The sequence below is a fragment of the Pseudomonas mandelii genome, assembly GCF_002251635.1.
GTDB classification, from domain to species: Bacteria; Pseudomonadota; Gammaproteobacteria; order Pseudomonadales; family Pseudomonadaceae; genus Aquipseudomonas; species Aquipseudomonas mandelii_B.
The window spans coordinates 1-83,033 of record NZ_NMOJ01000126.1; the positions used below are offsets into that span (position 1 = coordinate 1).

The window sequence follows — 83,033 nt, forward strand, 5'->3', positions numbered from 1 at the left end:
CGTGTTTTCTTCGCTCATGCCTTCACTCCCGATGGTCGTGGGTCTGGGTGATACGGCCCTGTTCCACGTGGAACAAAGCGACTGGCGTTTCCGTCTGCCAGCCTTCCCTCAATAATTCGTGGTCTACACAGGTAATAAACACCTGGCAGCGTAAGTCTTCCAACAAGCGGCATAACGCGCGGCGGTGTTGTTCGTCTAGTTCAGACGGCAAATCATCCACCAGATAAATACACTGGCCGCGCCGGGCTTGGCTAACCAAATGCCCTTGGGCAATCCGCAGCGCACACACCACCAACTTCTGCTGACCACGGGACAAGATGTCCGCGGCGTTATGTGCGCCCAATCTAAGTCGCAAATCAGCACGTTGTGGTCCGGCTTGGGTATGACCCATTTGCTGATCCCGCTGAAGGGACCCGGCGAGCACTGCACTTAACTCCCGGTCCTTGTCCCAACCGCGGTAATAGCTGAGCGTCAAACCCTCGAGCTCAACCAGTTCGCTCAAGGTCTGTTCAAAGACTGGTTTCAAGGCTTTGATATAGGCGCGGCGGTATTCATCTATTTCGTCGCTGGCCAGGCACAGTTCCCGGTCCCAGGCCGCTTGCGAAGCGGCGTCAAGTGTACCATGCCGCAGCCATGAGTTCCGCTGGCGCAGGGCCTTCTGCAAGCGCTGCCAGGTGGACATGAATCGCGGTTCCACGTGGAACACGCCCCAGTCTAGAAACTGCCGACGAATCTTCGGCGCGCCTTCCAGCAGGCGGAAGCTGTCCGGGTTAATCAACTGAAGCGGCAGGATCTCTGCCAGTTGCGCCGCACTGCGGGCATTCTGGCCGTCTATACGAATCTGGAACTCCCCCTGCCGGTCGCGAGATATCCCCAAGGCGCTGTGTCCGCCCTCGGCCAACTCAACCTGCCCAAACACCGTGCACGCCANTTGCTCGTACTGAATGACGGGCAACAATCGGGTGCTACGAAACGAACGGGCAAGCCCCAGCAGGTGAATGGCTTCCAGAACACTGGTTTTGCCGCTGCCGTTGGCGCCGTAAAGAATATTGATTCGGGGNGANGGGGAGAAGGTCACCGGGTGCAGATTGCGCACCGCGGTGACCGAGACGCGACTAAAAGACATCTAGCTTCTGCTGAGCATGATTACAGACGCATCGGCATAACAACGTAAGCCGAGTCGTCGTTGTCGGATTCCTGCACCAGCGCACTGCTGTTCGAGTCGGACAGGATCAGGCGAACCTGCTCGGTCGTCATCACGCCCAGCACGTCGAGCAGATAGCTCACGTTGAAACCGATTTCCAGATTGCCGCCGTTGTACTCAACGCCCACTTCTTCTTCAGCCTCTTCCTGCTCCGGGTTATTGGCCTGAATTTTCAGCTGACCGTTGGCCAGTTGCAGGCGAATACCACGGTACTTTTCGTTCGACAGAATTGCAGTACGGCTGAACGCTTCACGCAGGGCTTGGCGATCACCGAGTACCAGCTTGTCGCCGCCTTTTGGCAGAACGCGCTCGTAGTCAGGGAATTTGCCGTCGACCAGTTTCGATGTGAAGGTGAACTCGCCAGTGGTCGCGCGGATGTGGTGTTGACCCAGCACGATGCTGACGATGCCGTCCGGCTCGGTGAGCAAACGCGCGAGCTCAAGAATACCTTTACGCGGCACGATCACCTGGTGACGGTCCGGCTGACCGATATCGGCCTTCATCGAGCACATGGCCAGACGGTGACCGTCGGTGGCAACGGCGCGGATAATGCCTTCCGATACTTCCAGCAACATACCGTTGAGGTAGTAACGCACGTCCTGTTGGGCCATGGCGAAGCTGGTGCGCTCGATCAAACGGCGCAGCTTGCTTTGCTCCAGGCTGCAGGTCAGCGAGCCNGGGCCTTCTTCGACCGTAGGGAAATCGTTGGCCGGCAGGGTCGACAGGGTGAAGCGGCTACGGCCGGCCTTCACAACGAGCTTCTGCTCATCAACCTTGATGTCGATCAGCGCGTCGTTGGGCAGGCTCTTGCAGATGTCCATCAGCTTGCGCGCCGGCACAGTGATTTCGCCCGGTTCAGCAGGCTCTTCCAATTGAACACGGCCAACCAGTTCGACTTCCAGGTCGGTACCGGTCAAGGACAATTGCTGGCCTTCGACCACCAGCAATACGTTGGAGAGCACCGGCAAGGTCTGTCGGCGCTCGACGACGCCTGCGACCAGTTGCAGGGGTTTCAACAGGGCTTCGCGTTGAATGGTGAAATGCATGGTCTAGTCCCTTGCCTTAATAAGCTGCGCTGGTGTCATCAAGTAGTCAGTGTACGCAGCAGGTTCTTGTAGTCCTCGCGAATATCCGCGTCGGATTCCTTAAGTTCGTTGATCTTGCGGCACGCGTGCAAGACCGTGGTGTGGTCGCGACCGCCAAACACATCACCGATTTCCGGCAGGCTGTGGTTAGTCAGCTCTTTAGAGAGCGCCATGGCCACCTGACGAGGACGTGCCACCGAGCGCGAGCGGCGCTTGGAGAGCAGGTCGGAAATCTTGATCTTGTAGTACTCAGCCACGGTGCGCTGGATGTTATCCACACTCACCAGCTTGTCTTGCAGTGCCAGCAGGTCTTTCAGGGATTCACGAATCAACTCGATGGTGATGTCGCGACCCATGAAGTGCGAGTGGGCGATCACGCGTTTAAGCGCGCCTTCCAGCTCACGGACGTTGGAGCGGATACGCTGGGCAATAAAGAACGCCGCATCGTGTGGCAGATCGACTTTCGCCTGGTCGGCCTTTTTCATCAGGATCGCGACACGGGTTTCCAGCTCCGGCGGCTCTACCGCAACGGTCAGGCCCCAGCCAAAGCGCGACTTCAAACGCTCTTCCAGGCCTTCGATTTCCTTCGGATAACGGTCACTGGTCAAGATGACCTGTTGGCCACCTTCGAGCAAAGCGTTAAAAGTGTGGAAAAACTCTTCCTGGGACCGTTCCTTACGCGCGAAGAATTGAATGTCATCGATCAGCAAGGCATCAACCGAGCGATAGAAACGCTTGAACTCGTTGATTGCATTGAGCTGCAAAGCCTTGACCATGTCAGCCACGAAGCGCTCCGAGTGCAGGTACACGACCTTGGCATTCGGGTTCTTCTTTAATAGGTGGTTACCCACAGCATGCATCAAGTGCGTCTTACCCAAGCCAACGCCACCATAAAGGAAGAGCGGGTTGTAACCATGCTTGGGGTTATCGGCCACCTGCCAGGCTGCCGCCCGGGCCAACTGGTTGGATTTACCTTCGACGAAGTTTTCGAAGGTGAAAGTACGGTTCAAGTAACTGGTGTGCTTGAGCGCNCCTTCTACTTGCACCGTGCGCTGCTCGGAGCGAATAGGAGCCTGTTGCGAGCTGGCACCAGCCATCGGGTCGAAGCTGTCGCGAGACGGCTCTTCACTGACCTCGGCCACTTTTTGTGTCGCACGCTTGGTCGGTGCGGCGGTCTGGGTTGGCGCTGGAGCGCTGACAGGCGCTTGAGCGGCCTGAGCGTGGGAAGCCGCGGCGGCCAACGGTGCATTCGGTGCCGCACGCGGTGCAGAGCTACGTTTGCTGCCTATTAATAAGGAAAGCACAGGCGCGCGGCCATTACCGTGCTCATCGAGCAATTCGAGAACGCGGCTCAGGTACTTCTCGTTGACCCAGTCGAGAACAAAACGATTCGGCGCGTAGACACGCAACTCGTCGCCTTCGGCTTCGACCTGTAGCGGACGGATCCAGGTGTTGAATTGCTGGGCAGGCAGCTCTTCGCGCAAAAGCTCCACGCACTGCTGCCAAAGTTCCACTGACACGGATATCCCCTAAGTTGAAAGCCGGTGAGGCAAAAACAGCCGCCATTGTAGCGGCCAGTCGCCTACTTATCCACACGCAGGTTGCGCACAGGCCATGAATTATCAACGCGTTAACCGCCAAAAAGGCGACCAATGGTATGTGCATAAGCTCTGTGGATAACCGCCCATGAGGGCACTGGACAAGTGGAGGTGAAACTCGGTGGATAACCTGCCTGTGGATAACCAGCCATTCCACACACAGCTTATCCGACAGTGCAGCACAGGCTGCCCCCTGTTTTCCACCGTAGTTGTCATTCTCTGTACAGCACGGAATAGAAGGGCTTAAGGCAGTTATCCACAGAAGATCGCTCCCCTAGCTTTTATAAGCTTTACAGAAAAGCTTTAAATAACTTCCTTCTTTATTTCTATATCTAGCGAAGACCTGCGGACGAGAAAACGCCTGGAGATCTATTTATAAGGAAACGCTGGTTGGAAATTGACCTAGAGGCTTGCTTTCTCTAGAATCGCCGGTCTCTTAAAACGGGGGCCATTCCGGCCCGTTGTGGACGAACCAGGTAACACGNCAATGAAACGTACTTTCCAACCAAGCACCATCAAACGCGCCCGTACTCACGGCTTCCGTGCTCGCATGGCTACCAAGAACGGCCGTGCTGTCCTGTCGCGTCGCCGCGCCAAAGGTCGTGCGCGTCTGGCAGTTTGATAATCCGGTACTGGTGGTGAGTCAGGACTTCAGTCGGGAAAAGCGTCTGCTTACACCCCGGCACTTCAAGGCAGTCTTTGACTCCCCCACCGGCAAGGTTCCGGGGAAAAATCTCCTGCTCCTTGCGCGTAACAACGATCTGGATCACCCCCGTCTCGGGTTGGTGATTGGCAAGAAGAGCGTAAAGCTCTCCGTTGAGCGCAATCGCCTCAAGCGTCTGATGCGCGAATCGTTTCGCCTCCACCAGGACACTCTGGTTGGTTGGGATATTGTTATCGTCGCGCGCAAAGGCTTGGGGGATGTAGAAAACCCCGAATTGATTCAGCATTTCGGCAAGCTCTGGAAACGTTTGGCGCGTACCAAGCCAGCACCAGCAGTCAGCACCGAAACTGTAGGGGTAGACAGCACCAATGCGTAAACTGGCCCTCGTTCCGATCCAGTTTTACCGTTATGCCATTAGTCCTCTGATGGCCGACCACTGTCGTTTCTACCCCAGTTGTTCCTGCTACGCGTTAGAGGCCATAGAAAATCATGGTCTTCTGCGCGGTGGCTGGCTGGCCTTTCGTCGTTTAGGCCGCTGTCATCCGTGGAATCCCGGTGGTTTCGACCCGGTTCCACCTATCCCTACCTCCCGTTCTTCTTCGATGGCCGAGTAATCATGGATATTAAACGCACGATCCTGATCGTCGCCCTGGCAATCGTGTCCTACGTCATGGTTCTTAAATGGAACCAGGACTATGGCCAGGCTGCCCTGCCGACTCAGAATGTTGCTTCCAGTACTACCGCACCGGGCCTACCGGACACGGCGACTGGCAATAATGCTTCTGTCAGTGACGACATTCCACGCGCCGCAAGTGATACCAGTGCAACTGCACCTACTGAAACTCCAGTAGCTGTAAGCAAAGACCTCATCCAGATCAAAACGGATGTGCTCAACCTGGCTATCGATCCACAAGGTGGTGATGTTGCGCAACTGACGTTGCCGCTGTATCCACGTCGCCAGGACCATCCGGAAATTCCATTCCAGTTGTTCGATAACGGCAACGAGCGGACTTATCTGGCCCAGAGCGGTCTGATCGGCACCGACGGTCCGGACGCAAGTCCAGCCGGTCGCCCGGTTTACTCCTCGGAGAAGAAGATTTACCAGTTGGCTGACGGTCAGGACCAATTGGTCGTGGACCTCAAGTTCAGCAAGGACGGCGTCAACTACATCAAGCGTTTCACCGTGAAACGTGGCCTGTATGACGTAACCGTTTCCTACCTGATCGACAACGAAAGCGCCAAACCCTGGTCGGGTGCGATGTTCGCCCAGCTGAAGCGTGACAACAGTGCCGATCCTTCTTCCAGCACCGCCACCGGCACCGCGACTTACCTGGGCGCCGCCCTGTGGACAAGTAACGAGCCGTACAAGAAAGTGTCGATGAAGGACATGGACAAGGCTCAGCTGAAAGAAACCGTTAACGGCGGTTGGGTTGCCTGGTTGCAACACTACTTCGTGACCGCGTGGATTCCGGCGAAGGGCGAAAACAACCTCGTCCAGACCCGTAAAGACAGCAAAGGCAACTACATCATCGGCTACACCGCTCCGGCAGTGACCGTTGCGCCAGGTGCAAAAGCTGAANCCAGCGCCACTCTGTATGCCGGCCCGAAAAGTCAGGCCGTGCTGAAAGAGTTGTCCCCAGGTCTGGAATTGACTGTGGACTACGGCATTCTGTGGTTCATTGCCCAGCCAATCTTCTGGTTGCTGCAACATATCCACAGCATCGTCGGTAACTGGGGCTTCTCGATCATCTTGCTGACCATGCTGATCAAAGGGATCTTCTTCCCTCTGTCTGCAGCCAGCTACAAGTCGATGGCGCGTATGCGTGCCGTGGCTCCGAAACTGGCCGCTCTGAAAGAGCAACATGGCGATGATCGGCAGAAAATGTCGCAGGCCATGATGGAGCTGTACAAGAAAGAGAAGATCAACCCGCTGGGTGGATGCTTGCCGATTCTGGTGCAGATGCCGGTGTTCCTGTCGCTGTACTGGGTACTCCTGGAAAGCGTGGAAATGCGCCAGGCTCCGTTCATGCTGTGGATAACTGACCTGTCGATCAAAGACCCGTTCTTTATCCTGCCGATCATCATGGGCGCAACCATGTTTATCCAGCAGCGCTTGAACCCGACTCCGCCGGACCCGATGCAAGCCAAGGTAATGAAAATGATGCCAATCATCTTCACCTTCTTCTTCCTGTGGTTCCCAGCAGGTCTGGTGCTGTACTGGGTGGTCAACAACTGCCTGTCCATCGCCCAACAGTGGTACATCACTCGTAAAGTCGAAGCGGCTACCAAAGCAGCTGCCTGATTTACACTGTGGATAACCACTCAAAACGCCCCCTAGTGGGGCGTTTTGCTATCTGTCACTTTTGTCTGGGTACCGGTTTATGAGCGTTCCTCGGGAAACCATCGCAGCTGTCGCCACCGCCCAAGGTCGCGGCGGTGTAGGCATCGTCCGTATTTCCGGGCCGTTGGCGAGCCTTGCCGCCAAGGCGATCAGCGGTCGGGAATTGAAACCTCGATTTGCCCACTACGGCCCGTTTCTCAATGAAAACCAAGAGGTGCTGGACGAAGGCATCGCGCTGTATTTCCCGGGACCGAACTCCTTCACCGGCGAAGACGTGCTTGAACTGCAGGGGCACGGCGGGCCGATCGTTCTCGATATGCTGCTCAAACGTTGCCTGGAACTGGGCTGTCGTCTGGCTCGGCCAGGAGAATTCAGTGAGCGCGCCTTCCTCAACGACAAGCTCGACCTGGCCCAGGCGGAAGCCATCGCCGACTTGATCGAGGCCAGTTCTGCACAGGCTGCACGAAATGCCCTGCGCTCCTTGCAGGGCGCATTCTCCGAGCGTGTGCATAACCTCACCGAGCAATTGATTGGCCTGCGCATCTANGTCGAAGCAGCCATNGATTTCCCGGAGGAAGAAATCGACTTCCTGGCCGACGGCCACGTACTGGCCATGCTCGACAAAGTGCGCGATGAATTATCCACAGTGCTTCGTGAAGCCGGGCAAGGTGCCTTGTTGCGCGACGGGATGACCGTGGTCATTGCCGGTCGTCCGAATGCGGGCAAGTCCAGCCTGCTGAATGCCCTGGCAGGTCGTGAAGCCGCCATCGTTACCGAAATCGCCGGCACCACCCGGGATATATTGCGTGAACATATCCACATCGATGGCATGCCGCTGCACGTGGTTGATACCGCCGGCTTACGCGATACCGATGACCAGGTGGAAAAGATCGGCGTCGAGCGGGCGTTGAAAGCCATCGGCGAGGCAGATCGGGTGTTGCTGGTGGTCGATGCGACCGCTCCTGAGGCACTTGATCCATTCGCGTTATGGCCGGAGTTCCTCGAAACCCGCCCGGATCCAGCCAAAGTTACGCTGATTCGCAACAAGGCTGACCTGACAGGTGAAGCCATTGCGCTGGAGGTCAGTGAGGATGGCCACGTCACCATCAGCCTGAGTGCCAAGTCGGCCGGCGACGGCCTGGAGTTGTTGCGCGATCATCTCAAGGCCTGCATGGGCTATGAGCAGACCTCGGAAAGCAGCTTCAGTGCTCGCAGGCGTCACCTTGATGCATTGCGACACGCCAGCGCATCCCTTGAGCACGGCCGAGCACAGCTGACACTGGCGGGCGCCGGTGAACTGCTGGCCGAAGATTTGCGCCAGGCTCAGCACTCTTTGGGTGAAATCACCGGCGCTTTCAGCTCCGATGACCTGTTGGGACGCATTTTTTCCAGCTTCTGCATCGGTAAATAGTCCTTCCGATATTCACAGACAGGCCGTTCGCGCCTGTCTGTTCATTCCCTTGTCTTAAATTTCCTCCAGTGCCGAGCGGATTCTTTCTGCTTGAGCGGATTTTCCGTGCCCGGGATTTGCTCGATCAGCACTTTTCTGTGGATTAAGCCCTGTGAGTAACTGCCACTAAGGGCAGTTGATAACAGGGCCTGAAAACTGAAGATAACCGCCCCTGTGGATAACCACCTCTTTCATCCACAGGCTTAAACCGGTTATCCAAGGGCCTCCTTGGCACATGACCACAGGGTTTTGAATCTCTGTACATATTGAATATAAAGGCCTTTAGAGATCTATCCACAGAAAGTAGGCTCAGTAGAAATAAACATAAAAACAAAGATCTTATAAGATTCTCTCTTTTTAATTTCTATTGCCNNGANTTCTCCACAGCTGGTTAAATTTTGTGCAAAGGGTTCTTTAGGAAGGGCTAAGTCCCTATACTTGCCGACNAGGTCCAAAAACCTTTNCACAANCAATTCCTGATTACCTACATAAGCAGGCACGAGGTGCGTGGTGGATTTCCCTTCCCGTTTTGAAGTGATCGTCATCGGCGGCGGTCATGCCGGTACCGAGGCAGCACTGGCCTCAGCACGCATGGGCGTCAAAACCCTGTTGCTGACGCACAACGTGGAAACCCTCGGAGCCATGAGTTGCAACCCCGCCATTGGTGGGATCGGCAAAAGTCATCTGGTCAAAGAAATCGACGCCCTTGGCGGTGTCATGGCCATGGCTACCGACAAAGGTGGTATTCAATTTCGCGTGCTCAACAGCCGCAAAGGCCCGGCCGTACGGGCTACTCGGGCACAGGCAGACCGCATCCTGTACAAGGCCGCGGTACGTGAAACCCTGGAAAACCAGCCGAACCTGTGGATATTTCAGCAAGCAGCGGATGACCTGATCGTCGAACAGGAACAAGTGCGCGGTGTTGTCACCCAGATGGGTCTGCGTTTCTTCGCCGATTCCGTGGTGTTGACCACTGGCACGTTCCTCGGTGGACTTATCCACATCGGCTTGCAGAATTATTCGGGTGGCCGTGCCGGCGATCCGCCGTCAATTGCCCTGGCTCATCGTCTGCGCGAATTGCCACTGCGGGTCGGTCGCCTGAAAACCGGTACGCCACCGCGTATCGACGGTCGTTCTGTGGATTTCTCGGTGATGACCGAGCAGGCAGGCGATACACCGATCCCGGTGATGTCTTTCATGGGTTCCAAAGAACAGCACCCGAAACAGGTCAGCTGCTGGATTACCCACACCAACGCCCGGACCCACGAAATCATTGCCGCGAACCTTGATCGTTCGCCGATGTATTCCGGGGTGATTGAAGGTATTGGCCCGCGTTATTGCCCATCGATCGAAGACAAGATCCACCGCTTTGCCGACAAGGAAAGCCACCAGGTCTTCATCGAACCCGAAGGCTTGACCACCCACGAGCTTTATCCGAACGGGATTTCCACNTCCTTGCCGTTCGACGTGCAAATCCAGATCGTGCAGTCGATTCGTGGCATGGAAAACGCGCACATCGTGCGCCCGGGCTACGCCATCGAGTACGACTACTTCGACCCGCGTGACCTGAAGTACAGCCTCGAAACCAAAGTCATCGGCGGCTTGTTCTTCGCCGGGCAAATCAATGGCACCACCGGTTACGAAGAAGCCGGCGCCCAAGGTTTGCTGGCCGGGACCAACGCAGCGCTGCGTGCGCAGGGCAAAGACAGCTGGTGCCCGCGTCGCGATGAGGCGTACATCGGCGTATTGGTCGACGACCTGATTACCCTGGGTACCCAGGAACCGTACCGGATGTTTACGTCCCGGGCGGAATACCGCCTGATCCTGCGTGAAGACAACGCTGACCTGCGCTTGACCGAAAAAGGTCGCGAGCTGGGTTTGGTCGATGACGCACGCTGGGCCGCTTTCTGCAAAAAACGCGAAAGCATCACGCTGGAAGAGCAGCGCCTGAAAAGTACCTGGGTTCGCCCGGGCACCGAGCAGGGCGACGCGATTGCCGAAAAATTCGGCACGCCGCTGACCCACGAATACAACTTGCTGAACCTGCTGTCCCGTCCGGAAATCGACTACGCTGGTCTGGTCGAAGTGACAGGCCACGGTGCCGAAGACCCACAAGTCGCCGAGCAAGTTGAAATCAAGACCAAGTACGCCGGGTACATCGACCGCCAGCAGGATGAGATCGCTCGACTGCGCGCCAGTGAGGACACCAAACTGCCTGTGGATATCGATTACACGAACATTTCCGGTCTCTCCAAAGAGATCCAGAGCAAGCTCGGCGCGACCCGTCCAGAGACCTTGGGCCAGGCGTCACGTATCCCGGGCGTTACGCCGGCAGCGATTTCGTTGTTGATGATTCATTTGAAAAAACGCGGCGCGGGCCGTCAGTTGGAGCAAAGCGCTTGAGTTCGTTGGTCACCTCGCAACACGCCGAAGAGTTATCCACAGGTGCACGCCAGTTGGGTGTTGACCTGACTGCAGCCCAGCACGAGTTGCTGCTGGGCTATCTGGCCCTGTTGATCAAATGGAACAAGGCTTACAACCTGACTGCGGTACGCAATCCTGACGAAATGGTCTCCCGTCATCTGCTCGATAGTTTGAGCGTGATGTCGTTTGTCGAGAATGGTCGCTGGCTGGACGTTGGCAGCGGCGGCGGCATGCCGGGTATTCCGTTGGCCATCCTGTTTCCAGAGTCGCAAGTGACCTGCCTGGACAGCAACGGCAAGAAAACCCGCTTCCTGACCCAGGTCAAGCTCGAGCTCAAGTTGGATAACCTGCAAGTTATCCACAGCCGGGTCGAAGAATTCACGCCTGAATTGCCTTTCAATGGAATTGTTTCCCGGGCGTTCAGCAGCATGGAGAACTTCAGTAACTGGACGCGCCATTTGGGCGACCGCGACACCCGCTGGCTGGCAATGAAGGGCGTTCATCCAAGCGACGAGCTGCTAGCATTGCCGGCAGACTTCCACCTCGATAGCGAACACGCCTTGGCCGTACCCGGTTGCCAAGGCCAACGCCATCTGCTGATACTGCGCCGCACGGCATGATTGGGAACACAAGCAAGAATGGCTAAGGTATTCGCGATAGCGAACCAGAAAGGTGGCGTGGGCAAAACCACCACCTGCATCAACCTCGCAGCATCCCTGGTTGCTACCAAGCGCCGGGTGTTGTTGATCGATCTCGATCCACAGGGCAACGCCACCATGGGTAGCGGTGTGGATAAACACGGCCTGGAAAACTCGGTCTACGACTTGCTGATCGGCGAGTGCGACCTGGCCCAGGCCATGCACTACTCCGAACACGGCGGTTATCAACTGCTGCCGGCCAACCGTGATTTGACGGCGGCGGAAGTGGTGCTGCTGGAAATGCAGATGAAAGAAAGCCGTCTGCGCAGCGCCTTGGCGCCGATCCGCGAGAACTACGATTACATTTTGATCGACTGCCCACCGTCGCTGTCGATGCTGACGTTGAACGCATTGGTTGCAGCCGACGGGGTGATTATCCCCATGCAGTGCGAGTACTTCGCGCTCGAAGGGTTGAGTGACCTTGTGGATAACATCAAGCGTATCGCTGAACTGCTCAACCCGAACCTGCAAATCGAAGGCCTGCTGCGCACGATGTATGACCCGCGTCTGAGCCTGATGAACGATGTGTCGGCGCAGCTCAAGGAACACTTTGGCGATCAGCTTTACGACACCGTCATCCCGCGCAACATCCGTCTGGCCGAAGCACCCAGCTATGGCATGCCGGCGCTGGCCTACGACAAAGCATCGCGTGGCGCTATCGCCTACCTGGCGTTGGCCGGCGAGCTTGTTCGTCGTCAACGCCGCAACTCACGCACCGCTGCTGCCCAGCCAACTTAAGGAATCCCCATGGCCGTCAAGAAACGAGGTCTCGGACGTGGACTGGATGCACTGCTGAGTGGTCCGACTGTCACTTCGCTTGAAGAACAAGCGGTGCAGGCCGAAGAGCGCGAGCTGCAACACCTGCCGCTGGACCTGATCCAGCGCGGTAAATACCAGCCACGCCGGGATATGGACCCCCAGGCGCTGGAAGAACTGGCCAATTCGATCAAGGCCCAGGGCGTGATGCAGCCGATCGTGGTACGCCCGATCGGTGGTGGCCGCTTCGAAATCATTGCCGGTGAACGCCGCTGGCGTGCCAGCCAGCAGGCCGGTAAGGAAACCATCCCGGCGATGGTGCGCGATGTGCCGGATGAAACCGCGATCGCCATGGCGCTGATCGAGAACATCCAGCGCGAAGACCTCAATCCCATCGAAGAAGCCGTGGCCTTGCAGCGTTTGCAGCAGGAATTCCAGCTGACTCAGCAACAAGTGGCCGAAGCCGTGGGCAAATCCCGCGTGACCGTGTCCAACTTGTTGCGTTTGATCGCACTGCCGGAAGTTATCAAGACCATGTTGTCCCACGGCGACCTGGAAATGGGTCATGCCCGTGCTTTGCTCGGTTTACCGGAGAATCAACAGGTTGAAGGGGCGCGACACGTTGTCGCACGGGGGCTGACTGTGCGCCAAACCGAGGCACTGGTTCGCCAGTGGTTGAGTGGCAAACAGGAGCCTGCTGAACCGGTTAAACAGGACCCTGATATCGCCCGACTCGAGCAGCGCCTGGCCGAGCGCCTAGGCTCTGCGGTGCAAATTCGTCATGGCAAGAAGGGAAAAGGGCAGTTGGTTATTGGTTACAACTCCCTCGATGAGCTTCAAGGTGTGCTCGCGCACATTCGTTGAAACATTTCCTCATGTAGCGTGCAGTCGGAAATCACTACCTGACAGTTGAATAGGGGCAGAACCGCCCCTATACTCTGCGCGCATTTTGTCGGCACAAATTATGCCAAGTTATTGATTTCCGGCAGCCGACCATTGAGGAGCAAGAGTGATGGAAACCCGCACGCCAAACACGTTGCCGTTCCATCGCCTGGCAGTTTTTCCGGTTTTATTGGCTCAATTTGTCGTTTTGCTGATCGCCGCATTGGCGCTTTGGTATTGGCATGGAGTCGTAGCCGGGTATTCAGGACTCTGCGGAGGCCTGATAGCCTTGCTGCCCAATATGTATTTTGCTCACAGGGCCTTTCGGTTTTCCGGCGCCCGAGCAGCCCAGTCCATCGTCCGGTCTTTTTATGCTGGCGAGGCAGGGAAATTGATTTTGACGGCAGTGCTGTTTGCACTGACCTTTGCAGGTGTGAAGCCATTGGCGCCGCTGGCTGTATTCGGCGTCTTCGTGTTGACCCAACTGGTCAGCTGGTTCGCTCCCCTGCTAATGAAAACAAGACTTTCGAAACCTTAGGGCGTTTGAGGCAACCATGGCAGAAACAACCGCTTCGGGCTATATCCAGCACCACTTGCAGAACCTGACCTTCGGTCAGCTTCCCAACGGCGGCTGGGGCTTCGCCCACACCGCAGCAGAAGCCAAAGAAATGGGCTTCTGGGCATTCCACCTGGATACTCTGGGTTGGTCTGTCGCATTGGGTCTGATCTTCGTCCTGATTTTCCGCATGGCGGCAAAGAAGGCGACTTCCGGTCAGCCAGGTGCTTTACAGAACTTCGTTGAAGTATTGGTCGAATTCGTCGATGGCAGCGTGAAAGACAGCTTCCATGGCCGTAGCCCGGTGATTGCACCGCTGGCACTGACCATCTTCGTCTGGGTGTTCCTGATGAACGCCGTCGACCTGATTCCGGTCGACTGGATTCCTCAGCTGGCCATCCTGATCACCGGCGATCACCACATTCCATTCCGTGCGGTTTCCACCACGGACCCTAACGCCACCCTGGGCATGGCCCTGTCGGTGTTTGCGTTGATCATTTTCTACAGCATCAAGGTCAAGGGCATCGGCGGCTTCATCGGCGAACTGACCCTGCACCCGTTCGGCAGCAAGAACATCTTCGTTCAAGCCCTGCTGATCCCGGTGAACTTCCTGCTGGAGTTCGTGACCCTGGTCGCCAAGCCGATTTCCCTGGCCCTGCGACTGTTCGGCAACATGTACGCCGGCGAGCTGGTATTCATTCTGATCGCTGTGATGTTCGGCAGTGGTCTGCTCTGGCTTAGCGGCCTGGGCATCGTTCTGCAGTGGGCGTGGGCTGTGTTCCACATCCTGATCATCACCCTGCAGGCCTTCATCTTCATGATGCTGACCATCGTCTACCTGTCGATGGCGCACGAAGAGAACCATTAAGACCAGTCTCGACTAGTCTGATGTCCTTCCCGGTAACACGGGAAGGTGGCCCACCAGGGCTATGAAACGATTTGTTTTACCGCTTTAAAATCTAAAAAACCTAAACCATACGACGTAAAAGTCGGGAGGAAAGATGGAAACTGTAGTTGGTCTAACCGCTATCGCTGTTGCACTGTTGATCGGCCTGGGCGCCCTGGGTACTGCCATTGGTTTCGGCCTGCTGGGCGGCAAATTCCTGGAAGGCGCAGCGCGTCAGCCAGAAATGGTCCCAATGCTGCAAGTTAAAATGTTCATCGTCGCCGGCCTGCTCGACGCCGTGACCATGATCGGTGTTGGTATCGCTCTGTTCTTCACCTTCGCGAACCCTTTCGTTGGTCAACTCGCTGGCTAATCACTCGAATTTTTCGAGTTGATTGGGGTGATGGACAACGAATGAGCGAGGTGTTGGCGTGAACATTAATGCAACCCTGATTGGCCAATCCGTTGCGTTCTTCATTTTTGTAGTGTTTTGCATGAAGTTCGTGTGGCCTCCGGTCATCGCGGCTTTGCACGAACGTCAGAAGAAGATCGCGGATGGTTTGGACGCTGCCACCCGTGCAGCTCGCGACCTGGAGTTGGCCCAAGAGAAAGCGGGTCATCAACTGCGCGAAGCTAAAGCACAGGCAGCTGAAATCATTGAGCAAGCCAAGAAACGCGGTAACCAGATCGTCGAAGAGGCTGTTGATAAAGCCCGCGTCGAAGCTGACCGTGTGAAGGCTTCGGCTCATGCCGAGATCGAACAGGAACTGAACGGCGTCAAAGACGCGCTGCGTGCCCAACTGGGTGCTCTGGCGGTCGGNGGTGCTGAGAAGATCCTCGGTGCCACAATCGATCAAAACGCGCACGCGGAGCTGGTTAACAAACTGGCTGCTGAAATTTAAGCGAGGGCGATCATGGCAGAACTGACCACGTTGGCCCGACCTTATGCTAAGGCAGCCTTCGAGCACGCCCAGGCCCACCAGCAGCTGGCCTCTTGGTCAGCCATGCTCGGCCTGGCTGCAGCAGTGTCGCAAGACGACACCATGCAGCGCGTGCTCAAGGCCCCGCGCCTGACGAGCGCAGACAAGGCCGCCACTTTTATTGAAGTGTGCGGCGACAAGTTTGATGTGAAAGTGCAGAACTTCATCCACGTCGTTGCCGAAAACGACCGTCTCCCGCTTTTGCCGGAGATTGCCGCTCTGTTCGACCTGTACAAGGCCGAAGAAGAGAAATCGGTAGACGTTGAAGTGACCAGTGCTTTCGCATTGAACCAAGAACAGCAAGACAAACTCGCCAAGGTTCTCAGTGCACGACTCAATCGGGAAGTGCGCCTGCAAGCTACGGAGGACGCATCCCTGATTGGTGGTGTCGTTATCCGCGCCGGCGACCTGGTTATCGATGGCTCGATTCGCGGCAAAATCGCGAAACTTGCCGAAGCATTGAAATCTTGAGTTTGAAGGGGCAGCAGAGCAATGCAGCAACTCAATCCTTCCGAAATAAGTGAAATTATCAAGGGCCGCATCGACAAGCTCGATGTGACCTCCCAAGCCCGTAACGAAGGCACTGTCGTCAGCGTATCTGACGGCATCGTGCGGATTCACGGTCTGGCCGACGTAATGTACGGCGAGATGATCGAGTTTCCGGGCGGCGTCTACGGTATGGCCCTCAACCTGGAGCAAGACTCCGTAGGTGCCGTTGTATTGGGCGCGTACACCAGTCTGGCTGAAGGCATGAGCGCCAAGTGCACCGGCCGCATCCTGGAGGTTCCGGTTGGTAAGGAACTGCTGGGTCGCGTAGTCGACGCACTGGGTAACCCTGTTGACGGTAAAGGTCCACTGGGCAACACCGAGACCGATGCGGTCGAGAAAGTTGCTCCAGGCGTGATCTGGCGTAAGTCGGTAGACCAGCCTGTACAGACTGGCTACAAGGCTGTCGATGCCATGATCCCAGTCGGCCGTGGCCAGCGTGAGCTGATCATCGGTGACCGTCAGATCGGTAAAACCGCTCTGGCGATCGACGCGATCATCAACCAGAAGAACAGCGGCATTTTCTGCGTCTACGTAGCTATTGGTCAGAAGCAATCGACCATCGCCAACGTGGTTCGCAAGCTGGAAGAAAACGGCGCCCTGGCCAACACGATCATCGTGGCTGCCAGTGCTTCGGAATCTCCTGCGCTGCAATTCCTGGCACCGTACTCCGGTTGCACCATGGGTGAATTCTTCCGCGACCGCGGTGAAGACGCGCTGATCGTTTATGACGATCTGTCCAAGCAAGCAGTGGCTTACCGCCAGATTTCCCTGCTGCTGCGCCGTCCACCAGGCCGTGAAGCTTACCCAGGCGACGTGTTCTATCTCCACTCCCGTCTGCTGGAGCGTGCATCCCGCGTTTCGGAAGAATACGTAGAGAAGTTCACCAACGGCGCAGTGACCGGCAAAACCGGTTCCCTGACCGCACTGCCGATCATCGAAACCCAGGCTGGCGACGTTTCCGCGTTCGTTCCGACCAACGTGATTTCCATCACCGACGGTCAGATCTTCCTGGAATCGGCCATGTTCAACTCCGGGATCCGTCCTGCTGTGAACGCCGGTGTTTCGGTATCCCGTGTGGGTGGTGCCGCTCAGACCAAGATCATCAAGAAGCTCTCCGGTGGTATCCGTACCGCTCTGGCTCAGTACCGTGAACTGGCGGCATTCGCCCAGTTCGCTTCTGACCTGGACGAAGCGACCCGTAAGCAACTTGAGCATGGTCAGCGCGTTACCGAGCTGATGAAGCAGAAGCAATACGCCCCAATGTCGATCGCTGACATGGCGTTGTCGCTGTATGCCGCTGAGCGTGGGTTCCTGACCGACGTTGAAATCACCAAGATCGGCAGCTTCGAACAAGCGCTGATTGCTTACTTCAACCGCGATCACGCCGAATTGATGGCGAAGATCAACGTGAAGGGTGACTTCAATGACGATATCGACGCTGGCATGAAAGCCGGTATCGAGAAGTTCAAGGCCACCCAAACCTGGTAAGCCGCAGCGGGAGCCGCAAGGCTCCCGCTTGCTAACCTGATAGGTGTTACATGGCAGGCGCAAAAGAGATTCGCAGTAAGATTGCGAGCATCAAAAGCACGCAAAAAATTACCAGCGCCATGGAAAAAGTGGCGGTCAGCAAAATGCGCAAGGCACAAATGCGCATGGCTGCTAGCCGTCCTTATGCGGAGCGTATCCGCCAGGTAATTGGGCATCTGGCCAACGCCAACCCGGAATACCGCCACCCGTTCATGATCGACCGCGAAGTTAAGCGTGTGGGTTATGTGGTAGTGAGCAGTGACCGTGGTTTGTGCGGTGGTTTGAATACCAACCTGTTCAAGGCCCTGGTCAAGGACATGGCGGTAAACCGCGAAAAGGGCGTCGAGATCGATCTGTGTGTTGTTGGTAGCAAGGGTGCGGCCTTTTTCCGCAACTTCGGCGGTAACGTCGTTGCAGCTATCAGCCACCTGGGTGAAGAGCCGTCGATCAATGATTTGATCGGCAGTGTGAAGGTGATGCTGGATGCGTACCTGGAAGGCCGGATTGACCGCCTGTCCGTGGTATCCAACAAGTTCATCAACACCATGACCCAGCAGCCAACCGTGGAGCAATTGATTCCACTGGTGGCGACTCCGGATCAGGAACTCAAGCACCACTGGGACTACCTCTACGAACCAGACGCCAAAGAGCTGCTTGACGGCTTGATGGTGCGCTACGTGGAGTCGCAGGTGTACCAGGCGGTGGTCGAGAACAACGCAGCTGAACAAGCGGCGCGGATGATCGCGATGAAAAACGCTACCGATAACGCCGGTGATCTGATCAGCGATTTGCAGCTGATCTACAACAAGGCGCGTCAGGCTGCGATCACCCAAGAGATCTCGGAAATCGTCGGCGGCGCTGCCGCGGTTTAACGGTTCAAATATTCAGAGGATCCAGCTATGAGTAGCGGACGTATCGTTCAAATCATCGGCGCCGTTATCGACGTGGAATTTCCACGCGACAGCGTACCGAGCATCTACAACGCTTTGAAAGTACAAAGCGATGCAGGCACCACTCTGGAAGTTCAGCAGCAGCTGGGCGACGGCGTGGTTCGTACCATTGCAATGGGTTCCACCGAAGGCTTGAAGCGCGGTCTGGATGTTCTGGACACTGGCGCTGCCATCTCCGTACCGGTCGGTAAAGCGACCCTGGGCCGGATCATGGACGTACTGGGCAACCCGATTGACGAAGCTGGCCCGATCGACACCGAAGAGCGCTGGGGCATTCACCGTCCGGCACCTTCGTTCGCCGAGCAAGCGGGCGGCAACGATCTGCTGGAAACCGGCATCAAGGTTATCGACCTGGTTTGCCCGTTCGCCAAAGGCGGTAAAGTCGGTCTGTTCGGTGGTGCCGGTGTAGGCAAGACCGTAAACATGATGGAACTGATCCGTAACATCGCCATCGAGCACAGCGGTTATTCCGTGTTCGCCGGTGTGGGTGAGCGTACTCGTGAGGGTAACGACTTCTACCACGAGATGAAGGACTCCAACGTTCTGGACAAAGTGGCACTGGTTTACGGTCAGATGAACGAGCCGCCGGGTAACCGTCTGCGCGTAGCACTGACTGGCCTGACCATGGCCGAGAAGTTCCGTGACGAAGGTAACGACGTTCTGCTGTTCGTCGACAACATCTACCGTTACACCCTGGCCGGTACTGAAGTATCCGCACTGCTGGGCCGTATGCCTTCGGCAGTAGGTTACCAGCCGACCCTGGCTGAAGAGATGGGCGTTCTGCAAGAACGTATCACTTCGACCAAAGAAGGTTCGATCACCTCGATCCAAGCGGTATACGTACCTGCGGATGACTTGACCGACCCGTCGCCAGCGACCACCTTCGCCCACTTGGACGCCACCGTCGTTCTGTCCCGTGACATCGCTTCCCTGGGTATCTACCCAGCGGTCGATCCACTTGACTCGACTTCGCGCCAGCTGGATCCGAACGTGATCGGCCAGGAGCACTACGACACCGCTCGCGGCGTTCAGTACGTGCTGCAGCGTTACAAAGAACTGAAGGACATCATCGCGATCCTGGGTATGGACGAGCTGTCGGAAGCCGACAAGCAGTTGGTAAACCGTGCTCGTAAGATCCAGCGTTTCTTGTCGCAGCCGTTCTTCGTGGCTGAAGTCTTCACCGGTGCATCGGGTAAATACGTTTCCCTGAAAGACACCATTGCTGGCTTCAAAGGCATCCTCAACGGTGACTACGACCACCTGCCAGAACAAGCGTTCTACATGGTCGGCGGCATCGAAGAAGCGATCGAGAAAGCCAAGAAACTGTAATCCCGGCGCCCGGAAACGGGCGCTCATCAGGTTGAGGCAATCAGATGGCTATGACAGTCCATTGCGATATCGTCAGCGCGGAAGGGGAAATCTTNTCCGGTCTGGTCGAGATGGTGATTGCGCACGGTGCACTGGGTGATCTTGGTATCGCCCTGGGTCACGCGCCGTTGATCACTAATCTCAAGCCGGGCCCGATCCGCCTGGTCAAGCAGGGCGGGGAAGAGGAGGTGTNTTACATCTCCGGTGGTTTCCTCGAGGTTCAGCCGAACATGGTCAAGGTACTTGCCGACACCGTGCAACGTGCTGGCGACCTGGATGAAGCCTCCGCTCAGGAAGCCGTCAAGGCTGCCGAGAAGGCCCTGAACGAAAAGGGCGCGGACTTCGACTACAGCGCTGCTGCTGTACGTCTGGCCGAAGCTGCAGCTCAGCTGCGCACGCTCCAGCAGATCCGCAAGAAGTTTGGCCACTAATAGGCCATTGCTTGTTGCGCGATTGATTAAAAAGGGTAGCCTCGGCTACCCTTTTTTCTTTTCCGATTTTCATAACCTGGTCGCAGCCGCTGACCACCCAGGATTGGTAGCCAGTCATGTCTCTTGAAATCGTTATCCTCGCTGCCGGCCAAGGCACTCGCATGCGTTCGGCNCTGCCCAAGGTGCTGCACCCCGTAGCGGGCAACTCCATGCTTGGCCATGTTATCCACAGCGCCCGGCAACTGGACCCGCAGCGGATTCACGTGGTGATTGGCCATGGTGCTGAAGCGGTGCGCGAGCGTCTGGCAGCCGACGATCTGAATTTCGTCCTGCAGGACCAGCAGCTCGGTACCGGCCATGCGGTGGCTCAAGCCGTGCCGTTCATCGAGTCCGACACCGTACTGATCCTGTACGGTGACGTTCCGTTGATCGAAGTTGAAACCCTGCAACGCCTGCTCAAGCACGTAGTCCCTGGCCAGATGGGCCTGCTCACCGTCGAGCTGGAGGACCCTACCGGCTATGGCCGCATCGTCCGCGATGCCGCCGGCAAGGTCACGGCCATCGTCGAGCAGAAAGACGCCAACGAGTCCGAGCGCGCAATCACCGAAGGCAACACCGGCATTCTGGCCCTGCCTTTCGCGCAACTGGGTGGCTGGATGAGCCGTCTCTCCAACAACAATGCCCAAGGCGAGTATTACCTCACCGACGTCATCGAAATGGCCGTGAGCGATGGCCTGCTGGTTGCCACCGAGCAGCCCCACGACCCTATGGAAGTGCAGGGCGCCAACGACCGCAAGCAGCTTGCAGAACTGGAGCGCCATTATCAGTTGCGCGCCGGTCGCCGCTTGATGGCTCAAGGCGTGACCCTGCGTGACCCGGCTCGTTTCGATGTACGCGGTGAAGTCACCGTCGGCCGCGACGTGCTGATTGATATCAACGTGATCCTCGAAGGCCGCGTGATCATTGAAGACGACGTGGTGATTGGCCCGAACTGCGTGATCAAGGACAGCACCTTGCGCAAGGGCGTGGTGGTCAAAGCCAACAGCCATATTGAAGGTGCTGTGATGGGCGAAGGCAGCGATGCTGGTCCATTCGCACGCCTGCGTCCGGGCACGGTGCTTGAGGCTCGCGCGCATGTGGGTAACTTTGTCGAGCTGAAGAACGCGCATCTGGGTGAAGGCGCCAAGGCCGGTCACCTGACGTATCTGGGGGACGCCGAAATTGGCGCGCGCACCAACATTGGCGCGGGCACCATCACTTGCAACTACGACGGCGCCAACAAGTGGAAGACCGTGTTGGGTGAAGATGTGTTCATCGGTTCCAACAATTCGTTGGTGGCACCTGTGGATATCTCTTCCGGCGCAACGACGGCGGCTGGTTCGACCATTACCCAGAATGTGGATAACGCGCAGTTGGCGGTGGGTCGGGCGCGTCAGAAGAACATTGATGGCTGGAAGCGGCCGGTTAAGATCAAGAAGAGCTGAGTTATCCACATAGCATTTGCAGGTTTAGTTATACACAGCCTGATTGATCGTCATCGCGGGCAAGCCCGCTCCCACAAGGATTTCGCACGNCATCGCGGGCAAGCCCGCTCCCACAAGGATTTCGCACGACCTTGTGGGAGCGGGCTTGCCCGTGATGCGTTTATCCACAGATATTTTTTCTTGCACCCGCTTGACGAAGTTTCGCCAATAGGTTTTGATTGCTTCCGTTATCTTTCGAAACGAAACTTAAGATCATCATGTCGAAACGAAATACACCCCAACGACGCCACAACATTCTGACGATGCTCAATGAACAGGGCGAAGTCAGCGTGGACGAATTGGCCAAACGTTTCGAAACTTCGGAAGTTACGGTTCGCAAGGATTTGGCCGCGCTTGAAAGTAATGGTCTGCTGCTGCGCCGCTATGGCGGAGCGATCACCATGCCTCAGGAGTTGGTCGCCGACATCGGCCAGCCGGTTTCCAAATACAAACAAGCCATTGCTCGCGCCGCTGTTACGCGGATTCGCGAACATGCACGGATCATCATCGACAGCGGCAGCACCACCGCCGCCATGATCCCTGAGCTGGGCCACCAGCCGGGTCTGGTCGTAATGACCAACTCCCTGCACGTGGCCAGCGCCTTGAGCGAACTGGAACACGAGCCGGTGCTGTTGATGACGGGCGGCACCTGGGACCCGCATTCGGATTCGTTCCAGGGCCAGGTCGCCGAGCAAGTGCTGCGTTCCTACGACTTTGACCAATTATTCATCGGCGCTGACGGCATCGATTTGGAGCGCGGTACTACCACCTTCAACGAATTGTTGGGCCTGAGCCGTGTGATGGCCGAGGTCGCGCGTGAAGTGGTGGTGATGGTCGAATCCGACAAGATTGGCCGCAAGATTCCCAACCTGGAACTGCCCTGGAGCAGCGTCCATACCCTTATCACCGATGATCGCCTGCCGCTTGAGGCCCGCGACCAGATTCAAGCCCGCGGCATTACGCTGATATGCGCGGCAATCATCTAGGAGACATACCATGTGTGGAATTGTAGGCGCAGTCGCTGAACGCAACGTCACCGCCATCTTGCTCGAAGGCCTCAAGCGCCTGGAATACCGCGGCTACGACAGCGCCGGTGTGGCGGTCTTCACTAACGACGAAAAGCTCGAGCGCATGCGTCGCCCGGGCAAAGTCAGTGAGCTGGAAAACGCGCTTGAAGCCGAGCCACTGATCGGTCGCCTCGGCATCGCCCACACCCGTTGGGCCACTCACGGCGCCCCGTGCGAGCGNAANGCNCACCCGCACTTTTCCGGCGACCTGGCGGTGGTGCACAACGGCATCATCGAAAACCACGAAGTGCTGCGCGAACAGCTCAAGGGCCTGGGCTACGTGTTCACCTCGGACACCGACACCGAAGTCATCGCTCACCTGCTGAACCACAAGCTCAAGGACCTGAGCGATCTGACCGTGGCCCTCAAAGCCACCGTTAAAGAGTTGCACGGTGCTTATGGCCTGGCCGTTATCAGCGCCGATCAGCCGGATCGTCTTGTGGCAGCGCGTAGCGGCAGCCCNTTGGTGATCGGCCTGGGCCTGGGGGAAAACTTCCTCGCCTCCGACCAACTGGCCCTGCGCCAGGTCACCGACCGCTTCGTGTACCTGGAAGAAGGCGATATCGCCGACATCCGCCGTGAAAGCGTGGCGATCTGGGACGTCAACGGCAATTCCGTCGAACGCGAAGCCGTGCAATACCGCGACGGCGCCGAAGCCGCCGACAAAGGCGCGTTCCGCCACTTCATGCTCAAGGAAATCCACGAGCAACCTTCCGTGGTGCAACGCACGCTGGAAGGTCGCTTGAGCCAGAACCAAGTGCTGGTCAATGCATTCGGCCCGCAAGCGGCCGAGCTGTTCGCCAAAGTGCGCAACGTGCAGATCGTCGCCTGCGGCACCAGCTACCACGCGGGTATGGTTGCGCGTTACTGGCTGGAAGAACTGGCCGGCATCCCTTGCCAGGTCGAAGTCGCCAGCGAATTCCGCTACCGCAAGGTCGTGGTGCAGCCAGACACCCTGTTTGTGACCATCTCCCAGTCCGGCGAAACCGCCGACACCCTGGCCGCACTGCGCAACGCCAAAGAGCTGGGCTTCCTCGCCAGCCTGGCGATCTGCAACGTCAGCATCAGCTCCCTGGTGCGCGAGTCCGACCTGACCCTGTTGACCCAGGCCGGTCGCGAAATCGGCGTGGCGTCCACCAAAGCCTTCACCACCCAACTGGTAGGCCTGTTGCTGCTGACCCTGTCCCTGGGCCAGGTTCGCGGCACCCTCGCCGAAGGCGTCGAAGCCACCCTGGTGGAAGAACTGCGCCGCCTGCCGACCCGCCTGGGTGAAGCCCTGGCCATGGACAGCACCGTGGAAAAAGTCGCCGAACTGTTCGCCGACAAAAACCACACCCTGTTCCTCGGCCGTGGCGCGCAGTACCCGGTGGCCATGGAAGGCTCGCTGAAACTCAAGGAAATCTCCTACATCCACGCCGAAGCCTACCCGGCCGGTGAGCTGAAACATGGCCCGCTGGCCCTGGTGGATGACGACATGCCGGTGGTCACCGTCGCGCCGAACAACGAACTGCTGGAAAAGCTCAAATCCAACCTGCAGGAAGTGCGTGCCCGTGGCGGCCAACTGATCGTGTTCGCCGACGAGAAAGCCGGTATGACCAATGGTGAAGGCACCCACGTCATCAACATGCCGCACATCCACGACACCCTGTCGCCGATCCTCTACACCATCCCGCTGCAGTTGCTGTCGTACTACGTGGCGGTGTTGAAAGGCACGGACGTCGACCAGCCGCGGAACCTGGCGAAGTCGGTGACGGTGGAATAAGTTATCCACAGCTGACTGGCCGAATGGTCCTAAGTATNATACCAGAGACTCATCTCCCTCCCACTAGGACTTTGCCATGGACAGATTCCAGGAAATGCAGGTTTTCGCCGCCGTGGCCCAAGACCAAGGCTTCTCTGCGGCAGCGCGGCGTTTGGGGATGTCGGCGGCCAGTGTCACCCGGGCGGTGGCGGCGCTGGAGAAGCGCATTGGCACGCAGTTGCTGACGCGTACTACCCGCAGCGTGCATTTGAGCGAGGCGGGGCAGCGTTTTCTGGAGGATTGTCGGAGGATTCTCGCCGAGGTGCAGGAAGCGGAGGATTCGGCAGCCGGCAGTCACGCACAACCTCGTGGGCAACTGACGATTACAGCACCGGTATTGTTCGGTGAGTTGTTCGTCACGCCGCTCACGGTCGGTTACCTCAACCAGTTTCCTGAGGTCACCATCAATGCGCTGCTCGTCGACCGGGTGGTGAGCATGGTCGAGGAGGGCATCGATGTGGCGGTGCGCATCGGTGAATTGCCTGACAGCAACCAACATGCGATTCGTGTGGGCGAGGTGCGGCGGGTGATTTGCGCCTCTCCGGAGTTTCTGGCGAAGCGCGGCAAGCCTCTGCACCCAAATGATTTAGACGGGGCGCCGATTATCGCCACCTCGTCCATTGGCCAATTGAGAACCTGGCCGTTTCTTGAGGCGGGGGAGCCCCTGAACATTCGCCCGGAACCGCGGCTTGTGGTCACGGCCAATCAGGCCGCCATTACCGCCGCGAGCCTGGGGCTGGGCCTGACCCGAGTCCTGTCGTATCAAGTGGCGAGCAAGGTTGCCGCCGGTGAGCTGGAAATCGTGCTGGCTGATTTTGAACTGCCGCCGTTACCCATTCATGTGGTCTATCACGGGGGACGCAAGGCGCCGGTGCGGGTCCGCAGTTTTGTCGATTTCGCGGTGAAGGTGTTGCGTGAGCACCCGGCCTTGCGCGGCTGACGGGTTATTGCGCTGGATGAAATAATGGATTGCGTTTTCTGGCTATTCTGTTGTTTTGGTTGAGAGGGCAAGATAGCTCCCATCGGCGCTGATCTTCCGTGAACGGCGCCTCCACCCAGCGGAGTCGACCATGCAAGCCATCAAACTCTACAACTTCCCTCGCTCTGGCCATGCTCACCGTGTGGAGCTGATGCTGTCCCTGCTGCAACTGCCGACCGAGCTGATCTTTGTCGATCTGGCAAAAGGCGCACACAAACAGCCGGATTACCTGGCGCTCAATCGCTTTGGTCAGGTTCCGGTGATTGATGATCAAGGCGTGGTGCTGGCCGATTCCAACGCGATCCTGGTTTATCTGGCACAGAAATACGGTAATGGTCGCTGGCTGCCAACCGATCCGGTCGGTGCGGCCAAGGTGCAGCGCTGGTTTTCGGTCGCCGCCGGGCCGATTGCCTTTGGCCCGGCAAGAGCCCGGCTGATCACCGTGTTTGGTGCGCCTTACAACGCTGAAGAGGTGATCGCTTACGCCCACACCGTGCTCAAAGTGATCGATCAGGAACTGGCCGCCACCCCCTACCTTGTAGGCAACGAGCCGACCATTGCCGATGTTTCGGCCTACAGCTACATCGCCCATGCACCGGAAGGCAATGTGTCGCTGGACGACTACCCCAACATCCGCGCCTGGCTGGCGCGCGTCGAAGCCTTGCCGGGGTTTGTGGGCATGCCGCGCACCGTCGCCGGCCTGCAAAAAACAGCCTGATGCTCACGGCCCGATTCAGTCGGGCCGTTCTTGTTGCGCGCGATAAGCGCAGGGGAGAAGCCGTTATGGACCGTTCACCTTGGCACGCTGGCGAGAAACAGTTGCAGGCTCACGTAGGTGTAGCCGAGCGAATGGACACATTAGGTCGTAGGGTGATTCGCGGGGAGATGCCGGATCAGCACCGCCTGTTCTATCAGCAACTGCCGTTCATGCTGTACGGCGCGGTGGATGCTGACGGTAACCCTTGGGCCAGTATTCTTGAAGGGTCGCCGGGTTTTGCTCATTCTCCAGCACCTGCGCTGTTGCAGTTCGACAGCCTGCCCGGCAGCGACGACCCTGCGCAATTACAAGCGGGTGCGGCGATCGGTCTGCTCGGAATCGAGCTGCACACCCGGCGTCGCAACCGTATGAATGGTCGAGTCGACGCTGTCACCGCGAGCGGCTTCGGGGTGACGGTGGAGCAATCGTTCGGCAATTGCCCGCAATACATTCAATTGCGTCAGTTTCGCACGGAGCCCTTGGCGGACCCGGCAACCCGTGTCGCGCAGCATCTAAACGCGCTGGATGACGCGGCCCAAGCCATGATCGCCGGGGCCGATACCTTCTTTGTCGCCAGTTATGTGGACGTCGACGGCCAACGCTCGGTGGACGTTTCTCATCGCGGTGGCCAGGCCGGTTTCGTACAGGTGGAAGGTAATCGCCTGACCATCCCGGACTTTGCCGGCAACCTGTTCTTCAACACCTTGGGCAACCTGCTGATCAATCCTCGGGCCGGTTTGCTGTTCATCGATTTCAATACGGGCGATCTGCTGCACCTCAGCGGCCACGCGGAAGTCATTCTCGAAGGCCCGCAGGTCGAGGCTTTTCAGGGGGCCGAGCGGCTGTGGACCTTCGAGGTGGAACGCGTGGTGCGTCGGCCTGCGGCGCTGGCCTTGCGCTGGCGCTTCGATGGCGTGTCGCCCACCAGTTTACTGACCGGCACCTGGGCGCAGGCAAACGCACGCCTGCAAGCCAAGGCCCTGGGCGATCACTGGCGGCCGTTGCGGGTGGCGCGCATCGAACAGGAAAGCCACAACATCCGTTCGATCTATCTGGAGCCAGCCGATGACGCCGGGTTGCCGGTGTTTCAGGCCGGGCAGCATTTGCCCCTGCGATTCAACATTGCCGGCGATGTGCATATCCGCACGTACAGCCTGTCGAGCGCGCCGTCCGATGACTTTTTTCGCATCAGCGTGAAGCGTGAAGGCCTGGTGTCTTCGCACCTGCATGAGCAGATCCGGGTCGGCGATGTCCTGGAAGCCCGCGCGCCCCAAGGGCATTTCACCGTGGCGCCCCATGAGCGGCGGCCGCTGGTGCTGTTGGCGGCGGGTGTCGGCATCACGCCGCTGCTGTCGATGGTGCGTGAGGTGGTTTATCAAGGTCTGCGCACGCGGAGCATCCGCCCGACCTGGTTTTTCCAGAGTTCACGAACCCTGGCCGATCAACCGTTTCGTCCGGAGCTGGACCGCTTGCTTGATGGCCTCGGTGACGCGGTGCTCGTGCGGCGGTTGCTCAGTCAGCCGGAGCCGGATGCTCGCGAGGGGGAAGATTTTGACCTGACCGGGCGAATCGACGGCGACCTGCTCAAGACGATGCTTGAGGTGGAAGACTACGACCAGGTGGATTTTGTCCTCTGCGGCCCGGGCAGTTTTACCCAAGGGCTGTACGACACACTGAGGGACCTGGACATTCGCGACTCAAGGATTCATGCCGAAACCTTTGGCCCGTCGACGCTGCGTCGCACGCCGGACCCGGACGCCGTGGTCATCGAGCAACCACCGGCTGCCACGGTTTCGGTGCCGGTGGTATTCCAGCGCTCGGCCAAAGAGGCGCGCTGGCAGCCAGAGGGCGGCAGTTTGCTGGAACTGGCGGAAAGCCGCGGATTGCGCCCGGAATTCAGCTGCCGCGGCGGTTCCTGCGGGACCTGCAAGACCCGTCTGATCAGCGGGGCGGTGAATTATCCACAGCCTCCGGCGCAAGTGCCTGATGCGGGTGAGGTGCTGATTTGTTGCGCAGTGCCGGCGCAGGGTTCGCAGCCGTTGGTCCTGGATTTGTGAACAATCCAGAGCACCCAGAGAATCCCTTTGTGGGAGCGAGCCTACTCGCTCCCACAAAAAAGCGATTACGCGTAGGACAGGGATTTCTCTTCCAGCAGTTCTTCGTACAACGCCCACATTGGGCCGGGGTTGGCCTGAAAAATACTGCGAACGTCCTACAGCCGTTGCTGTTCTGGAGGAGGATTCTGACAAGTTCTAGCGGTTGTCGTGTCAGAAGCCGGGGGGATAGGCTTTTGCGGTCGCTGCAAATCAGCGATCGGGCGTCGCAGTCCGTTCAGTTCATTTGGTGCATAATCGCCGGCCCGCTTGATGGCGGCTGTGCGCGGGATACCCTCGGGTATGCCGAGTTTCCGAATGGCTCGGTCTGCGACCCCGCGTACAGCTGCCTCCCTCACATCGCGTCGCAGCGATCAGTGGCAGCAAAACCCTTCATTCGGAGTGTCACCATGATTAAAGAAACCCCGAATCCCCCGCAAACCGACGACGTTTCCCCCTACGAATCCCTCGATTCAAAAAAATTCCACGAAGCCGCCGAGCGCGCCCTCGATCACTACCTCAACCCCGCCGCCCTCAAAGACGCCAAAACCCCGCGCAAACCCAGCACCATGTTCATGGTCGCCCCCGACATGGACAGCGAAAGCCTGCTGGCCAATGCCTGCGAATCCATGGCCTCCGCGAGCGTGATGCTTAGCGACTTCGCCGATCTTCTGGAAGGCCCGCATCGCAACAAGGCGCTGGGGATTGCGCAAGTCGTCATGCTGGGAGAACTCGNAGGCGACCCGATGAGGTCGCCTTTTTTGTATGCGCTTTCTGCGACACCGCAGCACCCCTGTGGGAGCGGGCTTGCTCGCGAAAGCGGTGTGTCATTCAACATTGATGTCGACTGACACACCCCTTTGTGGGAGCGAGCCTACTCGCTCCCACAAAAAAGCGATTACGCGTAGGACAGGGATTTCTCTTCCAGCAGTTCTTCGTACAACGCCGTCCACTTGCGGCCCATTTCATCAGCTGTGAATAACTGCCGATACCGCGCCTCAGCCTTCGCGCCCATTTCCGCAGCACGTGTCGGGTTTTCCCATAGGGTTCGCATTGCTTCACGGAACGCCTGTGGATTACTCGGCGGCACCACCAGTCCGGTTTCGTTGTGGATATTGATGTAACTGGTGCCGGTGCCGATCTCGCTGGAGATCATCGGTTTGCCGTACATTGCGCCTTCGAGCAGCGAGATGCCGAACGCTTCGGAGCGCAGGTGCGACGGAAACACCACCGCGTAACTCAACTCCAGCAACGCTACCTTGTCCTCGTCACCCAAGCGCCCCAGGAAGTGCAGGTTCTGCAAACCCAAAGCCTTGGCCTGAGCATGCAGTTCGGCTTCCAGTGGTCCGGCCCCGACGATCACCACCGGATAATTCAGCCCTTGCATCGCGTCGAGCAAAATATGCAGCCCTTTGTAATAGCGCATGACGCCGACGAACAGGAAGAACCGGTCACCCACCTGTTTACGCCAGCGTTCAGTACGTGCAGCGTCGGGCTGTGGATAACCTGACTTGTCCAGCCCGTAGGTGATGACTCGGGTTTTCTCGCGGTAGTCCTGAAGCACATTGCTGGTGTGAAAGTAGTTGGGGGAGGCCGCGACGATTCGGTCGGCGCTGTCCAGAAAACGACGCATCAATGGACGGTAGAGTCTGAGCAAATGGCGCTGGCGAATGATGTCCGAGTGGTAGCTCACCACGCAGGGTTTTTGGGCGGCGCTGAAAAAATGCACCAGGTCCATGAAGGGCCAGGGGAAGTGATAGTTGACCACGTCGGCCTCAGCCGCCAGCTCACGAAACTGCTTGAAGATGCTGTAGGAAAAACCGGTGGAGGCCATCTGAAAATCCATCCGGGCCTGATGAACCTGATGCTGGCCAATCTGCAATACGCCAGGTGCCGGGTCGTTGCTCAACGTCAGTACCGTACTGTCGACCGAGTGGCGCGCGCCGCTCTCGCAGAGTTGAAAAATGACCTGTTCGATGCCACCCATCGAGTCCGGCAGGTAGGTCTTGTAAAAGTGCAGTACGCGCATATCAGTCTCCCATTGCCTGGCGGTAAGCGCGGGCCGTGGCCTTCGCGCAACGCTCCCAGGAAAAAAGCTTCGCTTGTTGCAAACCGGCTTCGCGACAGACCTGCCAATGCAGCGGTTCGTCGATGAGTCGGATCATGGCATCGCGCAAGGTGTCTGGATCGTCCGGTGCTATGTAGTTGCCGGCGTCGCCCGCGACTTCCGGCATGGCTGAATGTTGAGTCAGAATCACCGGGGTGCCGCTGGCCATGGCTTCCAGGACGGGCAGGCCGAACCCTTCGTACAACGAGGGAAAGATCAATGCCCGGGCGCCGGCCAGCAGCTGTGCCAGCGCTTCATCGGGCAGATAACCGAGCAGGCACACATCGCCAGTGGCCAGGGCGGCGCGCAATTCATCACTGAACTGTTCGCCCTGCCAACCGGCCATGCCGACGATCAGCAATGGAAAGCGCTGACGCACGGCTTCTGGCAATCGGGCGTGGGCGCGCAGGGCCAGCGTCAGTTTCTTGCGCGGCTCCAGGGTGCCGACGCACAGGAAGTATTCCCGCGCCTCGACGCCGTGAGTCTTGAGCACCGCGTCGATGGCTTCAGGTTCCCGTGGGTGGAAACGTGCGGCCACGCCCAGCGGTGCGACGACAAAGCGTTCGGCCGGCAGTGCGAAATAGGCCTGGGCCTCGTCAGCGATGTACTGCGAATCGGTGAGAATCAGACGCGCCCGCTGCACACCGTCGGCCAGGCGCCGCTCGATTTCCCGCAGGCGCGAGGGGGGTTGCGTTTCGGGGTAGTGCAGGTGCGTCAGGTCATGCAGGGTGATGACGGTCGGGCCGTCGAACGACAGCGGCCACAGGCTCGGTTCGTGATAGAGGTCGATGGTCTTCGAACGCCCCTGGTCGAAGCGTTTCTGCTCCAGCCAGCGCCGGGCTTGATAAGCCCCCGGAATCTGTCGCAGCAACGGCGTCAGTCGCGAATAGCCGGGCATCGCCGCTTCCGGCAAGTCCGAACTCCAGCCCCAACCGTGGAACAGTGCGAGTTCGACATCGGGCTCATCAGCAAGGGCGTTCGCCAGTTCGGCGACGTAATGGCCGATACCGGTGCGTGGGGCTTGAAGGATCCGGGCGTTAAGGGCAATTCGCATGTTGCCTCTCTTGCGCGACCGGCGCGTCTTTCAGATTGCGCAGGGTGCGTTCGGCCAGTTGCGCACTGGCTTCCCGCCAGCCGATCCACTGCCACTCCGCCACGCTACGGGCGGCCGGGAATTGCCCGGAGCGTTCGAAACCCGTGACCAGGTCTGCCAGGCTTTGCGGTTCGGCGAGGTCAAAATACGCCATGAACTCGCCACCGATTTCGCGAAAGATCGGAATGTCGCTGCCCATGGCCGGCAATCCGCGCTGCATCGCTTCGACCAAGGGCAGGCCAAAACCCTCGACCCAGGACGGAAACACCAGCGCGCTGGCGTGGGAATAGGCGTGTTCGAGGCTGGTGTCGCTCAGGTCGTTGAACATGAACAGGCGTTGGTTCAGCTGCGGGTGGTTGCGCACGCGGGCGAGCAGGGCGTCGCACTTCCAGCCGATGCGCCCGGCGATGCACAATCGGGCTTGCGAACCTGAGGCCCAGGCGCGTTCGAAAGCGTCGAGCAGGTAATCGTGGTTTTTACGCGGCTCGATGGTGCTAACCATCAAAAACACGGGTTCCGGTGTTTTGAACACGCGCGTCAGTCTCGGCTCGACGGCTGCAGAGGCTTCGCTCAGGTCCAGTTCGGAACCGAGGTGAAAATAGTCGAACCAAAGCGCCTCGGCTTCCGCCGGACCCAGCCGACGTTGCAGTTCTTCACGCACCTGATCGCGCACCGTGGCGGAGATCGCCACGTAGCCATCAGCGGTTTGGGTGATCCAGTTGAACCACTCGTTGAAAATCTGCACCAGCCGCGTGTCGTAGAACTGCGGGTGAGACAGCGGGATGAGGTCGTAGATCACCGAAACGATGCCCACACCTTCACGCTTGAGCTGTTCGGCAAACGGGAAGAAATCGCTGTGCCAGGAAGAGTCCAGCAACACCAGTTGATCACCCGGCTGATGTTGCAATGGCGAGCACCGTTTGGGCAGTTGATACTGGTTGATGGCGTCGATCAGGCGTAAAGGAATGCTGAAGCAGGTGATCGCCGTGAGGCGGTAGGCCACGTACAGCAGGCGTTTGACCACTCGCGAGTGACTGCGATTGTGCAAGCGTTGATGCAGTTGCCAGAAACGATGAGCCAGCCGTCCCAATCGTCCGGCGAAGGTCATCAAACCATCGAAAAACGGGATGTTCAACGCGCCGAGTTTCAACACCCGATAGAGTTTGCCCTTGAGCATCACGACGGGGATGCACTGCGCACCGTCGATACTTTCCGGCAGCTGGTTGATGACGTTACGCACCACCCGCTGAATGCCCGAATTGACCTTTGGGTGCAAGAAAACGTGGGTGCATTCCACCAGAAGACGCGTCATGGCGTGTGCTCCGAAACAATCGCCTCGGAGCGTGTAATGGTGGTTTTCGCCGCCAGCCACGAGCAGCCGACGAAGTCTTCATGCCGGTTGTTGATCACATGGAACACCAGCCCGTAATCGCGCCATTCGTAGTTGCGATCCAGATGCGAGTCCAGCCGCGACAGGCTCAGGGACACGGAATAGTTGCCCTTTCCCAAGCCCATGACGAAGGAAAAACGGTACGTGTAACGCTCCCCGGTGTGCAGATCGGTCAGGGCCTTGTCCTGACGATGGGTGTTGATGCCATACATCATCTGACCCAGACGGTCCTTGAGGATGAAGCCGAGCACTAATCGCTCGATGTCCTGACGGACTTCCACCTGGACTTCCAGCACTACGCTCTGACCGACCTCTGCAGCGTCGATGGACCGATCATTCTCGTCCAGCAACCGCACACTGAGAATGGCCGCTTCACCGGTGCCGGAAACGGTTTGGACTTCTCCGCCGGCGAGCATTTCCTGGCGGACCACCTGGCCTTCACGCTCGGCCATCAGGGCGTTGTAGTAATCCAGGACCGCTTCGGGTTTGCCGTACATGGCCATGCAGCCGTCTTTGAGCAGGATCGCCGAATCGCATATCGACTGGATGGCCGAGCGATCATGGGACACGATCAGCAGGGTGGTGCCGGCCTTGCGGAAGCTGCGGATGCGTTCGAAGCTCTTGTGCTGGAAGTAGGCATCGCCCACGGACAGGGCTTCGTCGACGATCAGGATGTCCGGCCGCCGTGCGGTGGCCACGCTGAACGCCAGGCGCATCTGCATGCCGCTGGAGTAGGTGCGCACCGGATGGTCGATGGCTTCGCCGATTTCCGCGAAACTTTCGATCTGTGGCATCAGCGCTTCGATGTCATCGACCTGCATGCCCAGCAATTGCCCTGCCATGATTGCATTCTGTCGGCCGGTAAAGTCCGGGTGAAAGCCCATGCCCAGTTCCAGCAGCGCCGCCACCCGGCCTTCGAGTTCGATCTTGCCGCAGGTAGGTTGGGTGGTGCCGGTGATCATCTTCAACAAGGTGCTTTTGCCCGCGCCGTTGGCCCCGACGATGCCCACCGCTTCACCGGGGGCAATCTCGAATTCGACGTTTTGCAGCACCCAGTGCTGGTGGTGACGCAGGGGCGAAAACGGGATCAGCCACTCGGCCAGTCGGCTCCAGCGGGTCGGGTATTGCTTGTAGGCCTTGCCCAGGCCGGTGACGCGAATATGCCCCATCAGAGTTCATCCACCATTTCACCGACACGCTGGCGAAACAGACGCAGACCGATCAGACAGAGCACCACGCCAGTGACAAAAATCGGCAGCAGCGAAGTCCAGACCGGCCATTGCCCATAAAGAAACATGTTTTGATAGCTGACAATCAGGTTGGTCAGGGGGTTGAGTTGCAGCAGGCGCTGAACCCAGTCCGGCAGGATGCTCATCGGGTACACAATGGGCGTCAGCCAGAACCAGAATTGCAGGCAGATGCCGAAGAGTTGCCCGACGTCCCGGAAGAATACGTTCAACACGCCGAGTACCATTCCCAGCCCGGCACAGAACATCATTTGCAACGCCATCAGCGGTATCAACGCCAGCAGCGCCATGCCTGGCCAACGTCCCGTGAATAGCAGAAACCCCAGAAAAAGGCCGATGATGATCGCGAAGTTGATGCCGGCGTTGATCAATACAATCACCGGCAGGCAGACCCGCGGGAAACTGATTTTCTTCAGCAGGTTGGCGTTTTCCAGAAACATGTTCTGGCTGCGCAGGGTGATTTCCGCAAACAGTCCCCAGGCGAGCAGGCCGCCGCACAGGTACACACTGTAGGCCATGCTGTCATCCACACCCGGCAGGCGGGCGCGCATGATGTGAGAAAAAATCACGGTGTAGACGATGATCATCGACAGTGGATTGAGCACAGGCCACAGGGCACCGAACAGCGAATTGCGATAACGCGCCTGAAACTCTCGCTGGACGCTACCGAGGATGAACCCTCGATAGCTGCACAGTGAGCGGTATAGGGAAAGCAGCATTCAAACCGTCCTGCCATATTGGTCTTCGAAGCGAACGATATCGTCCTCTCCCAGGTATTCACCGCTTTGCACTTCAATGATCACCAGGTCGATCACGCCCGGGTTTTCCAGGCGATGCTTGTGACCGGCGGCAATGAAGGTCGATTCGTTCTTGGCCACCAGGTGGGTGCCGGTGCCGTTGTTGGTGACCTTGGCCATGCCTTCGACGACCACCCAGTGTTCATTGCGGTGGTGGTGCATTTGCAGCGACAGCTTNGCCTGGGGTTTGACCACGATGCGCTTGATCTTGAACCGGNNGCNTTCCTCCAGCACGGTGTAGGTGCCCCAGGGCCGGCTGACCGTGCGGTGCAGGCGATAGGCCTCGTGCTTTTTGTCCTTGAGCTGTTTGGCCACCCGGCGCACATCCTGAGCGCGATCGGCGTGGGCCACCAGCACCGCATCGGCGGTGTCGATGATGATCAAGTTATCCACACCCACCGCGGCCACCAGCCGGTCTTCGCTCTGGACGAAGTTGTTGTGGCTGTCGACGAACACCGCGTCACCGCTGGCCCGGTTGTTCTGCGCATCCGCCGGCACCAGCGCGGCCACCGCGCCCCAGGAGCCGATGTCGCTCCAGTCAAAACCGGCGGGCACCACGACTACTTTGTCGGAGCGTTCCATCAAGGCGTAGTCGATGGAGATGTCAGTGATCTCGGCGAACAACGCCGGGGATAATTCCTGTTGCAGGCACCCGGCTGTTTCCACGGGAGCGCTTTGGGTCATGCAGGTTTGCGTCTGCTCCAACAGGTCGGGGGCATGAATTTGCAATTCGGCCAGCACGGTCGTGACCGAGAAGCAGAACATCCCCGAGTTCCACAGGAACTTGCCGCTTTCCAGGTAATGGGTGGCGGTTTGCAGGTCCGGTTTTTCGACGAAACGCTGGACCTTCGCGGCGCCTTTTCCGTCCAGCGCCGCACCGGTCTCGATGTAGCCGAAACCGGTCTCCGGGGCCGTCGGCACCACGCCGAACGTCACCAGGAAACCATCCTTGGCCAGTGCCACGGCGTGTTCGACCGCAGACTTCAAGGCGTCTTCGTTGAGGATCAAATGGTCGGCGGGCATCACCACCATGATCGCGTCATCACCGTGCAGGGCTTGCAGTGACAGGGCGGCGGCGGCGATGGCCGGGGCCGTATTGCGGCCTGTCGGCTCCAGCAGAAAATGCCCGCGATGGCGACTTAGCTGCGCCTCCTGATAGTGATCCTTGCTCTGGAAGTAGTAGTCGCGGTTGGTCACCGTGACGATATCGCCCCAGCCATCGAGCAAACCGGCCGCTCGCCGATAAGTCTTGCCCAGCAGCGACTGACCGTCGGGCAGGGTCATGAACGGCTTGGGATGGCCCTCGCGGGACACCGGCCATAAGCGAGTACCGGCACCGCCGGAGAGAATCACAGGAATCAGCATGGCCTACTCCTTGGCGACGCGTTTCATGTCCGCATCCATCATCATGCGGATCAAGGTATCCAGGTCGGTTTTTGGCTTCCAGCCCAATACGCGCTGGGCTTTGGCCGGGTTGCCGAGCAGCACTTCGACCTCGGCCGGGCGGAAGAACGCCGGGTCGATTTTCACGAAGTCGCGGTAGTTCAGGCCCACGTGATCGAAGGCGATGCGGCACATCTCGCGCACGGTGGTGGTCACGCCGGTGGCGACCACAAAATCGTCAGGCTTGTCCTGTTGCAGCATCAGCCACATGGCTTCGACGTAATCGCCGGCAAACCCCCAGTCGCGTTTGGCGTCGATGTTGCCCAGCAGCAGTTCCTGCTGTTTTCCCTGTTTGATGCGGGCGGCGGCGTCGGTCACTTTGCGGGTCACGAACTCGATGCCGCGCAGGGGCGATTCATGGTTGAACAGGATCCCGCTGCTGGCGTGCAGGTTGAAACTTTCGCGATAGTTCACGGTGATCCAGTGGCCATACAGCTTGGCCACGCCGTAAGGGCTGCGCGGGTAGAACGGCGTGTTCTCGTCCTGTTGCTCGGCCTGGATCAGGCCAAACATTTCGCTGGTAGACGCCTGGTAAAAACGCGTGTGCGGACTGAACTGGCGGATCGCTTCGAGCAGGTGAGTCACGCCCAGCCCGTCAACGATGCCGGTGGTGACCGGTTGATCCCAGGAGGCCGCGACAAAGCTTTGCGCCGCCAGGTTGTAGATTTCGTCCGCAGCGGACTTGATCACCGCGCGCTGCACCGAGCAGGCATCGGCCATGTCACCGTCCAGGTAAACGATGTCCCCCTCGACCCCCATTTCACGCAAACGCCAGCGTGCATCGCTGCTGCGACGCGCCACCAGGCCGTGGACCTTATAACCCTTGTCCAGCAGCAGTTTGGCCAGATAAGCGCCGTCCTGACCGGTGATCCCTGTGATCAATGCACTTTTTGTCATTCTTCTTTTACTCGTTTCTCCCAGTCGGACAGGATCGCCCGCAGGGATTGTTGTGTTGTGATTTCAGGCGTCCATCCTGTGGTCTGGGCGAGCTTGGCAGAGCTGCCACAAACGCGACGCTGATCTGCGCGGCGAAGACGCGCAGGATCCTGAATCAATTGCATGTCGACCTGGGCGAGGTCCCCCAGTTGTTCGATCAGGCTGCGGATGCTCTGCTCGCGCCCCGAGCAAATGTTGTAGACCTGCCCCGGCGTGCCCTTTTCCAGCAGCGCCAGATAGGCCGACACCACATCGCCCACGTCCAGGAAGTCGCGTGTGACGTCGATGTCCCCGACTTCCAGTTGCGGGGCTTGCAGGCCTTGTTTGATGCGGTTGATCTGCCGCGCGGCGCTGGCGATGACGAAGCTGTCTTTCTGGCCAGTGCCGATGTGGTTGAACGGGCGGGCAACCAGTACCGGCCAGCCTTCGCTCAGGCCCCATTGCAGGCTGAGGAATTCGGCTGACAGTTTGCTCACGGCATACGGGTTGCGCGGGCAGGGTGGCTGGAGCTCGGTAATGGGCAAGTGTGATTCGGTCACTTGCCCGTAGACGTCGCCGGAGCTGACGTACAGGAAAGTCCCTTTGAAGCCGCGGGACTTGAGTGCCTGAAGCAGATTCAAGGTGCCGAGCAGGTTGATCGTCAGCGTGCGTGCCGGATCGCGGAAGGCTTCGGGAACGAAGGTCTGGCCGGCCAGGTGAATGACCGCGTCGGGCATCTCGGGCCAGAGGCCGTCGAGGGTGCCTGGCTCAGCAAGATCGTAACGGGCGGCGACAGGCAGAAGCGCCCATTCCGAGGCATCAGCCTTCAGGCGAGATTGGATGTGTTGTCCTACGAATCCGCTGAGACCCGTAATGAACAGACGCTTTTTCAAACAGCGGCCCCTTGGTCATACACTTCGTCCATTCCCCACAGGCTTTATGGAAATGTCTGACGGACCGGGTGGATTGCTTGGTCGAAAGACGGGCGAAATGTTTTGTTGTAGTTGTTTGGTAGCCAATCTGTGCCAATTGCGCAGCAATTTCAACAGGTCCCACCGTGACCGGTCAGTTCTCGTTAGCGTAGCCCGATTTATTCTCGCCGGGCGGTTCACGAATCCTCAGCGGATGTGTTTAGAATGCCCCTCGTCACGATTATCCAGGGTTCGGCCGGGTGGTATTCACGCCCCGCGAAACTGACCATTAAAACAAGAACGTAGACGGGCAAGAAGACGATGGACGACGACCGGAAAACGCCGGGTCGATCCGTGGCTTTGCCGTCATAGAGTGAGGCTGCCGGGATGGCGGCTTCATCGTGGGATGCCATGAATTTCATTCTTTACTCGGACGTCAACGACAGTTCCATCAGTCAGAGCCTTGGTCGTCCTGAATACAGTTATTACTTCGTGCTCAAGGCTTATCGCCCGGTGCTCGAAAGCCTCGGGCGGGTGCATGTGGTGTCCTCCACCGCCGAGGTCGATCCGCTCTATCGCCAATTGCTGGCCGCCGGCGAAGACAGCCTCTTCCTGTCGTTCACCCCGCCGCAGAAAACCCCGAACGACCTTGAATGCCCGACGATCTGCGTGGTGGCCTGGGAATTCGACTCCATTCCCGATGAGCAATGGGATAACGATCCACGCCAGGACTGGACGCAGATGCTGGCGCGCCAAGGCCGGGTCATTACGCTTTCCAGCCACACGGCCCGGGCGATTCGGCGGGCCATGGGTGAAGACTTCCCCGTGCTGGTCTTGCCCACGCCGTTGTGGGAGAACTTCGCAGACATTCGTAGCCGCCATGCCAGTGTCCCGGTCAATGCCGGTTCGACTCTCGACATCAAGGGCTGCCTCTTCGACACACGCACGCTTGGGCTGTCTGCCGATGCGCTGATTCCCGTACCGCCGACCGCCGAGGAACTGGCGGCGCTGGAGGCATTGAAACCGCCGCCGTTGACGCTAAAGCGCCGCTTCGTCATCGCTCGCCATTACCTGCACATGTGGCGCCGGGACATGGGAAAAACGCTGCCCGTCCCGCTGCATCGCACGCACTTTCTAAGCCAGTGGTACTGGGAGGGCATTCGCGACCTTCTTTCAGATGCTGCACATGAACGGCTTGCCGGGTACCTGCCGGCCATCGCCGGACCGCAGACGATGGCAGTGCCAGAACCTGAACCGCGCGATTGGCCGGACACCACCACCCAGGTCGAGACTCAGGTCGACGGCGTGGTGTACGTCACGGTGTTCAACCCCCGTGACGGTCGCAAGAACTGGCATCAATTGATCACCGCCTTCTGCTGGGCCTTCCGCGAAACGGATGACGCCACGCTGGTGCTGAAGATTACCCAGAGCGATCTTTCGTCCTACTACGACGAGCTGATGACCTTGCTCGCGCAACTCTCGCCGTTCGCCTGTCGGGTGGTGGTGATGCACGGTTACCTGGACGATCCGCAATACGCGCGGCTGTACGAAGCTGCCAGTTATTACGTCAACGCGTCGCGCTGTGAGGGTTTGTGCCTGCCGTTGATGGAGTTCATGGCCAGCGGTAAACCGGTGATCGCCCCGGACCACACCGCCATGGAGGATTACATCGATGAGCGTGTGGCGTTCGTGATCAAGTCCAGCGAAGAGCTGACCATCTGGCCGCAGGACACCCGGATCATCTACCGGACCCTGCGTTATCGACCTGACTGGGGCTCGCTGAAAACCGCCTACGAAAACAGCTACCGGATGGCCAAGGAGCAACCGTTGGAGTACCGGCGCATGTCGGGCGACGCGGTCGAGCGCATGCACGACTACTGCGCCTTCGCCCCGGTGCAGAAGCGCCTGGCGGATTTTTTCGGGCTGACGCCGCAGGCTTTGCCGACAGCGGCCGTGACGGATAACGCCTCATGCTGATCATCATTCATTCGGAAACCAACCAGCACACCATCGCCCAGAACCTTGGCCGTTCGGAGTACAGCTATTACTTCGTCCTCAAGGAATACCGGCCGGTGCTGGAGCGCCTGGGGCGCGTGGTGGAAGTCAGCGACCCGCAGACCGAAGTCGATGCCTTGTACCTCGACGCGCTGTCCCGGGGTGAAGACTGCGTGTTCCTGTCGTTCTCGCCGCCGCATTGCACGCCGGTGCACTTCGCCTGTCCGACGTTGCCGGTGTTTGCGTGGGAATTCAGCACCATTCCCAACGAGCCCTTTGCCGGTGAACCGCGCAATGACTGGCGCACGGTGTTGCACGCCACCGGCGCGGCGATTACCCATTCCGGCTACACGGTAAACGCCGTGCGCGAGGCGATGGGCGCCGACTATCCGATCGTCGCGGTGCCGGCGCCGGTGTGGGATCGATTCTCGGCGCGCGGCGCCCAGTTGCAACGTCAGCCACTGGCGAGTCAGGTGCGCCTGAAGATCAAAGGCCTGGTGGCCGACAGCCGTACCCTGGATTTGCGGGCCTTTGGGCCGGCGCAGTTACGCGCTGGCGAAGGTATCGATTTCGAAGCGCCGCCCCGTGAGCACGAGTTGGTGCTCGACGGCGTGATCTACACCTCGGTGTTCAATCCGGGTGACGGGCGCAAGAATTGGGAAGACATGCTCAGTGCCTTCTGCGTGACCTTCCGTGAAGTGGACGATGCGACGCTGGTGCTCAAACTGACCCACCACGATGCCGAAGAAGCGCTGACCGACATCCTTCACCATTTGTACAAAAACCAGTCCTATCGCTGCCGCATTGTGCTGATCTACGGCTACCTCGCGGATTCGGACTACGAGCAGCTGGTGCAGGCAACCAGCTACGTCGTGAATACATCCTACGGTGAAGGCCAGTGCCTGCCGCTGATGGAGTTCATGTCCTGCGGCAAACCGGCGGTCGCGCCACGCACCACGGCGATGATCGATTACCTGGATGCCGATAATGCATTCCTGATCGACTCTACCGACGAGCTGACGGCCTGGCCTCACGACCCGCGCAGGGCGTTCCGAACCCTGCGTTACGTGACGAACTGGGCGTCGTTGTGCCGCGCTTATCGGGCCAGCTATGACGTCGCCAAAAACGACGCCGAGCGTTACGCGCAGATGTCTGCGCATTCGGTGGCCAGCCTCGAAAAATTCTGCAGCCAGGCCACCGCCGAACAACGACTGAACGCCTTCTTCGCGCAGCTCCTTGAAACCCGCGTCGCTCTGGATACCCGCGAAGCATGATCCGCGCAGTGTTGAATGGGATGGATAACAGGGCAACGTCCAGGAGGACGGCATGAATAACGACAGACGGATCATGGACATCGAGTTGTTGCGTGGTATCGCGGTGCTCGGCGTGTTGTTCCATCACCTGCAAGACAGCCTGTTTGCGGCTCCGGTGCCGCTGTTGCAAGCCATCACCGCATGGGGTCAGCCGTGGTGGGGCGTCGATCTGTTTTTCGCCATCTCCGGGTTTGTCATCGCGCGCAGCCTGATCCCGGCGTTGCAGGGTTGCAGTACGCGTCAGGAGTATTGGCAGCAGACGCGCAACTTCTGGCTGCGCCGGGCCTTTCGCTTGCTGCCGTCGGCGTGGTTGTGGCTGGCGCTGATGTTGCTGGGCTGCATTTTTCTCAATCGCTCCGGGGCGTTCGGCACGCTGCACGCCAACCTTCAGGCAACCCTGGCCGGGGTCGCGCAGTACGCGAACTTCCGCTTCGCCGACAGCTTCTATAACTATGAGTACGGCACCAGTTTCGTGTACTGGAGCCTGTCGCTGGAGGAGCAGTTCTACCTGTTGTTTCCGCTGCTGATTCTGATCTGTCGCAAGCACTTGGTCTGGGCCTTGCTGGCGCTGGTCGCGGTGCAGTTGTTCACGTTGCGCACCCCGATCCTGATGGTGGTTCGCACCGATGCGTTGGCACTCGGCATCCTGTTGGCGATGTGGAGTGCGCAACCCTCGTATCTGCGCTGGGAGCCGACGTTCTTGCGCCGTCCACGGGCCGGGGTGACGGCATTGGTCGCGCTGTCGCTGGTGCTCAGTTTCATGGCGACGGATCGCTTCACCTTTACCAACTACCGCATCGGCACGATCGCCGTGTTGTGCGCGGTGCTGGTCTGGATCGCTTCCTACAATCGCGACTACCTGCTGCCACGGGGCGCGTTGAAAAACCTGATGACGTGGGTCGGCAGTCGCTCCTACGGAATCTACCTGATCCACATACCGGCTTATTTGCTGGTGCGCGAATTCACGTTCCGCTTGCAGGGCGCCGGTCTGCCCAATCCCGGCGGCCATCCGATCCTGACACTGATGATTGCTGGCGGTTTGATCGCTTTGTTGAGCGAACTCAACTACCGCTTCATCGAAATGCCCATGCGTAACCGCGGTGCCTCGCTGGTCAAACGCCTGGGCACGTCCCGAACAGCCGCCCAAACCTCTGGAGCTACCTCATGCTGAGCCTTTTGAAGAAACTCACGGCGGGTACGCCCGCTCCCGTGGCGCCTGTGGCGGACACGGTCGAGAAGGTCGATCCGTACATGCTCGGCCTGCACGACGCGATGCTCAGCGGCTGGTTCAATCAGCAAACCGGCGAGCTGTTCACCGGGTTCCCGGTGACCGCCGAGGACACGCTGCTGGACGTCGGCTGCGGTGACGGCGGTAACGTGCATTTCTGCGGCATGCGCGGGGCGAAGATCATCATCGCCGACATCGACGCGGACAAGGTTGAAGCCACCCGCCAGCGCCTGAGCGACACGCCGGCGCGTGACGTCGAATGCCACGTCACCGACTGCAATCCGCTGCCGATTGCCGATGCCACGGCCACCCGCGTGGTGTCCACCGAAGTCATCGAACACGTGGACGATCCGGCGCAGTTCCTTGCTGAACTGGTACGTGTCGGCAAACCGGGTGCGCTGTATTTGCTCAGCGTCCCGCACCCAAGCTCCGAAGACCTGCAAAAAGACATCGCGGCGCCCGAGTATTTCCAGAAACCCAACCACATTCGCATCATCAGCGAAGAGCAGTTCAAGGCAATGGTCAGCGATGCTGGCCTGGAAGTGCTCAGCCACAGCCAGTACGGGTTTTACTGGTCGATGTGGATGCTGTTGTTCTGGGAAGCCAAGGTCGATTTCAGCAATCCCGACCATCCGTTGCTCAACCACTGGGCCGACACCTGGCAGGCCATTCTGGCGTCGCCCCGTGGCGCGCAGATCAAACAGGCGCTGGACGCGGTCGTGGCGAAAAGTCAGGTGATCATTGCTCGCAAGCCTTAGCGACTGACTTGTGGGAGCAGTCGACATCAATGTTGGCTGTTAATCAGCTATCGCGAGCAAGCTCGCTCCCACAGGTTTTGTGTACCCTGTAGCCCTGTGTTTCCAGGATCAGGGATTTCATGTTGTTAGTTCGTCTTTCTGTCCTGCTTGTTGCTCTGGCGCTGCTCAACGGTTGCGAGCAAACAGACGCGCCGCCGCTCGATCAGCAACTCTACGTCTGGCAGCGGCAATGGACGTCAGCCCATGACGCCGCCCTGCAAGATAGTCGCGCGGACTTTTCGACCTTGCGGGTGCTGGCCTTGCAGGCGTTTCCTCAGGCGGGCTGGAGCCGGGCGCGAATAGATCCGGCGCTGCTTAAACGCGATGGCCGGCCGCTGATTGCGGTGATCCGTCTCGATGGCCAACTCAAGGCGCTGGATCAGGGCGACGTCACGGCGCAGATCCAGCAAGTGCTCAGCGATTGGCAAGGGCAGGGGCTAACGCTCTCCGGCGTGGAAGTCGACCACGATGCCGGTAGCGCCCGGCTACCGGCTTACCGCGAATTTCTCACCCACCTGCGCGCGGTTTTACCCGCCGCTTTGCCGTTAAGCATCACTGCATTGCCGGCCTGGCTCGACAGCCCTGAATTGCCGGCACTCTTGGCGACCGTCGACAGCAGCGTGTTGCAGGTGCATGCGGTGAGCGATCCGCGTCGCGGCTTGTTTGACCCCGATCAGGCCCGGCAATGGGCCGAAGCCTGGGGCCGCATCACCTCGAAACCCTTTTACCTCGCACTGCCCGCCTATGGCGTGGCCCTGTTGCCGGGCACCAGCGGTGCGCCAGTCGTGGAAAGCGAAGTGCCCATCGAGCGCACCGGTAAACGCCAGGAATTGCTGGCGGACCCCTTGCAGCTGAGCACTCTCGCCGCCGAACTACGCGCCGACCCACCGGCGCATCTGGCCGGCCTGATCTGGTTTCGCCTGCCGCTGGCGGGTGATCGCCGGGCCTGGAGCCTGAACACGCTGAGGGCCGTGGTTCGCGGAGATTCGCTCGACAGTCGCTTGAGTGTGAAACTCATCGCGCAAGACGACCTCTATGACATCAGCGTCAGCAATCAAGGCAATCTCGACAACGCTTGGCCCGAACGCGTGACACTGGCGGTTCGCGGCTGCGATGGCGCCGATGCGCTGGCCGGTTATGCGTTGCAACAAAGCCCGGATCTGCTTACCTTCACCCGCTTGCGCGACGGCCGGATACCGGCCGGCGAGCAGCGCGCCATCGGTTGGGCACGCTGCGCACACATTGATCAAGGAGGTTCGAATGTTCACCCGTAACTGGCTCCGCCATTTGCTTTGCCTGGGCCTTAGTCTGCCGCTGGGTTCGGCGATGGCCTGCGGGCCGGACTTTCCGATGCGCTTGCTGGACAACCGCGCCCAGTCGCTGGCGGAGCTGCCGGAAGGCAACTTCCAATTCGAGATCAATCGCCTTGGGCATGTGATCGCCGGGCTCAAGAACGTTGCGACGTCCCCTTACAGCATGGAGTTGACCGACTACGCCGAGCAGCGGGACAAGGCCGAACAGGCCGGGTTGACGGTGGAGCAGCAAGCCCTGGTCAAACAACTGCGCGTGCTGACCGATGCCCATCAAGTCGAGACCCAAGGCGCGAGCCTGCCGGCCGAGCTTCGGTTCTATCTGGCGGGTGCGGTGGCGTTCAACGCCGGTGATCACGCGCTGGCCGCCGAGTACTTCCAGAAAGTGCTGGCGCTGCCAGCGGATCAACGCGCATTGCGCAGCACCTGGGCCGCTTATTCATTGGGCCGGACGCTGTTTGCCCAGAGCGCTGAAGCAGACGCAGCGCCTGACCTGTTGGCACAGTCGCGCAAAGCCTTCGAGCAGGCCCGTCAGCTGAGTATCGACGGCTACAGCGACCCGCTGGAACTGGGTGTCGCCAGCCTCGGCGAGGAGGCCCGCGTGGCGCGCACCGCTGGCGACTGGAACAGCGCCATCAACCTGTACGCCACGCAAAATCGTCACGGCTCGGCAGTGGGTTACACCTCGCTGAAGCTGTTGATGGCGGATCTGCTGGCAATGCCTGAAGATCAGTTGACCGAGTTGCTCAAGGGCAAACCGGTGCAGCAACTGGTGACGGCGTCGCTGATCAGTCGCCTGGGCTGGTCATTCGGTGATCAACCGCCGAACGAACTGAAGCTGATCAAACTTCTGCAAAGCAGCACCCGCGGCAGTCTGGACAACGCGGACCGACTGGCGGCGATGAATTATCAACAGGGTGATTACGTTAGCGCCAAAGCGTTCCTTGAGCATGCCGGGGACGGCGGTCTGGCGTGGTGGCTGCGGGCGAAACTGGCGTTGCGTGAGGGTGACAAAAGCGCAGCGGCTGCAGCGTATGCCAAGGCGGCCCAGGCCTTCCCGCAGAACGAGTCGTGGGGCGAGCGACGCACGCCTGACTATGATTTCGAAAGCCTGCAGCCCAAGTGCCGGGTCGAGGGTGAAAGCGCGATCCTGGCGCTGCAACGCGGGGATTACCTGCAAGCGTTCGATCAGCTTTATCGCAGCCAAAGTATCTATTGGTTCGATGCCGCGACCGTTGCCGAGCGGGTGCTGACCGTCGATGAGCTCAAGCATTACGTCGACACTCAAGTGCCGGCACCGCCAGCGCTGAGCCAGCAGGATCGTGACAACTACGTGCCCTTGCCGGTGGCGGCGCAACTGCGCAATCTGCTCGGGCGTCGGTTGTTGCGCGAGGAGCGCTACGACGAAGCGTTGGTGTACTTCGACAATCCCGATCTACAGAAAAAAGCCCGGTTTTATGCGCAACAGCGGCAGTTGGCCGATGCGGCGTGGTGGCCGACCAAACGCGCCGCCGCCCTGTTCAACGCTGCCTGGACGGCGCGCGATTGGGGCATGGACATTCTGGGTTATGAAATGGCCCCGGACTACGCCACGTTTGGCGGCAATTACAGCCTGGAGACGACTGAACTGAAGGTCGGCCCATTGGTGGCCGAAAGTGAAGTCCAGCGCCAGCAATCCAGTGCCGCGAAGCCTGACGAGCGCTACCACTATCGATTCGTCGCCACGGCCTTGGCCAGTCGCGCCGCCGATAACCTGCCTCACACCAGCCAGGCCTTTGCTGCCGTGTTGTGCTCGGCGGCGGGGTGGAACAGCAGCCTTGAAGACCAAAGTGCGCTGTACCAGCGCTATGTCAAAGAAGGGCCCTATGTGGCTTGGGCGGGGGATTTCGGCCACCAGTGCCCGTGTCCCGACTTCGAGAATGCCAGCAAACGTTATGTCACCCAGGCGACTGACGCCGCCCGTTCGGTGCTGCGGCCGTACAAGTGGCCGTTGCAGATCGGTGGTGTTATCGCAGTGACGGCCGCGGCGCTGGTGTTGATCAACCGGCGCCGCCGTAAAGCGCAGTAAGGCTCAGGCCTGTTGAACAAAGGTCAGCCGCACGGCGAAGCCGATCAACAAGCTGCCGAACAACCACTGTTGCAGGCGCTGGGCCGAGGGACTGCGTTGCAGCCAGCGGCCGAGTGCGGCGCCGGTCAAGGCGTAGGCGCTGTCGAACAGCAAACCGGTGCCGACCAGCAGCATGCCCAATACCGCAAATTGCGCGAGCACCGGTCCGGCGTGAGGGTTGATGAACTGCGGCAATAACACTGAGCAGAACAGCAACGCTTTGGGGTTGAGCAGGTTGGTCAGCAAGCCGCGCTGGATTGCGTCTTGCCATCGAGGTTGTTCGAGGGGGGTGTTGCCGCCATTCAGGTTCGGCAACATCGTGGTTCGCAGGCACTGAATGCCGATCCACAGCAGGTAAGCGGCCCCCGCCAGGCGCACCACGTCGAAGGTCCACGGCGCGGCTTTGAACAGCGCCGCCAGCCCCAACGCGGCCAACGCCACATGACAACCACGAGCAATGCCCAGGCCCACCGCCGTTGCCAACGCCGCGCCTTTGCCCTGACGGGCGCCGGTTTGCAGGAGCAAAATCATGTCCGGGCCGGGCAACAGATACACCACCGCCAGCGCCATGAAAAACAGCCAGAGTCCTTCCACGTTGCACCCCATTCGTTTGTCGATTCGGTAGCGTCAGTCTAGGGCTCAAGGGTGGGGCAGGTGCTTGCGTAGTCAGCTTCTAAACGCTTTGGAATTGGCATAACCTGCCACTTTGTGACGAACAAACCATCAGGATCTACCAAGCCATGAAACTGGATGCCTACGACCGAAAGATTCTCGNNGCGCTGCAACGGGACGGCCGCCTGAGCAATGTGCAACTGGCTGATGCGATCGGTCTGTCCGCCTCCCCCTGTTTGCGCCGGGTGCGGATGCTGGAGGAGGCCGGCGTGATTCGCGGCTATCAGGCCAATCTTGATCGTGACGAAGTGGGGCTTGGGCTGACGGTGTTTGTCGGGGTCAAGGTTGAGCGCCACAACGATGAGCAGGCCGAAGCTTTTCGCCTGGCCGTCACGGCACTGCCGGAGGTGATTTCGGCGTTCCTGGTGTCAGGGGAATCGGATTTTCTGCTGCAAGTGGTGGTGCCGGATTTGCGCGGGTATGACCGCTTTCTCACGGAACGACTGCTGAAATTGCCGGGCGTGAGCGACATCCGCAGCAACTTTGCGATTCACACGGTGAAGACGCCGGGGGCGTTGCCGTTGGGGCATTTGCCGCTTTAGACCGAGCAGGATCGTTCCCACGCTCTGCGTGGGAGCGATCATCTGGCAGGCTGGCTTACATCTGCGTCGCCATCCCCTCCACATTCATCGCCGCCTGACGCAACGCCTCGGATCGCGTTGGATGCGGATGGCATGTCAACGCAATGTCCTCAGCCGATGCGCTGAACTCCATCGCCACACAATATTCACCAATCATTTCACTGACACTCGGCCCCACAAGGTGCACGCCGAGAATCTCGTCGGTGCGCTCATCGGCCAGCACTTTGGCAAAGCCTTCTGTCTCGTGGTTGATCTTCGCCCGGCTGTTGGCGGTGAAGGGGAATTTGCCGACCTTGTAGGCACGGCCTTCAGCCTTGAGCTGCTCTTCAGTTTTGCCGACGCTGGCCAATTCAGGCTTGGTGTAGATGACGTTGGGGATCAAGTCGTAATTGACCTCGCCTGCCTTGCCGACGATCTGCTCGATGCAGGCCATGGCTTCGTCTTCGGCCTTGTGCGCGAGCATCGGCCCGGACGTGACGTCGCCGATCACCCACACCCCCGCAGCTTCGGTGCGGTGGCCCTTGTTGGCGAGCATGCCGCGCTTGTCAGTGGTGAGGCCAACGTTCTCTAGCCCCAGGCCCTGGGTATAAGGCCGGCGGCCGATGGACACCAGTACGTAATCGGCTTCGATCAGCTCGGCGGTGCCGCCAGCCGCGGGCTCGACGCTGAGCTGGACGCCGTTTGCCGAGGTGGTGGCGCTGGTGACTTTCGAGCTCAACTTGAAGCTGATGCCCTGTTTGCTCAACGAACGCTGCAGGGTTTTACCCGCCTCACCATCCACGCCGGGGCAGATCCGGTCGAGAAATTCGACCACCGTCACCTGAGCGCCCAGGCGCCGCCACACCGAGCCCAGCTCCAGGCCGATGACGCCGGCCCCGATCACCACCAGGTGCTTCGGCACTTCGGCCAGCGACAATGCGCCTGTGGAATCGAGGATGCGTTTGTTATCGATCTCGACGCCGGGCAGGGGAGTGGGCTCGGAGCCAGTGGCGATGATGATGTCCTTGGCACTCAGTTCGGTCTTGCCGCCCTGGCTGTCGGTCACCGTCACTTTGCCCGGCCCGTCAATATGGCCCCAGCCTTTGATCCAGTCGACTTTGTTTTTGCGAAACAGAAATTCGATGCCCTTGGTCAGCCCGGTCACGCTTTCATCTTTCTGCTTCATCATCTGGGCGAGGTTGAGGGTGGGTTTGACCTCGATGCCCAGGTTGGCAAATTCCGAGCCCATGGCCGCGTCGTAGAGTTCCGAGGCATGCAGAAGCGCCTTGGAGGGCATGCAGCCGACGTTAAGGCAGGTGCCGCCGAGCGTCGCCCGACCTTCCACGCACGCCGCTTTCAGGCCCAGTTGGCCTGCGCGGATCGCTGCGTTGTAGCCGCCGGGGCCACCGCCCAGTATCACGACGTCATAAGTGCTCATGGATGTACTCCTGGACTGAAAGGGGAATGGGCTGGATAACCGTAGTCTTTGATTAAAATTACGGACGTAATATGTGCGTTTGTGGGTATTTCGGTCAAGGCTTCAGCAAGGCGACAGGTTGGGCATCTTTAGATAGAGCGATTTAGTACAAAAATTTCACTACTTTCGTTATATGGTAACGAAATGCGATGTGGCCAATGATAAGCACTGGGGTGGTATGCAACTCGATCTCGAAGTCGATGGAACGCAGGTAGCCGGGCTGCCGCGCTTTCAGCAGGCGGTTTTTCAAGGGCGGCGATTGCGTCAGTTCGCCATCGGCCTGAGTGCCTTGGCGGCGGTCGGGTTGGTGTTGGCGTTTTTTGTCGGGCTGTTTGCGCCGTTGTCGCTGTGGGCCCCGTTGCTGGTGAATCAGGGCGCCGGTTTGCTGGTGCTGATTGCCGGCCTGCAATCGGCATGGTGGGTGACTCAGTGGCGCGCGCAAGCGATGAATCCACCGCTGCCAGTGGTGGTTTCGGATGAAACCGTTGCTCCCGAAGGCTGGTATGAGCGACTGCTGGAGCGGCTCAGTCAGCGCTGGGTGCGCATGCTTGGGCAGATCGGTGCGCCGACCCTCTGGCTCGCTGGTTGGGCGCTGTTGACGATCTTCAGCATCAGTCAGTTCTGGAACCTCGCGTTGCCGCCTGCTGCGTTGGGATTATCAGCGAGCGTTGGCGCCGCGCTGTCGTTGTTGCTGGCCTTTGGTTTGCTGGTGCTTGAGCGTCAGCTCGCCCAGGAAAACGTCGCCCAATGGCCAGAAGCGGGGCAGTTGGCGCAACTGAGCCGAGTGGCGATCATTTGCCTGGTGTTAAGCGCTTTATGTCTGTTGTTCGGCAGCGAAACCTCAGTTTGGCCGGCGCGGTTGGCGGTGCTGATCGGCATGCTGCCAGGACTGGTCGCGGTCGAGTTGCTGCTACGTGCGGTGTTATCGCTATTCAGCCCTCGCCGTGAACAACTGGAACCAACGTTATTGGCGCGAAGTGTTGTCGCCGACATGCTGCGCTGGCCGCCACAACCCTTGCTCGCTTTGCAGCACGAACTGCACAACCGCTTCGGCATCGACCTGCGCCAGATCTGGGCGTTTACCTATATGCGCCGGGCGTTTTTGCCGGTGATGGCGGTAGTGGCGATTGTCGGGTGGTCGCTCACCGGCGTTCACGAAATACCCCTGCAAGGGCGGGGCATCTATGAGCGGTTCGGCAAACCGGTGGAAGTCTTCGGTCCTGGTTTGCACGCCGGTTTGCCGTGGCCATTGGGCCGGGTTCTGAACGTTGAAAACGGCGTGGTTCACGAGTTGGCAACAAGTGTTGGCGAAACATCGGCGCCGATCGTTCTGGAGCCAGCAGAAGGGCCTGCGCCGGTGATTGCCAATCGCTTGTGGGATGCCAGCCATGTGAATGACAAGTCCCAGGTGATCGCCAGCAGCAGCGGCGACAAGCAGAGCTTCCAGATCGTTAACATGGACGTGCGTTTTGTCTACCGCATCGGTCTGACCGATCAAGCGGCGCTGGCCGCGACGTACAACAGCGCCGATGTACCGACGCTGATTCGCAGCACCGCCAGCCGGATTCTGGTTCACGACTTTGCCTCGCGGACCCTCGATGGTTTGCTCGGCGAGGACAGGGTAGGGCTGGCCGAAGAGACCGGCCGCGCCGTGCAATCCGATCTGCAGAAGCTCGACAGCGGTGTGGAAATTCTCGCCACGGTGGTCGAGGCGATCCATCCGCCAGCCGGTGCAGCCAACGCTTATCACGGGGTACAGGCGGCGCAGATTGGTGCCCAGGCATTGATCTCGCGTGAGCGCGGGGCGGCAGCAGAGGCGACCAATCAGGCGCAATTGCAGGCCAGCATCGCCCGCGATCAGGCGACGGCCAGTGCGCATGAAATCAATTCCACCGCCAAGGCGGCTGATCTGAAATTCACCGCCGAACAAAAAGCGTATGCCAGCGCCGGCCAGGCATTCTTGCTGGAACAGTATTTCAGCCAACTCACGCAAGGCTTGGCCAACGCCCGATTGCTGGTGCTCGATCATCGTCTGGGCGGCAACAGCAATGCGCCGACCATCGACCTACGTACCTTCACGCTGCCGGCCGATCCTGTGTCGCCGCGCAACAGTGCTCAGCCAGGAGCTGCCCATTGAGCCAGTCGCACACTCACGATCATGACGACCACGCCGGCCACGATCACGGACATGGCGGACATCACCACGGTCACCACCATCATCACGGTGATCCGCAGGAAGCCGGTCCATTCCCGTGGCGGCGCATGGGGTGGGCGGCGTTGCTCGTGGCATTCGCCATCGCGGCAGCGAGTCTGGTGCAGGTTCGTTCGGGGGAGGCCACGGTGATTACGCGGTTCGGCAACCCGTCGCGGGTGCTGCTGGAGCCGGGCCTGGGCTGGCGCTGGCCGGCACCGTTCGAAGCCGCGATCCCGGTGGACCTGCGCCTGCGCACTACCTCCAGCGGTTTGCAGGATGTGGGTACCCGCGACGGTCTGCGGATCATCGTGCAGGCCTATGTGGCGTGGCAGGTGCAGGGCGATGCCGACAATGTGCAGCGCTTTATGCGCGCGGTGCAGAACCAGCCGGACGAAGCAGCGCGGCAGATTCGCACGTTCGTCGGCTCGGCACTGGAAACCACTGCGAGCAGTTTCGATCTGGCCAACCTGGTGAACACCGATGCCAATCAGGTGCACATTGCCGACTTCGAAGCGCAGTTGCGTAAACAGATCGATCAGCAGTTGCTGACCACGTATGGCGTTCGCGTGCTGCAAGTGGGCATCGAGCGTTTGACCCTGCCGTCGGTGACGCTCACCGCCACCGTCGATCGCATGCGCGCCGAGCGTGAAACCATTGCCACTGAACGCACCGCTGTCGGTAAGCGTGAAGCGGCGCAGATCCGCTCTGCCGCCGAGCGTGATGCGCGAATTGTGCAGGCCGATGCGACGGTGAAAGCCGCCGATATCGAAGCCCAATCCCGTGTCGAAGCCGCACAGATTTACGGCCGTGCCTACGCCGGTTCGCCACAGCTTTATAACTTGCTGCGCTCCCTCGATACCTTGGGAACGATCGTCACCCCGGGAACCAAACTGATATTGCGCACCGATGCCGCACCTTTTCGGGTGTTGGTTGACGGTCCGCCGACCCTCGATAACAAGTCCGGGTCGCAGCCATGAATTTAGTTCCACGTGGAACACATGAGTTAAGCAGCCCCTGGATTCAGGCTGGGCGATTGGCTTTTTTGGCGCTTTACGGCGTGACAGTTCTGGCTGCGTTAGCTTGGGCATTCTCCAATGTGCGGCAGATTGATCCTCAGAATCGGGCGGTGGTCCTGCACTTCGGCGCGCTGGATCGCATCCAGAATGCCGGGTTGCTGTTGGCTTGGCCGCGCCCCTTTGAACAAGTGATTTTGTTGCCGGCAGCTGATCGGGTAATCGAGCGTCGGGTGGAAAATCTGCTTCGTAGCGATGCTGCCTTGCAGGCCGATCGGGTGGCATCCTTCGCGACACCGTTGAGCGATGCCCTCGCTGGGTCGGGNTACCTGCTGACCGGCGATGCCGGTGTGGTGCAGCTGGATGTGCGGGTGTTTTACAAGGTCACCGAACCCTACGCGTTTGTGCTGCAGGGCGAGCATGTGCTGCCGGCGTTGGATCGANTGGTCACGCGCAGCGCTGTTGCCCTGACTGCCGCGCGAGACCTGGACACCATTTTGGTGGCGCGACCGGAACTGATCGGTAGCGACAATCAGGCGGCAGAACGTCGCGAACGTCTGCGCGGTGATTTGGTGCAGGGCATCAATCAGCGTCTGGCCGAGCTGACCACGACGGGACAGGGGCTGGGTATCGAAGTGGCGCGAGTCGACGTGCAATCGAGTCTGCCCGGCCCGGCAGTGAACGCTTTTAATGCGGTGCTGACCGCCAGCCAGCAAGCCGACAAAGCCGTCGCCAATGCGCGCACCGAGGCCGAGAAACTGACCCAGACCGCCAATGAACAAGGCGACCGGACACTGCAAGTCGCCCACGCTCAGGCGAGCGAACGACTGGCCAAAGCTTCGGCTGATACGGCCACGGTGTTGAGCCTGGCCCAAGCGCAACAACAGGGCACTGACCCGCAAATGTTGCTACGTATCTACCGCGAGCGGATGCCGAAGATTCTCGGCCAGGCCGGCTCGGTAACGACGGTCAATCCGAAAGATGATTCCCGCCTGATCATTCAGGGAGCAGCGCAATGACCACCCCAACCGCCGCCGCACCCAGCCTGTTGTCCTCGGCTGAACAACGCAGCGCTGCACGCCAATTGACCCTGGCCATGCTTGCCCTTGGCTTGCTCAGCCTCGGGTTGATCTGGCGCTGGTTGTCGCCGGATCAGAACGGTGTCAGCCAATTACTGCTCGGTGTTGCTTCGTTGCTGGTGGCCGTGCCGGTGATGCGTTCGGCCTGGTACAGCCTGCGCTACCCGAGTCTGCACGGGATCACCGATCAGTTGATCGCCCTCGCCATGCTCGGTGCCTGGGCGACGGGTGACCTGCTGACCGCCGCCTTGCTGCCGATCATCATGATCTTCGGCCATGTGCTGGAAGAGCGCAGCGTGATCGGCTCCCAGGAAGCGATTCGCGCCCTCGGTAAATTGACCCGCAGTCACGCTCGCAAGGTTCAGGCGGACGGTGCCATCGTCGAAGTCGACAACGGCACACTTAAAACCGGCGACATTGTCGAGGTACGGGCGGGCGACCGAGTGCCGGCCGATGGTCGGGTGTTGTCCGGTCAGGCGAGTCTCGACACGGCATCAATTACCGGTGAGTCGGTGCCGATCGAGGCGGGCGTCGGCATGCAGGTCTTTGGCGGGGCGATCAACCTCGACGGTCTGTTGCGCATCGAAGTGACACGCACCGGCAACGAATCGACCCTCGGTAAAGTCATTGCCCTGATGCAAAGCGCCGAGCGTTCGAAGCCGCCGATCACCCGTTTGCTCGAACGCTACGCCGGCAGCTATATGGTGCTGGTGTTGCTGCTGGCGGCGGTGACCTGGTTTGTNACCAATGACGCCCAGGCGATGCTCGCCGTGCTGGTGGCGGCGTGCCCGTGTGCCTTGGTGCTGTCGGCACCGGCCACGGCGATTGCCGGGATTGCGGTGGCGGCGCGCCATGGGATTTTGATTCGCAGCTCCGCGTTTCTGGAGGAACTGGCGGACCTGACCTCGTTGGTGGTCGACAAGACCGGCACGCTGACGTTTGGCACCTTGCGCTTGCAGTCCATCGAGAGCCCGCTGGAGGATCGCAGCCACGTGTTGAAACTCGCTGCCAGCCTCGGCTCGGCCAGCAGTCATCCGGTCAGCCGTGCACTCGCCGGTCTGGTCACGCAGGAACATTTTCTGCTGCTGTCGGACATCCACGAGCGCCAGGGCCTGGGCGTGGTCGCGATGACGGAGCAGGGCGAGGCAGCGCTGGGCCGTCCAGAGCTATTCGCGCAACTGGGCATCGCCACTTCAGCGGTTCCCGAACACGATGGCCCGATTGCCGGGTTGGCACTCAACGGTGAATTCCTGGCCTGGCTGTTGCTGGCCGACAGTGTCAAACCTGAGGCGCGTTTTGCCTTGAGCGAATTAAGAGAGTTGGGCTTGGGCCGTCAGCTGTTGCTTACGGGCGATCGGCACAGCGTCGCGCACACGCTGGCAAGGGATGTTGGCATCAGCGATGTTGAAGCGCAGGCACTGCCTGAGGACAAACTCAACCGCGTGCTGACAGAAATCGACAACGGTTTCCGGCCGATGGTGGTCGGGGATGGCATCAACGATTCGCTGGCACTCAAGGCCGGCGTCGTGGGGGTCGCCATGGGCGCGGGTGGCGCGGACATCGCGCTGGCGTCGGCGGACATTGTGTTGATCGGCAGCGACCTGCGTCGCCTCGGAACCTGTGTCCGGTTGAGTCGCCAATGTCGGCAGACCTTGCAGGTCAACGTGATCATTGGCCTGGGATGGACCCTGGCGATTGTCGCATTCGCGGCATTCGGCTGGCTCGGTGCTGCGGGGGCGATGATTGCAGCGTTACTGCATAACCTCAGTACGTTGTTGGTGCTCGGTAACGCGGGGCGTCTGCTGCGCTTTCAAGAGCCATTGCTGAAAATCAAAGACGAGGCTTGAACGCCTCTAATCCAAGGCTATGGGGCAAAACCAACTTTTTAGAACTGTGCATCAAGTTTGTAGTCATCTAGGGTGAGGACCATCTGCTTTTGTGGACTCACGACGGCTGATTTAAGCGCCGCGAGTTATAGAAAAACGCTATTTAATCGATAGCCAGCTATTTTTCCAAGATGGTCTACCCTCACATCAGACGTCTGAAACAAGGGGGACTTNTCATGCTCGCGCCACTTCCACCGGCCTTACAGAATCTCAAGCTACCGATACGCCTGCGACTCTGGGACGGCCATGAATTCAACCTGGGGCCGACGCCCAGCGTCACTATTGTGGTCAAGGACCCACAAATGGTTACCCAGTTTACTCATCCAAGCCTGGACGCGCTCGGAGCGGCGTTTGTCGAAGGCAAGCTGGAACTCGAAGGCTCCATCAGCGACGTGATTCGCGTCTGCGACGAATGGAGCCAGGCATTACTCGGTGACCAAGACAGTCATCCCGTGCGCACCGTCCACGACAAGGAAACCGACGCGAAGGCGATTTCCTACCACTACGATCTTTCCAACGCGTTTTATCAGCTGTGGCTCGACAGCGACATGGCGTATTCCTGTGCCTATTTCGAGACCGGCAGCGAAACGCTGGAGCAAGCCCAGCAAGCCAAATTCCGTCACCTGTGCCGCAAGCTGAGGCTGCAACCGGGTGAATATTTGCTTGATGTGGGCTGTGGCTGGGGCGGATTGGCGCGNTNTGCGGCCCGTGAGTTCGGCGCGAAAGTGTTCGGGATCACCCTGAGTAAAGAGCAACTGGCGTTGGCCCGTGAACGGGTGACCGCCGAAGGCCTGGACGATCTGATTGAACTGCAACTGCTCGACTATCGCGACCTGCCCCAAGACGGTCGCTTCGACAAAGTGGTCAGCGTGGGCATGTTCGAACACGTTGGCCATGCCAACCTGGCGCAATACTGCAAAACCCTGTTTGGCGCGGTGCGTGAAGGCGGCCTGGTGATGAACCACGGCATTACCGCCAAGCACACGGATGGTCGTCCTGTCGGCCGTGGCGCCGGTGATTTCATCGAGAAATACGTGTTCCCCAACGGCGAGTTGCCGCACCTGTCGATGATCTCCGCCGAGATCAGCGAAGCGGGGCTGGAGATTGTCGACGTCGAGAGTCTACGCCTGCACTACGCACGCACCCTGGACCATTGGAGCGAACGCCTGGAGGACAATCTGGAAGCCGCTTCCAGGCTGGTTCCGGAACAGGCGCTGCGGATCTGGCGCTTGTACCTGGCTGGATGTGCTTATGCATTCGCCCGAGGCTGGATCAACCTGCACCAGATCCTCGCGGTGAAAGCCCACGCCGATGGCAGCCATGAACTGCCATGGACGCGCGACGATATCTACCTTTAGAGAATCGGTGAAATAAGCCGGGCGATCCGCATGCCGACCTGTTGCAAGCGGCGGGTCTCCCGGCTTTCTTCTTTGGCGATCTCGTGGGCCTGGGCGAAGTCATCGTTGAGCATCTGTTCCACCTCGGCGGCAAACGCACTGTCGACGGTCAGCAACATCACCTCGAAATTAAGCCGGAACGAACGGTTGTCCATGTTTGCACTGCCGATGGCGCTGATTTCGCTGTCCACCAACACCACTTTTTGATGCAGGAANCCNGGCNCGTACCGGAACACTCGCACGCCTGCGCGCACGGCTTCGAAGGCATAGAGGCTTGAGGCCGCGTATACGATTCGGTGGTCCGGTCGTGAGGGCAGCAGCAGCCGCACATCCACGCCTCGAAGAACGGCCAGTCTCAACGCGGCAAACACGGCTTCGTCGGGCACGAAATAGGGGCTGGTGATCCACACCCGTTCTGTCGCCGCATGGATGGCTTCGACGAAGAACAGCGAACAGGTTTCATAGGAATCGGCCGGGCCACTGGCGAGCAATTGGCAGAGCACACCGTCGTCCGGATACACGTCCGGCAGGATCAGCGGCGGCAGCTCGCGTGCGGCCCAGAACCAGTCTTCGGCAAACGACTCCTGCAGGCATGCCACGACCGGGCCANNNACCTGCACATGGGTATCGCGCCAGGGCGCCAGCGGTGGTTTCTCGCCCATGTACTCGTCGCCGACGTTATGCCCGCCGACAAACCCGGTGATGCCGTCCACTACGACGATCTTGCGATGGTTGCGGAAGTTGACCTGGAAGCGGTTGAGCCAGCCGCTGCGGGTGGCGAAGGCCTTGACCTCGACACCGCCGTCACGCAACGGCTGCACGTAACTGTGGGGCAGGGAATGGCTGCCGATGCGGTCGTACAGCAAGTGGATCGCCACGCCTTCTGCGGCTTTCTTCAGCAGCAGGGTTTGCAGGCGCTGGCCAAGACGGTCGTCGTGGATGATGAAGAATTGAATCAGCACCGCTTCCTTCGCATTGTCGATGGCTTCGAAAATCGCGTCGAAGGTGGCTTGGCCGTTGATCAGCAAGCGCACTTCGTTGTTCGCCAGGCACGGCATGCGCCCCAGTTTCGGCATCGCCCGCAGGGACGCGTAGGCGTTGGAAGCGCGTGCGGTCAGCGCCTCTTCTACCCAGGGCCGCCAGTTGAGCTCGGAGATGGCCTTGCGCATTTCCTCGTTGGCCTGGCGCCGCGCCTTGATGTAGCCATCGAAGGTGCTGCGGCCGAAGACCAGGTACGGAATCAGCGTGAGATAAGGCATGAAGATCAACGACAGGGCCCAAGCGATAGCTCCCTGGGCGGTCCGGACGGTGAGTACCGCGTGGATGGCTGCGATCAGGCCCAGCGTATGAAGCAGTGCAATCATGTAGCCGAAAATGTGCGGTCCAAAGTAATCCATGGGGCAGCCTTGCTCCTGAAGATTCAATGCTTAACAGACCATGTTCCGTGCAGAATGTCGCTATTTAATTGGCCCATGAACTGAAGCCTATGGCTGACGTCTAACGGCCACTACTGATCAGGAGTTACTCGATGAACGTTCGTCTGCTGGGTTTGGCCGTGGCTTTAGGTTTAGCACTTCCTGTGGCCGCTCAGGCGCAGATGCTGCAGCCAGGTTTGTGGGAGTTGACCACGAGCAACATGAAGGTCGATGACCAGAACCTGCCGGACCTGCAGCTGATCCTCGGTCAGTTGCAGGGCCAGATGACCCCGCAACAGCGCGCGCAGCTGGAGAAGCAGGGCATCACCATGGGCGGAAAGGGGATTCGCGCGTGTCTGACGCCGGAGCAGGTGAAGTCGGACAATATCCCACTGACGGATCCGCAATCGGGCTGTAAACAGGAAATCACTGAGCGCAGCGGCAATCAGTGGAAATTCCGTTTCAGCTGTCCGAAAGCGCAGGGTGCGGGTGTCGCTACCTTCCTCAGTGATCGTGAGTTCACCACCAAGGTCAACGGCACGTTCAATGCGACCGGCATTCAGCAGAAGGGTAGCCTTGATACTCGTGCGGTGTGGCTGGGTCAGGATTGCGGAACGGTCAAGCCGAGGGCTTAACAGCTTCGCGGGCAAGCCTTGCTCCTACTGGGTCGATGTAGATCCTGTGGGAGCGAGGCTTGCCCGCGAAGAGGCCGGCTCAGACACCCTCAATGCCCGTTGACCTCAGCCAGTCACACACCGCCTCAACAGCCATCCTGCCGAAATCCTCTCCGGTACGGCTGCGCACACTGACAAACCCACCTTCTTTTTCTTTCTCCCCGATCACCACCAGATACGGCACCCATTGGCTGTGCTCGCGGATCTTGTGGTGGACTTTCTCGTTGCGCAGATCAGAACGAGCGCGCACGCCACCTCGGCGCAACGCCTCGGTCACCGACTGTGCGTAATCCGCCTGACGCTCGTCCATGCTGACAATGATCACGTGCGGCGGCGCCCGCCAGTCATCCAGTTCCTGTTGGCTGGGCCAGCACGTGCCATAGATCCGTTGTGGCGCGGTACCGCTGATGTGATCGAGCGCGAATGCCTGCAACACCCGGGTTGCGGGAACATGTGGCCCCACTGACATGCACTCGAAGTCCCCAAGGAGGTAGGTCAATGACTTTTCCGGGGGCGTCGATTCGGTTGACAGCTTTCGGCGCCGGATCGAATGGTTGGTTGCTGCCAGGGTCCTCATGCGCGCTTCGATGCCGGCAAGGTCGATCAGATTCAAAGGACGCTCAAACGCGAACTCATAAAAGAAGCCATCACCCAGCGCCGATCCAGTGTGCAATTGTGCTTTTGGATGCAGTTGCTTGATGGCCACCGCCAGCATCAATGCACAGGAGCGTCGCAAGATCTCCAACCCATCGGGCTCTTGAGGCGTGACGATGCTGACCCGGGCATCGGCCTCGATCATGAATTCACAGTCCACCAGAACGCCGTCCACCCGACCGGCCACGGCTGCTTTGGCCAACCCGATGCCGATGCTCGCTGCGAACTCATACACCGACAACGGTTGGTCGTATTCACGCAATGAACCATCGCTCAGGGTGATGTGAATCATGTCGGTGCTCTCGAGTGCAATAAACGCGCGTTAGCGCATAAACCGTAGGGGTAAACCCTGACAGTTGTCATTAAGACGTTTGTCGTGCCAGGCGATTTGCCCCGATACGATCGTGGTGCTGACGCTGTGGCGAAAATGCTGGCGGGCGAAGGGTGTCCAGCCGCATTGCGACAAGATCGGCTGCCTGGAAACGGCCACGCCTTCTGGCTCGGGTTTGATCAGAACGAGGTCGGCCCAGTAGCCTTCGCGCAGATAGCCGCGGTCGGGAATGGCAAACACATCAGCCACGCGATGACTGGTCTTGGCCACGAGGGTAGTTATCGGCAGCACTTCGTCGATCACCAGTTCCATTAATGCAGGAAGCGCGTGTTGCACCAATGGCAAGCCGGCCGGGGCTTGGTGGTAGGGCCGTTGTTTTTCCGCCCAGGTGTGCGGCGCGTGATCGCTGCCGATGACGTCCAGTCGATTGCTCATCAGGGCTTGGCGCAGGGCATTACGATCGGCCTGGGTCTTGATCGCCGGATTGCACTTGATCAGGTTGCCGAGGCTCAGGTAGTCACGATCATCGAACAGCAGATGGTGCAGGCAGACTTCGGCGGTAATGCGTTTGTGTGTCAGCGGTTTGTCTTCGAACAGCGCCAGTTCCTGCGCGGTGGTCAAATGCAAAACGTGCAGGCGGGTGCCGTGTCGCTTGGCCAGATCCACGGCCATTGAGGACGAACGAAAACACGCTTCGGCATCGCGAATCTGCGGGTGCACCGCGGCGGGAATGTGCTCCCCAAAACGCTCGAGCACTTTCGCAGCATTGGCTTCGATGCTGGGCGTGTGTTCGCAATGGGCCAGCAGGATGGTCGGCACTTCGGCGAACAATCGTTCCAGAATCCGTGGGTCGTCCACCAGCATGTTGCCGGTGGAGGCGCCCATGAACACTTTCACCCCGGCCACTTCGCGCGGGTCCAGGGCGGCAACCGTGTCGAGGTTGTCGTTGCTGACTCCAAAGTGGAAGCCGTAGTTGGCGACGGAGTTGATCGCCGCTCGACGCTTCTTGTCAGCGAGTGCCGCAAGGGTCAGGGTGGCCGGGTTTGTGTTGGGCATGTCCATGAAACTGGTGATGCCGCCCGCCACGGCGGCCCGCGATTCGGTGTAAAAGCTACCCTTGTCCGGTGCCCCGGGATCTCGGAAATGCACTTGGTCATCGATCATTCCAGGCACGAGCCACTGCCCTTGTGCGTCGATTTCGACGTGGGCATTTTCGCCGTGGATGCTGCTGGCGATCTTCACGATCCGGCCGTTGCTCACCAGCAGATCACCCTCGAATTCCCGACCTTCGTTCACCAATCTGGCATTGCGAATCAGCACGCTGCTCATGGTCAAAACTCGTTCTGCAGGGCTTTGTAGCCGCGCACCAGGTCGACGTTGGTGCGCGCCACGTCTTCGGAAAACTCCGAGGCGCTGACACTCACCGGCGGGAATTGCGACAGGTCGGTGTTCGGGCCGATGCGGGTGGTGGAGGGCACGTAGAAGGCGGCGGGCAAGTCACGGCCGTCGACCACCGAGTTATGACGCACCACGCAGCCATCACCGACGGCACAGTTGAACAGCACGCTGTTGAATCCAATGAAGACGCGGTCGCCGACGGAACAGGGGCCATGGACAATGGAGCGGTGGGCGATGGAGGTGAACTCGCCGATGGTCACCGCCGCGCCGGACTTGGAGTGGATCACCACGCCATCCTGAATATTGGAGTTGGCGCCGATGGTGATGGGGTCCATGGCACCGCTGGCGTCGACTTCGTCGGCGCGGATGACGGCGTAGGGACCGACGAACACGTTCTCGCCGATCACCACTTTGCCGCAGATGATTGCAGTTTTATCCACGTAGGCGGACTCCGCAATTTGTGGCAAATCGCCTGAGGGGTTCTTGCGGATCATGGTTTGCTCAATGCGTCGTAGAGGGTGTTGAGGTTGTATTCGAACAGTCCGGCGAAGGTACTCGCCGGACCGGTTGCGGCGAGCGCATCGGAGTACAGCGTGCCACCGATGTGCGCGCCGCTTTCATCCGCGATTTGCTTGAGCAGGCGCGAGTCCTTGATGTTTTCCATGAACACGGCTTTGACCTTGTCCTTGCGGATCTGGGTGATCAGCGCAGCGACTTCGGCGGCCGATGGTTCACGCTCAGTCGACAACCCTTGAGGAGCCAGGAACTGAATGCCGTAGGCCTGGCCCAGATATCCGAATGCATCGTGGGAGGTGACGATCTTGCGATTGCCCGGTGGCAGCGAACCGAGTTTGGCCTTGGCTTCGGCGAGCAGTGCGTAGATCTGTTTCAGGTAGGCCTGGCTGTTGCGTTCGTAGTCGGCTTTGTTCGCCGGGTCGGCAGCGATCAGCGCCTTGGTGATGTTGCTGATGTACAGCTCGGTGTTGGCCAGGTTGTGCCAGGCGTGAGGGTCGGGCACGGTCTCGCCGTCTTCATCCAGGGAGCGCGGAATGACGCCGTGGCTCGCGCTGATGACGGGGGCCTTGGCCTCGGTGCTGGTCACCAGGCGGTCCAGCCAAGGCTCGAAACCTAAACCGTTTTTGATGATGAGTCTGGCCTTGAGCAAGGCTTTGGCATCGTCCGGGGTCGGCTCGTAGGTGTGGGCATCGGCATCAGAACCGACCATGTTGGTGATCTGAATATGGTCGCCGCCGACCTGATGGGTCATGTCGGCGAGGATGCTGAAACTGGTGACCACCTGAAGTTTTTCCGCCGCAGACAACGACATCGACAGCATCAGACTGAACAGCACGAGTAAAGCGCGCATCGGAAAGCACCTCATTGGGATGTAAGCAAGGGCGGGCGGCGCAGCAAGCCGTGCACCGGACCGAAGACCACGGACAGCAGATACCCACCGCCAGCCACCAGCACGATGGCCGGGCCGCTGGGCAGCGAGTAGTAGAACGACAGCAATAGGCCGAGCCATACCGAGAGGCAACCGAGCAGGGCGGCAATCGCAATCAAGACGGGTAAACGGCGACTCCAGAACCGCGAAGCGGCGGCCGGCAACATCATCAANCCCACTACCATTAACGCGCCGATGGCCTGGAAACCAATCACCAGGTTCAGCACCACCAGGGTCAGGAATAACCCGTGGGCGAGTGGGCCGAGGCGGCTGACGGTTTGCAGGAACAGTGGGTCAAGGGTGTCCAGCAGCAGCGGTTTGTAGATCAGCGCCATGGCGATCAGGCTGAAGCCGGACACCCAGAGCATGCCGGTCAGGGTGGTTTCATCGACAGCCAGTGCTGAGCCGAACAGCAGGTGCAAAAGGTCCAGGCGTTTGCCGGCAATGCCGAGAATCAATACACCTGCGGCGAGAGAGATGGGGTAGATGGCGGCGAGGCTGGCGTCTTCGCGCAGGCCGGTGCGGCGGGTTATCCAGGCTGACACGCCGGCCATGCTCAGGCCTGCGCCGAGGCCACCAATGGTCAGTGCAGGGAGGCTCAAACCGGCGAACCAGAAACCGAGGGCCGCACCCGGCAGGATGCCGTGGGCCACGGCGTCGCCGATCAGGCTCATGCGGCGCAGGATCAGAAACACGCCCAGCGGCGCGGTGCTGCAAGCGAGGACCAGCCCGCCGATGAGTGCCCGACGCATGAAGACAAACTCGTGGAACGGTTGCCAAAGTTGAGTGGCAGCGAGCATCAAGCCACCTGCGCTTGCGGTGGTTGGCGGATGAGTTCGGTACTGGGTCCAAGGACGCAACCGCTGCTTTTGATCAGCAGGCTTTGAGGAATGTGTTGGCGAACGGCGGCCAGGTCATGACACACGACCACCAGGGTTCGACCTTCGGCGTGCCAGTTATGAAGGTGTTTCCAGAGCAGCGTCTGGCCCAGCTCATCGAGCGCGGCGTGGGGCTCATCTAGCAGCAGCAAAGGCGCTTCGGCAAGACTCAATCGGGCGAGCAGGGCGCGTTGCAGTTCGCCGCCGGACAGCGCCATCAACGGGCGCTGTTCCAAACCCGTCAGGCACCAGTCTTCCAGCACGTCTTTGAGGCGTTGGCGGCGTATCTCTGGAGATTGCTTGCTGCCCCAGAAACCAGCGGCTACCAACTCCTGGAGGCTGATGGGGAATTGCCTGTCGAGGTGTTGCTGTTGAGGGAGGAAGGAGAGCGAGCCCTTGCGTGGAATATCGAGGCTGACTTTTCCGGCCAGGGGTTTTTGCAGCCCCGCGATCACTTTCAGCAGACTGCTTTTACCTGAGCCATTGGCGCCGATCACGGCAGTCAGACTGCCTTTGGGCAATTCTAAATCCACAGGTGGCGTGAGCGGTTGACCGGGTGCACCCCAGCGCAATGCCTGGCAACGGATCATGCGGTCACCCAGTTCCATCGGCTTTCGGCAACGGCATCGTGAGCATGAAGGCTTTCGGCGTGGACGACGCGTATGTGGAAAGCGTTGATGCCGGGGGAGCGTTTCAAGGCCAGATTCAAACGGCGAGCGGCGTCCTCGCAGAACATCAGGTTCTGCCCGTTGGCCAGGGCGAAGGCTTGTTCGTCCGCACGTTTCACGGCGGTTTGTACGGCAGTGCCGAGTGCCGCTTCGGCGTCATTGATGAGTGCAATCAGCGGCAGCTCATCCAGATAGTCGTCCAGTCGCAGCTGTAAACGTGCGTTGCTGCGTTGGCTGTGAGGTGTCGCAACGATGCCTTTGGTAGAGCCAAGCCAGGCCAATACATCGGCGTGTTGCAGCGATTTGTTGGCGAAGTCGTCGATGAATTGTTGCTGAATCAACTGCCGGGCAAGTGCGGCTGAACACGGGCAGGTGGAAGAGTAAGTAACGTCAATTTTTAGTTCCACGTGGAACATCTGGTTTTCCAGGCGCGCTTCGATGCTCACTGGATAGGTTTTCCAGCCGGCCAACGGACTGATCAACGCCGGCCTTTTGATCAGTAAATCCGCATCAATTTTTAAGTAAGCGCTGTGGGACAGCCCTTCATGACTGTCGAGAAAACTTTGCAGAACTCGCCGCAACAGGGCGGATGTCAGGTTTTCCTGCTCAAGTGCTTCCAGCGCTAAATACAGACGCGACATGTGAATACCGCGCGCTTCTCCATCATCGAGGCTCACGCCGGCGTCCGCCTTTGCGCTAAGCCGTTGGCCATCGAACAACACAGGAAGAGCGATGCCGCACATGCCTACCCAGTCGAGCGGCACAGCTTGGCGTGAAGCCTGCGCGGCAATATCCGGCAGAGTCAGCGCATTCATGAGCGGGTCCGTCGTGGGAGTGGGGTTTCATATGTTATGTTATTACATTGAAATCGACCATGCCTTTTTCACGAGCGGCTTCCAACATGCACAGACGTCACCTGCTCAACTGGATGCTGGCCTGCGCGGCCTTCGCTTTGCCCTTTGGTGTTTCGGCCACGCAGATTCGCAACGCGCGGCTCTGGCGATCGGATGACAAGCTACGTCTGGTGTTCGATTTGAGCGGGCCGGTGCAGTACAAAACCTTTTCACTGAGCGCTCCCGAGCGGCTGATCATTGACCTGCGTGGTGCCAGCCTCAGCGGCGACTTCAGTCAACTGGCCCTTGGCAATACTGTCATTCGCTCGATCCGTTCCGGGCATTTTGGTCAGGGCGATACGCGGATCGTCCTCGACCTCAACGGCCCGGTGCAGCTCAACAGTTTTCTCTTGCCGCCGCAGGATGGGCAAGGCGATCGGCTGGTGCTTGATCTGAAGACGGCAGCGCCGTTACACATCGCAGTCGCGCCTGAAGCGGCCGTCGACAAGGCTCACCCCAAGCGCGACATCATCGTGGTGGTCGACCCCGGTCACGGCGGCAAAGACCCCGGTGCGCTGGGCGCCAAAGGGGAACGAGAGAAAGACGTTGTCCTGTCCATCGCCCAGCTATTGGCCAAGCGACTGAAACGCGAGAAGGGCTTCGATGTGAAGCTGGTGCGCAACGACGACTTCTTCGTTCCGCTGCGTAAACGCGTCGAGATCGCCCGCAAGCACAACGCCGATATGTTCATCTCGGTGCATGCGGACGCGGCGCCGCGTCTCACCGCTTCAGGTGCCTCCGTGTATTGCTTGTCGGAAGGAGGCGCCACCTCGGCCACGGCGCGTTTCATGGCGCAGCGGGAGAACGGCGCGGACCTGTTGGGCGCCACGACCTTGCTCAATCTCAAGGACAAGGACCCGATGTTGGCCGGGGTGATTCTCGATATGTCGATGAACGCCACCATCGCCTCCAGCNTGCAGCTGGGCAGCACCGTGCTCGACAGCCTGGCGGGCATCACCACGCTGCATCAGAAGCGCGTGGAACAAGCGGGATTCGCGGTGCTGAAGTCGCCGGACGTGCCATCGATCCTGGTGGAAACCGGCTTCATTTCCAACGCTCGCGACAGCCAGCGACTGGTGACCGCACGCCATCAGCAGGCTGTGGCTGATGGATTGTTCGAAGGATTGCAGCGCTATTTTCAGAAGACCCCGCCGCTTGATAGCTTCATCGCCTGGCAACAGCAGCATAAAAAAGCGCAGGCCTAGCAGCCGCTGATCCTGCTACAGGTGAACCTGGCGCTACTGCCGCCAGAGCTGGAGAAGCGATTGATCGTAGTCCAGCCGACTCGCCGGTTGTAACCGACCCAGGCTTCGCCGTCGGAAGCAATACCGGTGAAAAACGTGAGCTGACCGTAACGGCTGTTGGTCTGCGCCCAATAGCGTTTGCCCACCCTTTCGAAACCGCGCAAATAGATCGTGCTGCCAACGGTGTTGACGCTATAGGCATTGCCATCGGCATCCACGCAGGCGAGCAGATTGGCGCTTCGGGTGCACTTCGCCAGGCTCGGCACTTGCGCCCAGGCGCCTACGGCAAACAACAGCGAAAAGCTTATCAGCGCTGATTTCAGGGCAATGCGCATGGGAGTTCTCACGGAGTGGGCGGGTTTCAGCATCGTGCCCTTTATCGAGGAGGACAAGAGCGGGCTGGCTTGATTGCGTTGTTATACTATAACATTCAAATCAGCCCGACACTGCGATCGGGCATCTCTGTGAGGAAAACCTGATGCCCAATCGTCTCCCCGTGACCGTCCTGTCAGGTTTTCTAGGCGCCGGTAAAAGCACGCTGCTCAACTACGTCCTGCGTAACCGCGAGAATCTTCGAGTCGCCGTGATCGTCAACGATATGAGCGAGATCAACATCGATGGCAGCGAAGTCCAACGCGATGTCAGCCTGAACCGCGCCGAAGAAAAACTCGTGGAGATGAGCAATGGCTGCATTTGCTGCACTTTGCGCGAAGACTTGCTCGAAGAAGTCAGCAAACTCGCCAGGGATGGACGTTTCGATTACCTGTTGATCGAATCCACTGGTATTTCCGAGCCGTTGCCCGTGGCAGAAACGTTCACCTTTCGTGATGAAAACGAGCAGAGCCTGGCCGATATTGCGCGCCTGGACACCATGGTCACCGTGGTGGATGGCATGAACTTCCTGCTCGACTACCAGGCCGCTGAAAGCCTGGCCTCACGCGGCGAAACCCTCGGCGAAGAAGATGAACGCTCGATCACCGACCTGCTGATCGAGCAAATCGAGTTCGCCGACGTGATCTTGATCAGCAAGATCGATTTGATCAGCCGCCACGAACGCGAAGAGCTGATCGCGATCCTTGAACGCCTCAATGCTCAGGCGCACATCATCCCGATGGTCATGGGTGAAGTCCCCCTGAAGGAAATCCTCAACACCGGGCGTTTCGACTTTGAGAAAGCTGCTCAAGCGCCAGGTTGGCTGCAAGAGTTACGCGGCGAGCACGTGCCGGAAGCCGAGGAGTACGGCATCGCCTCGACGGCCTACCGAGCCCGTCGACCGTTTCATCCGCAACGTTTTTTCAGCTTCATTGATCGACCGTGGGTGAACGGCAAACTGCTGCGCTCCAAAGGCTTTTTCTGGCTGGCCAGCAAGCATCAGGATGCGGGCAGTTGGTCTCAGGCCGGTGGCTTGATGCGCCATGGTTTCGCCGGGCGCTGGTGGCGCTTCGTGCCGAAAACCCAGTGGCCGCAGGACGAAGAAAGTACGGCCGGTATCATGGAAAACTGGACGGCCGCCACCGGCGATTGCCGCCAGGAACTGGTGTTCATCGGTCAGAACATCGACTTCGCGCAACTCACCGCTGAACTCGACAATTGCCTGCTGAGCGATGATGAAATGGCCTTGGGTGTCGAGGGTTGGCGTTTGCTGTCAGATCCGTTCGGTCCTTGGCACGAAGAGGTTGCCGCCTGATGTTGGCGCCCAGCCTGAAGCCGAGGCCGGTCGTTCATCAGGTTCTAGGTGAAACGCCACAAACCCTGACTCGAGTTCTTGAAGACGGGGTAAACCTGGCCGTCTGGCAGCGCCAGCTCCCGGCGCACATCAGTGATTTCGGGTGCATGTTGCTGTCCCTGAACGAGCCACTGGCCGAGTCGCTGGTCCTGGAGTTACCCAACGAAGACACCGAACCCAATCTGCATGGATTGGCCTCAGGATTCAGCGATCTCGAAGGCTATGCCGGTTTCATTGCCGACGTGTCCTGGCTGGTCAGCGCATTCGCCTGTCTGCTGGGCGCCAAACGCATCGGCCTGCGCGTGCGGGTCTTGGACAAGGCCATGTGCCCGCGCTTTCACGTCGATCATGTGCCGGTGCGGCTGATTACTACGTATTGCGGCATCGGCAGTCAGTGGCTGAAAGAAGGGGTGATGGATCGCCAGAAACTGGGCAAGCCTGAGGCCGAACCCACCGAAAATTCGCTGGTCGAGCACATTGCCAGCGGCGAAGTGGCACTGCTCAAAGGCGAGAAATGGCACGGTAATGAAGGATTCGGCCTGATCCACCGTTCGCCGCAACCCGCGCCGGGCGAACGTCGTTTGATTCTGACCCTGGATTGGCTGGGTTAAGGCTTGAGCCAGTTGCCTTGGCTTTGGCCTTCGCAAAACGGCTTCAGATACGCCGCATCGGTCGCCACGCCGTAATAGTGAATATCTTGCCGGTAAGGCATATTGGCGACTTGGGCGTTGCTGCACACGCCGAACGCGCCCTTGGGGCATTGGTCGACGTATTGCACGTCGACTTTCTGCCCGGGCAGGTTCGGTTGGCAGAAGCCGTCGGCGAAGAGCTTTTGCGGGATGTTGCGGTTCTGCTGGCAGACTTTTACGTCGAGTCGCTCGGCCGTGCTATGTACTACGCACGCCTGTGCCAGCGCCTCGCCGGAACAGAGCGCCAACACCAACGACAATCCCATCAACCGCATCCATTACCTCCTCAGAAAACATCGACCATGTTGCAGAACATTCCCACTCACGTCATTGCCGGCCCATTGGGTGCGGGCAAGACCAGCCTGATCAAGCACCTGCTGGCCCAACGCCCGGCCAACGAACGCTGGGCGGTGCTGATCAACGAGTTTGGCCAGATCGGCCTCGATGCCGCGCTGCTGACCCAGGACGCCGATGGTATCGCACTGGGGGAAGTGGCCGGGGGCTGTTTGTGTTGCGTGAACGGAGCGCCGTTTCAGATCGGCCTCGGGCGGTTGCTGCGCAAGGCACGGCCGGATCGGCTGTTCATCGAGCCTTCGGGGCTTGGGCATCCGGCGCAGTTGCTCAGGCAGTTAAGTGAGGCGCCGTGGCAAGGCGTACTGGCGGTACAACCATGTGTACTGGTTTTGGATGCCCAGGCGCTCGCGGTCGGCAAACCATTGCCCGAGGCGCAACAGGAGGCGTTGAGCAATGCTGGATTGTTGTTGCTGAACAAGGCGGAAGGTCTCGACGTCAATGATCGCCAGCGAATCGCCGCGCAGCTGCCTGCTCGCCCGTTGTACTGGACCCAGCACGCGTGCCTGCCGTTAAGCGAATTACCGGGCCTTGGCGTTCAGGCGGAGGCGGGTGTGGATAACTTCATCGTGCCCAAGGGATTGGCGCAGATGCCGGCCATCTGGATCGATCCTGCGCTGCCGATTTGCCTGAGTCAGGCGCAGGAGGGCGGCTGGAGCGTCGGCTGGCGTTGGCATCCGACTCAGACTTTCGATGTGGCGCGCGTGGGCCAGTGGCTTGAAAGCATTGCCTGGCGGCGGGCGAAGCTGGTTATCCACAGCGTCGACGGTTGGGTGTCAGCCAATGCGTTGGATAACTCGCCATTGGAATGGCAGCCGAGTGAATGGCGCCAGGATTCGCGGATCGAATTGATTTTCGACGAGCAGCAGGAAATGGCTTCACTGCAAAAAGCGTTGGGCGACTGTCTGACCGGTTAAGGACGCCACTTGGTGTGTTCTTGCCGCCACTGGCTCAGCTCGATCACTTCAGCGCGAGGCTTCTCCACGTCGACCACCGCAGGCGTGTCGTCGAACGGCATCGGGTAAGGCGCCAGTTCGATCTGCGCGCTGTGGGCGCCGAACTGGGTGATAGTGCCGGGGTGGCGGGTTTCGCCGGTCACGGTGAACTCGAAGTTGTACACCCGGGCCAGGCGCCGTCGGTCGTTGGCATCTTTGATGAACGCGATCTTTTTCAATGCCACGTTGCCGTCCAGCAGCTCGATGCCGAGCTTGGTGCAATGCAGCTTGACCCGTTCCAGCGCGCGCTCGCGCAGCCCGTGGTTGTGCCACAGCCATGCGCCGCCAGTGGCGAGCAGCATCAACACGAAGATATTTCCGAGGGTCAGCATCAACAGGTTGCTCCAACAAGATAGTGCCAGCTTAACTGCGTCGCCGGTCTGTCGTACAGGCCGTGTTTAGTCGCATACTGCGCGGCTCGAATTTCAATCGTTTGACGGAAAACACACCGCATGAAACGTACGCCCCATCTGCTCGCCATCCAGTCCCACGTGGTGTTCGGCCACGCTGGCAACAGCGCCGCGGTGTTCCCCATGCAGCGGGTCGGGGTGAACGTCTGGCCGCTCAACACCGTGCAATTCTCCAATCACACTCAGTANGGCCAGTGGGCCGGTGAAGTGCTGGCGCCGCACCAGATCCCCGAGTTGGTGGAAGGNATTGCGGCGATTGGCGAGCTCGGCAACTGCGATGCGGTGCTGTCCGGCTACCTCGGCAGTGCGGACCAGGGCCGTGCGATTCTGACGGGTGTGGCGCGGATCAAAGCCATCAACCCCAAGGCCCTGTACCTGTGCGACCCGGTGATGGGTCACCCGGAAAAGGGTTGTATCGTGCCCCAGGAAGTCAGCGATTTCCTGCTGGACGAGGCGGCCGCCCTGGCGGATTTCCTGTGCCCGAACCAGTTGGAGCTGGACAGCTTCTCGGGGCGCAAGCCGCAGTCGCTGTTCGATTGCCTGGCAATGGCGCGCGCACTGCTGGCGCGTGGGCCTAAAGCGGTGTTGGTCAAGCATCTGGACTATCCCGGCAAACCGGCGGATGGCTTCGAGATGTTGCTGGTAACGGCCGAAGGCAGCTGGCACCTGCGGCGTCCGCTGCTGGCGTTTCCGCGTCAGCCGGTGGGTGTGGGTGACTTGACGTCGGGGCTGTTTCTGGCGCGTGTGCTGTTGGGCGACAGCCTGTTGGCGGCCTTCGAGTTTACGGCGGCTGCGGTGCATGAAGTGCTGCTGGAAACCCAGGCCTGCGCCAGNTATGAGCTGGAACTGGTGCGAGCTCAGGACCGGATTGCGCATCCGCGGGTGAAGTTCGAAGCGACTGCGATCAGCCTCNGCGGGCTTGCTCGCGAAGGCTATCTAAAGCACACCATCAAACGGGCTGAACGGCTCAGGCATCGCCCTTGATTTCCTGATACCGCTTTTCCAGTTCCTGCCGAATCTGCCGACGTTGCTGGGCTTGGATGAAGCGGCGCTTGTCTTCGCTGTTCTGCGGCTGCAGCGGCGGTACGGCGGCGGGTTTGCGCTGGTCGTCCACGGCCACCATGGTGAAAAAGCAGCTGTTGGTATGGCGCACCGAGCGCTCACGGATGTTCTCGGTCACCACCTTAATGCCCACTTCCATTGAGGTGTTGCCGGTGTAGTTGACCGAGGCAAGGAAGGTCACCAACTCGCCGACATGGATCGGCTCGCGAAAGATCACCTGGTCGACCGACAACGTGACGACATAGCGGCCCGCGTAACGGCTCGCGCAGGCGTAGGCCACTTCGTCGAGGTACTTGAGCAGGGTGCCGCCGTGGACATTGCCTGAGAAGTTGGCCATGTCAGGGGTCATCAATACCGTCATCGACAGCTGGGCGTTTCCGGGTTCCATAGCACNCTCACGGGTCAAGGCAGAATGGCGGAAGGGCGGCACCTCTGCGGGTGCCTGGTCGGTTTTTTTCAAACCACAGTTATCGGGACGCCGGGCAGCTGGTCGCCGTCACGCCGGATCGATCTGTTTCCATATATTGCACCGCCTTTCTGGCGGAAGTCGCGGTGTTAACCTCCGAACGTCCACCTCAAGGAGCCCCACACCATGCATGCCATCAGTTTTATTCAGGATCTGGCAGTGATCATGTTGGTCGCAGGTGTGGTGACGGTGCTGTTCCACCGCTTCAAACAGCCGGTGGTGCTGGGCTATATCGTCGCCGGCTTCATCATCGGCCCGCACACACCGCCGTTCGGCCTGATCCACGACGAGGAAACCATCAAGACGCTCGCTGAACTCGGGGTGATTTTCCTGATGTTCTGCCTGGGCCTCGAGTTCAGCCTGCGCAAGTTGTTCAAGGTCGGNGCCACGGCGTTTATCGCGGCGTTCCTCGAAATTGTNCTGATGATCTGGATCGGCTACGANATCGGCCGATGGTTCGCCTGGAACACCATGGACTCGCTGTTCCTCGGCGCGATCCTGGCGATCTCCTCGACCACCATCATCGTCAAGGCACTGAATGACCTGAAGATGAAGAACGAGCGCTTTGCCCAGCTGATCTTCGGCGTGCTGATCGTCGAGGACATCCTCGGTATCGGCATCATTGCCTTGCTGTCGAGCATCGCGGTCAGCGGCACGGTCAGTTCTGGCGAAGTGTTTTCCACGGTCGGCAAGCTCTCGCTGTTCATGATCGTCGCGCTGGTCATCGGCATTTTGCTGGTGCCACGCCTGCTGGCCTACGTGGCCAAGTTCGAAAGCAACGAGATGCTGCTGATCACCGTATTGGGTCTGTGTTTCGGCTTCTGCCTGCTGGTGGTCAAGCTGGAATACAGCATGGTGCTGGGCGCGTTCCTGATCGGCGCGATCATGGCCGAGTCCCGCCAGTTGATTAAGATCGAGCGCTTGATCGAGCCAGTGCGAGACATGTTCAGTGCAATCTTTTTCGTGGCCATCGGCTTGATGCTCGATCCCATGATCCTGCTGCAATACGCCTGGCCGATCGCAGTGATCACTGTGGCCGTTGTGCTCGGCAAAATGCTTTCCTGCGGTCTCGGGGCCTTTATCGCCGGGAATGACGGACGCACCTCACTGCGCGTGGGAATGGGGCTTTCGCAGATTGGCGAATTCTCCTTCATCATTGCCGCGCTGGGCATGACGCTGCAGGTCACCAGCAACTTCCTCTACCCGGTCGCCGTGGCAGTTTCGGTGCTTACCACGTTGCTGACGCCGTATCTGATCCGCGCGGCTGATCCGCTGTCGATCAAGCTTGCTGCGGTGATGCCGCAGCGACTGGGTCGAGTGTTGGGGATGTATGGCGAGTGGCTGCGCAGTATCCAGCCTCAGGGCGAGGGCGCGTTGCTGGCGTCGATGATCCGAAAGATTCTGTTGCAGGTCGGGGTGAATCTGGCTTTGGTGATTGCGATCTTCTTTTCCGGCGCGTATTTCGCCGAACGCATGTCCGCGTACCTGCAAGACTGGATCAGTGATCCGAGCTGGCAGAAAGCGTTGATCTGGGGTGCGGCGTTGCTGTTGTCGCTGCCGTTCCTGATTGCGGCGTATCGCAAGCTCAAGGCGCTGTCGATGCTGTTGGCGGAGATGGGCGTTAAGCCGGAGATGGCAGGGCGCCACACGCAGCGAGTGCGCCGGGTGATCGCCGAAGTGATCCCGATCCTCTCGCTGCTGGTGATCTTCCTGCTACTGGCAGCCTTGTCGGCCAGTATTCTGCCGACCAACAAGTTGCTGGTGCTGATTGTCGTGGTCGCCGCCACGGTGGCGGCGCTGCTCTGGCGCTGGTTTATCCGCGTGCACACGCGGATGCAGGTGGCCTTGCTCGAAACGCTGGACAACCACAAGGAATCGTCCGGGCATTGACCACGCGGCGTGTCAGACGACTCAGCTTTCCAGCCAGACGTCCCGTGCCCAGTGCCACACCGATTCCCAGGTTTCTTCGGTGACGAGTTCTTCTTCGCCGGACCACAGCACCACGGTGCCGTCTTCTTCGACGCAGTAGTAGTCGTCGCCGTCCTGGCAGATCGGGATCATGCTGCGGTCAACACCGGCATCCCAGGCGTTGGCGGCAACGTCCGGCAGGTAGGTGTGGGATTGCGGGTCGGTGACGGTCACCGGCTCCAGGCTGCCATACACCACGTCGCTGACGGTCAGCAGGAATTCGCGGAAGACAAAGGGGATGTCGATGAACAGTTGTTCTTCGATTTCCACCAGTTGGTCTTCGTCAGGCAGCTCCAGAGGAACCGGGACCGGTTCGTTGGCTTCACGCAATTGTTCGATGATTTCTTCCACGGCCGGGATCCTCTTGCTAGATGGCGCGGTTTATAGGGGCGTTTTATACAGTAGCTCGCTACAGATGCAACTGCGAAATAGAAAACCCCGGCCGAGGCCGGGGTTTCTATTACAGCATGCATAACGCGGAGGGGATCAGCCGTTCTGGCGGATACCGGCCACCAGCCAAGGCTGGTTTTCGCCTTGGGCGCGTTCCATGTTCCAGCTTTCGCTGAACACTTCGCCCTGGTCGAAACGCGAGGTCTTCGACACGCCGCTGAAGGTCAGGGTGGCGATGGTCTTGTCGGCGCGATCATCCACACCTTCCANTTGAACATTGAGGTTATCAATGTAGGTGGACTGGAAACCNTCGCCCAGGTCGGCGCGTTCGCGCTTGAGGAACTCCAGCAGTTGCGGGGTCACGAACTCGGAGATCTTGTCCATCTCGTTGGCGTCCCAGTGCTGCTGCAGGGACTGGAAGTGGCTGCGGGCCGCTTCGACGAAACGCTCTTCGTTGAACCAGGCTGGCGCGTTGATTACCGGACGAGCGGCAGCAGGTGCTGCCGAGCCGCCGAAGATCGAACCCATGCCGGCAGGCTTCTGCTCGAACACTTCACGTTGCATCGGTGCGCCAGCTGGAGCCAGATGCTCCTGTTGCTTGCGACGACGAGCGGCGATGAAGCGGAAGATCAGGAACGCGATGACGGCCATGATCAGGATGTCGAAGATCTGCATGCCCTGGAAGCCGCCGCCCATGAACATGGACGCGAGCAGGCCACCGGCTGCGATACCGGCCAGAGGGCCGAGCCAGCGCGAAGCTCCGCCGGCCTTGGCGGCAGCGCCAGCGGCACCGGCCGCGCCCGCAGTGGCAGCAGCACCACCGGCACCGGCGGATGGAGCCATTTGGCTGGTCTGGTGAGTCGGCGCCGAGCCCATGCTTTTGCCGCCACCGAAGCGCTTGGCGTTGGCGTCGAGGCTCATCGTCAAGCCGATGCACAACGCCATGGCGATGCTAAGAAAACGTTTCATAAAGGGAATTCCCATTTGTGGATTGCACGCGCGCCATGTTGCACAGGTGTTGTGTTACTGGCTAGCGGCAGAGTGTTTCGGGCTTTTGCCTGACAGGTTGCGTTCAGCTTCGGTCAGCGCAATAGGGCCTGTTAACTTTGGTCTGTAGGACAAGTGGATAAGTTCTGCAGGAAGGATATCTAGCGTCGCAAGGCCAGCATGACCACCCCGGCCGTTATCAGGCTGATTCCGCCCCATTGGCGGGTGTTTATGAAAAACCGCAGCGTTGCCTTCGCGAGCAAGCCCACTCCTGCATTAGTTCTCTGGCGGGCTTTAGATCGCCTCCAGCTTGGCGTAACCCAACATCAGCCACTTGCTGCCTTCGCTGAAGTTCACCTGCACGCGAGCTTGAGCCCCGGCGCCCTCGAAGTTCAGGATCACGCCGTCGCCGAACACCGAATGCCGCACGGCCTGACCGAGGCTGAACCCGGTGTCCGGGATCTCGCTGCCGCCAAACAGGCTGCTGGAGCTCTGTTGCTGGCCNCCGCCGAACGGGCGGCTGACGCTGTTGGACAGGCGCACTTCCTGAATCAGCCCCTTCGGCACTTCACGTACGAAGCGCGACACCTTGTTGTAGGTTTCGCTGCCGTACAGGCGTCGGGTCTCGGCATAGGTCATCACCAGGTTCTGCATGGCACGCGTGATGCCCACGTAGGCCAGGCGGCGTTCTTCCTCAAGGCGGCCGGGCTCTTCCAGGCTCATCTTGTGCGGGAACAGGCCTTCTTCCATGCCCACCAGGAACACATACGGAAATTCGAGGCCCTTGGCGCTGTGCAAGGTCATCAGCTGGATGCTGTCTTCGTGCTCGTCGGCCTGGGTATCACCAGCCTCCAACGACGCATGGCCAAGAAATGCCGCCAATGGCGTCAGGTCTTCGTCTTCTTCAGTGTTTTCGAACGCGCGGGCGGCGCTGACCAGTTCCTCAAGGTTTTCTACCCGGGCCTGGCCTTTCTCGCCTTTTTCCGCTTCGTGATAGGCGATCAGCCCGGACTGCTCGATAACCGTCTGAGTCATCAGGTGCAGCGGCATGTCCATGCACTTGGCGGCAAGGTTCTCGATCAGCTCGACAAACACACCCAAAGCACCGGCGGCGCGGCCGGTCAGGCCTTTATTGGCGATTAGCAAGCGCATGGCTTCCCACATCGACACATCGGCGTGGCGCGCGTGGTCGCGAATAGCTTCGACGGTTTTTTCGCCGATGCCACGCGCCGGGATATTGATCACCCGCTCCAGCGCCGCATCGTTGCCACGACCTTCCAGCAAACGCAGGTAGGCCATGGCGTTCTTGATTTCCGCCCGCTCGAAGAAGCGCTGGCCGCCATAGATGCGGTACGGGATGCGTTCGCGCAGCAAGGCTTCCTCCAACACCCGCGATTGGGCGTTGGAGCGATACAGGATGGCGATATCGCTGCGCGCCAAACCGGTTTTCAGCGCGCTTTCGATGGTTTCCACCACATAGCGCGCTTCATCGTGTTCGTTGAACGCGGCGTACAGGTTGATCGCTTCGCCTTCGCCGCCGTCGGTCCACAGCTCTTTGCCCATGCGCCCGGTGTTATTGGCGATCAGCGCGTTGGCAGCCTTGAGGATGCCGGCGGTGGAGCGGTAGTTCTGCTCCAGGCGGATGGTGATTGCGTCCGGGAAGTCGTCGGAATACTGGTAGATGTTCTCGATTTTCGCGCCGCGCCAGCCGTAGATCGACTGGTCGTCGTCGCCCACCACCATCAGGCTGTCACCGCCCTTGGCCAGCAAGCGCAACCAGGCGTACTGCACGGCGTTGGTGTCCTGGAACTCGTCCACCAGAATGTGCCGGAAGCGCTTCTGGTAATGCGCCAGCAAGCCGGGGTTGTCGCGCCACAGGTCGAGGGCGCGCAGCAGCANTTCGGAGAAGTCGATAACACCGGCGCGCAGGCAAGCGGCCTCGTAGGCCTCATAAATGCTGCGCATGGTCGCCAGGAACAGGTCGCCGCTGGCTTGAATGTGTTGCGGACGCAGACCTTCGTCTTTCTGCCCATTGATAAACCACTGAGCCTGACGGGCCGGCCAGCGTTGCTCGTCCAGCCCCAGNTCGCGGATCACGCGCTTGACCAAGCGTTGCTGGTCGTCGCTGTCGAGGATCTGGAACGTCTGGCTCAAGCCCGCTTCCTGCCAGTGCGCTCGCAACAGGCGGTGTGCCAGGCCGTGGAACGTGCCCACCCACATGCCAGCGGGGCTGATGCCCATCAACTGCTCGATGCGGTGACGCATTTCGGCAGCGGCCTTGTTGGTGAAGGTTACCGACAGGATCGAATGCGGGGACGCGTTTTCGACCTGGATCAACCAGGCGATACGGTGCACCAGCACTCGGGTTTTACCGGAGCCAGCACCGGCCAGGACCAACTGACGGCCAACGGGGGCTGCTACGGCCTGGCGTTGGGCATCGTTGAGGGAGTTCAGCAAAAGAGAGAGATCATCGCGCATCGGGGCATTCTAGGGTGCGCCGTCACACCGGGCAAACCGAGCTTTGCATTAGCCGATAAAAGAAGCGCGGATGACGACCGGTCAGTCACTGGCTGCAAGCGTTGACGGGGCTCGCTCCAAGGGTTTTCAGGGGGCGGCGGGGGGCTGAAATTTTGTCGATTTTATGATCTGGGGCAGTTTGGTAAGGGCATCGGCTTGTGTATGCTCCGTCCACGTTTCGGGCTCATGCTCATCATTATAAGAACAAGAACATTGCCTATGACCCTCAGCTCTGACCTGTCGGGCCCTTCTGTGGAGCCCCGGGTTATCCGCAAGCAGTACGCCATGGAAATGGCGGTCGAGCGCACGCGCCTGCTCTACCAAGGCTCGCTGCTGCCCACGCTGTTCATGCTGATTAACGGTCTGGTCTGTGCCGGACTGCTCTGGAGTCCGCAGCGCTACTTCATCGTCAGCGTCTGGCTGATCTGGCTTCTATCGCTGGTGGCCCTGCGGGTGATTCAAGTCGCGGCCTTCGATTCGGCCATTCCCAATCGCCAGGCTCATCCGGTCTGGCGTCGAATGTTCCTGCTGGGCTCCGCCATGACAGGCCTGACCCTGGCCGGTGCCGGCATCGCCCTGGTCCCCGCTGATAATTTCATGCAACAAGCCTGGGTATTCGGCCTGATCGGCGCCGCCGCCCTTTCGGCGAGCGTCGCCTACGCGGTCAGCCTGCCGGCGTTTCTGTCCTTTACCTTGCCCTGCCTGTTGCCGGCCATCACCTATCTGTTCTGGGGTGGCGATGAACAAGGCCAGGGTTGGGGCTGGTTCGGTCTGATTTTATTGGGCGCGTTGAGCGTGGTGGCCTGGCAGGTCAATCGGTTGATCGACAGCGGCTTGCTGCGGCGTTTCCAGAATCAGGCCCTGATCGAGCATCTGCAGCAGGCGCAGAGCTGCGGTGACCAGCTCAATCACGAGCTGGCCAAAGAGATTGATCACCGCCGGTGCGCCGAAGACAAGTTACGCGAAGCCCAAGTCGAGCTGGAAAACCGGGTCGCCCAGCGCAGCCTTGAACTGGACGCGGCCAACCAGGCCCTGAGCAAGAGCGAAGCGCGGCTGGCGCTGGCGTTGAAGGCCAGTGAACTCGGGCTGTGGGACTGGAACCTGCAAACTGACGAAGTCCATCACACCCAGCTTCAGGAGTTGTTCGGCCTGGAACCGGAATTCGTCACCGCGATGCTCAGCCACCTCAAGCCGCGCCTTCACCCTGAAGACTTGCCGTCGCTACGCCGTGCTCTCGTCGAGCATCTGAAAGGCCGCAGCGAGGATTACCAGATCGAATACCGGGTGCGGCATGGCGACGGCCACTGGGTCTGGATCGAGGACCGTGGGCGGGCGGTCGAGCGCAGCGACAATGGTCGGGTGATCCGCATGGTCGGCACCCGCCGCGACATCAGCGCGAGCAAGGGCCAGGAAGAACAGCGCCAATTGGCGGCGACGGTGTTCGAGGCGGCCAGTGAAGGCATCGTGATTTTCGACCCCAATTACGCGCTGATCGCAGTCAATCAGGCGTTCAGCCGCGTCACCGGCTACGACATTGAAGACATGCTTGGGCGCAACGTCGTCGAGTTGCCGTGCAGCCGCGATGCGCGCCGACACTACGGCGCTATCCATCATGCGCTGGAACAGCACGGCACCTGGCAGGGCGAACTGGTGGAAACCCGCAAGAACGGCGAGCTCTATCCGCAGTGGCTGCAACTGAATGTAGTGCGCGATGCTCGCGGAAAAGTCAGTCATATTGTCGGCTTCTTCGCCGATCTTTCCGCGCGGCGTGAATCCGAAGAGCGCATGCGCTACCTCACTCACTATGACGAGTTGACGGGCCTGGCCAACCGCTCGCTGTTTCGCGAACGGCTGCGCGAAGCTCACCAACGCGTGCGTCAGGGCGGGCGCAGCCTGGCACTGCTGCATATCAACCTGGACCGCTTCAAGCTGCTTAATGACAGCCTCGGCCATGAAGTCGCGGATCAGCTGTTGCAGAAAATGGCCCGGCGGCTGGTCAACGCATTGCCCGAGGCAGACACCATTGCGCGGCTTTCCGGTGACGAATTTGCGGTGATATTCGACGCCTACGGCAACCTGTCGAGCCTGGCCCGCGTGGCGACCCGATTGTCGACCAAATTGCGTTTGCCGATCACCGTCGATGGTCATGAACTGGTGGTCAGCGCCTCGATGGGCATCAGCCTGCTGCCGGATAATGCGCGGGAGATTTCCGCGCTGGTCAGCCAATCGAACATGGCCATGCAGCACGCCAAACACTTGGGCGGCAACAATTTCCAGTTCTACACTGAAAGCTTGCAGGCCAGCACCCTTGAGCGATTGCAGCTTGAAAATCAGCTGCGCAAAGCCATCGACGAAAAGCAACTGCAAGTCTATTACCAACCCAAACTTTGCCTTGAGACGGGTCGCCTGAACGCAGCCGAAGCCTTGGTGCGTTGGGATCATCCGACCATGGGCCGCGTGCCACCGGGGGACTTTATCGGTCTGGCCGAGGAAACCGGCTTGATCGGTCCGATCGGCGAGTTCGTGTTGCGCCAAGCCTGTTGGCAGGCCTGCGAATGGCAACGGCAGGGGCTTGAGCCGATTCGCGTGTCGGTGAACCTGTCAGTGCATCAGTTGCGCCAGGGCAAGTTGGTCAGCCTGGTGCGCCAGGTACTTGAAGAAACCGGCCTGGCCCCGCACTACCTGGAGCTCGAACTCACCGAAAGCCAGTTGCTGGACAGCGTCGAACACATCATCGCNACCTTCCAGCAACTGCGCGATTTGGGCGTGAAGCTGGCCATTGATGACTTCGGCACGGGCTATTCGTCCCTCAGTTACCTCAAGCGTATCCCCGTGGACTACGTGAAGATCGACCAGACGTTTATTCGCGGNCTGGGGCAGGGCAGCGAGGACGCGGCGATCACCCGGGCGATCATCGCCATGGCGCATGGTTTGTCGCTGAAAGTGGTGGCTGAGGGTGTGGAGCGGGCAGAGCAGCTGGAATTCTTGAAAGCCGAGCGCTGCGATGAGGTGCAGGGTTATCTGGTCAGTCGGCCGGTCGAAGCCGATGGCCTGGCTGCGCTTTTACGTGAGGACGCAAAACCCTTGTAAGTGCTACATGGAGCGCATGTGGCGTGGAATGGGGACATCGAGTTACGCATTGAGCAGGCAAAAAGCCGATTCATGTAGTATAACTACAAGCTTGCTACATCCCCGGCACCCGCCAATAACAAGAGTCCTGTCCCTTGAATCTGCTGCAACACATCGCCCAGTCACGCCACCTCTTACGCAAGTCGGAGCTCAAGGTTGCCGATCACGTGCTGCTTGATCCTGCGGCTGTGATGCACAGTTCCATGGCCGACCTGGCCCACAGCGTGGGCATCAGTGAGCCGACCATCGTGCGCTTCTGCCGCGCCATCGGTTGCTCCGGGTTCCAGGACTTGAAACTCAAACTGGCCCAGAGCCTGGCGGCCGGTGCGAGCTTCGGGCAGTTTGCGATTCACGAAGACGATTCCGTCGCCGACTACAGCCTGAAAATCTTCGACACCACCTTGCACACCCTCATGGAAGTGCGCGAGAAGCTCGATCCGGTGGAGTTGCAGCGAGCTGTGTCGCTGATGTCCCAGGCTCAGCGCGTCGAGTTCTACGGCTTTGGCGCATCGGGCGCGGTNGCTGCGGATGCCCAGCACAAATTCTTCCGCCTGCTGCTCACCGCAGCGGCCTATAGCGACCCGCACATGCAGGCGATGTCGGCGGTCACGCTGAAACCGACTGATGTGGCGATCTGTATTTCCCAGTCCGGGCGTTCCAAGGATTTGTTGATCACGGCCAACCTGGTGCGTGAGAGCGGCGCCTCGTTGATCACGTTGTGCCCGAGCCAGACGCCGTTGGCCGAGCTGTCGACCGTCAACCTGGCGATTGATGTGCATGAAGACACTGAAATCTACACGCCGCTGACCTCGCGTATCGCCCACCTGGTGGTGATCGACGTGCTGGCGATGGGCGTGGCCATGGCGCGCGGGCCGAGCCTGGTCAACCACCTCAAGAGCGTGAAGCGCAGCTTGCGCAGCCTTCGTCTCTCGCCTAAATCCGTCAAAGCCCTCGACGATTGACCCCAAGTTCGAGCGCGGACCCTGTGGCGAGGGAGCAAGCTCCCTCGCCACAGGGTTCGCAGCCAACCTCCATTCAATCGGTGAAAGCCCTCGACGATTGACCCCAAGTTCGAGCGCGGACCCTGTGGCGAGGGAGCAAGCTCCCTCGCCACAGGGTTCGCAGCCAACCTGTGAGCTTCATCATTTTGTAACCCGCCCGCCGCCAAACCGTCATCCCGCGCGCCTATCNTGANNTCCCCGTACTCGCATTGGGAGACTCAAAATGGCCCGGCAATACGAAGA

Annotated in this window: 72 protein-coding genes and 2 pseudogenes; 46 read left to right on the top strand and 28 right to left on the bottom strand. The window is 59.6% G+C overall.

The genetic code is table 11. From position 1 onward, the window contains the following. Positions 1-22: 22 nt before the first annotated feature. From recF to dnaA, 3 genes are all read right to left on the bottom strand, one after another. The gene (gene recF / locus B7L09_RS17215) at positions 23-1,126 is read right to left on the bottom strand and encodes a DNA replication/repair protein RecF (RefSeq protein ID WP_094469854.1); all 1,104 of its coding nucleotides are present in this window, start codon (positions 1,124-1,126) and stop codon (positions 23-25) included. 20 nt (positions 1,127-1,146) lie between these two features. Continuing rightward, positions 1,147-2,250, bottom strand: coding sequence for a DNA polymerase III subunit beta (dnaN, locus tag B7L09_RS17220; RefSeq protein ID WP_094469855.1), 1,104 nt, complete (start codon positions 2,248-2,250; stop codon positions 1,147-1,149). A gap of 38 nt (positions 2,251-2,288) precedes the next feature. Next, positions 2,289-3,809 carry a chromosomal replication initiator protein DnaA gene (dnaA, locus tag B7L09_RS17225; RefSeq protein WP_094469856.1) on the bottom strand — a complete coding sequence of 507 codons (1,521 nt, stop codon included), beginning with the start codon at positions 3,807-3,809 and terminating at the stop codon, positions 2,289-2,291. A gap of 565 nt (positions 3,810-4,374) precedes the next feature. On the opposite strand from dnaA, the gene rpmH reads away from it, so the two are divergent. The 25 genes and pseudogenes from rpmH to B7L09_RS17355 form a co-directional block, all read left to right on the top strand. After that, positions 4,375-4,509: a 50S ribosomal protein L34 gene (rpmH, locus tag B7L09_RS17230; RefSeq protein ID WP_003213577.1), complete on the top strand. Its 135-nt coding sequence runs from the start codon at positions 4,375-4,377 to the stop codon at positions 4,507-4,509. A gap of 16 nt (positions 4,510-4,525) precedes the next feature. Continuing rightward, entirely contained in the window at positions 4,526-4,927 is a 402-nt protein-coding gene (gene rnpA, locus B7L09_RS17235) for a ribonuclease P protein component (RefSeq protein WP_217902012.1), read from the top strand. Beyond that, entirely contained in the window at positions 4,920-5,165 is a 246-nt protein-coding gene (gene yidD / locus B7L09_RS17240) for a membrane protein insertion efficiency factor YidD (protein WP_073636650.1), read from the top strand. Before rnpA ends, yidD begins: the two co-directional genes overlap by 8 nt. A 2-nt stretch (positions 5,166-5,167) precedes the next feature. Continuing rightward, entirely contained in the window at positions 5,168-6,853 is a 1,686-nt protein-coding gene (yidC, locus tag B7L09_RS17245; RefSeq protein WP_094469858.1) for a membrane protein insertase YidC, read from the top strand. 79 nt (positions 6,854-6,932) lie between these two features. Then, positions 6,933-8,303 (top strand): tRNA uridine-5-carboxymethylaminomethyl(34) synthesis GTPase MnmE, encoded by a 1,371-nt coding sequence (gene mnmE, locus B7L09_RS17250; protein ID WP_094469859.1) that lies wholly within the window; start codon positions 6,933-6,935, stop codon positions 8,301-8,303. 549 nt (positions 8,304-8,852) lie between these two features. Then, entirely contained in the window at positions 8,853-10,745 is a 1,893-nt protein-coding gene (gene mnmG / locus B7L09_RS17260; RefSeq protein WP_094469860.1) for a tRNA uridine-5-carboxymethylaminomethyl(34) synthesis enzyme MnmG, read from the top strand. After that, entirely contained in the window at positions 10,742-11,386 is a 645-nt protein-coding gene (gene rsmG, locus B7L09_RS17265; RefSeq protein WP_094469861.1) for a 16S rRNA (guanine(527)-N(7))-methyltransferase RsmG, read from the top strand. The genes mnmG and rsmG overlap by 4 nt, the downstream gene beginning before the upstream one ends. Positions 11,387-11,404: 18 nt before the next feature. After that, positions 11,405-12,202, top strand: a complete 798-nt coding sequence (locus B7L09_RS17270) for a ParA family protein (RefSeq protein WP_094469862.1) — start codon at positions 11,405-11,407, stop codon at positions 12,200-12,202. A 9-nt stretch (positions 12,203-12,211) separates the two neighbouring features. Then, a complete protein-coding gene (locus B7L09_RS17275) occupies positions 12,212-13,084 on the top strand; it encodes a ParB/RepB/Spo0J family partition protein (protein WP_094469863.1) in 873 nt (290 codons plus the stop codon). Between the two features lie 148 nt (positions 13,085-13,232). Beyond that, positions 13,233-13,640 (top strand): F0F1 ATP synthase subunit I, encoded by a 408-nt coding sequence (locus tag B7L09_RS17280; RefSeq protein ID WP_053258796.1) that lies wholly within the window; start codon positions 13,233-13,235, stop codon positions 13,638-13,640. 16 nt (positions 13,641-13,656) lie between these two features. Further along, a complete protein-coding gene (gene atpB / locus B7L09_RS17285) occupies positions 13,657-14,526 on the top strand; it encodes a F0F1 ATP synthase subunit A (RefSeq protein ID WP_053258795.1) in 870 nt (289 codons plus the stop codon). Between the two features lie 133 nt (positions 14,527-14,659). Next, entirely contained in the window at positions 14,660-14,917 is a 258-nt protein-coding gene (gene atpE, locus B7L09_RS17290; protein WP_002555987.1) for a F0F1 ATP synthase subunit C, read from the top strand. A 58-nt stretch (positions 14,918-14,975) separates the two neighbouring features. Then, complete coding sequence (locus tag B7L09_RS17295) at positions 14,976-15,446, top strand: F0F1 ATP synthase subunit B (RefSeq protein ID WP_016970692.1); 471 nt, start codon at positions 14,976-14,978, stop codon at positions 15,444-15,446. A gap of 12 nt (positions 15,447-15,458) precedes the next feature. Further along, entirely contained in the window at positions 15,459-15,995 is a 537-nt protein-coding gene (locus B7L09_RS17300) for a F0F1 ATP synthase subunit delta (protein WP_064454824.1), read from the top strand. Between the two features lie 21 nt (positions 15,996-16,016). Further along, a complete protein-coding gene (gene atpA / locus B7L09_RS17305; protein WP_053258793.1) occupies positions 16,017-17,561 on the top strand; it encodes a F0F1 ATP synthase subunit alpha in 1,545 nt (514 codons plus the stop codon). 50 nt (positions 17,562-17,611) lie between these two features. Further along, positions 17,612-18,472 (top strand): F0F1 ATP synthase subunit gamma, encoded by an 861-nt coding sequence (gene atpG / locus B7L09_RS17310; protein ID WP_010207685.1) that lies wholly within the window; start codon positions 17,612-17,614, stop codon positions 18,470-18,472. Positions 18,473-18,499: 27 nt separating this feature from the next. Beyond that, the gene (atpD, locus tag B7L09_RS17315; RefSeq protein WP_064454823.1) at positions 18,500-19,879 is read left to right on the top strand and encodes a F0F1 ATP synthase subunit beta; all 1,380 of its coding nucleotides are present in this window, start codon (positions 18,500-18,502) and stop codon (positions 19,877-19,879) included. Positions 19,880-19,923: 44 nt separating this feature from the next. Then, positions 19,924-20,349, top strand: a complete 426-nt coding sequence (locus B7L09_RS17320; protein WP_094469864.1) for a F0F1 ATP synthase subunit epsilon — start codon at positions 19,924-19,926, stop codon at positions 20,347-20,349. A gap of 116 nt (positions 20,350-20,465) precedes the next feature. Then, positions 20,466-21,833, top strand: a complete 1,368-nt coding sequence (glmU, locus tag B7L09_RS17325) for a bifunctional UDP-N-acetylglucosamine diphosphorylase/glucosamine-1-phosphate N-acetyltransferase GlmU (protein WP_094469865.1) — start codon at positions 20,466-20,468, stop codon at positions 21,831-21,833. Between the two features lie 254 nt (positions 21,834-22,087). Continuing rightward, positions 22,088-22,858, top strand: a complete 771-nt coding sequence (locus tag B7L09_RS17330) for a DeoR/GlpR family DNA-binding transcription regulator (RefSeq protein WP_176457720.1) — start codon at positions 22,088-22,090, stop codon at positions 22,856-22,858. 10 nt (positions 22,859-22,868) lie between these two features. Further along, on the top strand, positions 22,869-24,701 hold the full coding sequence (gene glmS, locus B7L09_RS17335; protein ID WP_094469867.1) for a glutamine--fructose-6-phosphate transaminase (isomerizing): 1,833 nt from the start codon (positions 22,869-22,871) through the stop codon (positions 24,699-24,701). Positions 24,702-24,777: 76 nt separating this feature from the next. Then, positions 24,778-25,680 carry a LysR family transcriptional regulator gene (locus tag B7L09_RS17340; RefSeq protein WP_094469868.1) on the top strand — a complete coding sequence of 301 codons (903 nt, stop codon included), beginning with the start codon at positions 24,778-24,780 and terminating at the stop codon, positions 25,678-25,680. A gap of 130 nt (positions 25,681-25,810) precedes the next feature. Then, positions 25,811-26,437 carry a glutathione S-transferase family protein gene (locus B7L09_RS17345; RefSeq protein ID WP_094469869.1) on the top strand — a complete coding sequence of 209 codons (627 nt, stop codon included), beginning with the start codon at positions 25,811-25,813 and terminating at the stop codon, positions 26,435-26,437. Between the two features lie 65 nt (positions 26,438-26,502). Then, complete coding sequence (locus B7L09_RS17350) at positions 26,503-28,533, top strand: 2Fe-2S iron-sulfur cluster-binding protein (protein ID WP_094469870.1); 2,031 nt, start codon at positions 26,503-26,505, stop codon at positions 28,531-28,533. A 446-nt stretch (positions 28,534-28,979) separates the two neighbouring features. After that, positions 28,980-29,318: pseudogene (locus B7L09_RS17355) on the top strand (DUF6124 family protein); the annotation flags it as partial. Between the two features lie 149 nt (positions 29,319-29,467). Here the strand turns inward: B7L09_RS17355 and B7L09_RS17360 are convergent. The 8 genes from B7L09_RS17360 to B7L09_RS17395 form a co-directional block, all read right to left on the bottom strand. Next, the gene (locus B7L09_RS17360) at positions 29,468-30,598 is read right to left on the bottom strand and encodes a glycosyltransferase family 4 protein (RefSeq protein WP_094469871.1); all 1,131 of its coding nucleotides are present in this window, start codon (positions 30,596-30,598) and stop codon (positions 29,468-29,470) included. A 1-nt stretch (position 30,599) separates the two neighbouring features. Next, positions 30,600-31,730: a glycosyltransferase family 4 protein gene (locus tag B7L09_RS17365; protein ID WP_094469872.1), complete on the bottom strand. Its 1,131-nt coding sequence runs from the start codon at positions 31,728-31,730 to the stop codon at positions 30,600-30,602. Next, complete coding sequence (locus B7L09_RS17370) at positions 31,714-33,081, bottom strand: glycosyltransferase family 4 protein (protein ID WP_094469873.1); 1,368 nt, start codon at positions 33,079-33,081, stop codon at positions 31,714-31,716. The genes B7L09_RS17365 and B7L09_RS17370 overlap by 17 nt, the downstream gene beginning before the upstream one ends. Beyond that, positions 33,078-34,328 carry an ABC transporter ATP-binding protein gene (locus B7L09_RS17375; RefSeq protein ID WP_094469874.1) on the bottom strand — a complete coding sequence of 417 codons (1,251 nt, stop codon included), beginning with the start codon at positions 34,326-34,328 and terminating at the stop codon, positions 33,078-33,080. Before B7L09_RS17375 ends, B7L09_RS17370 begins: the two co-directional genes overlap by 4 nt. Beyond that, positions 34,328-35,125: an ABC transporter permease gene (locus B7L09_RS17380; protein WP_094469875.1), complete on the bottom strand. Its 798-nt coding sequence runs from the start codon at positions 35,123-35,125 to the stop codon at positions 34,328-34,330. The genes B7L09_RS17375 and B7L09_RS17380 overlap by 1 nt, the downstream gene beginning before the upstream one ends. Next, positions 35,126-36,568 (bottom strand): mannose-1-phosphate guanylyltransferase/mannose-6-phosphate isomerase, encoded by a 1,443-nt coding sequence (locus B7L09_RS17385; protein WP_094469876.1) that lies wholly within the window; start codon positions 36,566-36,568, stop codon positions 35,126-35,128. A gap of 3 nt (positions 36,569-36,571) precedes the next feature. Continuing rightward, positions 36,572-37,543 (bottom strand): GDP-mannose 4,6-dehydratase, encoded by a 972-nt coding sequence (gene gmd, locus B7L09_RS17390; RefSeq protein WP_094469877.1) that lies wholly within the window; start codon positions 37,541-37,543, stop codon positions 36,572-36,574. Continuing rightward, a complete protein-coding gene (locus B7L09_RS17395; protein WP_094469878.1) occupies positions 37,540-38,454 on the bottom strand; it encodes a GDP-mannose 4,6-dehydratase in 915 nt (304 codons plus the stop codon). The genes gmd and B7L09_RS17395 overlap by 4 nt, the downstream gene beginning before the upstream one ends. A 429-nt stretch (positions 38,455-38,883) precedes the next feature. Here B7L09_RS17395 and B7L09_RS17400 point away from each other — a divergent pair, with 429 nt between their 5' ends. From B7L09_RS17400 to B7L09_RS17425, 6 genes are all read left to right on the top strand, one after another. After that, positions 38,884-40,449, top strand: a complete 1,566-nt coding sequence (locus tag B7L09_RS17400; RefSeq protein ID WP_255142132.1) for a glycosyltransferase — start codon at positions 38,884-38,886, stop codon at positions 40,447-40,449. Further along, positions 40,443-41,741, top strand: coding sequence for a glycosyltransferase (locus B7L09_RS17405; protein WP_094469880.1), 1,299 nt, complete (start codon positions 40,443-40,445; stop codon positions 41,739-41,741). Before B7L09_RS17400 ends, B7L09_RS17405 begins: the two co-directional genes overlap by 7 nt. Positions 41,742-41,793: 52 nt before the next feature. Continuing rightward, positions 41,794-42,951, top strand: coding sequence for an acyltransferase family protein (locus B7L09_RS17410; RefSeq protein WP_094469881.1), 1,158 nt, complete (start codon positions 41,794-41,796; stop codon positions 42,949-42,951). Continuing rightward, entirely contained in the window at positions 42,945-43,766 is an 822-nt protein-coding gene (locus tag B7L09_RS17415; RefSeq protein ID WP_094469882.1) for a class I SAM-dependent methyltransferase, read from the top strand. Before B7L09_RS17410 ends, B7L09_RS17415 begins: the two co-directional genes overlap by 7 nt. 119 nt (positions 43,767-43,885) lie before the next feature. After that, entirely contained in the window at positions 43,886-45,079 is a 1,194-nt protein-coding gene (locus B7L09_RS17420; RefSeq protein WP_094469883.1) for a DUF3142 domain-containing protein, read from the top strand. Then, positions 45,066-47,183 carry a hypothetical protein gene (locus B7L09_RS17425; protein ID WP_094469884.1) on the top strand — a complete coding sequence of 706 codons (2,118 nt, stop codon included), beginning with the start codon at positions 45,066-45,068 and terminating at the stop codon, positions 47,181-47,183. Before B7L09_RS17420 ends, B7L09_RS17425 begins: the two co-directional genes overlap by 14 nt. A gap of 3 nt (positions 47,184-47,186) precedes the next feature. On the opposite strand, the gene B7L09_RS17430 is transcribed toward B7L09_RS17425, so the two are convergent. Next, positions 47,187-47,816, bottom strand: a complete 630-nt coding sequence (locus tag B7L09_RS17430) for a LysE family translocator (RefSeq protein WP_094469913.1) — start codon at positions 47,814-47,816, stop codon at positions 47,187-47,189. A 146-nt stretch (positions 47,817-47,962) separates the two neighbouring features. Here B7L09_RS17430 and B7L09_RS17435 point away from each other — a divergent pair, with 146 nt between their 5' ends. Further along, a complete protein-coding gene (locus B7L09_RS17435; RefSeq protein WP_094469885.1) occupies positions 47,963-48,436 on the top strand; it encodes an Lrp/AsnC family transcriptional regulator in 474 nt (157 codons plus the stop codon). Positions 48,437-48,491: 55 nt separating this feature from the next. On the opposite strand, the gene lpdA is transcribed toward B7L09_RS17435, so the two are convergent. Beyond that, the gene (gene lpdA / locus B7L09_RS17440) at positions 48,492-49,892 is read right to left on the bottom strand and encodes a dihydrolipoyl dehydrogenase (protein WP_094469886.1); all 1,401 of its coding nucleotides are present in this window, start codon (positions 49,890-49,892) and stop codon (positions 48,492-48,494) included. Between the two features lie 217 nt (positions 49,893-50,109). Here lpdA and hflK (B7L09_RS17445) point away from each other — a divergent pair, with 217 nt between their 5' ends. From hflK (B7L09_RS17445) to cfaB, 5 genes are all read left to right on the top strand, one after another. Continuing rightward, positions 50,110-52,068 carry a protease modulator HflK gene (hflK, locus tag B7L09_RS17445; protein ID WP_094469887.1) on the top strand — a complete coding sequence of 653 codons (1,959 nt, stop codon included), beginning with the start codon at positions 50,110-50,112 and terminating at the stop codon, positions 52,066-52,068. After that, positions 52,065-53,102: a protease modulator HflC gene (hflC, locus tag B7L09_RS17450; protein WP_094469888.1), complete on the top strand. Its 1,038-nt coding sequence runs from the start codon at positions 52,065-52,067 to the stop codon at positions 53,100-53,102. The genes hflK (B7L09_RS17445) and hflC overlap by 4 nt, the downstream gene beginning before the upstream one ends. Then, entirely contained in the window at positions 53,099-54,157 is a 1,059-nt protein-coding gene (gene hflK, locus B7L09_RS17455; protein ID WP_094469889.1) for a protease modulator HflK, read from the top strand. Before hflC ends, hflK (B7L09_RS17455) begins: the two co-directional genes overlap by 4 nt. After that, positions 54,154-56,064, top strand: coding sequence for a cation-translocating P-type ATPase (locus B7L09_RS17460; RefSeq protein ID WP_094469890.1), 1,911 nt, complete (start codon positions 54,154-54,156; stop codon positions 56,062-56,064). Before hflK (B7L09_RS17455) ends, B7L09_RS17460 begins: the two co-directional genes overlap by 4 nt. A gap of 215 nt (positions 56,065-56,279) precedes the next feature. Beyond that, positions 56,280-57,461 carry a C17 cyclopropane fatty acid synthase CfaB gene (cfaB, locus tag B7L09_RS17465; protein WP_094469891.1) on the top strand — a complete coding sequence of 394 codons (1,182 nt, stop codon included), beginning with the start codon at positions 56,280-56,282 and terminating at the stop codon, positions 57,459-57,461. On the opposite strand, the gene cls is transcribed toward cfaB, so the two are convergent. Continuing rightward, positions 57,458-58,897 carry a cardiolipin synthase gene (gene cls, locus B7L09_RS17470; RefSeq protein ID WP_094469892.1) on the bottom strand — a complete coding sequence of 480 codons (1,440 nt, stop codon included), beginning with the start codon at positions 58,895-58,897 and terminating at the stop codon, positions 57,458-57,460. The genes cfaB and cls overlap by 4 nt on opposite strands. A gap of 131 nt (positions 58,898-59,028) precedes the next feature. Between cls and B7L09_RS17475 the strand changes: the two genes are divergently transcribed. Next, positions 59,029-59,550, top strand: coding sequence for a DUF3617 domain-containing protein (locus B7L09_RS17475; RefSeq protein WP_094469893.1), 522 nt, complete (start codon positions 59,029-59,031; stop codon positions 59,548-59,550). A gap of 79 nt (positions 59,551-59,629) precedes the next feature. Here the strand turns inward: B7L09_RS17475 and B7L09_RS17480 are convergent, their stop codons facing one another. The 7 genes from B7L09_RS17480 to folE2 form a co-directional block, all read right to left on the bottom strand. Continuing rightward, the gene (locus B7L09_RS17480; RefSeq protein ID WP_094469894.1) at positions 59,630-60,535 is read right to left on the bottom strand and encodes a His/Gly/Thr/Pro-type tRNA ligase C-terminal domain-containing protein; all 906 of its coding nucleotides are present in this window, start codon (positions 60,533-60,535) and stop codon (positions 59,630-59,632) included. A gap of 30 nt (positions 60,536-60,565) precedes the next feature. Beyond that, positions 60,566-61,903: a dihydroorotase gene (locus tag B7L09_RS17485; RefSeq protein ID WP_094469895.1), complete on the bottom strand. Its 1,338-nt coding sequence runs from the start codon at positions 61,901-61,903 to the stop codon at positions 60,566-60,568. Between the two features lie 2 nt (positions 61,904-61,905). Beyond that, positions 61,906-62,466: a gamma carbonic anhydrase family protein gene (locus B7L09_RS17490; protein ID WP_094469896.1), complete on the bottom strand. Its 561-nt coding sequence runs from the start codon at positions 62,464-62,466 to the stop codon at positions 61,906-61,908. Next, the gene (locus tag B7L09_RS17495) at positions 62,463-63,338 is read right to left on the bottom strand and encodes a metal ABC transporter substrate-binding protein (RefSeq protein ID WP_094469897.1); all 876 of its coding nucleotides are present in this window, start codon (positions 63,336-63,338) and stop codon (positions 62,463-62,465) included. The genes B7L09_RS17490 and B7L09_RS17495 overlap by 4 nt, the downstream gene beginning before the upstream one ends. Before the next feature lie 11 nt (positions 63,339-63,349). Beyond that, positions 63,350-64,216 (bottom strand): metal ABC transporter permease, encoded by an 867-nt coding sequence (locus tag B7L09_RS17500; RefSeq protein ID WP_094469898.1) that lies wholly within the window; start codon positions 64,214-64,216, stop codon positions 63,350-63,352. Further along, entirely contained in the window at positions 64,216-64,884 is a 669-nt protein-coding gene (locus B7L09_RS17505) for a metal ABC transporter ATP-binding protein (protein ID WP_094469899.1), read from the bottom strand. The genes B7L09_RS17500 and B7L09_RS17505 overlap by 1 nt, the downstream gene beginning before the upstream one ends. Further along, positions 64,881-65,777, bottom strand: a complete 897-nt coding sequence (folE2, locus tag B7L09_RS17510; protein WP_094469900.1) for a GTP cyclohydrolase FolE2 — start codon at positions 65,775-65,777, stop codon at positions 64,881-64,883. The genes B7L09_RS17505 and folE2 overlap by 4 nt, the downstream gene beginning before the upstream one ends. Positions 65,778-65,863: 86 nt before the next feature. On the opposite strand from folE2, the gene B7L09_RS17515 reads away from it, so the two are divergent. Continuing rightward, positions 65,864-67,060 (top strand): N-acetylmuramoyl-L-alanine amidase, encoded by a 1,197-nt coding sequence (locus tag B7L09_RS17515; RefSeq protein ID WP_094469901.1) that lies wholly within the window; start codon positions 65,864-65,866, stop codon positions 67,058-67,060. On the opposite strand, the gene B7L09_RS17520 is transcribed toward B7L09_RS17515, so the two are convergent. Further along, positions 67,057-67,434: a glutamine synthetase gene (locus B7L09_RS17520; protein WP_094469902.1), complete on the bottom strand. Its 378-nt coding sequence runs from the start codon at positions 67,432-67,434 to the stop codon at positions 67,057-67,059. The two genes, B7L09_RS17515 and B7L09_RS17520, sit on opposite strands and share 4 nt — an antisense overlap. Positions 67,435-67,577: 143 nt before the next feature. Here B7L09_RS17520 and zigA point away from each other — a divergent pair, with 143 nt between their 5' ends. Next, positions 67,578-68,786, top strand: coding sequence for a zinc metallochaperone GTPase ZigA (gene zigA, locus B7L09_RS17525; protein WP_094469903.1), 1,209 nt, complete (start codon positions 67,578-67,580; stop codon positions 68,784-68,786). Further along, positions 68,786-69,436, top strand: a complete 651-nt coding sequence (locus B7L09_RS17530; RefSeq protein ID WP_094469904.1) for a DUF1826 domain-containing protein — start codon at positions 68,786-68,788, stop codon at positions 69,434-69,436. The genes zigA and B7L09_RS17530 overlap by 1 nt, the downstream gene beginning before the upstream one ends. On the opposite strand, the gene B7L09_RS17535 is transcribed toward B7L09_RS17530, so the two are convergent. Beyond that, positions 69,433-69,789, bottom strand: a complete 357-nt coding sequence (locus B7L09_RS17535; protein ID WP_094469905.1) for an NADH:ubiquinone oxidoreductase — start codon at positions 69,787-69,789, stop codon at positions 69,433-69,435. The genes B7L09_RS17530 and B7L09_RS17535 overlap by 4 nt on opposite strands. A 27-nt stretch (positions 69,790-69,816) precedes the next feature. Between B7L09_RS17535 and B7L09_RS17540 the strand changes: the two genes are divergently transcribed. Continuing rightward, positions 69,817-70,782: a CobW family GTP-binding protein gene (locus B7L09_RS17540; protein WP_094469906.1), complete on the top strand. Its 966-nt coding sequence runs from the start codon at positions 69,817-69,819 to the stop codon at positions 70,780-70,782. Here the strand turns inward: B7L09_RS17540 and B7L09_RS17545 are convergent. Further along, positions 70,779-71,192, bottom strand: a complete 414-nt coding sequence (locus B7L09_RS17545; RefSeq protein WP_094469907.1) for a DUF3301 domain-containing protein — start codon at positions 71,190-71,192, stop codon at positions 70,779-70,781. The genes B7L09_RS17540 and B7L09_RS17545 overlap by 4 nt on opposite strands. Before the next feature lie 120 nt (positions 71,193-71,312). Between B7L09_RS17545 and pdxY the strand changes: the two are divergent. After that, positions 71,313-72,176, top strand: a pseudogene (gene pdxY, locus B7L09_RS17550) (pyridoxal kinase PdxY); the annotation flags it as partial. Positions 72,177-72,237: 61 nt separating this feature from the next. Here pdxY and B7L09_RS17555 read toward each other — a convergent pair. Next, positions 72,238-72,720: an acyl-CoA thioesterase gene (locus B7L09_RS17555; RefSeq protein ID WP_094469908.1), complete on the bottom strand. Its 483-nt coding sequence runs from the start codon at positions 72,718-72,720 to the stop codon at positions 72,238-72,240. Positions 72,721-72,924: 204 nt separating this feature from the next. Here B7L09_RS17555 and B7L09_RS17560 point away from each other — a divergent pair, with 204 nt between their 5' ends. Beyond that, positions 72,925-74,688, top strand: coding sequence for a cation:proton antiporter (locus B7L09_RS17560; protein ID WP_094469909.1), 1,764 nt, complete (start codon positions 72,925-72,927; stop codon positions 74,686-74,688). A gap of 21 nt (positions 74,689-74,709) precedes the next feature. Here B7L09_RS17560 and B7L09_RS17565 read toward each other — a convergent pair whose 3' ends face one another. From B7L09_RS17565 to uvrD, 3 genes are all read right to left on the bottom strand, one after another. After that, complete coding sequence (locus B7L09_RS17565) at positions 74,710-75,117, bottom strand: SMI1/KNR4 family protein (RefSeq protein ID WP_017739032.1); 408 nt, start codon at positions 75,115-75,117, stop codon at positions 74,710-74,712. Between the two features lie 135 nt (positions 75,118-75,252). Beyond that, positions 75,253-76,125: a Tim44 domain-containing protein gene (locus tag B7L09_RS17570; protein ID WP_094469910.1), complete on the bottom strand. Its 873-nt coding sequence runs from the start codon at positions 76,123-76,125 to the stop codon at positions 75,253-75,255. Between the two features lie 312 nt (positions 76,126-76,437). After that, complete coding sequence (uvrD, locus tag B7L09_RS17575) at positions 76,438-78,621, bottom strand: DNA helicase II (protein WP_094469911.1); 2,184 nt, start codon at positions 78,619-78,621, stop codon at positions 76,438-76,440. A 258-nt stretch (positions 78,622-78,879) separates the two neighbouring features. Here uvrD and B7L09_RS17580 point away from each other — a divergent pair, with 258 nt between their 5' ends. Further along, positions 78,880-81,750: an EAL domain-containing protein gene (locus tag B7L09_RS17580; RefSeq protein ID WP_094469912.1), complete on the top strand. Its 2,871-nt coding sequence runs from the start codon at positions 78,880-78,882 to the stop codon at positions 81,748-81,750. A gap of 134 nt (positions 81,751-81,884) precedes the next feature. Beyond that, a complete protein-coding gene (hexR, locus tag B7L09_RS17585; protein ID WP_008027445.1) occupies positions 81,885-82,751 on the top strand; it encodes a transcriptional regulator HexR in 867 nt (288 codons plus the stop codon). Positions 82,752-83,033: the final 282 nt, after the last annotated feature.

Excerpts from the sequence above, each read along its gene's own strand:
- rpmH (WP_003213577.1), top strand. The coding sequence starts at position 4,375 with ATGAAACGTACTTTCCAACCAAGCACCATCAAACGCGCCCGTACTCAC.
- B7L09_RS17380 (WP_094469875.1), bottom strand. The coding sequence starts at position 35,125 with ATGCTGCTTTCCCTATACCGCTCACTGTGCAGCTATCGAGGGTTCATC.
- B7L09_RS17370 (WP_094469873.1), bottom strand. The coding sequence starts at position 33,081 with ATGACGCGTCTTCTGGTGGAATGCACCCACGTTTTCTTGCACCCAAAG.
- B7L09_RS17480 (WP_094469894.1), bottom strand. The coding sequence starts at position 60,535 with ATGATTCACATCACCCTGAGCGATGGTTCATTGCGTGAATACGACCAA.
- B7L09_RS17420 (WP_094469883.1), top strand. The coding sequence starts at position 43,886 with ATGTTGTTAGTTCGTCTTTCTGTCCTGCTTGTTGCTCTGGCGCTGCTC.
- B7L09_RS17410 (WP_094469881.1), top strand. The coding sequence starts at position 41,794 with ATGAATAACGACAGACGGATCATGGACATCGAGTTGTTGCGTGGTATC.
- B7L09_RS17280 (WP_053258796.1), top strand. The coding sequence starts at position 13,233 with ATGGAAACCCGCACGCCAAACACGTTGCCGTTCCATCGCCTGGCAGTT.
- B7L09_RS17555 (WP_094469908.1), bottom strand. The coding sequence starts at position 72,720 with ATGGAACCCGGAAACGCCCAGCTGTCGATGACGGTATTGATGACCCCT.
- B7L09_RS17490 (WP_094469896.1), bottom strand. The coding sequence starts at position 62,466 with ATGATCCGCAAGAACCCCTCAGGCGATTTGCCACAAATTGCGGAGTCC.
- B7L09_RS17350 (WP_094469870.1), top strand. The coding sequence starts at position 26,503 with ATGGACCGTTCACCTTGGCACGCTGGCGAGAAACAGTTGCAGGCTCAC.
- B7L09_RS17535 (WP_094469905.1), bottom strand. The coding sequence starts at position 69,789 with ATGCGGTTGATGGGATTGTCGTTGGTGTTGGCGCTCTGTTCCGGCGAG.
- B7L09_RS17505 (WP_094469899.1), bottom strand. The coding sequence starts at position 64,884 with ATGATCCGTTGCCAGGCATTGCGCTGGGGTGCACCCGGTCAACCGCTC.
- B7L09_RS17300 (WP_064454824.1), top strand. The coding sequence starts at position 15,459 with ATGGCAGAACTGACCACGTTGGCCCGACCTTATGCTAAGGCAGCCTTC.
- atpE (WP_002555987.1), top strand. The coding sequence starts at position 14,660 with ATGGAAACTGTAGTTGGTCTAACCGCTATCGCTGTTGCACTGTTGATC.
- hflK (WP_094469887.1), top strand. The coding sequence starts at position 50,110 with ATGCAACTCGATCTCGAAGTCGATGGAACGCAGGTAGCCGGGCTGCCG.
- B7L09_RS17270 (WP_094469862.1), top strand. The coding sequence starts at position 11,405 with ATGGCTAAGGTATTCGCGATAGCGAACCAGAAAGGTGGCGTGGGCAAA.
- B7L09_RS17520 (WP_094469902.1), bottom strand. The coding sequence starts at position 67,434 with ATGCGCATTGCCCTGAAATCAGCGCTGATAAGCTTTTCGCTGTTGTTT.
- yidD (WP_073636650.1), top strand. The coding sequence starts at position 4,920 with ATGCGTAAACTGGCCCTCGTTCCGATCCAGTTTTACCGTTATGCCATT.
- B7L09_RS17340 (WP_094469868.1), top strand. The coding sequence starts at position 24,778 with ATGGACAGATTCCAGGAAATGCAGGTTTTCGCCGCCGTGGCCCAAGAC.
- B7L09_RS17485 (WP_094469895.1), bottom strand. The coding sequence starts at position 61,903 with ATGAGCAGCGTGCTGATTCGCAATGCCAGATTGGTGAACGAAGGTCGG.
- atpD (WP_064454823.1), top strand. The coding sequence starts at position 18,500 with ATGAGTAGCGGACGTATCGTTCAAATCATCGGCGCCGTTATCGACGTG.
- B7L09_RS17405 (WP_094469880.1), top strand. The coding sequence starts at position 40,443 with ATGCTGATCATCATTCATTCGGAAACCAACCAGCACACCATCGCCCAG.
- B7L09_RS17345 (WP_094469869.1), top strand. The coding sequence starts at position 25,811 with ATGCAAGCCATCAAACTCTACAACTTCCCTCGCTCTGGCCATGCTCAC.
- B7L09_RS17495 (WP_094469897.1), bottom strand. The coding sequence starts at position 63,338 with ATGCGCGCTTTACTCGTGCTGTTCAGTCTGATGCTGTCGATGTCGTTG.
- B7L09_RS17425 (WP_094469884.1), top strand. The coding sequence starts at position 45,066 with ATGTTCACCCGTAACTGGCTCCGCCATTTGCTTTGCCTGGGCCTTAGT.
- B7L09_RS17275 (WP_094469863.1), top strand. The coding sequence starts at position 12,212 with ATGGCCGTCAAGAAACGAGGTCTCGGACGTGGACTGGATGCACTGCTG.
- atpA (WP_053258793.1), top strand. The coding sequence starts at position 16,017 with ATGCAGCAACTCAATCCTTCCGAAATAAGTGAAATTATCAAGGGCCGC.
- folE2 (WP_094469900.1), bottom strand. The coding sequence starts at position 65,777 with ATGAATGCGCTGACTCTGCCGGATATTGCCGCGCAGGCTTCACGCCAA.
- B7L09_RS17400 (WP_255142132.1), top strand. The coding sequence starts at position 38,884 with ATGAATTTCATTCTTTACTCGGACGTCAACGACAGTTCCATCAGTCAG.
- zigA (WP_094469903.1), top strand. The coding sequence starts at position 67,578 with ATGCCCAATCGTCTCCCCGTGACCGTCCTGTCAGGTTTTCTAGGCGCC.
- B7L09_RS17540 (WP_094469906.1), top strand. The coding sequence starts at position 69,817 with ATGTTGCAGAACATTCCCACTCACGTCATTGCCGGCCCATTGGGTGCG.
- B7L09_RS17530 (WP_094469904.1), top strand. The coding sequence starts at position 68,786 with ATGTTGGCGCCCAGCCTGAAGCCGAGGCCGGTCGTTCATCAGGTTCTA.
- B7L09_RS17375 (WP_094469874.1), bottom strand. The coding sequence starts at position 34,328 with ATGGGGCATATTCGCGTCACCGGCCTGGGCAAGGCCTACAAGCAATAC.
- atpG (WP_010207685.1), top strand. The coding sequence starts at position 17,612 with ATGGCAGGCGCAAAAGAGATTCGCAGTAAGATTGCGAGCATCAAAAGC.
- B7L09_RS17360 (WP_094469871.1), bottom strand. The coding sequence starts at position 30,598 with ATGCGCGTACTGCACTTTTACAAGACCTACCTGCCGGACTCGATGGGT.
- B7L09_RS17415 (WP_094469882.1), top strand. The coding sequence starts at position 42,945 with ATGCTGAGCCTTTTGAAGAAACTCACGGCGGGTACGCCCGCTCCCGTG.
- B7L09_RS17365 (WP_094469872.1), bottom strand. The coding sequence starts at position 31,730 with ATGCGAATTGCCCTTAACGCCCGGATCCTTCAAGCCCCACGCACCGGT.
- lpdA (WP_094469886.1), bottom strand. The coding sequence starts at position 49,892 with ATGAGCACTTATGACGTCGTGATACTGGGCGGTGGCCCCGGCGGCTAC.
- atpB (WP_053258795.1), top strand. The coding sequence starts at position 13,657 with ATGGCAGAAACAACCGCTTCGGGCTATATCCAGCACCACTTGCAGAAC.
- B7L09_RS17475 (WP_094469893.1), top strand. The coding sequence starts at position 59,029 with ATGAACGTTCGTCTGCTGGGTTTGGCCGTGGCTTTAGGTTTAGCACTT.
- gmd (WP_094469877.1), bottom strand. The coding sequence starts at position 37,543 with ATGACAAAAAGTGCATTGATCACAGGGATCACCGGTCAGGACGGCGCT.
- B7L09_RS17545 (WP_094469907.1), bottom strand. The coding sequence starts at position 71,192 with ATGCTGACCCTCGGAAATATCTTCGTGTTGATGCTGCTCGCCACTGGC.